This is a genomic window from Aeromicrobium sp. Root236 (genome assembly GCF_001428805.1).
In the GTDB taxonomy this organism is placed as follows: domain Bacteria; phylum Actinomycetota; class Actinomycetes; order Propionibacteriales; family Nocardioidaceae; genus Aeromicrobium.
This window is the reverse complement of record NZ_LMIS01000001.1, coordinates 1,062,104-1,177,446: the sequence shown is the minus strand read 5'-3', so window position 1 is coordinate 1,177,446 and position 115,343 is coordinate 1,062,104. Positions and strand designations below refer to the sequence as shown.

At 69.4% G+C, this 115,343-nt stretch carries 98 protein-coding genes (2 of these 98 running past the window's edge); 65 read left to right on the top strand and 33 right to left on the bottom strand.

From position 1 onward, the window contains the following. On the top strand, positions 1-1,827 hold the 3' portion of the coding sequence (gene treY / locus ASE12_RS05875; RefSeq protein ID WP_056398152.1) for a malto-oligosyltrehalose synthase. It extends 438 nt beyond the left edge of the window; only the last 1,827 of its 2,265 coding nucleotides appear in the window; its start codon lies beyond the left edge, outside the window; the stop codon is at positions 1,825-1,827. On the opposite strand, the gene ASE12_RS05870 is transcribed toward treY, so the two are convergent. From ASE12_RS05870 to ASE12_RS05855, 4 genes are read right to left on the bottom strand one after another with little or no spacing between them, the layout of a single operon-like run. Further along, positions 1,820-2,665, bottom strand: coding sequence for a carbohydrate ABC transporter permease (locus ASE12_RS05870; RefSeq protein ID WP_056398149.1), 846 nt, complete (start codon positions 2,663-2,665; stop codon positions 1,820-1,822). The two genes, treY and ASE12_RS05870, sit on opposite strands and share 8 nt — an antisense overlap. Then, positions 2,662-3,639, bottom strand: coding sequence for a carbohydrate ABC transporter permease (locus ASE12_RS20000; protein WP_200954969.1), 978 nt, complete (start codon positions 3,637-3,639; stop codon positions 2,662-2,664). Before ASE12_RS20000 ends, ASE12_RS05870 begins: the two co-directional genes overlap by 4 nt. A gap of 45 nt (positions 3,640-3,684) precedes the next feature. Further along, entirely contained in the window at positions 3,685-5,004 is a 1,320-nt protein-coding gene (locus tag ASE12_RS05860) for an ABC transporter substrate-binding protein (RefSeq protein ID WP_056398146.1), read from the bottom strand. Beyond that, positions 5,001-6,149 carry a LacI family DNA-binding transcriptional regulator gene (locus ASE12_RS05855; RefSeq protein WP_082582105.1) on the bottom strand — a complete coding sequence of 383 codons (1,149 nt, stop codon included), beginning with the start codon at positions 6,147-6,149 and terminating at the stop codon, positions 5,001-5,003. The genes ASE12_RS05860 and ASE12_RS05855 overlap by 4 nt, the downstream gene beginning before the upstream one ends. A gap of 95 nt (positions 6,150-6,244) precedes the next feature. Here ASE12_RS05855 and ASE12_RS05850 point away from each other — a divergent pair, with 95 nt between their 5' ends. Beyond that, positions 6,245-8,323 carry a glycoside hydrolase family 36 protein gene (locus tag ASE12_RS05850; RefSeq protein ID WP_056398145.1) on the top strand — a complete coding sequence of 693 codons (2,079 nt, stop codon included), beginning with the start codon at positions 6,245-6,247 and terminating at the stop codon, positions 8,321-8,323. 55 nt (positions 8,324-8,378) lie between these two features. Here the strand turns inward: ASE12_RS05850 and ASE12_RS05845 are convergent, their stop codons facing one another. Next, positions 8,379-9,659, bottom strand: coding sequence for an HNH endonuclease signature motif containing protein (locus tag ASE12_RS05845; RefSeq protein WP_056398142.1), 1,281 nt, complete (start codon positions 9,657-9,659; stop codon positions 8,379-8,381). A gap of 291 nt (positions 9,660-9,950) precedes the next feature. Between ASE12_RS05845 and ASE12_RS05840 the strand changes: the two genes are divergently transcribed. Further along, positions 9,951-10,955, top strand: a complete 1,005-nt coding sequence (locus tag ASE12_RS05840; RefSeq protein WP_056398139.1) for an aldo/keto reductase family protein — start codon at positions 9,951-9,953, stop codon at positions 10,953-10,955. A 2-nt stretch (positions 10,956-10,957) separates the two neighbouring features. Beyond that, on the top strand, positions 10,958-12,625 hold the full coding sequence (treZ, locus tag ASE12_RS05835) for a malto-oligosyltrehalose trehalohydrolase (RefSeq protein ID WP_056398136.1): 1,668 nt from the start codon (positions 10,958-10,960) through the stop codon (positions 12,623-12,625). Here treZ and ASE12_RS05830 read toward each other — a convergent pair. Further along, positions 12,622-13,185, bottom strand: a complete 564-nt coding sequence (locus ASE12_RS05830) for a hypothetical protein (RefSeq protein WP_056398133.1) — start codon at positions 13,183-13,185, stop codon at positions 12,622-12,624. The two genes, treZ and ASE12_RS05830, sit on opposite strands and share 4 nt — an antisense overlap. A gap of 294 nt (positions 13,186-13,479) precedes the next feature. Here ASE12_RS05830 and ASE12_RS05825 point away from each other — a divergent pair, with 294 nt between their 5' ends. Next, positions 13,480-13,923 (top strand): hypothetical protein, encoded by a 444-nt coding sequence (locus ASE12_RS05825; protein ID WP_056398130.1) that lies wholly within the window; start codon positions 13,480-13,482, stop codon positions 13,921-13,923. A gap of 126 nt (positions 13,924-14,049) precedes the next feature. Beyond that, positions 14,050-14,631, top strand: coding sequence for a carboxymuconolactone decarboxylase family protein (locus tag ASE12_RS05820; protein ID WP_056398127.1), 582 nt, complete (start codon positions 14,050-14,052; stop codon positions 14,629-14,631). Positions 14,632-14,654: 23 nt separating this feature from the next. On the opposite strand, the gene ASE12_RS05815 is transcribed toward ASE12_RS05820, so the two are convergent. The 3 genes from ASE12_RS05815 to ASE12_RS05805 all read right to left on the bottom strand — a co-directional run bounded on the left by ASE12_RS05815 (position 14,655) and on the right by ASE12_RS05805 (position 17,263). Then, entirely contained in the window at positions 14,655-15,851 is a 1,197-nt protein-coding gene (locus ASE12_RS05815; protein ID WP_056398124.1) for a hypothetical protein, read from the bottom strand. Continuing rightward, positions 15,844-16,362 carry a SigE family RNA polymerase sigma factor gene (locus ASE12_RS05810; protein ID WP_056398121.1) on the bottom strand — a complete coding sequence of 173 codons (519 nt, stop codon included), beginning with the start codon at positions 16,360-16,362 and terminating at the stop codon, positions 15,844-15,846. Before ASE12_RS05810 ends, ASE12_RS05815 begins: the two co-directional genes overlap by 8 nt. Positions 16,363-16,435: 73 nt before the next feature. Continuing rightward, entirely contained in the window at positions 16,436-17,263 is an 828-nt protein-coding gene (locus ASE12_RS05805; protein ID WP_056398117.1) for a PhzF family phenazine biosynthesis protein, read from the bottom strand. 49 nt (positions 17,264-17,312) lie between these two features. On the opposite strand from ASE12_RS05805, the gene ASE12_RS05800 reads away from it, so the two are divergent. After that, positions 17,313-17,918 carry a hypothetical protein gene (locus tag ASE12_RS05800; RefSeq protein ID WP_157412824.1) on the top strand — a complete coding sequence of 202 codons (606 nt, stop codon included), beginning with the start codon at positions 17,313-17,315 and terminating at the stop codon, positions 17,916-17,918. A gap of 9 nt (positions 17,919-17,927) precedes the next feature. Here the strand turns inward: ASE12_RS05800 and ASE12_RS20650 are convergent, their stop codons facing one another. From ASE12_RS20650 to ASE12_RS19995, 4 genes are all read right to left on the bottom strand, one after another. Beyond that, the gene (locus ASE12_RS20650) at positions 17,928-18,062 is read right to left on the bottom strand and encodes a hypothetical protein (RefSeq protein ID WP_255355460.1); all 135 of its coding nucleotides are present in this window, start codon (positions 18,060-18,062) and stop codon (positions 17,928-17,930) included. Positions 18,063-18,084: 22 nt separating this feature from the next. Beyond that, positions 18,085-18,717, bottom strand: a complete 633-nt coding sequence (locus tag ASE12_RS05795; protein WP_056398112.1) for a LysE family translocator — start codon at positions 18,715-18,717, stop codon at positions 18,085-18,087. 33 nt (positions 18,718-18,750) lie between these two features. Next, the gene (locus ASE12_RS05790) at positions 18,751-19,119 is read right to left on the bottom strand and encodes a hypothetical protein (protein ID WP_056398111.1); all 369 of its coding nucleotides are present in this window, start codon (positions 19,117-19,119) and stop codon (positions 18,751-18,753) included. A gap of 154 nt (positions 19,120-19,273) precedes the next feature. Continuing rightward, on the bottom strand, positions 19,274-19,432 hold the full coding sequence (locus tag ASE12_RS19995) for a hypothetical protein (protein ID WP_157412823.1): 159 nt from the start codon (positions 19,430-19,432) through the stop codon (positions 19,274-19,276). 164 nt (positions 19,433-19,596) lie between these two features. Between ASE12_RS19995 and glgX the strand changes: the two genes are divergently transcribed. Next, positions 19,597-21,726, top strand: a complete 2,130-nt coding sequence (gene glgX / locus ASE12_RS05785) for a glycogen debranching protein GlgX (protein ID WP_056398109.1) — start codon at positions 19,597-19,599, stop codon at positions 21,724-21,726. Between the two features lie 7 nt (positions 21,727-21,733). Beyond that, positions 21,734-22,174 carry a GNAT family N-acetyltransferase gene (locus ASE12_RS05780; protein WP_056398106.1) on the top strand — a complete coding sequence of 147 codons (441 nt, stop codon included), beginning with the start codon at positions 21,734-21,736 and terminating at the stop codon, positions 22,172-22,174. Here the strand turns inward: ASE12_RS05780 and ASE12_RS05775 are convergent. Then, positions 22,146-23,147, bottom strand: a complete 1,002-nt coding sequence (locus tag ASE12_RS05775) for a GlxA family transcriptional regulator (RefSeq protein ID WP_056398103.1) — start codon at positions 23,145-23,147, stop codon at positions 22,146-22,148. The genes ASE12_RS05780 and ASE12_RS05775 overlap by 29 nt on opposite strands. 122 nt (positions 23,148-23,269) lie before the next feature. On the opposite strand from ASE12_RS05775, the gene ASE12_RS05770 reads away from it, so the two are divergent. The 18 genes from ASE12_RS05770 to ASE12_RS05685 all read left to right on the top strand — a co-directional run bounded on the left by ASE12_RS05770 (position 23,270) and on the right by ASE12_RS05685 (position 52,370). Next, positions 23,270-23,671, top strand: a complete 402-nt coding sequence (locus ASE12_RS05770; protein ID WP_056398101.1) for a hypothetical protein — start codon at positions 23,270-23,272, stop codon at positions 23,669-23,671. Positions 23,672-23,726: 55 nt separating this feature from the next. Next, on the top strand, positions 23,727-24,200 hold the full coding sequence (locus tag ASE12_RS05765; RefSeq protein ID WP_056398098.1) for a VOC family protein: 474 nt from the start codon (positions 23,727-23,729) through the stop codon (positions 24,198-24,200). A 165-nt stretch (positions 24,201-24,365) separates the two neighbouring features. Further along, positions 24,366-26,372, top strand: a complete 2,007-nt coding sequence (locus tag ASE12_RS05760) for a maltotransferase domain-containing protein (RefSeq protein WP_056398095.1) — start codon at positions 24,366-24,368, stop codon at positions 26,370-26,372. Between the two features lie 7 nt (positions 26,373-26,379). Further along, on the top strand, positions 26,380-28,209 hold the full coding sequence (gene treS / locus ASE12_RS05755; protein WP_369797241.1) for a maltose alpha-D-glucosyltransferase: 1,830 nt from the start codon (positions 26,380-26,382) through the stop codon (positions 28,207-28,209). 88 nt (positions 28,210-28,297) lie between these two features. Next, a complete protein-coding gene (locus tag ASE12_RS05750; protein WP_056398093.1) occupies positions 28,298-29,707 on the top strand; it encodes a phosphotransferase in 1,410 nt (469 codons plus the stop codon). A gap of 1 nt (position 29,708) precedes the next feature. Beyond that, positions 29,709-31,610 carry a 1,4-alpha-glucan branching protein GlgB gene (gene glgB / locus ASE12_RS05745; protein WP_082582103.1) on the top strand — a complete coding sequence of 634 codons (1,902 nt, stop codon included), beginning with the start codon at positions 29,709-29,711 and terminating at the stop codon, positions 31,608-31,610. Positions 31,611-31,794: 184 nt separating this feature from the next. Further along, positions 31,795-34,434 (top strand): hypothetical protein, encoded by a 2,640-nt coding sequence (locus ASE12_RS05740; protein WP_056398090.1) that lies wholly within the window; start codon positions 31,795-31,797, stop codon positions 34,432-34,434. Then, a complete protein-coding gene (locus ASE12_RS19990; RefSeq protein WP_157412822.1) occupies positions 34,376-36,919 on the top strand; it encodes a hypothetical protein in 2,544 nt (847 codons plus the stop codon). Before ASE12_RS05740 ends, ASE12_RS19990 begins: the two co-directional genes overlap by 59 nt. 188 nt (positions 36,920-37,107) lie before the next feature. Further along, positions 37,108-37,887, top strand: coding sequence for an electron transfer flavoprotein subunit beta/FixA family protein (locus tag ASE12_RS05730; protein ID WP_056207879.1), 780 nt, complete (start codon positions 37,108-37,110; stop codon positions 37,885-37,887). A gap of 15 nt (positions 37,888-37,902) precedes the next feature. Next, complete coding sequence (locus ASE12_RS05725) at positions 37,903-38,850, top strand: electron transfer flavoprotein subunit alpha/FixB family protein (RefSeq protein WP_056398084.1); 948 nt, start codon at positions 37,903-37,905, stop codon at positions 38,848-38,850. Between the two features lie 270 nt (positions 38,851-39,120). Then, the gene (locus ASE12_RS05720) at positions 39,121-40,776 is read left to right on the top strand and encodes an ABC transporter substrate-binding protein (protein WP_056398081.1); all 1,656 of its coding nucleotides are present in this window, start codon (positions 39,121-39,123) and stop codon (positions 40,774-40,776) included. Between the two features lie 165 nt (positions 40,777-40,941). After that, positions 40,942-41,868: an ABC transporter permease gene (locus ASE12_RS05715; protein WP_056398076.1), complete on the top strand. Its 927-nt coding sequence runs from the start codon at positions 40,942-40,944 to the stop codon at positions 41,866-41,868. Next, the gene (locus ASE12_RS05710; protein ID WP_056398074.1) at positions 41,861-42,844 is read left to right on the top strand and encodes an ABC transporter permease; all 984 of its coding nucleotides are present in this window, start codon (positions 41,861-41,863) and stop codon (positions 42,842-42,844) included. The genes ASE12_RS05715 and ASE12_RS05710 overlap by 8 nt, the downstream gene beginning before the upstream one ends. Beyond that, positions 42,841-44,553 (top strand): ABC transporter ATP-binding protein, encoded by a 1,713-nt coding sequence (locus ASE12_RS05705; protein WP_056398071.1) that lies wholly within the window; start codon positions 42,841-42,843, stop codon positions 44,551-44,553. Before ASE12_RS05710 ends, ASE12_RS05705 begins: the two co-directional genes overlap by 4 nt. 78 nt (positions 44,554-44,631) lie before the next feature. Continuing rightward, positions 44,632-46,623, top strand: coding sequence for a S8 family serine peptidase (locus tag ASE12_RS05700; protein WP_157412821.1), 1,992 nt, complete (start codon positions 44,632-44,634; stop codon positions 46,621-46,623). A gap of 48 nt (positions 46,624-46,671) precedes the next feature. Next, positions 46,672-47,322 (top strand): hypothetical protein, encoded by a 651-nt coding sequence (locus tag ASE12_RS05695; protein WP_056398067.1) that lies wholly within the window; start codon positions 46,672-46,674, stop codon positions 47,320-47,322. Positions 47,323-47,324: 2 nt separating this feature from the next. After that, positions 47,325-48,866, top strand: a complete 1,542-nt coding sequence (locus ASE12_RS05690; RefSeq protein ID WP_056398064.1) for a DNA polymerase Y family protein — start codon at positions 47,325-47,327, stop codon at positions 48,864-48,866. A 108-nt stretch (positions 48,867-48,974) separates the two neighbouring features. Then, positions 48,975-52,370, top strand: coding sequence for an error-prone DNA polymerase (locus tag ASE12_RS05685; RefSeq protein ID WP_056398061.1), 3,396 nt, complete (start codon positions 48,975-48,977; stop codon positions 52,368-52,370). Positions 52,371-52,373: 3 nt separating this feature from the next. On the opposite strand, the gene ASE12_RS05680 is transcribed toward ASE12_RS05685, so the two are convergent. Continuing rightward, complete coding sequence (locus tag ASE12_RS05680) at positions 52,374-53,885, bottom strand: ATP-dependent DNA ligase (RefSeq protein ID WP_056398058.1); 1,512 nt, start codon at positions 53,883-53,885, stop codon at positions 52,374-52,376. A 137-nt stretch (positions 53,886-54,022) separates the two neighbouring features. Between ASE12_RS05680 and ASE12_RS05675 the strand changes: the two genes are divergently transcribed. Genes ASE12_RS05675 through ASE12_RS05655 form a run of 5 tightly spaced genes read left to right on the top strand, consistent with a single transcriptional unit; the run spans position 54,023 to position 59,483 of the window. Then, positions 54,023-54,709: an NUDIX domain-containing protein gene (locus tag ASE12_RS05675; RefSeq protein WP_056404560.1), complete on the top strand. Its 687-nt coding sequence runs from the start codon at positions 54,023-54,025 to the stop codon at positions 54,707-54,709. Further along, a complete protein-coding gene (gene nadA, locus ASE12_RS05670) occupies positions 54,706-55,965 on the top strand; it encodes a quinolinate synthase NadA (RefSeq protein ID WP_056398055.1) in 1,260 nt (419 codons plus the stop codon). Before ASE12_RS05675 ends, nadA begins: the two co-directional genes overlap by 4 nt. Before the next feature lie 9 nt (positions 55,966-55,974). Then, the gene (nadB, locus tag ASE12_RS05665) at positions 55,975-57,513 is read left to right on the top strand and encodes an L-aspartate oxidase (RefSeq protein WP_056398053.1); all 1,539 of its coding nucleotides are present in this window, start codon (positions 55,975-55,977) and stop codon (positions 57,511-57,513) included. Then, positions 57,506-58,357 (top strand): carboxylating nicotinate-nucleotide diphosphorylase, encoded by an 852-nt coding sequence (nadC, locus tag ASE12_RS05660; RefSeq protein ID WP_056398050.1) that lies wholly within the window; start codon positions 57,506-57,508, stop codon positions 58,355-58,357. Before nadB ends, nadC begins: the two co-directional genes overlap by 8 nt. Before the next feature lies 1 nt (position 58,358). Then, positions 58,359-59,483 carry a cysteine desulfurase family protein gene (locus tag ASE12_RS05655; protein WP_056398047.1) on the top strand — a complete coding sequence of 375 codons (1,125 nt, stop codon included), beginning with the start codon at positions 58,359-58,361 and terminating at the stop codon, positions 59,481-59,483. On the opposite strand, the gene ASE12_RS05650 is transcribed toward ASE12_RS05655, so the two are convergent. The 4 genes from ASE12_RS05650 to ASE12_RS05635 form a co-directional block, all read right to left on the bottom strand. Beyond that, positions 59,480-59,917 carry a hypothetical protein gene (locus ASE12_RS05650; protein ID WP_056398043.1) on the bottom strand — a complete coding sequence of 146 codons (438 nt, stop codon included), beginning with the start codon at positions 59,915-59,917 and terminating at the stop codon, positions 59,480-59,482. The two genes, ASE12_RS05655 and ASE12_RS05650, sit on opposite strands and share 4 nt — an antisense overlap. Positions 59,918-59,992: 75 nt before the next feature. Next, the gene (locus ASE12_RS05645) at positions 59,993-61,828 is read right to left on the bottom strand and encodes an ABC transporter ATP-binding protein (protein WP_056398040.1); all 1,836 of its coding nucleotides are present in this window, start codon (positions 61,826-61,828) and stop codon (positions 59,993-59,995) included. Next, positions 61,825-63,609 carry an ABC transporter ATP-binding protein gene (locus ASE12_RS05640; RefSeq protein WP_056398038.1) on the bottom strand — a complete coding sequence of 595 codons (1,785 nt, stop codon included), beginning with the start codon at positions 63,607-63,609 and terminating at the stop codon, positions 61,825-61,827. The genes ASE12_RS05645 and ASE12_RS05640 overlap by 4 nt, the downstream gene beginning before the upstream one ends. A 145-nt stretch (positions 63,610-63,754) precedes the next feature. Continuing rightward, positions 63,755-64,291 carry a MarR family winged helix-turn-helix transcriptional regulator gene (locus tag ASE12_RS05635; RefSeq protein WP_056398036.1) on the bottom strand — a complete coding sequence of 179 codons (537 nt, stop codon included), beginning with the start codon at positions 64,289-64,291 and terminating at the stop codon, positions 63,755-63,757. Between the two features lie 74 nt (positions 64,292-64,365). Here ASE12_RS05635 and ASE12_RS05630 point away from each other — a divergent pair, with 74 nt between their 5' ends. Beyond that, positions 64,366-65,604, top strand: coding sequence for an MFS transporter (locus ASE12_RS05630; RefSeq protein ID WP_056398033.1), 1,239 nt, complete (start codon positions 64,366-64,368; stop codon positions 65,602-65,604). Positions 65,605-65,606: 2 nt separating this feature from the next. Here ASE12_RS05630 and ASE12_RS05625 read toward each other — a convergent pair whose 3' ends face one another. After that, positions 65,607-66,926, bottom strand: a complete 1,320-nt coding sequence (locus tag ASE12_RS05625) for an aspartate aminotransferase family protein (protein ID WP_056398031.1) — start codon at positions 66,924-66,926, stop codon at positions 65,607-65,609. Positions 66,927-67,029: 103 nt separating this feature from the next. Continuing rightward, entirely contained in the window at positions 67,030-68,538 is a 1,509-nt protein-coding gene (locus ASE12_RS05620; RefSeq protein ID WP_056398027.1) for a CoA-acylating methylmalonate-semialdehyde dehydrogenase, read from the bottom strand. Between the two features lie 95 nt (positions 68,539-68,633). On the opposite strand from ASE12_RS05620, the gene ASE12_RS05615 reads away from it, so the two are divergent. After that, a complete protein-coding gene (locus tag ASE12_RS05615) occupies positions 68,634-70,292 on the top strand; it encodes a PucR family transcriptional regulator (protein ID WP_056398022.1) in 1,659 nt (552 codons plus the stop codon). On the opposite strand, the gene ASE12_RS05610 is transcribed toward ASE12_RS05615, so the two are convergent. After that, a complete protein-coding gene (locus tag ASE12_RS05610) occupies positions 70,282-71,139 on the bottom strand; it encodes an NAD(P)H-binding protein (protein ID WP_056398017.1) in 858 nt (285 codons plus the stop codon). The two genes, ASE12_RS05615 and ASE12_RS05610, sit on opposite strands and share 11 nt — an antisense overlap. A gap of 62 nt (positions 71,140-71,201) precedes the next feature. Here ASE12_RS05610 and ASE12_RS05605 point away from each other — a divergent pair, with 62 nt between their 5' ends. The 11 genes from ASE12_RS05605 (at position 71,202) to ASE12_RS05555 (ending at position 82,792) form a co-directional block, all read left to right on the top strand. After that, complete coding sequence (locus tag ASE12_RS05605) at positions 71,202-72,164, top strand: YafY family protein (protein WP_056398014.1); 963 nt, start codon at positions 71,202-71,204, stop codon at positions 72,162-72,164. Positions 72,165-72,313: 149 nt separating this feature from the next. Beyond that, a complete protein-coding gene (locus ASE12_RS05600; RefSeq protein ID WP_082582100.1) occupies positions 72,314-73,162 on the top strand; it encodes a nitrilase-related carbon-nitrogen hydrolase in 849 nt (282 codons plus the stop codon). Between the two features lie 9 nt (positions 73,163-73,171). Further along, a complete protein-coding gene (gene hydA / locus ASE12_RS05595) occupies positions 73,172-74,593 on the top strand; it encodes a dihydropyrimidinase (RefSeq protein ID WP_056398011.1) in 1,422 nt (473 codons plus the stop codon). Positions 74,594-74,606: 13 nt separating this feature from the next. Beyond that, positions 74,607-75,623 (top strand): TIGR03842 family LLM class F420-dependent oxidoreductase, encoded by a 1,017-nt coding sequence (locus ASE12_RS05590; protein ID WP_056398008.1) that lies wholly within the window; start codon positions 74,607-74,609, stop codon positions 75,621-75,623. Then, positions 75,620-76,498 carry an ABC transporter permease gene (locus ASE12_RS05585; protein WP_056207794.1) on the top strand — a complete coding sequence of 293 codons (879 nt, stop codon included), beginning with the start codon at positions 75,620-75,622 and terminating at the stop codon, positions 76,496-76,498. The genes ASE12_RS05590 and ASE12_RS05585 overlap by 4 nt, the downstream gene beginning before the upstream one ends. Then, complete coding sequence (locus tag ASE12_RS05580) at positions 76,495-77,310, top strand: ABC transporter ATP-binding protein (protein ID WP_056398005.1); 816 nt, start codon at positions 76,495-76,497, stop codon at positions 77,308-77,310. The genes ASE12_RS05585 and ASE12_RS05580 overlap by 4 nt, the downstream gene beginning before the upstream one ends. After that, entirely contained in the window at positions 77,307-78,110 is an 804-nt protein-coding gene (locus ASE12_RS05575) for an ABC transporter permease (protein ID WP_056398002.1), read from the top strand. The genes ASE12_RS05580 and ASE12_RS05575 overlap by 4 nt, the downstream gene beginning before the upstream one ends. 53 nt (positions 78,111-78,163) lie before the next feature. Next, positions 78,164-79,306, top strand: a complete 1,143-nt coding sequence (locus ASE12_RS05570) for an ABC transporter substrate-binding protein (protein WP_056397999.1) — start codon at positions 78,164-78,166, stop codon at positions 79,304-79,306. 104 nt (positions 79,307-79,410) lie between these two features. Further along, the gene (locus ASE12_RS05565; RefSeq protein ID WP_200954968.1) at positions 79,411-80,616 is read left to right on the top strand and encodes a cysteine desulfurase family protein; all 1,206 of its coding nucleotides are present in this window, start codon (positions 79,411-79,413) and stop codon (positions 80,614-80,616) included. Then, positions 80,613-81,701 carry a tRNA 2-thiouridine(34) synthase MnmA gene (mnmA, locus tag ASE12_RS05560; protein ID WP_056397997.1) on the top strand — a complete coding sequence of 363 codons (1,089 nt, stop codon included), beginning with the start codon at positions 80,613-80,615 and terminating at the stop codon, positions 81,699-81,701. The genes ASE12_RS05565 and mnmA overlap by 4 nt, the downstream gene beginning before the upstream one ends. Positions 81,702-81,826: 125 nt before the next feature. Beyond that, positions 81,827-82,792, top strand: a complete 966-nt coding sequence (locus ASE12_RS05555; RefSeq protein WP_056397993.1) for a methionine synthase — start codon at positions 81,827-81,829, stop codon at positions 82,790-82,792. Here the strand turns inward: ASE12_RS05555 and ASE12_RS05550 are convergent, their stop codons facing one another. Further along, positions 82,793-83,149, bottom strand: coding sequence for a hypothetical protein (locus tag ASE12_RS05550; protein WP_157412820.1), 357 nt, complete (start codon positions 83,147-83,149; stop codon positions 82,793-82,795). Positions 83,150-83,215: 66 nt separating this feature from the next. Here ASE12_RS05550 and ligA point away from each other — a divergent pair, with 66 nt between their 5' ends. Continuing rightward, positions 83,216-85,318 (top strand): NAD-dependent DNA ligase LigA, encoded by a 2,103-nt coding sequence (gene ligA / locus ASE12_RS05545; RefSeq protein WP_056397988.1) that lies wholly within the window; start codon positions 83,216-83,218, stop codon positions 85,316-85,318. A 17-nt stretch (positions 85,319-85,335) separates the two neighbouring features. Then, complete coding sequence (locus ASE12_RS05540; protein WP_056397985.1) at positions 85,336-85,587, top strand: DUF1272 domain-containing protein; 252 nt, start codon at positions 85,336-85,338, stop codon at positions 85,585-85,587. A 71-nt stretch (positions 85,588-85,658) separates the two neighbouring features. Here ASE12_RS05540 and ASE12_RS05535 read toward each other — a convergent pair whose 3' ends face one another. Then, complete coding sequence (locus ASE12_RS05535) at positions 85,659-86,996, bottom strand: FAD-binding oxidoreductase (RefSeq protein ID WP_056397982.1); 1,338 nt, start codon at positions 86,994-86,996, stop codon at positions 85,659-85,661. Positions 86,997-87,063: 67 nt separating this feature from the next. Next, positions 87,064-87,510: an iron chaperone gene (locus ASE12_RS05530; protein WP_056397979.1), complete on the bottom strand. Its 447-nt coding sequence runs from the start codon at positions 87,508-87,510 to the stop codon at positions 87,064-87,066. A gap of 201 nt (positions 87,511-87,711) precedes the next feature. On the opposite strand from ASE12_RS05530, the gene ASE12_RS05525 reads away from it, so the two are divergent. Next, positions 87,712-88,524 (top strand): pseudouridine synthase, encoded by an 813-nt coding sequence (locus tag ASE12_RS05525; protein WP_200955080.1) that lies wholly within the window; start codon positions 87,712-87,714, stop codon positions 88,522-88,524. 9 nt (positions 88,525-88,533) lie between these two features. Here the strand turns inward: ASE12_RS05525 and ASE12_RS05520 are convergent, their stop codons facing one another. From ASE12_RS05520 to ASE12_RS05505, 4 genes are read right to left on the bottom strand one after another with little or no spacing between them, the layout of a single operon-like run. Then, positions 88,534-88,881 carry a YrdB family protein gene (locus tag ASE12_RS05520; RefSeq protein WP_056397973.1) on the bottom strand — a complete coding sequence of 116 codons (348 nt, stop codon included), beginning with the start codon at positions 88,879-88,881 and terminating at the stop codon, positions 88,534-88,536. 10 nt (positions 88,882-88,891) lie between these two features. Continuing rightward, positions 88,892-89,725, bottom strand: coding sequence for an alpha/beta fold hydrolase (locus ASE12_RS05515; protein ID WP_056397967.1), 834 nt, complete (start codon positions 89,723-89,725; stop codon positions 88,892-88,894). 25 nt (positions 89,726-89,750) lie between these two features. Beyond that, on the bottom strand, positions 89,751-90,515 hold the full coding sequence (locus ASE12_RS05510; RefSeq protein ID WP_056397965.1) for an ABC transporter permease: 765 nt from the start codon (positions 90,513-90,515) through the stop codon (positions 89,751-89,753). 26 nt (positions 90,516-90,541) lie between these two features. After that, entirely contained in the window at positions 90,542-91,468 is a 927-nt protein-coding gene (locus tag ASE12_RS05505; RefSeq protein WP_056397963.1) for an ATP-binding cassette domain-containing protein, read from the bottom strand. 61 nt (positions 91,469-91,529) lie between these two features. On the opposite strand from ASE12_RS05505, the gene ASE12_RS05500 reads away from it, so the two are divergent. From ASE12_RS05500 to gatB, 4 genes are read left to right on the top strand one after another with little or no spacing between them, the layout of a single operon-like run. Continuing rightward, positions 91,530-92,279 carry a TetR/AcrR family transcriptional regulator gene (locus ASE12_RS05500; protein WP_056397960.1) on the top strand — a complete coding sequence of 250 codons (750 nt, stop codon included), beginning with the start codon at positions 91,530-91,532 and terminating at the stop codon, positions 92,277-92,279. Positions 92,280-92,339: 60 nt separating this feature from the next. Beyond that, positions 92,340-92,648, top strand: coding sequence for an Asp-tRNA(Asn)/Glu-tRNA(Gln) amidotransferase subunit GatC (gatC, locus tag ASE12_RS05495; RefSeq protein WP_056207740.1), 309 nt, complete (start codon positions 92,340-92,342; stop codon positions 92,646-92,648). Position 92,649: 1 nt separating this feature from the next. Further along, on the top strand, positions 92,650-94,161 hold the full coding sequence (gene gatA, locus ASE12_RS05490) for an Asp-tRNA(Asn)/Glu-tRNA(Gln) amidotransferase subunit GatA (RefSeq protein ID WP_056397958.1): 1,512 nt from the start codon (positions 92,650-92,652) through the stop codon (positions 94,159-94,161). Beyond that, positions 94,158-95,654 carry an Asp-tRNA(Asn)/Glu-tRNA(Gln) amidotransferase subunit GatB gene (gene gatB, locus ASE12_RS05485; RefSeq protein ID WP_056397956.1) on the top strand — a complete coding sequence of 499 codons (1,497 nt, stop codon included), beginning with the start codon at positions 94,158-94,160 and terminating at the stop codon, positions 95,652-95,654. The genes gatA and gatB overlap by 4 nt, the downstream gene beginning before the upstream one ends. A 70-nt stretch (positions 95,655-95,724) precedes the next feature. On the opposite strand, the gene ASE12_RS05480 is transcribed toward gatB, so the two are convergent. After that, the gene (locus ASE12_RS05480; protein ID WP_056397954.1) at positions 95,725-96,609 is read right to left on the bottom strand and encodes an alpha/beta fold hydrolase; all 885 of its coding nucleotides are present in this window, start codon (positions 96,607-96,609) and stop codon (positions 95,725-95,727) included. Between the two features lie 45 nt (positions 96,610-96,654). Next, complete coding sequence (locus ASE12_RS05475) at positions 96,655-97,506, bottom strand: RimK family alpha-L-glutamate ligase (RefSeq protein ID WP_056397953.1); 852 nt, start codon at positions 97,504-97,506, stop codon at positions 96,655-96,657. 73 nt (positions 97,507-97,579) lie between these two features. Here ASE12_RS05475 and ASE12_RS05470 point away from each other — a divergent pair, with 73 nt between their 5' ends. The 7 genes from ASE12_RS05470 to ASE12_RS05440 all read left to right on the top strand — a co-directional run bounded on the left by ASE12_RS05470 (position 97,580) and on the right by ASE12_RS05440 (position 107,922). Then, positions 97,580-98,209 carry a SatD family protein gene (locus ASE12_RS05470; protein ID WP_056397947.1) on the top strand — a complete coding sequence of 210 codons (630 nt, stop codon included), beginning with the start codon at positions 97,580-97,582 and terminating at the stop codon, positions 98,207-98,209. Next, positions 98,206-98,868, top strand: a complete 663-nt coding sequence (locus ASE12_RS05465; protein ID WP_056397943.1) for a hypothetical protein — start codon at positions 98,206-98,208, stop codon at positions 98,866-98,868. The genes ASE12_RS05470 and ASE12_RS05465 overlap by 4 nt, the downstream gene beginning before the upstream one ends. Positions 98,869-98,915: 47 nt before the next feature. Next, positions 98,916-100,601 (top strand): dihydroxy-acid dehydratase, encoded by a 1,686-nt coding sequence (gene ilvD / locus ASE12_RS05460; protein WP_056397940.1) that lies wholly within the window; start codon positions 98,916-98,918, stop codon positions 100,599-100,601. Then, positions 100,602-102,029, top strand: a complete 1,428-nt coding sequence (locus ASE12_RS05455) for an SDR family oxidoreductase (RefSeq protein ID WP_056397937.1) — start codon at positions 100,602-100,604, stop codon at positions 102,027-102,029. Then, positions 102,023-102,649 carry a maleylpyruvate isomerase N-terminal domain-containing protein gene (locus ASE12_RS05450; RefSeq protein WP_056397935.1) on the top strand — a complete coding sequence of 209 codons (627 nt, stop codon included), beginning with the start codon at positions 102,023-102,025 and terminating at the stop codon, positions 102,647-102,649. The genes ASE12_RS05455 and ASE12_RS05450 overlap by 7 nt, the downstream gene beginning before the upstream one ends. Before the next feature lie 162 nt (positions 102,650-102,811). Continuing rightward, positions 102,812-105,322, top strand: a complete 2,511-nt coding sequence (locus ASE12_RS05445) for a GDSL-type esterase/lipase family protein (protein ID WP_056397929.1) — start codon at positions 102,812-102,814, stop codon at positions 105,320-105,322. Between the two features lie 95 nt (positions 105,323-105,417). Further along, the gene (locus tag ASE12_RS05440) at positions 105,418-107,922 is read left to right on the top strand and encodes a GDSL-type esterase/lipase family protein (RefSeq protein ID WP_082582098.1); all 2,505 of its coding nucleotides are present in this window, start codon (positions 105,418-105,420) and stop codon (positions 107,920-107,922) included. A 62-nt stretch (positions 107,923-107,984) separates the two neighbouring features. Here the strand turns inward: ASE12_RS05440 and ASE12_RS05435 are convergent, their stop codons facing one another. Continuing rightward, positions 107,985-108,284, bottom strand: a complete 300-nt coding sequence (locus ASE12_RS05435; RefSeq protein WP_056397926.1) for a hypothetical protein — start codon at positions 108,282-108,284, stop codon at positions 107,985-107,987. Positions 108,285-108,623: 339 nt separating this feature from the next. Here ASE12_RS05435 and ASE12_RS05430 point away from each other — a divergent pair, with 339 nt between their 5' ends. The 4 genes from ASE12_RS05430 (at position 108,624) to ASE12_RS05415 (ending at position 113,374) form a co-directional block, all read left to right on the top strand. Next, positions 108,624-110,390, top strand: coding sequence for an acetolactate synthase large subunit (locus tag ASE12_RS05430; RefSeq protein ID WP_235508846.1), 1,767 nt, complete (start codon positions 108,624-108,626; stop codon positions 110,388-110,390). Further along, positions 110,390-110,920, top strand: a complete 531-nt coding sequence (ilvN, locus tag ASE12_RS05425; protein ID WP_056207708.1) for an acetolactate synthase small subunit — start codon at positions 110,390-110,392, stop codon at positions 110,918-110,920. The genes ASE12_RS05430 and ilvN overlap by 1 nt, the downstream gene beginning before the upstream one ends. 22 nt (positions 110,921-110,942) lie before the next feature. Beyond that, positions 110,943-111,968 (top strand): ketol-acid reductoisomerase, encoded by a 1,026-nt coding sequence (ilvC, locus tag ASE12_RS05420; protein WP_056397924.1) that lies wholly within the window; start codon positions 110,943-110,945, stop codon positions 111,966-111,968. A gap of 176 nt (positions 111,969-112,144) precedes the next feature. Next, complete coding sequence (locus ASE12_RS05415) at positions 112,145-113,374, top strand: esterase-like activity of phytase family protein (protein ID WP_056397922.1); 1,230 nt, start codon at positions 112,145-112,147, stop codon at positions 113,372-113,374. Here the strand turns inward: ASE12_RS05415 and ASE12_RS05410 are convergent, their stop codons facing one another. After that, positions 113,375-114,823: a PLP-dependent aminotransferase family protein gene (locus tag ASE12_RS05410; RefSeq protein WP_056397919.1), complete on the bottom strand. Its 1,449-nt coding sequence runs from the start codon at positions 114,821-114,823 to the stop codon at positions 113,375-113,377. It lies immediately after the preceding gene. Positions 114,824-114,883: 60 nt separating this feature from the next. Here ASE12_RS05410 and ASE12_RS19985 point away from each other — a divergent pair, with 60 nt between their 5' ends. Together ASE12_RS19985 and ASE12_RS05405 are read left to right on the top strand one after the other, a co-directional pair. Next, positions 114,884-115,045, top strand: a complete 162-nt coding sequence (locus tag ASE12_RS19985; protein WP_157412819.1) for a hypothetical protein — start codon at positions 114,884-114,886, stop codon at positions 115,043-115,045. An 8-nt stretch (positions 115,046-115,053) separates the two neighbouring features. Then, positions 115,054-115,343, top strand: partial view of a YitT family protein gene (locus ASE12_RS05405; protein ID WP_235508845.1) — the start only. It continues 400 nt past the right edge of the window; the window shows 290 of its 690 coding nt (coding positions 1-290); its start codon is at positions 115,054-115,056; the stop codon falls past the right edge of the window.

The following is a 115,343-nucleotide window of genomic DNA, read 5'->3' as shown; positions in this document are numbered from 1 at the left end:
GGCGACGAGCTGGTCTACTTCGATCACCGCTTCCCGATCGCCCCGGGCACGGGTGATGGGTCGCCGCAGGAGGTCCACGACCGGCAGCACTACGAGCTGGTCGACTGGCGCCGCGGCAACACCGAGCTCAACTATCGCCGGTTCTTCGACATCACGACCTTGGCGGCGGTGACGGTCGAGCGGCCCGAGGTGTTCGACGACACCCACCGCGAGATCCTCACCTGGGTCAACGCCGAGGAGGTCACCGGCCTGAGGGTCGACCACCCCGACGGACTCGCCGACCCCGGGGCGTACGTCCAACGGCTGCGCGACGGAGCGCCCCACGCGTGGATCGTCATCGAGAAGATCCTGCACCCCGGCGAGCACCTGCCGGAGAGCTGGCCGGTGGAGGGCACCACGGGCTACGACGCGATGCGCGAGACGTTCGGCGTGCTGCTCGATCCGGCAGGAGAGGCCGCGTTCACCAAGCTCGGCGTCCGCACGGACTACGCCGCGGTCGAGGAGGAGGCGCGCCGGCTCGTCACCGACCAGATCCTCGTCGCCGAGGTCCGGCGGATCGCAGCGCTTGTCGAGGGCGTCGAGGTCGAGGCCGCGCGTGCAGCCGTCGCCGAGTCGATGATCGCGTTCGGCGTCTACCGGTCCTACCTGCCCGAGGTCGGGTCGACCTGGACCGACGCGATCGAGCGGGCCCGTTCCCGCCGGCCCGACCTCGAGGCGGCGCTGACGGCGCTCGACCAGCAGGTGCGTGCCGACCCTCAGGGCGAGCTCGCCACCCGCATCCAGCAGACCTCCGGCATGGTCGTCGCCAAGGGCACCGAGGACACCACGTTCTACCGGTTCACCCGCTTCGCGGCGCTCAACGAGGTCGGCGGCTCGCCCGAGGTGTGGGGCATCGGCGTCGACGAGCTCCACCGGCTCSCCGCCGAGCGCGACGCCGGCCAGCCCGCGACCATGACCGCCCTGACGACTCACGACACCAAGCGCTCGGAGGACACCCGCGCGCGCATGGCCGTGCTGGCCGAGGTCGCGGACGAGTTCGCCGACGCCGTCACGGCGTGGACCGAGCGCTGCGGCATCGACGAGCCGTCGCTCAACCTGCTCGCCTGGCAGACGCTCGTCGGTGCGTGGCCGATCAGCGACGAACGACTCGGCGACTACCTGCTGAAGGCCGCGCGCGAGTCCAAGCTCCGCACGACCTGGACCGAGCCCGATGACGAGTTCGAGCAGTCGGTCGCGACATGGCCCGCACGCGTACGCGACGAGCTCGGCGACGAGGTCGAGGCGTTCGTCCGCCGCATCGAGGCACCGGGCTGGTCCAACTCGTTGACCCAGAAGCTCGTGCAGCTCACGGCGCCCGGAGTGCCGGACGTCTATCAGGGCACCGAGCTCTGGGACTTCTCGCTCGTCGACCCGGACAACCGTCGGCCGGTCGACTACGGCCTGCGCCGCGAGATGCTCGCCCGGTTCGACGAGGGGCTCGTGCCGGACCTGGACGTCTCGGGGGCGACCAAGCTGTTCGTCGTGCACCGCACGCTGACCCTTCGCCGCGATCGCCCGGACCTGTTCGAGGGCTATCGCGCTTTGACCGCCGAAGGCCCGGCCGCGGCGCACGCCCTGGCGTACGCGCGCAGCGAAGACCTCGTCATGGTCGGCACGCGGTTGCCTGTTGGCCTCGAGGCCGCCGGTGGCTGGGGCGACACGACTCTGACCCTCGAGGACGGCGAGTGGACCGACGTCATCACCGGTTCGTCGCTCGGCGGGGGAACGGTTGAGGTCGCCGAGCTGCTGGCTCGCTATCCGGTCGCGCTGCTCGCCAGGCTCACTTGACCGCACCGCCGGTGATGCCGGAGATGATGCGCCGCTGCGCGACGACGAACACGACCAACAGCGGGATGCTCATCTGCACGACGTACGCGAAGATCAGGTTCCAGTTGTTGAGGTAGACCCCGGCGCTGGCGACCTGGAACAGGTTGAGCGGCAGTGTGTCCATGCGGCCGCCGACCACGAAGAACGCGAAGAACACGTCGTTCCAGATGTAGAGGCAGATCAGGATTGTCGCCGTGGCGAGGACGGGCCGAAGCAGCGGCAGGATGATCGTGAAGAAGATGCGGATGGGCCCGGCGCCGTCGACCCGGGCGGCTTCCTCGAGCTCGTGCGGGATCGTCCGGATGAACCCGGTGATGAAGAAGATCGCGGTCGACATGTAGATGCCGACGTACACGAGCACCATGCCGGCCAGCGTCCCGGCGAGGCTGATCTGGCGCAGCAGCAGGACCAGCGTGATGACCGCCGGCGGGATCACGATGCCGCTGATCGCGACGGCGTAGATCGACGACAGCCAGATGCTGCTGCGACGCGCGAGCACCCAGGACGCCATCGACCCGAACAGCAGCACGATGATGACGGCGGGCACCACGATCATGACGCTGCCGAGGAACGCGTCGATGACCCGGCCGTCGGTGAAGGCGTGGCGGTAGTTGCTGAAGAAGTGCCAGCCGTCCGACGGCAGCGCGAGCGACGGGTTGAGGGCGTCGCCCTGCGACTTGGCCGAGGTGACGACCACGAGCCACAGCGGGATGCCGATGACGACGGCGACGAGGACCAGCGCGGCGATCGGCTGGACCACCTTCTTGCGCGAGCGGTGGGTGACTGCGCGGGTGCTCACAGCACACGCTCCCTTCGGCGGAGCAGGATGATCGTGGGGAACGCCATGAGCGACACGACGATGACCAGCACGAGGCTCATCGTCGTGGCCTGGGCGAACAGGCCCTGCCCGAAGGTGCGATAGATGAAGATGTTGAGGATCTCGGTGGTCTGACCGGGCCCGCCACCGGTCGTGGCCTGCACGATGTCGAAGCTGTTCATCGACCCGAGCAGGGCCGTCGCGACGTTGAACGTCACGGCGGGGGCGAGGTAGGGGAGCTTGACCAGCCGGAACGTCTGCCAGCGGCCGGCGCCGTCGAGCCGGGCGGCCTCCAGCACGTCGCTGTTGATCGTCTTGAGGCCGGCGAGGTAGATCAGCATCGCGAGCCCCATCCACTTCCATGCGTGGATGATCGTCAGCCACAGCAGCGTGAGGTGGGTGTCGGACAGCCAGCCGTACGTCACGTCCTGCCCGGAGATGAACGACAGCGCGGCGTTGACGGATCCCTCCGGCTTGAGCAGCGCCTGGAAGACGTACCCGACGGCGAGCGCCGACATCAGAACCGGGATGAAGACCATCGTGCGGGCGAAGCGATTGATCTTGGTGTCGGCCTCGAGCAGCAGGGCCAGGCCGAGACCGAACAGGTTCTGGAAGATCGCGACCAGCACGGCGTAGATCAGGTTGATCTTGAGGTCGTTGAGCAGGACACCGTTGTTGAGGACGTTGTCGAAGTTGCGCAGCCCCACGAAGCTGATCTGGCTCTTGAAGCTCGACCAGTCGGTGAACGCGTACACCAGGTTGTAGACGCTCGGGATGAAGAAGAACACGACCATGACGGCGATGGCGGGCAGCAGGAACGCGGCGGGCTGGCCGGGCTTCTGCCGGTTCCTGCGGGACTTGCGGAGCTTGCGGGAGGTGCTGGGTGGTGCGCTGGCGCGCCCGGTGAAGGCGGGCGCGCCAGCGGTGTCGGCAGGCGTCCAAGTGTTCGCGGACATTCGGAAAACGATCCCTTCAGATCTCTTGGTCGACTGCCACCCGGCTCAGAAGCCGGGGGTCCCGATGGCCTGGGCCAGCTGCGCGAACTGGGCCTGAGTGGTCTCGGCGACCTTGCTCGGGCTGGCCTGTCCGGCGAGCATGTTGGCCAGGTTGAGGTACAGGTCCGGGTTGACCACCGCGAGGACCTGCATCGAGCCGACCGAGTTGCCGATCGAGTCGGCGTTGGCGTTCAGTGCGTCGGGGACGGTCGCCGGGGTGTCGACGCTCTCCTGGATCGACACGGTGTTGAGCGACTTGATGAAGCCGGGGTACGCCGAGCCCAGCCAGTACGAGAGGAACTGGCGTGACGCCGCCTCACGCTTGGTGTCGCCGGTCTTGAACGCGATGAGCGCGTTGGACTGGTCGGGGATGACCGTGCCGACGTTGCCCTTGGGCGAGATCGGGAAGAAGCCGATCTTCTTGTTGAGCTCCGCGGTGTCGGACTGGGCCTGCATCTGGCTGAAGAACGTGTTGACCTGGATCGCCATCGCGGCGTCGCCGGCGAGCAGCGCCTTGCTCTGGTCGACGAACGTCGCGGACGCGTAGTTCTTGTTGAACAGGCCGTCGTCGACGAGGCTCTTGTACTTCTTGATCGCGTTGAGGATCGTCGGGTCGGTGAACTTCTCCTCGTTCTTGTTCACCTTGTCCCACAAGCCGGCCTTGGCCGCATCGGCGAGTTGGACCTGGACCCACCACTGCGTGGCCCACTTGTCCCCGCCCATCTCGTAGAACGGCACGCCGCCCTTGGCCTTGATCGTCTTGGCGTCGGCGACCATCTCGTCGAAGTTCTTCGGGGTGTCGGTGATGCCGTACTTGGCGAAGACCTCCTTGTTGTACCAAACGCCCTCGACGGCGGGGACCGTGACGAGCGCGGCGTAACGGGTCTTGTCGAGGATGCCGGTGGAGTCCTTGAGGGCCGGCTTGTACTTGTCGATGAACGGTGCGCCGTCGAGCGACTGCAGGTTCTGCTTCGCGTTGATCGCGGTCAGCTGGGACGCAGTGGGCTGCCAGAACGCGAGGTCCGGCTTGTCACCGGAGGCGACCTTCGTCTGCACACTCTGCTCGTACGGATCGGGCACCGTGACGATCTTGATCTTCGCGCCGGTCTTCTGCTCGAAGTCGGCGGCGACCTGCTTCGCGGTGGCGTTGCTGTTCTGTGCGGCCCAGATCGTCAGGCTGACGCCATCGAGCTTGGCGGTCTCGGCCGGCCACTCCGACGCGGTCTTCTTCCCGGAGTCGTCGCTGCTCCCGCCGGGGTCGCTGCATGCGGTGGTCAGCAGCCCCACCGCCGCCAGGGCGATCAGGGTCTTGTGCAGTCTCTTCATCGATCTTCCTTGTGTTGTGGTTCGGCTCCGGCGCCGGCGGCGCGAAGGTGCTGCGGTGGTGGTGTCGCCCGCGCAGCGGTACGCCCTTGTGGGGCCGGACCGGTGCTCTCGCGGACGATCAGGGCGGGCGACGCGAGCGGCGCCTTCTCCTCTGTCGAGCCGGACCCGAGTTCAAGCAGCTCGAACGCGCGGCGTCCCAAGGCCGCGAAGTCGAACCTGACGGTGGTCAGGGCGGGGGTGAAGTAGGGGGCGGCGGGCACGTCGTCGAAGCCGACGACGCTGACGTCGTCAGGCACCCGCAGGCCCAAGTCGTTGGCGGCACGGATCACGCCGAGCGCCTGGTCGTCGTTGCCGCACAGGACGGCCGTGACCTCGGGGTCGAGCAGCAGCTCGCGGGCTGCGTCGTACGCGCCGGCGATCGACCAGCCGTGCGGTTGGACGACCTCGGGGACGGGTGCGCCGGCGGCTTCGAGCGCCTGCTTCCAACCGCGCTCGCGATCGCCGACCGGGGAGGACGAGGGGATCGCGACGTGGTGGACCGTGCGGTGGCCCAGCTCCAGCAGGTGCTCGGTCGCGGTCCGGGCCGCGGCGGTGTCGTCATACCAGGTGAGCCTCGGGTTGTCCGACAGCGACGACTGGCGGCCCAGCCACGACTCCGCGGCACCCGCCCAGCTCACTGTGGGCGGCAGCGCCTCCAGGGCTTGGGACCCTTCGCGGTCGAACGCCAGGACGATGACGGCGCCGGAGCGCGGGTCGCTGACCTGGTCGACCGCCGCGGTGATGTCCTCGGGGCTGTCGGATGGGAGCACTCGGATGGCGACGTGCACGCCGGCGGCGCGGGCCGCCTCCTCGATGCCGCCGAGCGTCTCGGCGTAACCGAACAGGTTCGTGTTGGAGGTCAGGACAGTCACGGCTCGGTCCATGCCGTTGGCCAGCGCACGTGCGGCACGGTTGGGGCGATAACCCAGCTCGGCCATCGCCGCGGTGACCTTCTCGCGGGCTTTCTGGCTCACGTTCGGGTGGTTGTTGATGACCCGCGAGACGGTCTGGTAGGACACCCCGGCAGCCTTCGCGACGTCGCGGATCGACGCCGCCGAAGTGGCGGGTTCTTTTTCGTCCTCGGCATTGTGACCGGTCACAAACATGGCTAGAGTGTGAGCGCTAACACACTGTCGGCGCAAGCCCTCGTCCGAAAAAATTCTCGGGCGGCTCGGAAAATCCCTCTCATTGGAGTCAAACCTTGTCCTCAGACGAGATCCGCTGGTCGCCGGGGCCCCTCGCGGTCACGCTTTCGGTCGCCGACGGCCCGCCCAGCCTCCTGCGGGTCGAGATCGACGGGCACCCGGCGATCTGCCCTGCCACGACGCTCCCGTTGATCGAGATCGGCGTGGTCGGCAGCGGCCGTTCCTGGTCGGCTCGCCGCTACATCGACTCCGTGGCCGGTCACCGGTTGGCGTACCGGAGCCATGTGGTCGAGGAGACCCCGTCGGGCGAGCGTCTCATCGTCACGAGCGAGGATCCGGTGATGGGGCTGCAGGTCACCACGACGTTGTCGTCGTTGCGGGGCGAGGGTGTGCTGGGCCTCCAGTCGCGCATCATCAACAGGGGCGACGCGGAGGTCGACCTCTCCTGGGTCACCTCTGCCACGTGGGGCGGCGCCCTCGCCGACGCGCCGATCGAGTCGCTGAGGCTCTGGTGGGCCGAGAACGACTGGCTCGCCGAGAACCGTTGGCTCTCAGCCGGCGCGCGTGAGCTGCTGCCGGACCTCACCCGATCGGTGCACGAGCACGACCCGCGTGGCGCCTTCACCCGCACCGCGCTCGGCGCCTGGTCGACCGACGGCAGCCTGCCCCTCGGCGTGCTCGTCGACGAGTCGACCGGCACCGCGATCGGCTGGCAGATCGAGCACAACGGCGCGTGGCACTGGCAGGTCGGCGAGCGTACGGACGGGGTCTACGTCAGCCTGCTCGGGCCCACCGAAGCCGAGCACGACTGGTACGCCCGACTGTCGCCCGGTGGCGAGTTCACCACCGTGCCGGCGACGATTGCGCTGGCGACCGACGGCTACGAGGGTGTCATCGCCGGGCTCACCGCCGCTCGTCGTGCGGTGCGCCGCACCCACCCGGACCACAGCGGCCTGCCGGTCGTGTTCAACGACTACATGAACACGCTGATGGGTGACCCCACGACGGAGAAGCTCCTGCCCCTGATCGACGCGGCAGCGGCGGTCGGCGCCGAGACGTTCTGCATCGACGCCGGCTGGTATGACGACGACTCGGTCGGCTGGTGGGACAGCGTCGGTGCGTGGGAGCCGGCGACCAAACGGTTCCCCGACGGCGGACTGGCCGCGGTCCTGGAGCGGATCCGCGAGCGTGGCATGGTGGCCGGCCTGTGGCTGGAGCCCGAGGTCGTCGGGCTGCGCAGCCCGGTCGCCGAGGCGCTGCCCGACGAGGCGTTCTTCCTGCGGCACGGCCGCCGAGTGGTCGAGCACGAGCGCTACCACCTCGACCTGCGCCACCCGCTGGCCCGCAAGCACCTCGACGAGGTCGTCGACCGACTCGTCGGCATGGGCGTGGGCTACTTCAAGCTCGACTACAACATCAACATCGGCACGGGCACCGACCATGACGCGTTCAGCGCCGGGGCCGGGCTGCTGGGGCATAACCGGGCCTACCTCGAGTGGGTCGACGCCGTGCTCGACCGGCACCCCGGCCTCACGCTCGAGAACTGCGCCTCCGGCGGACTGCGGGTCGACTACGCGATGCTGTCCCGCCTGCAGATGCAGTCGACCAGCGATCAGCAGGATCCCAGGCGCTACCCGCCGATCGCCGCCGCGGCGGCCGCAGCCGTGGCACCCGAGCAGGCCGCGAGCTGGTCGTACCCACAGCCGGAGTTCACGGACCAGGAGATCGCGTTCACGATGAGCACCGGCCTGCTGGGCCGGGTGCACCTGTCGGGTCACCTCGACGCGATGACTGACGCGCAGCGCGCCCTCGTGGCCGAAGCTGTCGCGGTGTACCAGACCCATCGTGGCTTAATCGGTCGCGCGGTGCCGTTCTGGCCGCTCGGGCTGCCCGGCTGGGACGACGCGTGGGTCGCGCACGGTCTGCACGACGGCGGCACCGCTCTGGTGACGGTCTGGCGGCGGGGCGGTGCTGCTTCCAACGTGCTGCCGCTGCCGGGTTGGGCCGCCGGGTTGCCGGTGCGAGTCGTCTATCCGGTGGCGACCGATGCGAGCGTCGTGATGGCTGACGGCGCGGCGGCGTTGGAGATCACGCTGCCTCACGACCACCAGGCGGTGACGATCGCCATCGGCTGACTTTGGGCAGCACGAAGCGCCCGGTCGTAGCCGGATTGTTCGTGGCGTGAGCGTTCTAGGGTCGCCAGCGGTGGTTGCGTTGCCAGATGTCTCGGGGTTTGCGGATTTCGATGTGGCCGTCGGGGGCTTGGCGGAATTGCCAGTTTTGGTCGTGGGCTTGGTGGTGGTGTCGGGAGCACAGGAGTGTTCCGTCGTTGATGTTGGTGGTGGCGCCGTTGGCCCAGTTGTCTTGCCAGTGGTGGGCTTCGCACCAGCCGGGTGGTGCTTCGCAGCCTGGGGTGATGCAGCCGAGGTCGCGGTTGGCGATTGCGATGCGTTGGGCGGGGGTGAAGAGTCGTTTGGCGCGGCCCATGTCCAACGGGAGTGGTTGGCCGTCGAGGACCATCGGGAGGATGCCGTGGTTGCAGGCCAGGCGTCGTAGCTCACCGGCGCTGATCCGGGTGCCGGTGGTGAGTGTGGCGGCACCGACGCGGTTCTTGAGGTCGTTGAGGTCGATGTTGACGGTGATGACGGCGGGGGTGCCGCCGGTGGTGGGGAGCTTGTCGGTGGGCAGCCGTTCGATGAGGTGCGCGAACGCGCGGCCCATGCGTTGTGGGTAGGTGAGCTCGTCCTGGTCGCGTTCCTGCTCTGGGGTGAGATGACGCCGGCGTGGTGCGGCGATCGCGTCCAACGCGGATTTGAGCATCTCGCCGTGCAGGGCGGGCAGGCGTCCGCCGAATCGCCAGGTGCCGTCCTGGTCGTCGACCAACCACGCCTCGGTCCGCGCCCACGCCTTCTTCTCCCGCAACCTCAGGGCTTCGTCCTCGTCGACCTTGGCCTCCGCGGGCTTCTTGAACGCGTCGCCGATGCGCAACGCCCGCTGGCGCAGGTCCTTGATCGGGAACCGTTTCGCATCAGCGATCAGGGTCTTCTCACACACCGCCCGCTGATCTGGTGTCACACCCTCGGGCAGGCCGGCCATGGTGCCGGCGATGACCGCGGCCTGGGTCTCGGCCAGCTCACCGGCGGCCAGCGCGTCCTCAGTCCGGGGTGCCGATGACAGAGCCTTCGCGGTCCGGACGGTGCGGTGGGCCTCCCATTGGTCGCGTCCGAACCCGCGGGCGAGGACCTCGCCGGTGCGGGCCTTGTCACCCAGCCCGGCATCCAACGCGCGTACGGCCGCCAGCTCCTGCGCGGCGATCCGGGCCTTGAGCCGCCGCAACCGCTCCACCGCATGACGCTGCATGACCGGATCCAAAGAGGCATAGGCCTCGACCGGCATGTCGTCCAAGATGGCATCGAGCGCGTCCAGGCAGCCCACCAGTGGTGGTGGTGCTGGCACGAGCTCGGCGACCATGATCCCCCGATCACTAGAACATACGTTCGACTCATTTCAATCTAGACCAGGCCTCGGACACAGTCCAGGCCTGCTAACCCATCTGTGGAAAGCCGATATTCCGGGCGACATGCGCCTAACGTGAACAGATGAGCCAGGGAGTGGGCCACGTGATCGTCTACGCCATCCTGTTCGGCGCGCCCGCAGTGATGTTGCTGGCGGTCCTGTGGGCGATGCGTGTGGCCGCGCGCCACCACTAGGTCCACGACCGCTCCGAGATGCCCCCGTGGAGCGCGCCACTAGGCTCGAATCATGGACTTCAGATATCTCGGGAACAGCGGCCTCAAGGTCAGCGAAATCATCTACGGCAACTGGCTCACGCACGGTTCACAGGTCGAGAACGACGCGGCACTGGCGTGCGTACGGGCGGCCCTCGACTCGGGCATCACGACGTTCGACACGGCTGACGTCTACGCCAACACCAAGGCCGAGTCCGTCCTCGGCGAGGCGCTCAAGGGCGAGCGCCGGGCGTCGCTGGAGATCTTCACCAAGGTCTACTGGCCGACCGGCCCCGGCGGACCCAACGACACCGGGTTGTCGCGCAAGCACATCATGGAGTCGATCAACGGCTCGCTCGAGCGGCTCGGCACCGACTACGTCGACCTCTACCAGGCCCACCGGTATGACGTCGAGACGCCGCTCGAGGAGACGATGCAGGCGTTCGCCGACGTGGTCCGCCAGGGCAAGGCCCTCTACATCGGCGTCAGCGAGTGGACCGCCGAGCAGATCCGCGCCGGCCACGCGCTGGCCCAGGACCTCGGCATCCAGCTGATCTCCAACCAGCCGCAGTACTCCATGCTCTGGCGCGTCATCGAGTCCGAGGTCGTCCCGGCGAGCAAGGAGCTCGGCATCTCGCAGATCGTCTGGTCGCCGATCGCGCAGGGCGTGCTCAGCGGCAAGTACAAGCCGGGCGCCGCACCTCCCGAGGGCAGCCGCGCAACGGACGAGAAGGGCGGCGCCGACATGATCAAGCGCTTCCTCGACGACGACGTGCTGACCGCCGTCCAGAAGCTCCAGCCGATCGCCGACGGCCTCGCCATCACCATGGCGCAGCTCGCCGTCGCGTGGGTGCTCGCCAACGACAACGTCGCCGCGGCGATCGTCGGCGCTTCGCGGCCCGAGCAGGTGGAGTCCAACGCCCAGGCTTCGGGCATCACGCTCGACGACGACGTGCTCAAGGCGGTCGACGAGGCACTCGGCGACCTGCCCGAGACCGACCCGGCGCAGACCAAGTCGCCGTCGGCCCGCGTCGTCTGAGCATGACCGTCACGGTCTGGTGCCCCGACCTGCAGCGCGTACGTGTGCGGGTCGGCGGCGCCGATCATGAGATGCGGTCCGGCGAGGGCGGCTGGTGGCACGCCGACATCGACGTCCCGCCCGGCACCGACTACGCGTTCCTGCTGGGTGACGACGACACACCGCTGCCCGACCCCCGCTCGCGGTGGCAGCCGAACGGCGTGCACGCGGCCTCCAGGACGTACGACCATGGCGCCTTCGCCTGGACCGACTCGTCCTGGCAGGGGCGCGCGCTCGAGGGGGCGGTGATCTACGAGCTGCACATCGGCACCTTCACCCCGGGACGTACGTTCGACGCTGCCATCGAGCGGCTCGATCACCTCGTCGACCTCGGCATCGACCTTGTCGAGGTGCTGCCGGTCAACTCGTTCGACGGGGACGCCGGCTGGGGCTACGACGGGGTGCTGTGGGGCGCGGTGCACGAGCCGTATGGCGGACCGGACGGGTTCAAGCGGTTCGTCGACGCGTGCCATGCGCGGGGGCTCGGGGTCGTGCTCGACGTCGTCTACAACCACCTCGGGCCGTCCGGCGCCTACCTCGACCGCTTCGGCCCCTACTTCGCCGGCCAGAACGACTGGGGGCCCGGACTCAACCTCGACGGGCCGCAGTCCGACGAGGTGCGGCGGTACGTCCTCGACAACGCCCTCGGCTGGTTCGAGCACTTCCACGTCGACGCGCTGCGGCTCGATGCCGTGCACGCGCTGGCTGATCGGCGGGCGCTGACGCTGCTCGAGGAGCTTTCGGCTGAGACCGCGCGTACCTCCGCGTCCCTCGGCCGGCCACTGACCTTGATCGCGGAGTCCGACCTGAATGACCCGCGCATGGTGACGCCTCGTTCGTCGGGTGGGCTCGGCATGGACGCGCAGTGGTCCGACGACCTGCACCACTCGCTGCACGTACGGCTGACGGGGGAGACGGACGGCTACTACGCCGACTTCGCCGCGCCCGGTGCGCTGGCCACGACGTTGCGTGGCGCGTACTTCCATGCCGGCACGTGGTCGTCGTTCCGCGAACGTACGCACGGGCGGCCCGTCGACACGTCGGTGCTGACCGGCACGTCGTTCCTGGCGTACCTGCAGAACCACGACCAGATCGGCAACCGGGCCACCGGCGATCGCATCTCGGCGTCCATCACGCCGGGCCTGCAGGCGTGCGGTGCGGCGATCGTGCTGCTGGGGCCGTACACGCCGATGCTGTTCATGGGGGAGGAGTGGGCGGCGAGCACACCGTGGCAGTTCTTCGCGTCGTTCCCCGATCCCGAGCTCGCCGAGGCCGTACGCAGCGGTCGTCGCCGCGAGTTCGGCCGGCATGGCTGGGGCGAGTCGGGGGTGCCCGACCCGATGGACCCGGCGACCGTCTCGCGCTCCACGCTCGACTGGTCCGAGCTCTCGTCGCCCGAGCACGCGTCGATGCTCGACCTGTATCGGTCCCTGATCGCCCTGCGCCGCTCACAGCCGGAGCTGGCCGACCCGTCGTTGGACGGTTTCGTCGTCGAGGTCGCTGACGACGACTCGTGGCTCGTCATGCACCGGAGGTCTTTGCGCGTCTTCGTCAACTTCGCCGAAGAGACGTTCGAGGTGCGTACGTCCGATGCGCCTGACAAGGGGCTGTTCTCCTGGGGGACCGACTAGCACTCCTTGCCGAGAGCCGCGCCCTCGGAGACGAGCCAGGTCTGCGAGACGCGGTCCCACAGCGCGTTCTGCTGCATCAGCGAACGCCTCAGGCCCCGGAACGGGACGGTCTTGCCCTTCGCGTCCTTGACCACGAAGTCGGTGTAGTCCACGCAGCCGATCACGTGTGCCTCGCCGAAGGGCGTGACGCTGCCCTGCCAGGTCGACGTCTTCGCCTTGCCTTCCTTCAGCTCGAAGGTCACCTTGCCCGACGCCTGGTACTTCCTGTCGGCATATTGCTTGACCGTGGCGATCGAGTTCTTCAGCGACACGCCCGTGCGGACGTCCTCCAACGATGAGGTGTCGCCTGAGTTGTAGGCGGCCATGTCGGCGTCGATCGAACGCTGAACGGCCGAAACCGCACCCTTCACGGCCTCCTTCTCGTTCTGAGGAGCCGGGGGTGCGGCAGGCCGGTGGGTCGGTGACCTTGGCTCGTCCGACGAGGAACCAGATCCGCAGCCGGTGAGCACCAGCAAGGCGGCGATCAGCAGGACCTTGGCGGGCCGTCCGGTGCGAGGCATGTGGCCATCCCAGCACACGTACGACAGGCCGTCTCGCCGAGGTGGTCGCCACGGCCGCGGCTCTGGGATCAGTCAGAGGTCGATTCTTCGCCGGCCTTCGCCGCTTCGTCGAGCTCGCGCTTCTCGTCGCGGCGCCGAGCCCGAGATGCCCAGAGCCTGGCAGGTTCCGCCCGGCGCGTGAGTCGAAAGGCGTCCTCGAGAGGTCGTAGAGTGACGCAGCGCCGGAACCAGAGATTCGCGGTGGACCTTGATCGCCCGCGCGCTCGGTGACTTCTGAGATCCAAAGGACGTGGCATGCCGCTTCTGGAGTGCAAGGGCGTCTTTGAGCTCGTCCTGCCTGACGGGTGGACCGTGGTCGGCAACCCGGGGTCCTACTACGAGGCGACGCCTTCCGAAGGCACTGATCGTGCCGTCAACATCTCTGTCTACCCGATCTCCGAGGCGATGCGGGAGCGTGGCACGGCGGGCATGCTTCGCATGCTGGTGGGCTCGTCGGGATTCCCAGCTGCCGATGACTTGGACGTTGCCACCATTCCCGACGTCGACCAAGAGCGTTCGTTCGCGACGTATGTCGGCGCGGGACACGACTGCTTCGCAGGGTTCCTGTTCTTCAGCGGGGGTGCCGTGGCGGCGACCGGAGTCGTGGCCAGCGGTGATGACGAGGGCTTCGACGAGGTCAGGAAGATCGTCGCGATGATTGCTCCCGCGGCGAAGAAGGGCTTGTTCCGGCGTCGATAGATCCCGAGCCCGCCAGCAATTGCTCCGTTGGCGTGAACAGGCTCTCGGCCGAACGACCAGGCGGCGATGTCACAGGGCGAGCAGCTGTCTCGTCTCAGGTTGTAACCCAACAACCAGGAGGACGACATGACTGGAACCACCCGCATCCCCGCAGCCGAGATCACCGGCTTCAAGGGCGCGCTGATCAAGCGGTTCGCACGAAAGGCCCTGGGCCAGGTGCCCACCTCGCTCGGCGTCTACTGGCACAACCAGAAGGTGCTGATGGGCATGGCGAACTTCGGCGGCAAGGTCAAGAAGTGGGACGCATGCGACGAACAGCTCAAGTCGTTCGCGCACATGGCCGTCGCTGCGCAGGTGGGCTGCAGCTGGTGCCTGGACTTCAACTACTTCGAGGCCAACAACCTGAACCTGGACATGGACAAGGCGAGGGAGATCCCACGCTGGCGCGAGTCGGACGTCTTCTCGCCGCTCGAGCGTGACGTGCTGGAGTACGCCGAGGCGATGACGGTCACTCCTCCGACGGTCAGCGACGAGATGGTCGCCCGGCTGCGGGACCGGCTCGGCGACGCTGCCCTGGTGGAGCTGTCTGCGGTGATCGCGTTCGCCAACTTCACGACCCGTCCGAACGTGGCGATGGGCATCGAGTCGGACGGATTCGCCGCCGCCTGTGGCCTCAAGCCGCTCGCGCACCCCACGGCCGTGGGGTGACGAGCTCGGCCGTGGCCAGCGTGTCAGGACCCGAGGTACTTGCCGGCCATGTGGATCTTTCCGGGACCTTCAGGCACGGTGCGACTGGTGCAGTCACCTGTCGCGCCGTCGCACGTCGTGACCTTGGTTCCGTCGACCCGCATCAGCTGGCCATCCGGCGTCCAGCCGTACGTTCGAGAGTTGCCGGGCAGGGTCACGCGGTGCCCTGTGGCGACGTCGGTCACGTGGACGACGGGGTGTGAGATCGTCTTGCCGTCCACGCTCTGGACGCCGATGAAGTGCCCCCGGTCGTCGTACCCGACGAACGTGTTGGTGGTCTCGACGAACCTTCCGTCCGGGGACAGCTCGTTCATGGCCCAGGGACCCAGGCCGGACTCGGCGACTGTCGCGAGATCTCTCGTCGATCGCAACGCGTGGGAGTCACCGAGTCGGTAGGTCACGCCGCCGTTCTCGCCACCCAAGGCCCGTCCACCCCCGGTCACCGGCAGCTGGGTCCCGGGCACGTCGGCGGCTCGTTCGCCGGTTCGCCAGTTGATGACCTGCTGGCGGCCGTCGACACCGAGGACCACGAAGTCGCCAGTGAGTCCGATCGGTGGGACGCTCCAGCCGGCCCAGCTGTACGGCGCGTCGAACGACCGGGTCGCGAGCTCATCTCCGGTCGACGCCTCGATCACGTGGATCTGGAAGCCCGAGCCTTGCTTCGTCAGGTACGCGTAGCGGTCCGCCTGCGCGTCTGTTCCAGGGACGACATTGCCGGGAAGGTTCAGCTCACGAACCGACCCGTCAGTCCCGACGTAGACGTAGTCGCGCTTCACGTCTCCGGCGTCGTCGTTCGTCACGCCGGCGACGACACCCGAGGAGGTGTAGTACATGAGCTGGATCGTCGTGCCGAGGTCGACGGCGTAGTCGGGGTCGCTGAACCACAGGGTGTCTCCACGCGAGAACGCCCCGCCCGTTCGATAGGCAGCCGAGACGAGCTTCACCTCGTGCGCCGAGAAGCTGGCGCTGACCGTCAGGTTGCTCTCACTGCCGCGGTTCGCCGCGACGATGACAGCCGACCCTGCGAGGGCCCCGACGGCCAAGGTCGCGAAGGTCCGCCTTGCGACTGAGCGACGCCGGCGCACTTGGCGCCCTCGCCGGATGACGCCGTCCAGGTCCAGATCGGGGACGGGTTCGGAGTTGGCGTGGTTGCGGATCTGTTCGATCAACTGCTCAGTCATGGTGGCTTCCTTCGGTGACGACGAGGGCGTGGGTTCGAAGTGCTGCGAGGGCGTCCGCGGTCTGGCTCTTGACGGTGCCCGTGGTGATGTTCAAGATGTCGGCGGTCTCCTGAACGGACAGGTCATCGAGGAATCGCAGTGCGAGGACCGATCGTTGGCCCAGCGGCAAGGTCCTCAACAGATCGGCCAGGTCGACTCGATTGACCAGCGCTGCGGCATGATCGCCAGCGTGTGCCTCCGCGTCGATTGCCGTGTTGACGGTGTCCTCGTGGGTCCATGAACGTTTGCGGAACCAGTCGTGCGCCACGTTCACCATCACTCGCCGGGTGTAGGCGCTCGCCTTACCCGTCTCACGAAGCCGCGGCCACGCGATGTAGGTCTTCACCAGGGCGATCTGGACCAGGTCCTCGGCGAGCTGGCGGTCACGCACGATCATGACGGCCGACCGGTAGAGCTGCGGCCATACGGATTGAGCGAACTCGCTGTACTCCGCTTCGCTGGTTTGGCGCACGCCGGCTCCCTGTTGGTAAAGACGCTGTCACAACATAGACGGGATGGCGCGCCGATTTGGTTGGGTCGAGCGCCTACAACCCCACGGTTCCGCTGATGCCGACCACGGTCTCGCCGCCGATCCAGATGTCGTCGCCGACCTGGTCCACATGGATGCGGCCGCGGCGGCGGACGACGGTGCCCTGCGCAGCGACGTACGACGACGGCGCGCGGCCGGTGCCGACGAGCCACTGGGCGATCGAGGCGTTGAGGCTGCCGGTCGCCGGGTCCTCGCCACCGGGGCTCGAGGTGAAGGCGCGGATCTCGAAGGCCGTCTCGGAGCCCTCCGGATGCGGTCCGACGACACCGACGCGGTTGTTCTCGCCGAACAGTGCTTGATCGGGCTCGAGGCCCAGGACGGTCTCGGCGCTGTCGAGCAGCACGGCCACCCAGCCGGGACCGTTGTCGGCCCACTTCGCATCGACGACGCGGGCGGGGTCGACGCCGAGGCCGGCGATCACCTGTTGGAGGTCGGCCTCGTCGACAGCGCCGTCGCGTACGAGCGGGGGAGCGGCGAACGCCAGGCGGGAGCCGTCCTGCCGGATGCGGATGAGTCCGGCGCCACACTCCTGGACGATCTCACCGGCGGAGCGCGGCGTACCTCCGGCTTCGAGCCATGCGCGTGCCGAGCCCAGCGTGGGATGGCCGGCGAACGGCAGCTCGCGTTGCGTGTTGAAGATACGTACGCGGTAGTCGGCGTCAGCGGTCGGCTGCAGCAGGAACGTCGTTTCGGAGAGGTTGGTCCAGCGTGCGAACGCCGCCATCTGCTCGTCCGTCAGGTCGTCGGCGTCATGGACGACTGCGAGCGGATTGCCCTCCGTGAGGGTCGAGGTGAACACGTCGATCTGGCTGAACGGATGCATGTCGCCAAATCTGCCACGTGGGGTGCAGCCGGCTGTCAGAGTGTTCGTCGTGACTCCCGACGTGTGGACCGATGCGGCACTGGCGCGGCTGCAGGCCGCCGGCTACAAGGCGATCGAGGTCGACCAATCGGTCCTGCCGGGCGCCAGGGCGATGAGAAGGTCCAACCTCCGCCTCAGGTGGTTCTTCACGCGGCTGCACACGTTCGTCGTGTTCGTCACGGTCGACCACGTGACGGGTCCGGATCTGTCGGCGATCGCGGACCTGGCAGCGGAGTGGGCCAAGCGCGTCAAGGGCGGATTGCCGATTGGCCTGCAGACCGGAGTCGCGATGATCCCGGTCATCGTGACGTCGTCAGTCGACGATGCAGCGCAGGCTGCAGCGCTTGCCAAGCCGCGGAAACGATTCGCGACGATGGCGTTCCCGATGATCGTGGATCCCGTACGCCTCTTCGTCGCCACCTACAGCCGCACGGTTGCGTGGGGCGCCGCGTACATGGACTTCCTGGCGGACCAGCAGCGGATCATCGTCGGGACGGATGATGCCCCCGTCTTGGCGACTCAGGGCAGCAGGGCGTTCGTGCGCCTCTACAACCTGCTGCTGCCGGTCCTCGGGCTCGGGGCCCTCGCCGGGGTCGTGACGTACTTCTCGGGCTGAGCTGCTCGACTACGTGCAGGGGTAGCCGACGAGGTGCTGCAGGGAGTGGCCGGTCGCTGTGTACGCTGCGGCGAAGACGCCGAGCCCTGCGACGACGGCGACGAACGCTGACCTGAACGGGCGTCGGCGGGCGGCGGTGAGCATGTCGAAAGCGTAGAGGAGAGAGTCAGGCCTTGTTGCCGGCGAGCAGGAGTCCGCCGCCGAGGCCGATCATCATGGTTCCGCCGGTCGCGTTCATCTGCGACATGCGACGGGGGGACCGGGCGAACCAGGCACGCGCAGCGCCGGCCGCGACAGCCCACACCGAGTCGCACGCGAACGCGATGACCGTGAAGATCAGGCCGAGGACCAGGATCTGACCGGGGATGCCGCCGCGATCGTGGTCGACGAACTGGGGGAGCACCGCCACGAAGAACACGATCGTCTTGGGGTTCGTCGCGCCGACGACGAAGCCCTGCCACAGCAGGCGTCCGCCGGACTTCGGCGCAGTCATCGGCTGGTCGATCGGCGTACGACGATGCCGGATCGCCTGGATGCCGAGGAAGATGACGTACGCACCACCGGCGATCTTGACGATCGTGAAGGCGATGATCGAGTCCGACACCAGCGCACCGATGCCGAGCGCGACGGCGGCGATCGGCACGAGGCCGCCGAGCTCGTTGCCCGCGACGCTGAGCAACCCGCCGCGTCGACCCAGCGAGAGCGAACGGCCGACGACGAACAGCACGCTCGGGCCGGGGATCACGATCAGCAGGAAGGACGCGACGGCGAAGGTCAGTGCCGATTCCATGGAAAGCATGCTGCGATCCTAGGCGCCCTGGTGGCTCGGAGGCTACGAACCGACGACGATCACCAGCAGGGCCGCGGCGACGACGATCGCGACGGTGGCTCCGATGACGACGCCGGTGAACCACCGGCCGCCACGCACCTTGAGGGGCACGCCTGCAGCTTGGAGCTCATGCTGCCACCACATGTCGTCCGCCACTCCGCGTCCGCTGGTTCGCCTGACGTACGTCTCCACGTCCTCGTCGTCGGCGGGCGCGGGCAACGCTGCGGCGAGCCCGAGATGGAACGTGCGACCGTCCGGCAGGAAGAGGCGCAGGAAGCCGATCGTCAGCGTCGCGCGTACGAGCTCCCGCGCTGGGACGGAGAAGATCGGCCGATCAGGCTGACCCTCGACGATCTCGTGCAGCGTGATCACCTCGTCTTCGGACCACTCGACGATCGCGCGACGCTCCTGCCAGCGGAAGCGACCCTTGAGTCACTGGACGTACAGACGCTGCGGCTTGGAGACCTCGTTCATGGGGGACGACGCTAGCGGACGGTCACGTTCCGCCGCTCGACCACCGAACCGACTAGCGTCGCTCGCGGTCGTGCGCCGGGACGCGAACGCGGTGGCGACCTCGGGGTCGCTCGAGCGTCGACTCCATGTGCACGGCCAGCGTCAGCATCACTGCGAGCCCGACGAAGAACATCAGGATCACCAGCAGTGAAGCGCCCAAGCTCGCGGTCATCGGAGGTCGTCCCCTGGTGTCGTCATGACCGGCGGAGTACCCGGCACCCCGGTGGCGATGCGCGCGACAACGCGTCTTTCGGGATTCGGTGCCGAATCGACCGCGTGCCGATCGTCACGCCTGCTGGAGGGCGTCGCGCACCGGGCACCTGAAAGACTGAGTGCATGGCAACGCACCCGACCCCGGACACGCAGGTCCTCGCCGGACGTCCCTTCCCGTTGGGGGCGCACCCGGAGGCCGGCGGCGTACGCTTCGCGGTCGCCAGCAGCGTCGCCGAGCGGGTCGAGCTGTGCCTCATCGACGACGACCTCAACGAGCGGCGCATCGAGCTCACGGAGCGTACGTTCGGCGTCTGGCACGGGCTGGTGCCCGGGGTGACGCCCGGCCAGAAGTACGGCTTCCGCATCCACGGGCCGTACGAGCCGAAGACCGGCCTGCGCTGCAACCCCCACAAGCTCCTCGTCGACCCGTACGCCCGGCGCATCAGCGGTTCGCTGACCGACCTGGACGCAGCGCTGGGCTATGCCGACGACCCCGAGGGCGTCGAACCGTCGACGGTCGACTCGCTCGGCTCGGTGCCGCTCAGCGTCGTGACGAGCCCCGGCGGCCCCGACACCGGGGTCAAGCCGGACATCCCGTTCGAGGAGACCGTGATCTACGAGCTCCACGTCAAGGGCTTCACCCAGCAGCACCCCGATGTGCCCGAGGCGCTGCGAGGCACCTATCTCGGCCTCGCGCACCCGGCGGTCATCGAGCACCTGATGCGCCTCGGCGTCACGACCGTCGAGCTGCTGCCGGTGCAGACGTTCAGCGACGAGCCGTCCCTCGTACGCGCGGGGCGGCACAACTACTGGGGCTACTCGCCGTTGGGCTTCTTCGCCCCGCACGCCGGTTACGCCAGCGAGCCCGGCCGTGAGGTCGAGGAGTTTCGCACCATGGTGGCAGCGCTCCACGCCGCCAACATCGAGGTCATCGTCGACGTCGTCTACAACCACACGTGCGAGGGCGGGCCCGACGGTCCGACGCTGAGCTTCCGTGGCTACGAGGCGCCGGCCTACTACCTGCACGACGAGGACGGCCACATGGCCGACATCACCGGTTGCGGCAACACGTTGGAGTCCAGCTCGCCGACGGTCGTCCGCATGGTGACGGACTCGCTGCGCTACTGGGCCACCGAGCTCGGCGTCGACGGGTTCCGGTTCGACCTTGCGAGCACGCTGGGCCGTCCCAAGGGCGGCAAGTTCGACCGCGACTCGACGCTGCTCACCGCGATCACGACCGATCCGATCCTGTCGACCTGCAAGCTGATCGCCGAGCCGTGGGACGCGACCGGCGAGGGTTACAAGGTCGGCGACTTCGGCGCCCAGTGGGCCGAGTGGAACGGCATCTACCGCGACACGGTCCGCGACTTCTGGCGCGGCGCCGCCGGGGGAGTCGACGACCTGGCCTACCGGCTCACGGGCTCCTCCGACCTCTACGACCACACGTTCCGGCGTCCGTGGCAGTCGATCAACTTCGTCAACGCGCACGACGGGTTCACACTCCGCGACCTCGTGTCGTACGACGGCAAGCACAACGAGGCCAACGGCGAGGACAACCGCGACGGCACCAACGACAACCGCTCGTGGAACCACGGCGCCGAGGGCGAGACCGACGACGCCGCGATCCGGTCACTGCGCCAGCGGCAGGCCCGCAACCTGTTCGCCACGCTGATGCTGTCGACCGGCACGCCGATGTTCGTCGCCGGCGACGAGCGCTGGCGCACGCAGGGCGGCAACAACAACGCCTATTGCGTCGACGACCCGACGTCGTGGGTCGACTGGACGGAGACCGACGAAGCCGAGTCGATGCTGGCGTTCGCCCGTCGCGTCGTGCACCTGCGGGCCAACAGCCCCGCCCTGCGGCAGCCCGAGTTCTTCGACGGCCGCACCACGCCGACCGGCCGCCCCGACCTCATCTGGCTGCGCCCCGACGGGCACGAGCTCGACGAGGCGGACTGGGAGGACGACGACCGCCACACCCTCGGCATGTGGATCGACGGCTCCAACAGCCAGTCCCGTACGCGCGAGGGCGAGCTGCTCGCCGACCACTCGTGGCTGCTGCTCATGCATGCCGGCGCTGAGCCGATCGATGTCGTGCTGCCCGGCGTCGAGTTCGGCGAGACGTTCGAGCCGACGCTCGACACCACGACGCCCGACGGTGCGCCGGCATCGACCGAGCCGTTGTCGGCCGGCAGCTCTCTGACGTTGCCCGCTCGATCGCTGCTGCTGCTCAAGGCCCCGAGAGAGGACTGAGGGCTTCGTGATCACCGTCGATGGGCTCGTGCCCGAGGACCGCGCAGCCTGGGAGGCGTTGTTCCGCGCATACATCGACTTCTACGGGCGCACCGAGCCGGCCGAGATGTACGAGCGGGCGTGGCGTGAGTTCCAGGCGGACTCGCGGCTGCACGCGTTGGGCGCGCGGCTGGACGGCGACCTCGTCGGCATCACGCACTTCTTCGTGCACCCCAGCACCTCGGGCCCCGACGTCTGCTACCTGCAGGACCTGTTCACGGCTCCGGAGGCACGGGGGCAAGGCGCTGCTGCCGCGCTGATCGCCGCCGTCGCCGAATGGGCAGACGATCAAGGTTGCGCGCGGGTCTACTGGCACACGCAGGCGTCCAACTCCACGGCACGGCGGCTGTACGACAAGGTGGCCGAGGACCGGGGCTTCATCAAGTACGACCTGCCGCTCCAAGGCTGACGACCCGTACGCTGCTCGACTGCGTCATCCGGTAGTGCGTCGGCGACACGCCGTACGTCGCCCAGAACGCCTGACGCAGCGACTCGACCGTGCCGAAGCCGCACCGCGTCGCGACGGTCTGCACGCTCAGGTCGCTGCCGGTCAGCAGGTGCGCCGCGGCCTCGGTGCGCGCCTTGCGGACGAAGCGGCCGGGACTCGTGCCGAGCTCCTTGATGAACAGCCGGGCGAGGTGCCGCTCGCTCACCGGGAACCGGGCGGCCAAGGTCGCGGCCGACAGGTCCTCGTCGAGATGCGTCGTGACGTACGCGACGGCGTCCTGCACCAGCGAGCTGCGGGCCGCAGGCGCCGAGGTGAACATGCTCATCTGGGCCTGGTTGCCGGGCCGCTGCAGGTAGGTGACGAGCTGACGGGACACGTCACGTGCCAGGTCTGGGCCGGTGTCGGACTCGATGAACGACAGCGTGAGGTCGAGCGCCGCCGTCACCCCCGCCGAGGTGCACACGTCGCCGTCCGCGATGTAGATCGGGTCGCGGTCGAACACGACGTCGGGGAACCGCTCGCCGAGGTAGTCGACGTGGTCCCAGTGCGTCGCCGCCCGGCGACCGGTGAGCAGTCCGGCCTCGGCGAGGATGCCGGCACCGGTGCACACCGAGGCGACTCGCCGGGCCTCGCGGCCGAGGCGGCGTACGTGCGCGACCAACCGGTCGTCGGCCATGGCGTCGACGTAGCCGATGCCGCCGGAGATCATCAGCGTGTCGAGGGGCCCGCGGACCCGCTCCAGCCCGACGTCCGCGTTGATCGTGAGACCGGTGCCCGTGTGGATCGGCAGGCAGCCGGGGGAGGCGAGCTCGACGCGATAGACGGCGTGGCCGTTGAGATAGTTCGCGAGCTGCAGCGCCGACACGATGCAGGCGATGTCGAGCAGCTCGGCCGCCGGATATCCGACGACCACGACGCGACGAGGCTCGTCCATGGGCCCAATCTAGGCGTCGTACGAGCGTGGGTCAGCATGTCCGACTGACTCGTTGTCCAAGATTCCGGACATGGCGCTCGCGCTCGATGGACGCGTCCCGGGAGGCGGCAGACGCTGACGCCATGACATCTTCACTCATCCACACGTCAACCACAGGGCGCTCGTGGTGGCCGCTGACGAGGCACTACGTCGAGATGGTCATCGCGATGTCCGTCGGCATGCTCGTGCTCGGCGTGCTCCGGTCCGCCCTCGGGCTGACCGTCGAGCTCGCCGACCGTCCCGGCACCTCGTACCTGTTGATGGCCACCGACATGGCGATCGGCATGGCGGCGTGGATGCGCTTCCGCGGCCATGCGTGGGCGATGACCGCGGAGATGTGCGCCGCCATGTACGTACCCGCCGTCCTCCTGCCTCTGGTGTGGATCGACGTCATGAGCCCGATGGCGTTCATGGTCGTCGCGCACACGGTGATGATGGTGGCGATGCTCGTGGTGCTCGTACGCCGCCGCCACGACACGCACTGACGACCGGTCGCCGAGAACGCGTGTGACCGGCGGCGCCACGTCGTAGCGTCGGGTCATGACTGACACCACTGAGGAGAACGGTCCCGTCGTCCAGCTGCGACTCGTCGTGGAGGCGGACGACTACGAGCAGGCCGTGGCGTTCTATCGCGACGTGTTGGGCCTGCGGGAGCAGGAGGCGTTCGAGGCCGAGGGCGTGGGCGCCAAGGTGACGATCCTGCACGCCGGCTACGCGACACTCGAGATCGCCAATCCGGCCCAACGGCGGATGATCGACGAGGTCGAGGTCGGGCACCCGACGACGCCGAGGCTCCGGGTCGCGTTCGAGGTGCCGGACGCCGAGGAGCGTACGCAGAAGCTCGTCGACGCAGGCGCCTCGCTCGTCGCCCCGCCGACCGAGACGCCGTGGCAGTCGCTCAACTCGAGGCTCGACGCGCCCGCCGGGCTGCACATCACGCTGTTCCAGGAGCTGTTGACGCTCGAGGAGCGCACGAAGCTCGAGGGCTTCGGCACCGACGCCGAGCGCCACTGACCCGTCGGCCCTCGTCGAGAGGACATTTAGACAAGCTCAATCGCCGCGGTTGCGGGCCTCTCGGGATGCGACGGGCGGCAGACCGTTTGCTCGGATCGCGCCCGGGTAGGTGAACCCAGTAGGTTCGAGAGTGACGCACGCATTCGACGTACGGGGGAGCACTGCATGACAGGCCGACTCGGGATCGACGACGTCAAACCCCTGTCGGGTGACGGCACGCATCCCTCGAAGGCGGTCGCCGGCGAGCACGTACCCGTCACAGCCACGGTGTGGCGCGAAGGCCATGACGCCGTCGGTGCCACCGTCGTGTGGCGTGGCCCGGGGGAGCGCCGCGACCGTACGACTCGCATGCACGAGACCGGCAAGGACACCGACCTGTTCACGGCCACGATCGTGCCCGACACGACCGGCCTCTGGACGTTCCGTGTCGACGCCTGGGGTGACCCGTGGGCCACGGTCCTGCACGCGATCGAGGTCAAGCTCGCTGCCGGCCAGACCGCGGCCGAGCTGGCCAACGACCTCGAGCTCGCCGCCCGGCTCCTCGACGAGGTCGCAGGCCGCAAGGAGCGCAAGGCCCACCGCACGGCGCTCGAGGGCGCCGCCACCGCGCTGCGAGCCGAGACCCTGCCGCTCGGCGCCCGCACCGGCCCGGCGCTGTCGGCCGACACCCGCACGATCATGCACGACTTCCCCGTACGCGACGTCGTCACGAAGGGGCCGGTCCGCAAGATCTGGGTCGACCGGGAGCGCGCCGCGTACGGGTCCTGGTACGAGTTCTTCCCGCGCTCGACCGGTGGCACCGACAAGAAGGGCCGACCGGTCCACGGCACGTTCGCCACGGCCGCCAAGGAGCTCGAGCGGGTCGCCGACATGGGCTTCGACGTCGTCTACCTGCCGCCGATCCATCCCATCGGCCGGGTCAACCGCAAGGGACCCAACAACTCCCTGACGCCGGGCAAGACCGACGTCGGCTCCCCGTGGGCCATCGGCGCCAAGGAGGGTGGCCACGACGCGATCCACCCCGAGCTCGGCAGCGACAAGGACTTCGCCGCGTTCGTGCAGCGCGCCAACGACCTCGGCATGGAGGTCGCCCTCGACCTCGCCCTGCAGGTCGCCCCCGACCACCCATGGGTCTCGGCTCATCCGGAGTTCTTCACGACGCTGCCCGACGGCACCATCGCGTACGCCGAGAACCCGCCCAAGAAGTACCAGGACATCTACCCGCTCAACTTCGACAACGACCGCGACGCGATCTACGCGGAGATGCTGCGGGTGACGCTGCACTGGGTCGAGCGCGGCATCCGGGTCTTCCGTGTCGACAACCCGCACACGAAACCGCCGGACTTCTGGGAGTGGCTCATCGCGCAGGTCAAGGCCGAGCACCCCGACGTGCTCTTCCTCGCCGAGGCGTTCACGCGGCCGGCGCGGCTGTGGGGCCTGGCGCGGCTGGGCTTCACCCAGAGCTACACCTACTTCACCTGGCGCACGACCAAGCAGGAGCTGACCGAGTTCGCCGAGGACCACCGCGACCAGTGGGACATCGGCCGGCCCAACCTGTTCGTCAACACGCCGGACATCCTCCCCGAGCACCTGCAGGTTGGTGGCCCCAGCATGTTCGCGATCCGCGCCGCCCTCGCCGCGACGCTCGCGCCGACGTGGGGCGTCTACTCCGGGTTCGAGCTCTACGAGCACGAGGCGGTCAAGCCCGGCAGCGAGGAGTACCTCGACTCCGAGAAGTACGAGCTGCGCCCCCGCGACTTCGACAAGGCGCTCGCCGACGGTGAGTCCCTGCAGCCGTGGCTGACCCGCCTCAACGAGATCCGCCGCGCGCACCCCGCGCTCCAGCAGATGCGGACCCTTCGGTTCCACCACATCGACCACGACGCGCTGATGGTCTACACCAAGCAGGACCCGGCCACGGGTGACACCGTGCTGGTCGTCGTCTCGCTCGACCCCCACGAGTCCCGCGAGGGCACGATGTGGCTCGACCTCCCGGCGCTCGGCTTCGCACCCGGCGACCGGCTGATCGCGCACGACGAGGTCACCGGCGAGACGTACGACTGGGGCGAGTCCAACTACGTACGCCTCGACCCGCTGCGGGCCGTCGCGCACATCGTGAGCCTGACCAGGCGTACGGACGCCGACGCCGACGACACGACCCTGAATGCCTGACCGAGAGGTGACGCACATGCCGCAGGACCCCGCGCCCGACGCCGCCCTCGTGGGGCTCGAGGAGACGCCGCACACAGGTGAGGCGATCGCCGCCGACGGCACGCTCGTCGAGCCGCAGGCCGACGACTTCGGCCATGCCGAGCAGGCCACCAGCGATCCCGAGTGGTTCAAGCGCGCCGTGTTCTACGAGGTGCTCGTCCGCGCGTTCTCCGACTCCAACGGCGACGGCACGGGCGACCTGCGTGGCCTCGCCGACAAGCTCGACTACCTCCAGTGGCTCGGCGTCGACTGCCTGTGGCTGCCGCCGTTCTACGCCTCACCGCTGCGCGACGGCGGCTACGACATCAGCGACTTCCGCGCGGTGCTGCCCGAGTTCGGCACGGTCGAGGACTTCGTGCACCTGTTGGAGGAGGCGCACAAGCGCGACATCCGCGTCATCACCGACCTCGTCCTCAACCACACGTCCGACGCCCACCCGTGGTTCCAGCAGTCCCGCAACGATCCCGACGGGCCCTACGGCGACTACTACGTGTGGAGCGACGACGACCAGCGCTACGCCGACGCCCGCATCATCTTCGTCGACACCGAGACGTCCAACTGGACGTACGACCCGGTGCGCGGACAGTTCTACTGGCACCGCTTCTTCAGCCACCAGCCCGACCTCAACTTCGAGAACGAAGAGGTCCAGGAGGCGATGCTCGACGTCCTGCGGTTCTGGCTCGACCTCGGCATCGACGGCTTCCGGCTCGACGCCGTGCCCTACCTGTTCGAGGAGGAGGGCACCAACTGCGAGAACCTGCCGCGCACGCACGAGTACCTTCGCAAGTGCCGCGAGACCGTCGACCGTGAATATCCGGGCCGCATCCTGCTCGCCGAGGCCAACCAGTGGCCGTCCGACGTCGTGGAGTACTTCGGCGATCCCAAGGTCGGCGGCGACGAGTGCCACATGGCATTCCACTTCCCACTCATGCCGCGCATCTTCATGGCTGTGCGCCGGGAGTCGCGGTTCCCGATCTCGGAGATCCTCGCCCAGACGCCGGAGATTCCGTCGGGCACCCAGTGGGGCATCTTCCTGCGCAACCACGACGAGCTGACGCTCGAGATGGTCACCGACGACGAGCGCGACTACATGTATCGCGAGTACGCGTCCGATCCGCGCATGAAGGCCAACATCGGCATCCGCCGCCGCCTCGCCCCGCTGCTCGACAACGACCGCAACCAGCTCGAGCTGTTCACCGCGATGCTGCTGAGCCTGCCCGGGTCGCCGGTCCTCTACTACGGCGACGAGATCGGCATGGGCGACAACATCTGGCTCGGTGACAGAGACGCCGTGCGTACGCCGATGCAGTGGTCGCCCGACCGCAACGCCGGCTTCTCGCGTTCCGATCCCGGCCGCATCTACCTGCCGCCGATCATGGACCCGACCTACGGCTACGAGGCGATCAACGTGGAGGCGCAGCAGAGCAACGCGATGTCGCTGCTCAACTGGACCCGCCGCATGATCGAGGTGCGCAAGCAGCACAACGCTTTCGCCGAGGGGGAGTTCGTCGACCTCGGCGGCTCCAACCCGAGCGTGCTGGCCTACAAGCGCGTGTGGGAGCGCCCCGACGGCGAGCACGACGTCGTCCTGTGCGTCAACAACCTGTCGAGATTCCCGCAGCCCGTCGAGCTCGACCTGTCGGAGCACCTCGGCTTCACGCCGGTGGAGCTGACCGGCAGCGTGCGCTTCCCGCGCATCGGCGAGCTGCCCTATCTGCTGACCCTGCCGGGCCACGGCTTCTACTGGTTCCAGCTGTCCGAGCTCGGCGACGAGGGCGAGAGGAGGAGCCAGGCATGAGTGGAATTCTCATTTCGACAAGCTCAATGAGCATGTTGTCGAGTCTGTGCCCACCGGTCCTTGAGCTTGTCGAAAGGACGATCGCGGCATGAGTGGACCTGTTGAGACCAACGACGCGGTGGCGTCGCGAGACGAGATGATCGAGCATCTCGCGGCTGCGCTCCCCGAGTGGCTGCCGACCCAGCGCTGGTTCGGCGGCAAGGACCGCGAGATCACCGCCGTACGCCCGGTGTCCTGGACGACGCTGCTCGACGGCGATCCGCTGCTGATCCACCTCATCGTCGAGGTCGAGCAGGGCGATCGCACCGAGCCCTACCAATTGCTGATCGGCAGCCGGCAGAGCCAGGTGCCCGACGTCGCCGCCTCGGCGTCGATCGGGCTCGAGAACGGCCTGACCTGCTACGAGGCCAGCGGCGACGCCGACCTCACGGCGTGCCTGCTCGAGCTGATCATCGCCGGTGAGCCCGTTGACGAGCTGCGGTTCGAGCGGGAGCCCGACGTCGAGCTGACCTCGGGGCTGCGCGCGCACCCGATCACGTCGGAGCAGAGCAACACGTCGCTCGTCTACGGCAACCAGTACATCCTCAAGCTGTTCCGCAAGCTCACGCCCGGCCTCAACAAGGACCTCATGCTGCACCGCGCCCTCCGCGACGTGGACTGCCAGCACATCGCCGACCCACTCGGCTCGATCTCGGGCGAGCTCCACGGCGAGGAGCTGACGATCGGGATGCTGCAGCGCTTCATGCCGGACGCCGCCGACGGCTGGGTCATGGCGACGACCAGCGTCCGCGACTTCATGGCGGACCCGTCAGGGCTGCCGCCGGAGGAGCTGGGCGGCGACTTCGCCGGCGAGGCCTACCGGCTCGGCAAGGCCGTCGCCACGGTCCACGCCGACCTCGCGACAGCGCTCGGCACTGAGCTGGCCGACACCGCCGAGCTCGAGCGCACGGTCGCCGCGATGACCGAACGGCTCGACCGGGTGACCGCCGAGCTGCCGCAGCTCGCCGATCACGGTCCGGGCCTGCGCGCCGCGTTCGCCAAGGTCGCCGAGCTCCAGGAGCCCGTGTCGATGCAGTACGTCCACGGTGACCTCCACCTCGGGCAGGTGCTGCGCACGATCAACGGCTGGCTGCTGCTCGACTTCGAGGGCGAGCCCGCGGCCACGCTCGCCGAGCGCTCGGCCCTGCGGTCGCCACTGCGCGATGTCGCCGGCATGCTGCGCTCGTTCGACTACGCCGCTCAGCAGCTGCTGGTCGGACAGCCCGAGGATCCCGAGCGGACCGCCCAGGCCATGCAGTGGGCGCGGCGCAACCGCGGAGCGTTCTGCGACGGCTATGCCCACGTCGCCGAGCACGATCCCCGTGACAGTGCCGACCTGCTCCGAGCCCTCGAGCTCGACAAGGCCGTCTACGAGATCTCCTACGAGCACGCCAACCGGCCGGACTGGCTCACGGTGCCGCTGGCCTCGATCGACCGGATCATGACCGAAGGTGAGTGAGATGGACGACGCACAGACGTACGACTGGCCCGCCGCAGTGGGCGAGCTGGACCTGCACCTCATCAGCGAGGGACGGCACGAGCGACTGTGGGAGGTGCTCGGTGCGCACGTACGTACGTACGACGGCCCCGACGGGCCGGTCGAGGGCACGTCCTTCGCCGTCTGGGCGCCCAACGCCCAAGCCGTGCAGGTCGCCGGCGACTTCAACTTCTGGGACAGCGGCAGCCATCCCATGCGTTCGCTCGGTGATGCCGGCGTCTGGGACCTCTTCGTCCCGGGCATCGGTCTCGGCACGCACTACAAGTTCCGCATCCTCGGCCCCGATGGGCAGTGGCACGAGAAGGCCGATCCCATGGCGTTCCGCGCCGAGGTGCCGCCTGCCACGGCCTCCGTGGTGACCGCGCCGCAGCACACGTGGGCCGACGATGCGTGGATCGCCAAGCGCGACGCGACGACGTGGCTCGAGGCGCCCATGAGCATCTACGAGGTGCACCTCGGCTCGTGGCGACCGGGGCTGAGCTACCGCGAGCTCGCCGACGAGCTCGCTGACTACCTCACCGAGACGGGCTTCACCCACGTCGAGCTCATGCCGATCGCCGAGCACCCCTTCGGCGGCTCGTGGGGCTACCAGGTCACCTCTTACTATGCGCCGACCTCCCGGTTCGGCTCACCGGACGACTTCCGCTGGTTTGTCGACGAGCTCCACCAGCGCGGTTTCGGCGTCATCGTCGACTGGGTCCCGGCGCACTTCCCGCGTGACGAGTGGGCGCTGGCACGCTTCGACGGCACTCCTCTCTATGAGCACCCGGATCCGCGCCGCGGCGAGCAGCCCGACTGGGGCACGTACGTGTTCGACTTCGGCCGGCCCGAGGTCCGCAACTTCCTCGTCGCCAACGCACTGTTCTGGCTCGAGGAGTTCCACCTCGACGGCCTGCGCGTCGACGCCGTCGCCTCGATGCTCTACCTCGACTACTCCCGCAAGGACGGGGAGTGGGTCGCCAACCAGCACGGCGGCCGCGAGAACCTCGAGGCGGTCCAGCTGCTACAGGAGCTCAACGCCACGGTCTACAAGCACCATCCCGGCGTCGTCATGGTCGCCGAGGAGTCGACGGCGTGGCCGGGCGTCAGCAGCCCCACCGACAGCGGCGGACTCGGCTTCGGCTTCAAGTGGAACATGGGCTGGATGCACGACACGCTCGACTACCTCGGCCACGAGCCGGTCCACCGGTCGTACCACCACGGCGAGATGACGTTCGCGATCGATTACGCCTGGACCGAGAACTTCATCCTTCCGCTGTCGCACGACGAGGTCGTCCACGGCAAGGGATCGCTGTGGCAGCGCATGCCCGGTGACGAGTGGAACAAGGCGGCCGGCGTACGCGCGCTGCTCGCGTTCATGTGGGCGCACCCGGGCAAGCAGATGCTGTTCATGGGTGGCGAGTTCGGCCAGGAGGGGGAGTGGGCGGAGTCCCGCTCATTGGAGTGGCACGCCCTCGACGAGCCGCTGCACTCGGGCATCCTGCACCTGGTCAGCGACCTCAACACCTACTACCGCGACGCGCCGGCGCTCTACTCGGCCGACAGCCGGCCCGAGGGGTTCCAGTGGATCGACGCCAGCGATGTCGCGGGCAACGTCATCTGCTTCCTGCGGATCGGCTCGGACGGTTCGACGCTCGCGTGCATCGGCAACTTCTCCGGATCGCCGCATCACGACTACCGGGTCGGGCTCCCGTCGACCGGTACGTGGCGCGAGGTCGTCAACACCGACAGCGAGGTCTACGGCGGCTCGGGTGTCGGCAATCTGGGGGCGGTCGAGGCCGTCGCGGAGCCCTGGCACGGGCAACCCGCGTCGGCGCTGCTCCAGCTGCCGCCCGCAGGCGTGCTGTGGCTCGCTCCGGCCTGACACGGTTCGCGGCGCGTACATGACTTTCCGGCCGTCATGATCGTTGATCCTGCAGCGACTCGATCGAGCCGCGATCCGGCGGGTACGACGCGTTTCGCCGGGTGGCTTGAAGCAATGTGACACACGGTACGCATGGGGCATACTGAGCACGAAGTGCCATCAGCGGTGTAGATGAAAGGGAGTCATGTCCGACTCAGAGTCCAACCAGCCGGTCGAGCGTCGGCGCGCCGACCCGTTGCAGGTCGCAGCCGACATGCTCGCGAGCGAGGATGCGGACAACGCTCCCGCGCCGAGCCGTGATGCCGGCGTGAGCAAGGACGACTCAGCTCACCGACCCAGCCCCGACGACGTCCTCTCGCAGGCCGCCGCGAGCATCGACGAAGGCTCCGCCGCCGAGGACGACGGAGACGACAGCCCGCGCGCCCGCAGGGCCGCCGCCCGCGCTGCCCGTCAGGCCGCCGCCGAGAAGCGCAAGGCCGAGCGCGCCGCCGCCAAGGCGTTCGCCGCCTCCAAGCGCCACTCCGTACGACGTGACGATCCGGCAGCCGACGAGACACCGCAGGAGAAGACCCTCGCCGAGAAGCTCGACGCCGCTCGCCAGGCGGTGTCGACCCCGCCCGACCAGGTCGAGTCCGAGGCGGAGCGCACCGCGACGTTCGAAGCCGTGAACGAGGCCCCCGCGCCCGCCGAGCAGCCCGTCGAGCAGGCCGCCCCGGAGCCGGAGCCCGTTCAGGCCGAGGCGCCCTCCGAGGACACGTCGCACGGTTCGCCGTTCTCCCGCCTCGGGGGAGCGCAGACCGCAGGAGAGCTCTCGGGCGAGGAGGCGCCTGCCCCGCAGCCGGAGCAGCCCCAGGTCGTCGAGGAGCCCGTCGTCGAGACGATCGAGAACGAAGCGCCGGCCGCACCGGTCGAGGAAGCCCGCCCTGAGCCGGCTCCCGTGGCCGAGCAGGCGCCCGCTCCCGTGGAAACCCCGCGCGAGGCGCCCGTGGAGGCTCCGCGCGAGGCACCCGAACCGGTCGCCACCCAGGCGACGTTCGCCGAGAAGCTCGCCGCCGCGAGCGCTGCCGCGCAGCAGCGCGTCGCCCAGGCGCGCGCCGAGGCTGCCCGCCTGATGGAGGAGGCGGCGCGTGAGCGTGCCGAGGTCTCCGCGCGGCTGCAGTCCGACGAGGCGGCCCAGCGCGAGATCGCGGCCCAGAAGCTCAAGGCCGCCGAGCAGGCTGCCGCTGAGCGGGTCAGCGCTGCTCAGCAGGAGGCCGACCGCGTCACCGCCGAGATCGAGCGTGAGCGCGCCGCCGCTGCCGCCAAGATCGCCGAGCTCCAGAAGGCGGCCGACGAACGCGTGGCCGCCGCCAAGGCTGAAGCCGAGCGCCAGGCTCAGCAGCGCATCCAGCAGGCCAACGCCGAGGCGCTTCGCCTGGCGGAGGAAGCCGAAGCCGAGGCCAAGCGCGTCGCCGAGCGGCGTCTCGCCGAGTCCGAGAAGGCGGCCGAAGAAGCCGCCAACCGTCGTCTCCAGGCCGCCGAGCAGGATGCCCAGCGCCGCATCGAGGCCGCCCGGGCCGAGGCCGAGAACGTGGCCGCGCAGGCAGCAGCCGATCGCGAGGCAGCCCTGACGCAGCTCGCCAAGGAGCGCGAGGCGGCCGACGCTCGCCTCGCCGAGGTCAAGGCCGAGGCCGAGCGGATCGTCGCCGAGGCGGACCGTACGTCCGCCAGCCACGTCGCCGCCGCCCAGGCCGAGGCTGAGAAGGTCGCCCAGCAGGCTGCGGCCGATCGTGAAGCCGCGCTCGCGCAGCTCGCCAAGGAGCGCGAGGAGGCCGACGCCCGCCTCGCCGAGGTCAAGGCCGAGGCCGAGCGCACGGTCCGCGAGGCCGAGGAGTCCGCCGGTGCCCATGTCGCGGCCGCCAAGGCCGAGGCCGAGAAGTTCGCACAGGAGACGGCGGCCGAGCGGGTCGCCATCGCCGTACGCGTGTCCGATGCCGAGCGTGCCGCCGAGGAGAAGCTGGTCGCCGCCAAGGTGCAGGCCGATCGTCTCGCCGCCGAAGCCGCGCAGCGACACGCCGAGGCTGCCGCCGAGCTCGCTCGCGAGCGTGACGAGGCCAAGGCTCTCGTCGAGCGCGCCAACGAAGAGGCCGACAAGCTGGCCAAGGAGGCCGAGGCCGAACGCGCCGAGGCTGCCGCCAAGCTCGCCGAGGCCGAGCGGGTGGCTGCCGAGAAGATCCGGGCCGCCCAGGCCGAGGCCGAGCGGGTCGCTGCCGAGGCCAACGAGGCCGCACGGTTGGCAGGCGAGGCGCGCGAGAAGGCCGAGCGCAAGCTGGCCGAGGACGTCGAGGCCGCCCGTCTCGACGCCGAGCGCAAGATCGCCCAGGCCGAGAAGGACGCCGCCGAGCGCATTGCCCAGGCACAGGCCGAGGCCCGGCGCCTCGCCGAGAAGTCCGAGCAGGACGCTCGCGAGCGCGTCGCCGCCGCGCAGGCCGAGGCCGAGCGCGTCACGGTCCAGTCCAAGCGCGACGCACAGGAGCGCTTGAGCCAGGCCGTGGCCGCCGCACGCTCCGCAGCCGAGGAGAAGCTGCAGGAGGCCGAGCGCACCGCGTTGGAGTGGGTCGCCGCCGCCGAGGCCGAGGCCGAGCGGGTGGCGCAGGAACACATCGTGATGGCCAACCACTCGTCAGCTTCAACGCCGTTGACGACGCCTGAGCCCTTGGTCGACGAGTACGTCGATGAGGCACCGGACGACGCTGACACCGATGATCATTCGCCCGAGGAGGTGAGTGACGACTCCGGGCAGGTCGCCCCCAAGATCAAAAAAAGGGTCGTCCGACGCAAGTGAGGTTCTGACCGCCGGTTCGATCGTCGCCGATCTCGAGGACGGTGACGCGCCCGACGAGGTCGCACCCAGCACGTCCGGGGTGTCGGCGACCTTCGACCTGCCCCAGGCGGTCGATCGCGCCGAGCTGATCGAGGACGTGCCAACGCCCGAGATCTCTGCTCCAGAGCCTGCGGCCGAGCCCAGCCGGCGCGAGCTCAAGGCCGCCCGTCGCCGGGAACGCGAGGAGGCCAAGGCCGCTCGTCGCCGTGAGCACGAGGAAGCCGTCCAGGCCAAGCTCGAGGCGAAGCGTCGCGAGCGCGCGGAGCGCGAGGAGGCCAAGCGGCGCGAGCACGACGAGCGTGAGCTGGCCAAGCAGCGTGAGCGCGAGGAGCGCGAAGAGGCCAAGCAGCGCGAGCGCGAGGAGGCTGAGCAACGCGTACGTGAGCAGGCTGAGCAGCGCGAACGTGAGAAGGCTGAGCGCGAAGAGCGCGAGCAGGCCGAGCAGCGGGAGCAGGAAGAGCGCGAGCAGGCTGAGCGCGAGCTTGCCGAGCAGCGGGAGCAGGAAGAGCGGGAGCAGGCTGAGCGCGAGCTTGCCGAGAAGCGCGAGCAGGAAGCGCGCGAGCAGGCTGAGCGTGAGCTTGCCGAGAAGCGTGAGCTGGAAGAGCGCGAGCAGGCGGAGCAGCAGGCCGCGGCCGCCCGCGAGCAGGCGGCCGCCGACGAGAGCGCCCGCACGCAGGACCCCGGGGTCGAGGCGCCCGAGCCCGCGGTCGAGCCGGAGCCGCAGCCCGTCGCTCCCACCGCGGCCACGATAGGACTGACCCAGCGGCTGGAGGCCGAGCGACAGCGCCTCGCCGCCGAGCGCGAGAAGCGCGAGGCCGAGGAGCAGGCACGCCTCGAGCAGGAGAGGGCCCAGGCAGCGGCAGAGGAGGCCAAGCTGGCCGCCCGCCGCGAGCGCGACGAGGCCAAGTCGGCTTCTCGCCAGGCGCGTGCGGATGCCAAGCTCGAGCGCAAGCGCGCCAAGCAGGCGCGGCTCGAGGCCAAGCACGCGGCCCGACAGCAGCGCAATGAGGAACGTGAGAAGGCGGCCGCCGCCAAGATCCAGGCACGCACGGAGGCAGTGGCTGCGAAGGCTGCTGAGCGGGTCGACACGCGTACGGCCGAGATGGAAGCACCCGAGGTCACCGAACCCCCGGTGGAGGCCGACCTCGAGGTGCCGGTCACCCCGCTGCAGGACGCCGACGTCGAGGCGGTCGAGACGGACGTCGAGACCCCCGACGAGGCCGCGGTGGACACCGAGTCCGAGATCGCGGAGCTCGAGCAGTCGTCCGAAGTCACGGACGCCGCAGCGATCGCCGACCCGAAGACCGACGCCAGGGAGGCGCGGCTCACCGAGCGTCGCGAACGCTCCGAGGCGAAGAGGGCGGCCCGGCAGGCGCGCGCCGACGCCAAGGAGGCCGCTCGTCGCGAGCGCCAGGAGGCCAAGGACGCCCTCCGCCGTGAGCGCCAGGAGGCCAAGGACACCGCGATCCGCGAGCGTGCGGAGGCGAAGGAGGCGCAGCGCCGCGAGCGCGAGGCTGCCGAGCTGGCCGAGCAACAGGCCCGCGACGAGGCGGCCCGCGACGAGGCCGCCCGCCAGGAGCGCAAGGCTGCTGAGGAGACCGCCCGCCGGGAGCGTGAGGCTGCCGAGGAGGCCGCCCGCCGGGAGCGTGAGGCTGCCGAGGTCACCGCCGCGGCTGTCGTGGCCGAGCAGGCTGCTGAGCCTGAGCCGGCTGAGGAGACCGAGGCGACCGCCGAGAGCGAGCCGGCTGAGGAGACCGACCAGACCACCGTCGAGGAGTCGGCCGAGCCCACCGAGGACGCGCCGGAACAGGTCGACGAAGTCGTCGAACCAGACGAAGTCGAGGAGCCGGTCGAGGTCGTCGAACCGGTCGCGGTCGAGGAGCCGGTCGAGGACGAGAAGCAGATCGCCGCCCGTGTCGCGGCCGAGGCTCGCGAGGCCGAGCGTCTGGAGCGCCAGCAGGCCAAGGAGGCTGCCCGCCGCGAGCGCGAGGAGTCCAAGGCCGCCGCCCGAAGCGCCAAGGCCGCACACCGCGCGGAGAAGAAGGCCGACCGCTTCGTCGAGGCGCCGCGTGAGCCCAAGGTCTCGTTCATGGACCGCCGCCGCAAGAACGCGGCCGACCGCGATCCGGGCGCCACCTCCACCGGCCGCAACGCCGTCGCCGTCCTGGCGGTGGCCGTCGGCGCACTGGGCCTCGCCTGCTCGCTCGTCCTGGCGATCGGTGCGTTCATGGCTGCCCTCGGCACGACGGACAGCAACAGCGCGTACGACACCCTCTCCTCGCTGTGCGACACCCTCGTCGGGCCCCTGGGCGACGTGTTCACGTTCTCCGGCACCAATGCCGAGATGAAGGAAGCCGTCGTCGCGTGGGGCGGTGGATCGATGATCTACGTGCTCGTCGGGATGTTCGCGCAGTCCTACCTGAGGTCACGGATCGACGACGACTGACCCCGCTCGATGTGACCTAACCCATGCCCGTCACGTGTCGCCCCCATTGCTACCTCTAGGTAACATTCAGATGACGAAGGGCCGCCTCACTTCAGCGCCGACGGCGTGGGATGGTGGCTCTTGCACAGTCCAGAGACTGCCGTGACGGCCGTTCGGTCGTTGCGTCCCAGATTCACAGGAGGGTCCTCGTGACCAAAATCGTTGTCGCTGTGAAGTACGTACCGGATGCCACGGCAGACCGGACCTTCAGCGCCGATAACACCGTCGACCGTGTCGGTGTCGATGGTTTGCTGTCCGAGCTCGACGAGTACGCGGTCGAGCAGGCGCTCCAGGTCGTCGAGGCCGGCGAGGGTGAGGTCACCGTCCTGACGGTGGGCCCCGAGCAGGCCTCCGACGCGGTGCGCAAGGCCCTGCAGATGGGTGCCGACGCCGGCGTCCACGTGCAGGACGACGCGATCCACGGCTCGGACGCGTTCGCGACGTCGCTCGTGCTGGCCGAGGCCATCAAGAAGCTCGACTACGACCTGGTGTTCTTCGGCATGGCGTCGACCGACGGCGGACTGGGTGTCGTCCCGACCCTCGTCGCCGAGCGTCTCGGCCTCCCCGCCGTCACGTACGCCTCGGAGGTCACCGTCGACGGTGACACCGTCAAGATCCGCCGCGACGGCGACGTCGCCACGCAGGAGATCGAGGCATCCGGCAAGGTCGTCGTCAGCGTGACCGACCAGTCCGGTGAGGCCCGCTACCCGTCGTTCAAGGGCATCATGGCCGCCAAGAAGAAGGACGTCCAGGAGTGGACGCTCGCCGACCTCGGCCTCGACGCCGGCTCGGTCGGCCTCGACAACGCCTGGACCAAGGTCGAGTCGTTCGAGCCCCGCCCGCCGCGCACGGCCGGCGAGATCGTCACGGACGAGGGAGACGGCGGCGCCAAGCTCGTCGAGTTCCTCGCCTCCAAGAAGTTCGTCTGAGAAGGGCACTGACACATGACTGAAGTACTCGTTCTGATCGACGCCCCTGACGGCAAGGTCACCAAGCCCTCCCTCGAGCTGCTGACGATCGCCCGCCGCATCGGCGAGCCGTCGGCGGTCGTGTTCGGCAGCGCCGACAACGACACGCTCAAGGAGTACGGCGCCGAGAAGATCTACACGTACGACGACGCCGCCTACGACGAGTTCCTCGTCGGCCCCAAGGCCGAGGCGCTCGCGCAGCTCGTCGCCGACAAGTCCCCGGCCGCGGTGCTTGTCGGCGCCTCGACCGAGGGCAAGGAGATCAGCGCCCGGGTGGCGCTCAAGACCGAGTCGGGCTGGATCAGCGACGCGGTCGACGTGCAGGCCGACGGTGGCACCGTCACCACGACGCAGTCCGTGTTCGCCGGCAACTTCACCGTGAAGTCCAACGTCACCAAGGGTGCGCCGGTCATCACGGTCAAGCCCAACTCGACCGCTCCCGAGGCCGCCCCGGCCGCTGGTGCTGTCGAGGCGGTCACCGCTGACATCTCCGACGCCGCCAAGACCGCCAAGATCACCTCGTCGAAGCCCAAGGAGGCGTCGGGTCGCCCCGAGCTGACCGAGGCCGCGATCGTCGTGTCGGGTGGCCGTGGCACCGGCGGAGACTTCTCCGAGGTCGAGGCGTTCGCCGACTCGCTCGGCGCGGCCGTGGGCGCGAGCCGCGCGGCAGTCGACTCAGGCTGGTACCCGCACTCGTTCCAGGTCGGCCAGACCGGCAAGACCGTGTCGCCGCAGCTCTACGTCGCCAACGGCATCTCCGGTGCGATCCAGCACCGCGCCGGCATGCAGACGTCCAAGACGATCGTCGCGGTCAACAAGGACGACGAGGCGCCGATCTTCGAGCTCGTCGACTTCGGCGTCGTGGGTGACCTCAAGACGGTCCTCCCGCAGGCCACCGAGGAGATCAAGAAGCGCAAGGGCTGACCTGCAGATCAGCTCACCCCCACGGCCGGCTCACCCAGGTGAGCCGGCCGTCGGCGTTCTTCCACGTACCAGCATGTGATACAAGCGTCTGACCCGTGAGAACCAGCGAGGTTGAGCCTCCAGGACTATTGACTTCGCAGCGCCTGCGCGCCTCTACCTTTTGGTAACACTTTGATTAAGCAGCCCTGCAATGCTGTCCCGTGAGCGGGTCGCAGTGATAGTCATAGGGGGCGCGCGCCAGCGTGCACCAGACAATCACAGGAGGAATCCATGCGACTCTCTCGGCGTACCCGCCTTGCGGGTGTGGCGTTGATCGCGGCCGGCAGCCTTACCCTGGCGGCTTGTGGCGGCGGCAGCGACGACAAGAGCGAGGGCGGCGGCGGTGGCAGCAAGTCCGTCATCACGGTCTACGGCACCAACCCCCAGAACCCGCTGATCCCGACCGCAACCAACGAGGTCGGCGGTGGCGATCCGATCGACAACCTCTTCTCCGGTCTGGTGGCCTACAACACCGACGGCTCGGTGACCAACGAGGTTGCCAAGTCCATCGAGCCCGACGACTCCAAGAAGGTCTGGACCGTCACGCTCAAGGACGGCCAGAAGTTCACCGACGGCTCGGCCGTCACGGCCAACTCGTTCGTCAAGGCGTGGAACTACGGCGCCAACCCGGACAACAAGCAGCTCAACAACTACTTCTTCTACCCGATCGAGGGCACCGACGACATCGGTAACACGGTCAAGGGCGCCAAAGAGGTCTCGGGCCTGAAGGTCATCGACGACAAGAAGTTCACGATCACGCTGAAGTCGGCGGAGTCGGACTTCCCGCTGCGTCTCGGCTACTCGGCCTACTTCCCGGTCCCGGACTCGGCCTACGACTCCTCGGGCAAGATCACCAAGGAGTTCGGCGAGCACCCGATCGGCAACGGCCCCTACAAGCTCACGAAGTCGGGCTGGGAGCGCAACAAGCAGATCTCGCTTGAGCCGAACCCGGACTACCAGGGCGTCCACAAGCCGAAGAACGGCGGCCTGATCTTCAAGTTCTACGCCGGCGGCGGCACGGATGCGGCCTACACCGACGTCCAGTCGGGCAACCTCGACGTCCTCGACCAGGTCCCGCCGAGCGCGCTGACCACGTTCGAGAAGGACGACAAGGTCACGGCCTACAACGAGCCCGGCTCGAGCTTCTCCTCGCTCACGATCCCGGAGCGCCTCAAGCACTTCGGCAACGACGACGAGGGCGACCTGCGTCGCGCGGCGATCTCCGAGGCCATCAACCGCCCCGAGATCACCGAGAAGATCTTCAACAACGCGCGTACGCCTGCCAGCGACTTCACGTCGCCGGTGCTCGACGGCTGGACCGACAAGGTCGACGGCAACGAGGTGCTGAAGTTCAACGCCGAGGACGCCAAGGCCAAGTGGGCCCAGGCCGACAAGATCGCGAAGTGGGACGGCAAGTTCGTCGTCGCCTACAACAACGACGGTGCAGGCAACAAGGAGTTCACCGAGGCGATGACCAACCAGCTCAAGAACACGCTGGGGATCGACGCTGAGCCCAAGGTCTACGCGACGTTCGACGAGCTCCGCAAGGACGTCACCGACCGCACCATCAAGACCGCGTTCCGTACCGGTTGGCAGGCGGACTACCCGTCCATGCTCAACTACCTCGGACCGATCTACGCCACGGGCGCCGGCTCCAACGACGGCGACTACAGCAACAAGGACTTCGACAAGCTGATCTCCGAAGCCTCCGCTGCTGAGGGCGACGCTCGCTACAAGCTGATCGGCGAGGCGCAGGCCATCCTCCTGAAGGACCTGCCGGCCATCCCGCTGTGGTACCAGAACGCCACCGCAGTGACGGCGAAGGACCTCAAGGGGTTCAAGTTCAACTGGAAGCAGAAGCCGGACTACTACGCACTGACGAAGTAGTACCGCCGGTGTGACGGACGGAGGCGGCCCGCTGGGCTGCCTCCGTTCCGTCCGCCTAGTCCTTGGCCAGCTCGATCTGGCCTCACCCCCGGTTGTTGCGCTTTCGGAGTACCGTGAAGCCGGACCGCGTGGGTCCACGCTTCCACGACCTTCAGGAGATCAACCATGTGGTGGTACGTCGCCAAACGGTTGCTGCAAACCATCCCGGTGTTCATCGGCGCCGTGGCCATCCTCTTCCTCCTGTTGCAGCTGCGACAGGGCGATCCCGTACTCAACCTCGCCGGCAACAAACCGGTGTCGCAGGAAGTGCGCGACGCGATCGCAGCGCAGTACCACCTCGACGATCCGTGGTACTCCCAGATGTTCTACTTCATCAAGGGCGCGCTGACCCTCAACTTCGGCGACACCTTCTCGGGCCAGCCCGTCATGGACCTGATCAAGGAGACGTTCCCGGTCACCGTGACGCTCGCATTCATGGCCCTTGGCATCGATGCGATCCTCGGCATCACGATCGGCACGATCGCCGGACTCAACCGCAACGGCATCTTCGACTCGACCGCCCTGGTCATCTCGCTGCTGCTGATCTCGATCCCGATCTTCGTCCTCGGCTTCGTCATGCAGCTGATCTTCGGCGTCAAGCTCGGGTGGACATCGCCCACGGTGGGCGGCGACTGGACGGTGACCGACCTGATATTGCCGGCCATCGTGCTGGCGATCGCCAACTTCGCCTACACGATCCGCCTCACGCGCACCTCGGTCGCCGAGAACCTCAGCGCCGACCACGTACGAACCGCACGCGCCAAGGGCCTCTCCAACCGCGCCGTGGTGCGCAACCACGTGCTGCGCAACTCGTTGGTCCCCGTCGTCACCTACATCGGCATCAACCTCGGCTCGCTCATGGCCGGTGCCGTCATCACGGAAACCATCTTCAACGTTCCCGGCATCGGCAACGCCGCCTACATCGCGATTCAGAAGGGTGAGACCGCCACGGTCGTCGCCATCGTGACCTTCATGGTCATGGTCTACGTGCTGATGAGCCTGGTGGTCGACCTGATCTACGCCGTACTCGACCCGAGGATCCGCTATGTATGAGACCCAGCCGGGGACACACCCGGGCCAGGAACGCTTCGTCGCCCCGAGCGACGAGACCCCGTTGCGGGAGATCGACGCCGTCGACGTGGACGCCGTCCCAGAGAGCCAGTGGAAGGAGGCGTGGAAGCGGCTGCGCACCTCGATCCTGTTCTGGCTGTCGATCGTGATCCTCGGTGTCATCGCAGCCATGATCTTCTTCCCGACGCTCTTCACCGACGTCAAGCCCAGCACGAACGACCTGAGCAAGAGCTTCGAGCCGGCATCCAAGGGGCATCCTTTCGGATACACCCAGCAGGGCTACGACGTCTGGTCCCGTACGGTCTACGGCGCTCGCGCCTCCGTCGCAGTGGGATTCTTCACGACGATCCTCACGACGCTCCTCGGCGTGGTGACCGGCGCAGTCGCCGGCTACTACGGCAAGTTCGCCGACACGATCATCTCGCGCCTGAGCGACATCTTCTTCTCGATCCCGCTGCTGCTGGCCTCCATCGTCACGGTCTCGGTGCTCAACAACCGGTGGCCGGATCGCGGTTTCTGGCTCTCGGTCCTCGTGGTCGTGCTCGCCCTGTCGCTGTTCGCCTGGCCGCAGATCACTCGCCAGATGCGAGGGGCGGTGCTGGAGACCAAGAACCTCGAGTTCGTCGACGCCGCCACGGCGATCGGCGCGTCCAGGATGAAGAACCTGTGGCGCCACATCGTCCCCAACGCCCTGGCGCCCGTCATCGTGACGGCCACGATCTCGCTCGGTGTGTTCATCGTGGCCGAGACGTCGCTGTCGTTCCTCGGCCTGGGATTCCCCAGCACCATGGCGTCGTGGGGCAACGACCTCTCGGCCGCCCAGTCGCAGGTCCGTTCGGGCCAGCACCTGAGGGTCATGTACGTCCCGGCGGCCGCGCTCGCGCTCACCGTCCTCGGCTTCATCCTCCTGGGTGAGGCCGTCCGAGAAGCACTCGACCCGAAGGCGAGGAAGAAGTGAACGGCACCGAGCCTCTGCTCAAGGTCGAGAACCTCAGTGTCGGCTTCACCGCCGGCAAGCAGGTCCTCACGGCCGTCGACCAGGCCAACCTCACGATCTATCCCGGCCAGACCATCGCGATCGTGGGCGAGTCCGGATCCGGCAAGTCGACCCTCGCGCACGCGGTCATCGGGCTCCTGCCCGGCAGCGGCAAGGTCCTCGGCGGCGAGATCCAGTTCGAGGGCAACGACATCAGCCGCTCCTCGCGCAGCAAGATCCTCGCGTTGCGTGGGTCGGAGATCGGCCTCGTGCCGCAGGACCCGATGTCCAACCTCAACCCGTTGTGGAAGGTGGGCTTCCAGATCAAGGAGGCCCTCGTCGCCAACGGTGTCGCCAGAGGCGCAGAGGCCGACAAGCGCGTCGTCGAGCTGCTCGAGGAGGCCGGTCTGCCGGACGCCGAGCGTCGGGCTCGCCAGTATCCCCATGAGTTCTCCGGCGGCATGCGCCAGCGCGCGCTGATCGCCATGGGTCTCGCGGCCCGCCCCAAGCTGCTGATCGCCGACGAACCCACCTCGGCGCTCGACGTGACGGTGCAGAAGCAGATCCTCGACCACCTCGACCAGCTGACCGACACGCTCGGTGTCGCGGTCATGCTGATCACGCACGACCTCGGCCTCGCCGCTGAGCGTGCCGATCACCTCGTCGTGATGTACCGCGGCCGGATCGTCGAGTCGGGTCCTGCTCGCGACATCCTGCAGAACCCCGAGCACCCCTACACGAAGCGTCTCGTGTCCAAGGCGCCGTCACTGGCGTCCCAGCGGCTGTCGTCCGTACGGGCGAGGGCCGAGGTGCGTGAGCAGGCCGTGCAGACCGCGGCGGAGATCGCCGAAGAGGTCGCGCACAGTGCGTCGGAGTTCGGCGAGGGTCGCAACGACATCATCGTGGTGGAGAACCTCACCAAGATCTTCAAGCTGCGTGGAGCGAAGCCGTGGCAGAAGGTCGACTTCGCCGCGGTCGACGACGTCTCGTTCACCTTGCGCCGTGGCACCACCACGGCCATCGTCGGCGAGTCGGGTTCGGGCAAGTCGACCGTGGCCCGCATGGTCCTCGACCTGCTGCCGCCCTCGTCCGGCCGGGTGCTGTTCGACGGCCGTGACATGCGCGAGCTCAACTCCAAGGCCGAGCGCCTCAAGCTGCGTCGTCAGATGCAGCCGGTGTTCCAGAACCCGTACGCCTCGCTCGACCCGCTCTACTCGATCTACCAGTCGATCGAGGAGCCCCTTCACACCCACAAGGTGGGCACCAAGAAGGAGCGCGAGGCGCGCGTGCGCGACCTGCTCGACAAGGTCTCGCTGCCGACGACGGTGATGTCGCGCTACCCAGGCGAGCTGTCCGGTGGCCAGCGGCAGCGCGTGGCGATCGCCCGGGCCCTGGCGCTCGAGCCGGAGGTCGTGATCTGCGACGAGGCGGTCTCGGCCCTCGACGTCCTGGTGCAGGCTCAGATCCTGGAGCTGCTCAATGACCTGCAGGCTGAGCTCGGCCTGAGCTACCTGTTCATCACGCACGACCTCGCGGTCGTGCGGCAGATCGCCGACAACGTGATCGTGATGCAGGACGGCAAGGTCGTGGAGGCGGCGAAGGTGTCGGAGGTCTTCGACAACCCGCAGAAGGACTACACGCGCAAGCTCCTGGACGCGATTCCGGGTGCGTCGATCGAGCTCGGAGCCTGATTCTGCGCTGAGATTCCACGGTTTCGGCACACCTGCCGTACGCTGACGTCCGGGAGCGGACGCTAGCGAAGGGTCGGCATGAGGCGTTGGGTTCTCTCCTTGGCGTTGGTTGCCTGTTGTCTGGCGCTGCCGTCCGTCGCCGAAGCCGGCACCAAGGCAGCGCCATCTGCGCCGGCCTGGCGGGCAGGTGACGCCACCGGCGTGATCGTGTCGACCGACGGCTTGCTCCCGGCAGGAGTGCTGCGCCGGATCTCGGTGCTGCTGGGGCGCGACGTCGTCGCACAGACCCCGATGGGCGACTCAGCGGTGTCGCTGCGCCTCGACCGCGCCGTCCCGGCGTCGACCGTACGGCTGCTGAGCAAGGTGCTGAACCTCCTGCCCGGCGTCGCGCACGTCAGCCCGGACCTCGTCGCGACGAGCGACTCGGTCTCGCCGAACGACACGTACTTCTACCGCCAGACCAACCTGTGGACGCCGGCGCCCGTGTCGTCGGACTCCGGCGAGGACCCGCCTGCGAAGCCGGACTTCAGCATGGATGCCCCGACCATGTGGGACGCCACGAAGGGCAGCAAGTCGGTCGTCGTCGCACTGGTCGACGGCGGCATCGTCTCGCACCCGGACCTGGCGAAGCAGACCGTTCCGGGCTACGACCTGATCGCCGACACCCGCAACTCCAAGGACGGCAACGGCCGGGACTCCAATGCAGCAGATCCGGGGAACGCCTCCAACGGGACGTACTGCGCCGCCCACGCCAGCACCTGGCACGGCACCCACGTGGCCGGCATCGTGGCCGCGCTGCGCAACAACACGATCGGCATCTCGGGCATCGCTCCGGGTGTGGCCATCCAGCCCGTACGCGTCGTGGGGCAGTGCGGGGCCACGATGTCGGACATCATCGCCGGCATCCGTTGGGCGTCCGGTGGGTACGTCCCCGGCGTCCCGCGCAACAAGACACCGGCCGCCGTCATCAACGTCTCGCTGTCGAGCAGCGTCGCGGACCTGAAGTGCCCGGCGGCCTACCAGGACGTCATCGACGAGGCCCGCTCGCGCGGATCGCTCGTCGTCGTGTCGGCCGGCAACCAGAGCATGTCGCTGTTGAACCGGACTCCGGCCAACTGCCAGGGCGTGCTGTCGGTGGGTGCCACGGACGTCGACGGCAGCCCCACGTCGTACACGAATGCCGGGCGCACGATCGGCATCATGGCGCAGGGCGGCGAGGTCGGACCGAACGAGGGCATCTGGTCGACCGTCGATGCCGGGACGGCCGGTCCGGTCCGGTCGACGTACGGGCAGAACTCGGGCACCTCGATGGCGGCGCCGGCCGTGTCCGCTGCCGCGGCGTTGGTGCTGTCGCTCGGCCACTTCACGAACGACCAGGTCGCCCAGGTGCTGAAGAAGGCCGCGCTCAAGCCGCCGGAGTTCGACAGCTACTACACCTGCATCTCGCACGACCCCACGACCGGGGCGGAGCGCAACGTGTGCGGCGCCGGCATCCTCAACCTGGCCGGCATTCCCGCTCCGGTCGGTCACCCGTCGCTGGTGGGCGGCTCGACGATCGGCAGCACGGTCTCGTTCACGCCGGGCCGGTGGAACGGTCACCCGGACTCCGTGACGTACCAGTGGCTGCGTGACGGGACGGCGATCGCGGGTGCCACCTCCAGGTCGTACGAGCTGGCGGCGGTCGACCTGGGTCGGACGCTGACCGTACGGTCGACGTCCCACACGGAGGGCTACCCGGACTTCTCCGGGCTCTCGGTCGCCAAGGCCGTGCCCAAGGCTCAGGCCACGGTGGCGCTCCGCCTGTCATCGACGCGTGCCCGCCTCAGGACCACCCGGTTGTACGCCAACGTGACCGTGACCGCGGCACAGGGACAGTCGCCGACCGGCACTGTCGGGGTGTACGTCGACGGTCGCCGTGTGGCACTCGTGACGCTGGTGTCGGGCCAGGCCCGGGTGCACCTGCCGGTGTTCACGGCGACCGGTACGCGCAAGGTGCAGGTGCGTTTCAACGGCAATGCGCGGGTGGTGGCCAAGTGGTCCAGCGCGGTCGGAGTGAGTGTGTCGAAGTAGTCCTTGCGGCGGATTGACTCCTTCGAACACATGTTCGAAGATGGGTGAATGACCGCCGCTCCTGCCCCGACCCTGGACGAGCTGCGAGCCCGCGTCAACCAGATGCAGGGCCGTCCCGCGGCCCAGCCCGTGGCGACGCACCCGGCCTTCTCGGGACTGCTGCAATTGCAGACCGGATCGAGCTATGCGGTCGACTCGGCGAGCCTCGCCATGGCGCTGATGGCGGGCCCTTCGGCTGATGGCGCCTGGTGCGGGGTCGTGGGGTCGGCGGAGTTCGGCCTGGAGGCCGCCGCAGCGGCCGGCGTCGAGCTCCGGCGGACGATCCTGGTGCCCGATCCGGGGGAGGCCTGGCTCGAGGTCACGGCCGCCCTGATCGACGTGCTGGGCGTCGTCGTGGTGGCCGCGCCCGCAGAGGTCTCGGCCAAGGACGTCAGCCGCATCAGTGCCCGGCTGCGACAGCGCGGAGCCGTCCTCATCGCCTACGGCGACTGGCCGCGGTGCGACGCCCGGTTGTCGTTGCGTGACGCCCAGTGGGTGGGGCTGGGTCGTGGGCACGGGCACCTGCAGGCGCGCCGGGTCACGGTCGAGGTCCAGCGCGGCACGGCCCCGGTCCGCACGGGACAGCTGTGGCTGCCCGATCGTGCCCAGGTCATCCGACGCGTCGAGCAGCAGCCGGCCCAGCTGCGGAGCGTGAGCTAGGCATGACCCGGACCATGGTGCTGTGGGCGCCGGACTGGCCGATCGTGGCGGTCGAGAGCTCGGCCTCGACGCCCGCGGCGGTGCTCCACAAGGGTCAGGTGCTGGCCTGCTCGCAGGCTGCGCGGGCCGAAGGCGTACGCCGGGGCATGCGGCGGCGCGATGCCCAGTCACGGTGCCCAGGGCTCGTCCTGCACGACTACAACCCCGATGCCGATGCGCGGGCCTTCGAGGCGGTGCTGACCGCGATCGAGGAGCTCAGCCCCGGGGTGGCACCGTTGCGGCCCGGGCTCTGCGCGATCAACGTGCCGGCCCGGTTCTACGGCGGTGAGGCCGAGGCGGCGGCGGTCATCGCCGAGCGGCTCGTACGCCTGGGGGTGTGGGACGTCCGGGCCGGCATCGCCGACGGGCTCTTCGCCGCCGAGCAGGCTGCTCGTCGCGCGTTGGCCCAGGACAGCCTCGTCGTACCTCCCGGTGGATCGGCGCAGTTCCTGCGTGACCTGCCGGTCGACGCCCTTGACGATGTCGTGGGGGCACCTCCCGCGAGCTCTGCGAGTGGGGGAATGGTGGGTCTGCTCCGCCGCATGGGGCTGCTGACCTTGGGCGACTTCGCCGCCTTGTCGCCGGCCGACGTGCACACCCGGTTCGGCACGCACGGCGAGCTGCTGCACCGCATGGCGCGCGGGCTCAACCCGCAGCCGATCAGCCGGCGGCAGGTGCCACCGGAGTTCGAGGCGACGCTGATGCTGGAGCCGCCCCTCGACCTCGCGGAGCAGATCGCGTTCAGCGTACGCACGACGGCCGAGAAGTTCGTGACGGATCTCGCGGGCCATGGACTGGTGTGCACGACGGTCCTGATCGAGGTCGACACCGACGGCTCGCTGGCGACCTCACGGCGGTGGATGCATCCGCGGTGGTTCGGACCGACCGACCTGGTCGACCGGGTCCGCTGGCAGCTGTCGGTCGACGGTGCAATCACGGCACCGGTCGACGCCGTACGCCTGATCCCCGAGGTCACCGAGCCGCTCGGCGACCACGCCGACAGCCTCTTCGGCGGCGGCCCCGACGAACGGGTCGAGCGCGGGGTGGCGCGGGTGCAGAGCATCGTGGGTCACGAGGCGGTCGTGTCGGTCTCGGTGCAGGGTGGCCGTGGGCCGGCCGAGCGGCAGCTGCTCGCCCCGTGGGGTGAGCGGCCGGTCGCCGCGCGGGCGGCCGGACTGCCGTGGCCGGGCAGCCTGCCGCCGCCGGCACCCGCGACGGTCTATGCCGAGCCCCAACAGGCGATGGTCGTCGGCGCCGAGGGGCAAGCAATCGGGGTCACGGGTCGCGGCATGGTCACCGGCGAGCCGGCGCGGTTCCGGGCCGCGGCGGGTCAGGACTGGCAGCCCGTGGCGTCGTGGGCCGGGCCCTGGCCGGTCGACGACCAGTGGTGGGACGAGGCCGCGGCCCGGCGCATCGCCCGGTTCCAGGTCGTCGGCGTCGACGGCAGCGCGTACCTCATGATCGTGGAGGCCGGCTCCTGGTGGATCGAGGCCAAATATGACTGATCGGCTCACCTCGTGCTGTGCTCGCGGCGTCCGCATCGCCCGAGCCCGTCGTGCCTGCGTCGGGCGCGTTCCTCCCCGCGTTGCGCAACATGGTCACGAGGTGAGCTGATGGGGTGGAACAACCCGGATGTCTCGTGGCGTGAGCTCGAACGCCGGCTGTCGGGGCGGCCCGAGCCGGACGGCGGTGACGCGCCGGGCTGGTCGCGCAAACGGGCCAAGACCCAGCCCAAGGTGCTGTCGCGTCCCCCAGGCCCGGTCGTGCCCTACGCCGAGCTGCACGCCCACAGCAACTTCAGCTTCCTCGACGGCGCCAGCGGCCCCGACCAGCTCGTCGAGGAGGCGATCATCCTCGGGTTGCACGGGCTGGCGCTGACCGATCACGACGGGTTCTACGGTGCCCCGCGGTTCGCCGAGGAGGCCGCGAAGTACGAGGATCTCGGCCTCAAGACGATCTTCGGCGCCGAGCTGTCGCTGGGACTCAGCAAGCCGCAGAACGGCACCGCCGATCCCGAGGGCAGCCACCTGCTGGTGCTCGCACGCGGTGTCGAGGGCTATCACCGGCTCGCCGCCGCCATGACCGACGCGCACTTCCGCGGCGACGAGAAGGGCCGGCCCGTCTACGACCTCGAGGAGCTCGCCGCGAGGGGCCGCGACCACTGGCTGATCCTCACCGGCTGCCGCAAGGGCCACGTTCGCCAGGGTCTCGCGGCCGGCGGGCTCGACGAGGCGGCGACCGCGCTCGACCGGCTCACCGCACTGTTCGGCCTCGACAACGTCGTCGTCGAGCTGATCGACCACGGCTTCCCGGCCGACAGCACGGCCAACGACGCCCTCGCCGAGCTCGCCGCGATGCACGGGCTGCCGACGGTCGCGACCAACAACGTGCACTTCGCGCGCCCCGGCAGCCGCCAGCTCGCCGCCGCGATGGCGGCGGTCCGTGCGCGTCGCAGCCTCACCGACATGGACGGCTGGCTGCCGGCCACCGGCGCGGCGCACCTGCGGTCCGGCGCCGAGATGATGGCTCTTTTTGCGAGGTTCCCGGGCTCCGTCCAACGTAGCGTCGAGATCGCAAGTGAGTTGGCGTTCGACCTGCGCGCCGCGACGCCGAGGCTGCCCCATCGCGGCATCCCCGAGGGGCACACCGCGATGAGTTATCTGCGCGAGCTCGCGGAGCAGGGCATCCGTGACCGCTACGCCCACAACCCCGACGAGGCGCGCGAACGCATCGACCGCGAGCTCCAGGTCATCGAGGAGAAGGACTTCCCGGGCTACTTCCTGATCGTCCGCGACATCGTCATGGAGGCCCGGCGGCGCAAGATCCTGTGCCAGGGCCGGGGCTCGTCGGCCAACTCCGCGCTCTGCTACGCCTTGGGCATCACGGCGGTCGACTCGATCTTCTACAACCTGCCGTTCGAGCGATTCCTCGCCACGACCCGCGAGGAGGAGCCTGACATCGACGTCGACTTCGACTCCGACCGGCGCGAGGAGATCATCCAGTGGGTCTACGAGACCTATGGCCGGCACAACGCCGCACAGGTCGCCAACGTCATCACCTATCGGCCACGCTCGGCCGTACGCGATGCGGCCAAGGCGCTGGGCTACTCCCCGGGCCAGCAGGACGCGTGGTCCAAGCAGATCGATGCGTGGAGCGCGATCTCCGCCGAGGACACGACCGACGTGCCCCCACAGGTCGTGTCGCTGGCGCAGCAGCTGCTCGGCGGCCCGAGACACCTCGGCATCCACTCGGGCGGCATGATCCTCACCGAGCGACCGATCGGCGAGGTCTGCCCGATCGAGCGCGGCCGCATGGACGACCGCACGGTGCTGCAGTGGGACAAGGACGCGTGCGAGTGGATGGGGCTGGTCAAGTTCGACCTGCTGGGCCTCGGCATGCTCGGCGCGCTCGACCACACGATGCGGATCGTCGCGGAGCACCTGGGCGAGGAGTGGGACCTCGCCACGATGCCCAAGGAGGAGGCCGCGGTCTACGACATGCTGTGCCGGGCCGACTCGATCGGGGTGTTCCAGGTCGAGAGCCGGGCCCAGATCGGCACGCTGCCCCGGTTGCAGCCCCGGTCCTACTACGACCTCGCGATCGAGATCGCCCTGATCCGGCCCGGCCCGATCCAGGGCGGCGCGGTGCACCCCTACATCCGCCGAGCGACCGGACGTGAGCCGGTCACGTACGCCCACCCGGCGCTCAAGGAGGTGCTCCAACGCACGCTCGGCGTCCCGCTGTTCCAGGAGCAGCTGATGCAGATGGCGATCAAGCTCGGCGGCTGCACCGGCGACGAGGCCGATCTGCTGCGCCGCGCGATGGGCTCCAAGCGGGGCATCGAGCGCATCGAGTCGTTGCGGCTCAAGCTCTACGAGGGCATGGCCGCCCACGGCATCACGGGGGAGGAGGCCGACACGATCTATCTCAAGATCCAGTCGTTCGCCAACTTCGGCTTCGCCGAGAGCCACGCCCTGAGCTTCGCGCTGCTGGTCTACGCCAGCTCGTGGCTCAAGCTGCACTATCCCGCGGCGTTCCTCGCCGCCCTGCTGCGCAACCAGCCGATGGGCTTCTACTCGCCGCAGTCCCTCGTGACCGATGCCCGCCACCACGGCGTCACGATCCTGCGGCCCGACATCATGCACTCGCAGGCGCAGGCCGACCTCGAGGTTCTGGACTCCGCCGAGGCGACCGGGCTCGACAGCTGCCTCGACCGCGAGCAGCCGCCGGTCAAGCGGTTCGTCCGCGGCACGCCCGACCCGACCCCGGCGCACCGTCGCGACGGCAACTTCGCCGTACGCCTGGGGCTCGACGAGGTGCAGGGCGTCGGCCTCGAGGTCGCCCGGCGCATCGTGGCCGAGCGCGAGCGGCAGCCGTTCAAGGACATGGCCGACGTCTCGCGGCGGGCCGGGCTGACCGTCGCGCAGATGGAGTCGCTGGCCACCGCCGGGGCGTTCGACGGGTTCGGCCTGTCGCGGCGGCAGGCGCTGTGGAACGCCGGCTACGTCGAGAACCCCGACCAGCTCGAGGGCACCTCGGTCCAGCTGCCGCCACCGATGCTGCCGGGCATGACCGAGGTCGAGGAGACCATGGCCGACCTGTGGGCGACCCGCATCTCGCCCGAGAAGCACCCCGTGGAGTTCCTCCGTCCGCTGCTGGAGTCCGAGGGCATCTTCCCCGTCGCCGGGCTGGCCGAGGCCGAGTCGGGTCGGCGGGTCAAGGTGGCCGGGCTGATCACCCACCGGCAACGCCCGGCGACCGCCGAAGGAGTCACGTTCCTCAACATCGAGGACGAGACCGGGATGCTCAACGTCGTGTGCTCGCAGGCGCTCTGGCAGCGCCACCGCCGGGTGGCCCGCAACTCCGCGGGCATGATCATCCGCGGCAAGCTCGAACGCTTCGACGGCGTCACCAACCTCGTCGCCGACAAGCTCGAGCGCATCGAGACGGTCTATCCCGAGGCAGCCGCCGCGATCCCGGCCAAGCACCAGGGCCGCAACTTCCGCTGAGTGTCAGCCCGTGAGGAACCCGCGCACGGTCTCGATGGTGTCGGCCCCCGCGGGCGACTTGTCGTCGCGGTAGCGGATCACGCGGGCGAAGCGCAGGGCGACGCCGCCGGGGTAGCGGGTCGACCGCTGGACGCCGTCGAACGCGATCTCGACGACCTGCTCGGGCCGGACCGTGACGACGTAGCCGTCGTCGGAGACCTCCAGGTCACGGAACCGCTCGGTCTGCCACGCGAGGATCTCGTCGGTCATGCCCTTGAACGTCTTGCCGAGCATCACGTACGTGTCACCGTCACGGGCGCCGAGGTGGATGTTGGACAACCAGCCGCTGCGCCGGCCGGACCCGCGCTCGACCGCGAGCACGACGAGGTCGAGCGTGTGGACGGGCTTGACCTTGACCCAGTTGGCGCCGCGCCGGCCCGCGGCGTATGGCGCCGTCAGGCTCTTGACGACGACGCCCTCGTGGCCGGACGCCAGCACCTCGGCGGCGAACGCCTCGGCCTCAGCCGGGTCGGCGGTGATCAGGCGGCGGACGCGATGGGCCTCGGGGACCACCGACTCGAGCGCGGCGAGGCGCTCGGAGGTCGGCGCGTCGACGAGGTCGCGGCCGTCGAGGTGGAGCACGTCGAAGAAGGCAGGAGTGAGCACGACCTTGCCCGCTGCCGTCGTGCGGGACGCGGTCTCCTGGAACGGGCGCGGTCGGCCGTCCGGTCCGAGCGCGAGGACCTCGCCGTCGAGCACGATGTCATGGCAGGGGAGCGCACGGGCCAGAGCGACGAGGTCAGGATGCCGATCGGTCACGTCGTCGAGCGAGCGTGTCACGACGAGGACGTCGTCCCCGCGGCGGTGCACCTGGACCCGGATGCCGTCGAGCTTGGTGTCGATCGCCACCTCGCCGCCACCGGCCTTGGCCATCGCCGCCTCGACCGTGGGGGCGGTGGACGCCAGCATCGGGAGCACAGGACGGCCGACCTCGAGCGTGAAGCGCGCGAGTGCGTCCTCGCCCTCGGTCAAGGCTGCGACCGCGACGTCGACCGTGGAGCCGGCCATCATCGCGGCACGACGGACGGCCGCGACGGGGATGCCGGCGGCGATGGCGAGCCCTTCCTGCACCAGCGAGTCGAGCGCGCCCTGGCGGACCTCACCGGTGACGATGCCGCGGAGCCACCGCTGCTCGTCGGGCGTGGCCCGGGCGAACAGGCTGCGGGTCGCGTCGGCGCGAGAGACCTGCGAGCCGGCGCCCGCCAGTGCAGCGATGCGCTCGAACTCGGCGTCGACCTCCGAGACCTCGAGAGTGGCGGTGCCGGCCGGCGCGGGCAGGTCCTGCAACGACCGCCAGCCCAGGCCCGTCCGGCGTTGGCGCAGGACGCCCGCGAGATAGGACGTGACGACCGGGATGACGTCGGAGCCGTCATCGGCGGCCCGACCCAGCAGGTCGGCGATCGCGGCGGCCTTGGCGGATCGCGATCGCGTGGCGGCGACCGCCATGGACGTGGCGACGACGTCGGCAAGCAGCATGTCCCCATCATCGACGCCACCACCGACACCGCAAGACGTACTTAGGGTTGACATGACTTTAAGGTGCGCACTACAGTGACCTTAGAGTCAACTCAACCTTAAGTACGACTGAGAGCGGAAGGACCCAGCGCGTGACGATGCAGTCAGCGATCGACCAGCGGGTCTCGCTCGCGGTCTCGACCGTGATCTTCGCGCTACGTCCGCACCCCGAGAGCGGCCTCATGACGCTGTGGCTGCCGCTCGTGCGCCGCATTCGTGAGCCTTACGAAGGACAGTGGGCCCTGCCCGGCGGCCCCCTCGAGGCCGACGAGGACCTCGCGGCCAGCGCCCGCCACACCCTCGAACGTACGACCGGGCTCACCCCCAACTACCTCGAGCAGCTCTACGCCTTCGGCAGCCTCGACCGGTCGCCCGACGACCGCGTCGTGTCGATCGTCTACTGGGCGCTCGTGCAGCCCGACGAGGTCGCTCGCGCGGTCGACGGCGAGAACGTCGAGTGGTTCGTCGCCGACGAGCTGCCTCCGCTGGCGTTCGACCACACCGAGATCGTCGACTACGCCCTGGCCCGGCTGCGCGCCAAGATCACCTACACCCCGATCGCGCACGCGTTCCTGCCGCGGGAGTTCACCCTCGCGGAGCTGCGAGCCGTGCACGAAGCCGTCCTGCGTACGCATCTCGACCCGGCCAACTTCCGCCGCCAGGCACTGGCCAGCAAGACCCTCGTCCCCACGGGCAGCTGCCTGCAGGGCACGAGCCACCGGCCACCGGCCCTGTTCCGCTTCGAGGCAGGACCTCCGTCAAACGCCCCTGAGGAGCGCAGATGACCACCTCCATCAACGACCTGATCGTCGCGGCACCGGACACCAGCTGTGACGTCGAGCTCGCCAAGGGCCCGTGGGAGTTCGACACGTTCCCCGGCTACGGACCGGGCGCGTCCGAGAACGACGTGATCCCCGACCCCGTCGTACGCCCGGGGCAGCTGCCGGCCGAGTACCAACGCATGACCGACGACGAGCTGCACGCGCGCATCCGCGCGGCCAAGGACAAGCTGGGCAGCCGGCTCGTGATCCTCGGCCACTTCTACCAGCGCGACGAGGTCATCCAGTACGCCGACTTCGTCGGTGACTCGTTCCAGCTCGCCAACGCGGCGCTGACCAAGCCGGACGCCGACACGATCGTGTTCTGCGGCGTGCACTTCATGGCCGAGACCGCCGACATCCTGGCCCGCCCCGAGCAGCACGTCATCCTGCCCAACCTCGCCGCCGGCTGCTCGATGGCCGACATGGCCGACGAGGACTCGGTCGAGGCGTGCTGGGAGGAGCTCATGTCCGTCTACGGTGAGGAGTCCGACGGCGACGGCAAGCAGCCGGTCATCCCGGTGACCTACATGAACTCCTCGGCAGCGCTCAAGGCGTTCTGCGGCCGCCACGGTGGCATCGTGTGCACGTCGTCCAACGCCGCGACGGTGCTCGAGTGGGCCTTCGAGCGCGGTCAGCGCGTGCTGTTCTTCCCCGACCAGCACCTCGGCCGCAACACCGCCAAGGCGATGGGCATCCCGCTCGAGCAGATGCCGATGTGGAGCCCGCGCAAGGAGCTCGGCGGCAACACCGTCGAGAAGCTGCACGACGCCAAGGTCATCCTCTGGCACGGGTTCTGCTCGGTGCACAAGCGCTTCACGGTCGCCCAGATCGACAAGGCGCGCGCCGAGTTCCCCGGCGTCAAGGTCATCGTCCACCCCGAGAGCCCCATGCCGGTGGTCGACGCCGCAGACGCCGCCGGGTCCACCGACGCGATCCGCAAGTACGTCATCGCGTCCGAGCCCGGCGACGTCATCGCGATCGGCACCGAGGTCAACATGGTCAACCGGCTCGCCGCCGAGTTCCCGGACCGCACGATCTTCTGCCTCGACCCGGTCGTGTGCCCGTGCTCGACGATGTACCGCATCCACCCCGGCTACCTCGCCTGGACGCTCGACGGACTCGCCGACGGCGAGCTCCGCAACGAGATCGTCGTCCCCGACGACATCGCCACCGACGCCAAGGTCGCGCTCGAGCGCATGCTCGCGGCGCTCCCGAAGTAAGGATCCGCCATGCGCAACAGCATCATCGTCGTCGGCAGCGGGGTGGCCGGCATGACCGCCGCCCTCGAGGCCGTGGACGCGTACGACGTCACGCTCTTCACCAAGGCCGACCTCGCGCAGAGCAACACCCGCTACGCCCAGGGCGGCGTCGCGGTGGTGATCGACGCGATGACCGATCCCGGCGCGCCGCACCTCGGCGACAGCGTGGAGTCCCACGTCGGCGACACCCTGGTCGCCGGTGCGGGCCTGAGCGACGAGGACACCGTGCGCATCCTCTGCGCCCAAGGTCCCGCTGCGATCGACGAGCTCATCGCCCGCGGTGTCCGGTTCGACCGGCACGACGGCCAGCTGTCGCACGGTCTCGAGGCCGCCCATTCCTACGCGCGCATCCTGCACGCCGGGGGAGACGCGACCGGAGCCGGCATCGCGTACGCCTTGATCGACCGCATCCGCGAGAGCGCCGTGACGGTGCGCGAGCGTACGACCGTGGTCGACGTCATCGTGGACAGCGGCAAGGCCGTCGGCGTACGGCTGCTCGACGGCGAGGAGGTGCGGGCCGACTCGGTGATCCTGGCAACGGGTGGCGCGGGGCAGCTGTTCCGCTACACGACCAACCCCGAGGTCGCGACCGCTGACGGACTCGGCATGGCGTTGCGCGCCGGCGCCGTTGCCGCGGACCTGGAGTTCTACCAGTTCCACCCGACGTCGCTCGACGCACCGGGCAACTTCCTGGTCTCCGAAGCCGTACGCGGTGAGGGTGCAACCCTGATCGACGCCGACGGCAAGCGGTTCATGCTGGACGTGCATCCCGATGCCGAGCTGGCACCACGTGACGTCGTCGCCCGCGGCATCGCCGCCCAGATGGCCAAGCAGCCCGGCATCCCCGTACGCCTCGATGCGACGGCGCTGGGTGCGGAGTTCCTCGCCAAGCGGTTCCCCAACATCGACGCAGCGTGCCGCGCGCAGGGCTTCGACTGGGGCGAGGTGCCGATCCCCGTGACGCCGGCCGCGCACTACTACATGGGCGGCATCCGCACCGACGAGTGGGGCCGCACCTCGATCCCCGGGCTCTACGCCGCAGGCGAGGCCGCCTGCAACGGGCTGCACGGAGCCAACCGGCTCGCGTCCAACTCGTTGCTCGAGGGCGCCGTCTACGGCACCCGGGTCATCGAGGGCATCAACGACCCGGCGCCGCTCGTGGACTTCGACGCCGACTGGCCGGCAGCGATCGCGGTCGACCTCGCCGACGATCCCGACGGCGACGACGTCAACCGCAGCGACCTGCAGCAGCTCATGTGGGACGCCGCCGGCCTCTCGCGCGACGGCGAGGATCTCGAGCGCGCGCTCGCGACGCTGGGCGAGTGGCGAGCGCCGGTCCCCACCGACGCGAAGTCCGCCGAGGACGCCAACCTGCTCGTCGTGGCCCGCGCGATCGTGGCCAGCGCCCTGGCGCGTCGTGAGTCCCGCGGGGCTCACTACCGGACCGACTTCCCCGAGACCGATCCCGCCCAGGCCACCCACTCGTCGATCGCGCCGCAGCATGCTTGAGCGGCGGCAGATCCAGCGTGTGGTCGACCTGGCGCTCGACGAGGACGCGCCGTTCGGCGACCTGACGTCACAGACGCTCGTGCCCGAGACCGCGGTGGCGCGCGCCGACCTGGTCGCCCGCGAGCCGGGCGTCTTCGCCGGTGCCGAGGTGTTCGAGATCGCGATGACGACGCTCGACCCCTCGGTCAAGGTCACCCTCGAGGCGTCCGACGGCGACCGGTTCGACACCGGCGCCGTGCTCGCGCACGTCGAAGGTCCGGCGCGCGCGGTGCTCCAGGCCGAGCGGGTCGCACTCAACTTCGTGCAGCGCATGACCGGCATCGCGACCCTCACTGCGACGTACGTCGAGGCGGTCGCCGGCACCGGCGCTCGCGTCGTCGACACCCGCAAGACGACTCCGGGCCTGCGCGCCCTCGAGCGTCACGCCGTACGCTGCGGCGGCGGCCACAACCACCGCTACTCGCTGTCGGACGCCGTGATGGCCAAGGACAACCACCTTGCGGTGATCCCCGACCTCACCGCAGCGCTGCGCCAGGCCAAGGCCGACCTGCCCCACACGACGCACATCGAGGTCGAGGTCGACCGGCTCGAGCAGCTCGAGCAGCTCGAGGCGGTGCTCGACTCGGGCGCCGCGGGCACGATCATGCTCGACAACTTCAGCCTCGACGACCTGCGCACGGGTGTCGCCACGATCGCCGGCCGGGCGCTGGTCGAGGCCAGTGGCGGCATCACGCTCGACACGATCGCCGCTGTCGCGCGTACGGGCGTCGACGTCATCTCCGTCGGCGCACTGACCCACAGCGTGCGGGCGCTCGACCTCGGGCTCGACATCACGGTGTCCTGACGTGATCTACCTCGACGAGGCGGCCACCACCCCGCTCAAGCGGGAGGTGCTCGAGGCCATGTGGCCCTACTTCGGGCCCGACTTCGGCAACCCGTCGAGCCATCACGAGGTCGGCGAGTCGGCCAGCCGGGCGCTCGAGCAGGCGCGGGCCGACGTCGCGCAGGCGCTCGGCGCGCGTACGTCCGAGATCACCTTCACGTCCGGCGGCACCGAGTCCGACAACGCCGCGATCAAGGGCATCGCGGTGGCTGCCCCGCGCGGCAAGCACGTCATCGTGTCCTCGATCGAGCACCCGGCGGTGCTGGAGTCCGCGGAGTTCCTCGGCCGTCTCGGCTACGAGGTCACGATCCTCGACGTCGATCACGACGGCATGGTGCAGCCGGCCGCGCTGGCCGAGGCGCTCCGCGACGACACGACGCTCGTCAGCATCCAGTACGCCAACAACGAGGTCGGCACGATCCAGCAGGTCGAGACGCTCTCGAGGCTCGCCGCTGCCAAGGGCGTGCCATTCCACACCGACGCCGTGCAGGCCGCCGGCTGGCTCGACCTCGACGTCGACCGCCTGGGCGTGCAGGCGATGAGCGTCTCCGGGCACAAGCTCGGCGCGCCCAAGGGCATCGGCATCCTGTACGTCCGCCGGGGCACGCGGTGGGAGCCGCTGATCCACGGCGGCGGGCAGGAGTCCGGGCGCCGGTCCGGCACCGAGAACGTCGCCGCAGCCGTCGGCATGGCCGCGGCGTTCACGCTCACCGGCGGATCCACCGACGACACCGTCGCGCGCCGGGACGCCTTCATCGACCGCGTCCTGGCCGACGTGCCCGGTGCCGAGCTCACGGGACACCGCAACCACCGGCTGCCTGGGAGCGCGTCGTTCGTCTTCCCCGGCACGAACGGCGAGACGATCCTGCTCGAGCTGGAGGCCCGTGGCATCGTCTGCTCGAGCGGCTCGGCCTGCGCCGCGGGCAGCGACGAGCCCTCGCACGTGCTCACGGCGATGGGCTACGACGGCCCGGTCGCCCAGACCGCGGTGCGGTTCACCTTCGGGCGTACGACGACCGCAGAGGACCTCGACACCGCAGCGACCGAGCTCGCACGAGCCGTCGCTGCGGTGTCGTCCCTCGGTTAGACAGCGAGTCCGCCGTAGACGTACGACCCGGGCTGCACTGGGTTCGGGATGAGCGTGATGGAGTCGCCGACGCGGGGGATCTGCAGCTTGGAGACCAAGGTCTGGTCGAGCTGGAGGGCCTGACCGCCCTCAAGCGTCACGCTGAGGTTGACGACCGGATCGTTGTTGATCATCGTGCCGGTGTCGGCGAGCGCCGTGACGGTCGCCTTGACCCCGGGGATGCCGGCTGCGGCGGCCGCGGCGTTGGCGGCCACGGCGGCCTGCGCATCACGCCCGGCCTGGAGGCCCTGGCTCATCTGGTCCGTGAACTCCTTGCCCATGAACCCTTTGGTGACCTTGCCCATGACGCCCTTGCCGCCGACAAGATCCTCGGCCTTCTTCATGGCGTCCTCGGTGCGTTCTTCCTGGCTCTTCTTGTTTCCGAATAGTCCCATGCACCGATAGTGCCATTGGTGAGAGCCTGACGTGGCAGGTTTTCGTATAGACGTATTCGGGATTTCGCCCGGCATTCAGGCGAGCGAGGCGACCCAGGCGTCGTGCAGGTCCGAGTAGCGTCCTTCGCCGCTGGCGATGAGGTCGGCAGGTGACCCGTCCTCGACGATCTCGCCGTGCTCGAGCACGATGACCCGGTCGGCGATCTCGACCGTCGACAACCGATGGGCGATGATGATTGCCGTCCGGTCGGCCAGGATCGTCCGCAGCGCGCGTTGCACGAGTCGTTCGCTGGGCACGTCCAGCGACGAGGTCGCCTCGTCGAGGATCAGCACCGCCGGGTCGGCCAGGAACGCCCGGGCGAACGCGACGAGCTGCCGCTGCCCGGCGGACAGCCGGCCGCCGCGGGACTCGATCTCGGTGTCGTAGCCGCGTGGCATCTGCTCGATGAACGACGAGGCGCCGATCGCCTCGGCGGCCGCCCGGACCTCGGCGTCGTCCGCATCGGGTCGGCCGAAGCGGATGTTGTCGGCGACGGTGCCGGCGAACAGGAAGTTCTCCTGCGTGACCATCACGATGTGACGCCGGAGGGTCTCGTCGTCGAGCTCGCGCAGGTCGACCCCGTCGATCAGGACGCGACCTCGGGTGGGGTCGTAGAAGCGCGACACCAGCTTGGCGATCGTCGTCTTGCCCGCGCCGGTCGTGCCGACGACCGCCAGCGTCTGGCCCGCAGGGACCTCGAGGTCGAGGTCCGACAGCACGGGGCGCCCTTCGACGTACTGGAACGACACCGCCTCTAGTGCCAACGCGCCTCCGGCAGAGGGCATCGTGGCCGGCGACTCGGGATCGCGGATCTCGGGTTGCTCCTCGAGGACGCCGGAGAGCTTCTCGAGCGCTGCGCTCGCGGACTGGAAGGTGTTGTAGAACTGGCTGATGTCCTGCATCGGCTCGAAGAACTGCCGCAGGTAGATCAGGAACGCCGCGAGCACGCCGACCGTGACATCGCCGTGGTACGCCCGGTAGGCGCCGACCACGAGGACCAACGAGATCGTGATGTTGCCGATGAGCTTGATGGCCGGCATGAAGAGCCCGACGAGCCGGAACGCGTCCTCGTTGGCCTCGCGGTTGTCGTCGTTGACCTCGGCGAAGATCTCCTCGTTGCGCGCCTCACGGCGGAACGCCTGCACGGCCTGGATGCCGGTCATCGACTCGACGAAGTGCACGATGAGCGCGGCGATCGTGACGCGCGTACGCCGGTAGATGATCGCCGAGCGGCGGCGGAACCACGTCGTCGCCCACCACAGGAACGGGAACGAGACCAGCGCGACCAGGCCCAGCTCGACATCGAGGAACAGCAGCATCGCGGCCGTGCCGAACAGGGTCAGCGCGGCGGTGATGAGCCCGTCGAAGCCGTTGTCGAGCATCTCCTGGATGGCGTCGACGTCGGACGTCGAGCGCGAGATCACGCGGCCCGACGTGTAGCGGTCGTGGAACGCCGGCGTCAGCGTCTGGAAGTGCGTGAACACCCGGCGCCGCAGCTCCAGCAGCGTCGCCTGGCCGATGCGCCCGGACAGGACGAGGAACACCAGGCGGGTCGACGCCTGGATCGCGACGGCGGCGAGGACGATCGCGATGATCGTCATCAGCCGTCCGCTGCCGTCCCCGCGCTGGATCGGCGGGATGCCGGTGTCGATGCCCTCCTTGACCAGGAACGGGATCGAGAGGCGAGCGGCGTTCTCGATCAGCACGATGACCAGGACGACCGCGAGCGCCTTCTTGTGCGGTCGCAGCAGCGACCCGAGCAAGCGGCGCGACCGCTCCCGCAGGATCAGCGACGTCGTGCCGGTGACCTCGTCGAGCCGCTCGGCCGCGACGCCCCGCCAGTCGGCGGACTCCGGAGACGTGGTCGTCATGACACCTCCGTCAGGTCGTCGGAGTCGGCTGCCAGCAACGCCCGGTAGGCCGGCACGGTGGCCATGAGCTCCGAGTGCGTGCCGATGTCGGTGATCGTCCCGCCCTGCAGCAGCGCCACCCGGTCGGCGAGCTGCACGGTCGAGGCTCGGTGAGCCACGACGATCGACGTGGTGCTCGCCATGACCGTGCGGAGCGAGGCCTCGACCAGCGCCTCGGTGTGCACGTCGAGCGACGAGAGCGTGTCGTCGAGGATCAGCACGGCGGGCCGGGCCACGACCGCCCGGGCGAGCGCGAGGCGCTGGCGCTGGCCGCCCGACAGCGACATGCCCTGCTCGCCGATCCGGGTGTCGAGGCCCCACGGGAGGTCGTGGACGAACGTCGCCTGGGCGATCTCGAGTCCGGCCTCGATCTCGGCGTCGGTGGCTCCGGGACGGCCGAGCGCGATGTTCTCGCGCGCGCTCATGCTGAAGAGGGTCGGCTCCTCGAACGCCGTGGCCACCGCGGATCGCAGCGACTCGAGCGTGAGATCACGGATGTCGACGCCGTCGACGAGCACCCGCCCTGCCGTGACGTCGCGCAGCCGGGGCACCAGCGACAGCAGCGTCGTCTTGCCCGAACCGGTGGCGCCGACGACCGCGACGGTCTCGCCCGGCGCGATCTCGAGATCGATGTCGTGCAGCACGGGACGGTCGCCGTCGGGGAACGTGAACCCGACACCCTCGAACCGCACGTGGCCCCGCGGCTCGTCGATCACCTGGTCACCGCCGACGATCGTCGGCCGGGTGTCGAAGATCTCGAGCACCCGATCGGCCGCGGTCATCGACTCCTGCGCCATCGCGAGGATCACGCCGAGGGACTCGACGGGCCACACCAGGCTGAGCATCAGCGTCACGAACGCCACCAGCGTGCCGAGGCTGAGGGCGTCGTTGCCGACGGCGAGCGCACCGAGCAGCAGGACCGTCACCAGCGCCACGTTGGGGAGCACCTCGAGGAACGTCCAGAACCGCGCCGACAGGCGTACCTGATCCATCTCGGACTCGTAGAGGCGCGTCGCGCGCTCGTCGTACTTGTCGTACGCCAGGCGGCTCCGGCCGAAGCTCTTGATCGCGCGGATGCCGAGCGCGGACTCCTCGACCTGGGTCGCGAGGTCGCCGCGCTGGTCCTGGACCCGTCGCGAGATCTTGACGTAGCGGCGCTCGAACGTCATCGACGTCACGATGATCGGCACGGCCGCCACGATGGCCACGATCGCCAGCGGCCAGTAGAGGTGCAGGAGCAGCGCGACCGTGAGGGCGAGCTGGATGACGTTCGTGATCAGGAAGATCATGCCGAAGCCGGAGAAGCGCCGGATCGTCGACAGGTCGCTCGTCACGCGTGAGAGGAGCTGGCCGGACTGCCACTTCGCGTGGAACTCCATGGGCAGCTCGTCGAGGTGCTGGTAGAGGTCGCCGCGCAGCGCGGTCTCCATGCCGAGCACAGCAGGAGCCTGGACCCACCGGCGTACGAGGATCAGCGCCGCCTCGGCGATGCCGAGCACGAGCGCGAGGGCGCCGAGGCGGACGATGCCGCCGGAGTCGTGGTCGGCGATCGGTCCGTCGACGATCGCGCGGGTCACCAGCGGGATCGCGAGTCCGACGACCACGGCCAGCAGCGCCGCAGCGAGCATCACGACCAGGCGCCAGAGGTGCGGGCGCAGGTATCCGCGCAGGCGCCACAGCGAGGTGCTGCTGCGGGGGATCGATCCTGGGTCGCGAGGCTGGGTGACTGAGGCGGGTGGCATACCGGTGGTGAGGCTCCTGGACGTGTGTGGAGGTCGTTGCGATCGGGAACCATCCACACTACGCCTTGGAGACAGGGCGATCCCAATCGCTCGTTGTCGTCAGACTAGGACCTCAACCGCGGTTGAGATCAAGTCGGCGAGGTGGTCAGTCCTTGGGCTTGCCGATCGACGGATCGGGATCCCGGGCCTCGACGTGGAGCGTCATCTTCCGCAGCAGCCGGTTGATCGTGGCACGCTCCTTGGCGCTGAGAACGGCCACCATCTCCTGCTCCTGGGAACCGCGCAGCGCCATGGCGCGCCGCCAGATGTCCGCGCCGGCCTTGGTGATCTCGACGACCACCCGGCGCCGGTCGTCAGGCGCGACGGTCCTCTGCACCCAGCCGGCCTGCTCCAGCTTGTCGAGCCGGCCCGTCATGCCTGCGCCCGAGATGCCCAGCTCGTCGGCGAGGTCCGTGGGGGAGGCGGTGCCGGGGGTGTCCCGGATCATCAGCGAGTGCAGCGTGTCGTACTCGAAGTCCTGCAGCCCGGTCTCGGTCACGGCTCGCTGCTTCGTGCCCTTGAGGTAGCGCTGCAGGCGGCCGATGCGGACGACCACGCCCTCGACGTCGTCGTCGAACGGGACGTCGACCCAGTGATCGCGCCATCGGGCGACGTGCCGGTCGGTCCAGTCGGTCTCGGCCATGACCGCATGCTATCGCGGGTGGAACCAAAGTACTTTGTTGACGAATAGTTTGCTGGCGAAGTATCTTGAGTCGCATGAACGCTCGAGGCGCCCTCCGCAGCGGTCCGCTGGCGCACCCGGACTATCGCTACCTGGTCTCCGGCGCCACGATCAGCGCGCTCGGCAATGCGATCACGCCGGTCGCCCTCGCGTTCGCCGTGCTCGACCTCGGCGGATCCGCGACGGACCTCGGGCTCGTGGTCTCGGCGTTCGCGGCTGCGGAGGTGCTGACGGTGCTCGCCGGTGGAGTGCTGGGCGACCGGCTGCCGCGCCAGCTGATGCTGCAAGGCTCCGCGGCGGCCGCGGCGGTGTTCCAGGCGCTCATCGCGGTCGCGCTCATCGGCGGCTGGGCCACGATCCCGCTGCTGGCCGTCGGCGGTGTCCTCAACGGCTGCCTGGGCGCGCTGAGTGGCCCGTCGTCCTCGGCGCTCACGCGGCAGACCGTGCCCGCCGAGGAGCTGCCCAAGGCGGTGGCCGTACGCCGTCTGGCGCAGAACGGTGCGATGGTGATCGGGTTCTCCGGTGCCGGTTCACTCGTGGCCGCGTTCGGCTCGGGGTGGGCCATCGCGGTCGACGCGGGGACGTTCGCGGTCGCCGCGGTGTGCTTCGGACTGATCCGCGTGCCGCGACTGGTGGCGCCGGAGAAGGCGCCGTCCCTGCTGGGCGACCTGCGGGCCGGCGCCGCAGAGGTGTTCCGCCACACCTGGCTGTGGCTGCTGATCGGCCAGGCGTTGCTCTACCACCTGTTCTATGGGGGAGTGCAGGGCGTGCTCGGCCCGATCGTGGTCGGCGACTCGCTGGGCCGCTCGGCCTGGGGTTGGGCGCTCGGCGCCTTGATGCTGGGCTTCATCATCGGTGGCGTGGTGACGCTGCGGTGGCGGCCGCGACGCGGGCTGTTCGTCGGCACGGCGCTGCTCGCTCTTACTGCGGCGTTCCCGTTGGCGATGGCGCTGTCCGACCACCTCCCGCTGCTCCTGCTCGGCGCGTTCCTGCACGGCTTCGGGCTGGAGATCTTCAGCGTCAACTGGGACCTGTCGATCCAGCAGAACATCCCGGAGAACAAGCTCGCCCGCGTCTACTCGTTCGACATCGTCGGCTCGTACGTCGCCAGGCCCCTCGGGCTGGTCGTCACCGGTCCGATCGCGTCGGCTGTCGGCTTCGACACCTGGCTCCTGGTCGTCGCCGCCGTCATGGGTGGCTCGGCCCTGCTGTCGCTGGCGTCCCCCGCCGTACGCCGGCTCGAGCGTCGCACCGAGGTCTCGGTCGGGGTCTGACCTCAGGCGACGACGGCGTCGCCGATCGCCAGCGCCTCGTCGATGATGGCCAGGCCCCGGCGTGCGTCGTCATCGCTGATGACGCACGGCGGCACGACGTGGATGCGGTTGAAGTTGGCGAACGGCAGCATGCCGGCCTTCTTGCACGCCGCGATGATGTCGTTCATCGCCGGGCTGCTGCCGCCGTAGGGCGCGAGCGGCTCGCGGCTCTCGGGATCGGCGACGAGCTCGATGGCCCAGAAAGCACCGAGGCCGCGCACCTCGCCGACGCAGGCGTGCCGGTCGGCGATCTCGGCGAGGCCGGGTCCGAAGACCTCGGTGCCCAGGCGCGCAGCGTTCTCGACGATGCCCTCCTCGGCCATGGTGGTGATCGTGGCGACCGCCGCAGCGGCGGCGAGCGGGTGGCCCGAGTAGGTGAGGCCGCCGGGATAGGCGCGATGCGCGAACGTCTCGACGATCGCGTCGCTGATGATGACCCCGCCGAGCGGCACGTAGCCGGAGTTGACGCCCTTGGCGAACGTGATGAGGTCCGGCACGACATCGAAGTGGTCGATCGCGAACCAGGCGCCCGTACGGCCGAAGCCGCTCATGACCTCGTCGGCGATCAGCATGATGCCGTGCTCGTCGCACAGTGCGCGCACGCCGGCGAGGTAGCCCGGGGGCGGCACCATGATGCCGGCCGTGCCGGGGATCGTCTCGAGGATGATCGCCGCGATCGTCGTCGGGCCCTCGTTGCGGATCACGTGGTCGAGGTGCTGCAGCGCGCGCTCGCACTCCTCGGCCTCGGTCGTCGCGTGGAACTCGGAGCGGTAGAGGAACGGCCCGAAGAAGTGCACTGTGCCGGCCGACGCCGAGTCGCTCGCCCAGCGCCTCGGGTCGCCCGTCACGTTGATCGCCGTCTGGGTGCCACCGTGGTACGACCGGTAGGTCGACAGGACCTTGGGCCGCCCGGTGTGCAGGCGGGCCATGCGGATCGCGTGCTCGTTGGCGTCGGCGCCACCGTTGGTGAAGAAGACGCGCTCCATGCCGTCGGGCGCACGCTCGGTGATCAGCCGGGCTGCCTCCGAGCGAGCGGCGTTGGCGAACGGCGGGCCGATCGTGCAGAGCGTGGCGGCCTGCTCCTGGATCGCCGCGACGACCTTGGGGTGCTGGTGCCCGATGTTGGTGAACACGAGCTGGCTCGAGAAGTCGAGGTAGCGCGTGCCGTCCTCGTCCCACACCTCGCTGCCGGACGCGCCGGCGATGACCATGGGGGAGAGCTCGGCCTGCGCGGACCAGGAGTGGAACACGTGGGCGCGGTCGAGGTCGTACGTGCGGCTCATCGGTCACCTTTCGTTGTCGGATTGCGAGGTTTCGTCATCGGGCGGCTTCGCCGCGATCGCTCAACCTTGACGTGGCGCTCGGCTGCGGGCGGCCTCGACCCCGTCAATCATGCGTGGGGAAGGCGAGCTCGAGGCCTCCGGTCGGCGAGACCGCCGGGTCGGCCCAGCGGCTGGTGATCACCTTGCCACGCGTGAAGAAGTGGATGCCCTCGACGCCGTGCGCGTGCGTGTCGCCGAACAGCGAGTTCTTCCAGCCGCCGAACGAGTAGTAGGCCATCGGCACGGGGATCGGCACGTTGACGCCGATCATGCCGACCTCGACGTCGACCTCGAACTTGCGGGCGGCGCCGCCGTTGTTGGTGAAGATCGCGACGCCGTTGCCGTACGGGTTGGCGTTGATCAGCTCGACGGCCTCGTCGTACGTCTCGGCGCGGACGACGCTGAGCACCGGGCCGAAGATCTCCTCGGTGTAGATGCTCATGTCGGGCGTGACGTGGTCGAACAGCGTCGGCCCGAGCCAGAAGCCGTTGTCCTCGCCGTCGACGGGCGACTCGCGGCCGTCGATCACGAGCTTGGCGCCAGCAGCGTCGCCGGCCTCGACGAACGAGGCGACGCGATCGCGGTGAGCCAGCGTGACGAGCGGTCCCATGTCGGTGCCGCGCGTGCCGTCGCCGATGCGCAAGGTCTTGGTACGCGACGCGATCCGGTCGACGAGGTCGTCGGCGATCGGTCCGACGGCGACGACGACGCTGATGGCCATGCAACGCTCACCGGCGGAGCCGTAGCCGGCGTTGACCGCGGCGTCGGCCGCGAGGTCGAGGTCGGCGTCGGGCAGCACCAGCATGTGGTTCTTGGCGCCGCCGAGGGCCTGCACGCGCTTGCCGGCCTGGCTCGCGCGCTCGAAGACGTACCGGGCGATCGGCGTGGAGCCGACGAAGCTGATCGACTTGACGTCGGGGGAGTCCAGGAGTGCGTCGACGGCGACCTTGTCGCCCTGGAGCACGTTGAACACGCCGTCGGGGAGCCCGGCCTCCTTCCAGAGCTCGGCGGTCCACAGCACGGCCGATGGGTCCTTCTCGCTGGGCTTCACGACGACGGTGTTGCCGGCGCCGATCGCGATCGGGTAGAACCACATCGGCACCATGGCCGGGAAGTTGAACGGGCTGATGATCCCGACGACGCCGAGCGGCTGGCGCTTGGAGTGCAGGTCGACGCCGGTCGAGACGCCCTCGGAGTGCGAGCCCTTGAGCAGGTGCGGCATGCCGCAGGCGAACTCGACGACCTCGAGCCCGCGCGACACCTCGCCCAGCGCGTCCGAGAGCACCTTGCCGTGCTCGGACGTGATGATCGCGGCGAGCTCTTCCTTGCGCTCGTTGAGCAGCTCGCGGAAGCGGAACAGCACCTTGGTGCGGGTCGTCAGTGATGCCGAGGCCCAGCCCGGGGCGGCGGCCTTGGCGGCGGCGATGACGCGCGCGGCGTCCGCCTCGTCGGCGAAGGCGACCTGCGCGGTGACCTCACCGGTGGCCGGGTTCGTCACGTCGCCGAAGCGTCCGGAGCTGCCGATGTGGATGCTGTTGTCGAGCCAGTGCCCGATGACGTTCTTTTCGCTCATGCTGCCGATCCTCCGCCTCGGCGCCGCCAGGGGCAATGGACGACATGTCGCCAGATCGCTCGTTCGCCTTACACAGTGTCAACTAGACTCCGCAGATGATCCCCACGATCCGCTCGATCCTGGCCGGTCCGGCCGTGCAGGCGGGCGAGCCCGAGGTGCTGGCCGGTGCCGCCCGGCTCGACCGGCCCGTCAGGTGGGTGCACGTCAGCGAGGTGCGCGAGGTGGCCGACCTGCTCGAGGGCGACGAGCTGCTGCTGTCGACCGGTCTGGCGATGCGGGGCTCGGCCGACGAGGCGGTGGACTACGTCTCGGCGCTCGTCGAGGCCGGGGCCGCGGGCCTGATCGTCGAGCTCGGCGAGCACCTGCCGGCCGTACCTCCCGCGGTGCTCGACCTGGCCCGCGCCCGGGACTTCCCGCTCGTGGTGCTGCACCGGCAGGCGCGGTTCGTGCTGATCACCGAGGAGGTCCATCGGGGCATCGTCGCGGACCGGTTCGACTTCGTACGCTTCGCGCAGGACGTGCACGAGACGTTCACCGCGTTGAGCCTCGAGGGTGCCGGCATCGACGAGCTCGTACGCGCCGGGGCGGAGATGGCCGGCTCGTCGATGGTGCTCGAGGACCTCAACCGGCGGGTCGTCGCATTCCACGCGATCGGGCGCCCGGCCGAAGGGCTGCTCGCGGACTGGGAGCGCCGATCGCGGCTGTGTCCCAGGCGCGAGGGCACGGGTCTCGCCGGGCTGGAGGGATGGCTCACGACGGGCGTCGGCACCCACGGGCACGAGTGGGGCCGCCTGGTCGTGCCCAACCCGACGGCCGACCAGCAACGCCTCGGCATGCTCGTCGAGCGCGTGGCCCAGGCCGTCGAGCTGTCCCGCATGATCGAGCGCGACCAGCAGTCGGTGCAGCTGCAGGCGCAGGGCGGCTTTCTGACCGAGCTCCTCGAGGGACGGCTGGCCGACGCCTCGACCGCGCTGACCCGCGCCCGGGCCCTCGGTCTCGCGCCCGGCACGGCGTACGTGGGTGCCGCCGTCCAGATCGACGTGCCGGCGGGCGAGGCAGCGACCCGGCACCGCGCGCAGCGCCGACTCGGCGAACGCGTCTCCAGGGCGTTGGTCGCGTCACGGCAGTCCGCCATCGCCGGTGTCCTCGGTGACGACCAGATCGTGCTGCTGCTGGCGGTGCCGGCCCGTACGTCCGAGGATGCGGTGCTGACCGCGTTCGCCGACGCCATGCGCGCCGGCCCGGCACTCGACCCGGTCACGATCGGCGCCGGCGCCGCGGAGCCGGACCTGCTCTCGACGAGCCGCTCGCTGAGGACCGCCCAGCACGTCGCGCGCGTCGCCCACGAGGCGCTCGCCGCCGGGCCGGCGTACTTCCGGCAGGCCGACATCCGCCTGCACGGCCTGATCGCGCAGCTGCACGACGACCCGCGGGTCCAGGCGTTCGTCGAGGCCGAGCTCGATCCGCTGCTGGCGTACGAGGCTAGGCACGGTGGGGGACTGCTCGACCTGCTGCGCCAGTTCCTCGCTGCCGGCGGCAACAAGTCACGCCTCGCCCGGACCGCCCACCGCAGCCGGCCGGCTCTCTACGCCAAGCTCGCCCAGATCGAGAACGTGCTCGGCGTACGCCTCGACGATCCCTCGTCACAGCTGTCCCTGGGGGTCGCGATGATGGCCCACGACCACGCCCGCTCAGCCCCGGTGCGTCGCCGATCTGACCAGCGACGCACCGGGCCCGGTCAGCTCACCCGCTGAAGTCGGCGGCGTGGTCCCGCGCCCAGTCGGCGAGCGTACGCGCCGGGCGGCCGGTGAGCGCCTCTGGCGAGCGTACGACGTCGGGCTGGTCTACGGTGTCCGACCAGTAGTCCAGCAGCATCGTGACGATGCCGTCGGCGACGCCGTACTGAGCCATCTCCGCACGGAACTCCTCAGGAGTGTTTTCGGTGAATGTGAGCTCCCGCCCGATCGCGGTACCGATCGCGGCGAGCTGATCGACGCGGGTCAGCGCCTGCGGCCCGGTCATCGCGTAGATCTTGCCATCGTGCCCCGCGGTGGTGAGCACGACCGCGGCAGCCGCGGCGACGTCGGCCTCGTGGATCGGCGCCTGCGCCGACGTCGGGTACGGCCCTGTGACACCGCCGGTGTAGCGGATCGGCTGGGCCCAGGTCAGGAGGTTGTTGGCGAACGTGCCCGGGCGAAGGATCGTCCAGGCCACACCGCTCTCGCGGACCACCTCCTCGATCGCGGAGTGGTGCAGCTGGCTGACTGAGCCGCGGTCGCGTTCGTGCTCGAGCGCGGCAGCGAGTGACGACAGCAGCACGAGACGAGGCACGCCTGCCGCGGCCGCTGCTGCGACGAAGGACGGGGCGCCGTCTGCCGCGAAGACGAACGCCGCATCGAGGTCCTTGAAGAGCTCGCCGGGCAGCTCGCCGGCGAAGTCTCCGCCGATGACGTCGACTGCTTCAGGCAGATTGGCCGCCTCTGGATTGCGGCTCAGCGCGCGAACGCGATGGCCTGCCGACAGCAGCTCTGAGACGAGGTGGCGTCCGACCTGGCCGGTGGCGCCGGTGACGAGGATGGTTTTCGGTGTGGTGAGGTTCATGACCCCAGGATTTCAAGGATTGCGGCAAGATCCTTGCCGCAGTGCGCGAGAATCTTCAAACCATGACGAATCCATCTGCCCGGCTCCTGCAGCTGCTCAACCTGCTCCAGTCGCGTACGCGCTGGCCCGGACCCGAGCTGGCGGCGCGCATGGGGGTGAGCGTGCGAACGCTGCGCTATGACATCGCCAAGCTGCGTGATCTCGGCTACGAGGTGCAGTCCGAGTCCGGGGTGGTCGGTGGCTACGCCCTTCAGGCCGGCAGCACCCTGCCGCCGTTCCTGTTGGAGGACGACGAGGCGGTCGCCATGGCGATCGGGCTCCGGCTCGCGGCTGGGGGCACCGCCGGAGTGGGTGAAGCCGCGGTGACAGCGCTCGTGAAGCTCGAGCAGGTGCTGCCGTGGCGGCTTCGCGGCCGCATGAGCACCCTGCGGAACTTCACCGAGACGACGAGCCGGGGTGGGCCGGTGACCGCGCCGGAAGACGTGGTGTTCCTGGCGGGCGCGTGCCGGGACCGACGACGGGTCAGGTTCGACTATGCGGACCGCAAGGGCAACACGACGCAGCGGGACGTCGAGCCCTACCGGTTGGTGCAGTCCGGTGGCCGGTGGTACCTGCAGGCACTCGATCCCGAGCGGGCCGACTGGCGTCACTTCCGGCTTGACCGGATGACCATCAAGCAACCGGCAGGCGCGCGATTCCAGCCGCGAGTCGCGCCGCCCTCCGAAGCACTGCTTGAGAGCATCGACGCGATGTACCGGCGGCACTGGGCCGACGCCATGGTCGCCGCGCCGGCGGATGTCGTCAGCGCTCGGCTGCCGGCGGTCGTGCCGGTGGAGGCCGTGGACGACAAACGGTGTCGCGTGCGAGCCACCGGCGACACGGCCGACACCGTGGCGACGAACCTCTTGCTCATCGGCCAGGACTTCGTCGTGGAGGACGCGAGCCCGGATGTCGTCGACGCCCTCAACGTCCTCGCAGACCGGATCGCGTCCGCCGTCAGGAGCCCCCGAAACGACGCTGACTGAGCCCCGGATCGCGTTCATACGAACGTTACACAAATGTGCTCCGATGAAACGTCCGTACCAAAGAATCTCTGGACGGGCCGCCTCCACGTGCTTAGAGTGAGCGCCTTACGACGGTCTGTGATCTGGACCACAAGCGAGAGGGAAGCCAAGTGACGGTCATCAGAGCCGCGATCACGCAGACGACGTGGACGGGCGACAAGGAGTCGATGCTCGACAAGCACGAGCAGTTCGCGCGCGACGCCAAGGCCGACGGGGCGCAGGTCATCTGCTTCCAGGAGCTGTTCTACGGGCCCTACTTCGGCATCACCGAGGACAAGAAGTACTACCGCTACGCCGAGCCGGCCGACGGCCCCATCGTGCAGCGCTTCGCGGCGCTCGCCAAGGAGCTGTCGATGGTCATGATCCTGCCGATCTACGAGGAGGACATCACCGGCGTCTACTACAACACCTCGGTGATCGTCGAGGCCGACGGCACGATCCTCGGCAAGTACCGCAAGCACCACCTCCCGCACCTCGACCGGTTCTGGGAGAAGTTCTACTTCCGTCCCGGCAACCTGGGCTACCCGGTCTTCGACACGTCGGTCGGCAAGATCGGCATGTACATCTGCTACGACCGGCACTTCCCGGAGGGCTGGCGCGAGCTGGGCCTCAACGGCGCTCACATCGTCTTCAACCCCAACGCCACCAAGCCGGGCCTGAGCAACCGCCTGTGGGAGGTCGAGGGGCCGTGCGCAGCGGTCGCCAACGGCTACTTCGTGCTCCAGCCCAACCGGGTCGGCCGGGAGGACAACGAGTACGGCGAGCTCGCCGTCGACTTCTACGGCACGAGCCAGGTCATCGACCCGCGCGGCAACTTCGTCGGCGAGCGGGGCTCGGGCACCGACGAGGAGATCCTCGTCCGCGACCTCGAGATGGACATGGTGCAGGAGATGCGCGACGACTGGCAGTTCTATCGCGACCGCCGTCCCGACTCCTACACCTTGATCGCCAAGCCGTAAGGAGGCCTCATGGCAACCACACTCATCACCGGCGGCACGGTCGTCACCGCGACGGGCCGCTCCGCGGCGGACGTCCTCGTCGACGGCGAGGTCATCGTCGGCGTGCTGGCGCCCGGGTCCACCCTGCTGGGCAGCGACCTGGCACGCACGGTCGACACCGTGATCGACGCGACCGGCAAGTACGTCATCCCCGGCGGCATCGACGCGCACACGCACATGGAGCTCCCGTTCGGTGGCACCGCGGCGTCCGACACGTTCGAGACCGGCACCCGCGCCGCCGCGTGGGGTGGCACGACGATGATCATCGACTTCGCCGTGCAGACGTACGGGCAGCAGGTCATGGACGGCCTCGCGACGTGGCACGACAAGGCACGCGGCAACTGCGCGATCGACTACGGCTTCCACCAGATCATCGGCGACGTCAACGCCGACTCGCTCAAGGCGATGGACGGCCTGGTCGACGAGGGCATCACGAGCTTCAAGCTGTTCATGGCCTATCCAGGGGTGTTCTACTCCGACGACGCGCAGATCCTCCGGGCCATGCAGACGTCGGCCGAGACCGGCCTCATGACGATGATGCATGCCGAGAACGGGCCCGCGATCGACGTGCTCGTCGAGCAGCTCCTGGCCCAGGGCAAGACCGATCCGTACTACCACGGCATCGCCCGCGCGTGGCAGATGGAGGAGGAGGCGACGCACCGCGCGATCATGCTCGCCAACCTCACCGGAGCGCCGCTGTACGTCGTGCACGTCAGCGCCAAGCAGGCCGTCGAGCAGCTCGCCGCGGCCCGTGACAACGGGCAGAACGTGTTCGGCGAGACATGTCCCCAGTACCTCTACCTGTCGCTCGAGGAGCAGCTCGGCGCGCCGGGCTTCGAGGGCGCCAAGTGGGTGTGCTCGACGCCGCTGCGGTCCCGCGCGGAGGGCCACCAGGACCACATGTGGCAGAGCCTGCGGACCAACGACATCCAGATGGTCTCGACCGACCACTGCCCGTTCTGCATGAAGGACCAGAAGGAGCTCGGCCTGGGCGACTTCTCCAAGATCCCCAACGGCATCGGGTCCGTCGAGCACCGCATGGACCTCATGTACCAAGGCGTCGTCAGCGGCCAGATCACGCTCGAGCGGTGGGTCGAGATCACCTCGACGACGCCGGCCCGGATGTTCGGCCTCTACGGCAAGAAGGGCGTCATCGCGCCCGGTGCCGACGCCGACATCGTGATCTACGACCCCAACGGTCACACGTCGATCGGCTACGAGAAGACGCACCACATGAACATGGACCACTCCGCGTGGGAGGGCTTCGAGATCGACGGGCACGTCGACACCGTCATGTCGCGCGGCACGGTCGTCGTGGACGACAACGCGTACGTCGGCACCAAGGGCCATGGCCAGTTCGTCAAGCGCGACCTGTCCCAGTACCTCATCTAGCAGAAGGCTGACCATGGATTTCGGAGTCGTACTCCAGACCAACCCGCCCGCGTGGCGCACGGTGCAGCTCGCCAAGCTCTCCGAGGCGCACGGCTTCGACTACGTGTGGACGTTCGACAGCCACATCCTGTGGCAGGAGCCCTACGTCATCTACAGCGCGATCCTCGCCGAGACCAAGCGGATCGTCGTCGGCCCGATGGTGACCAACCCGGCGACGCGTGACTGGACCGTCACGGCGTCGGTGTTCGCGACGCTCAACGAGATGTACGGCAACCGCACCGTGTGCGGCATCGGCCGGGGCGACTCGGCCGTACGCGTGACGAACGGCAAGCCGTCGACGCTCAAGGAGGTCCGCGAGGCGACGCACGTGATCCGCGAGCTCGGCAGCGGCCGCGCGGTCGACTACAAGGGCTCGACCCTGCGGTTCCCGTGGACGACGAACACGTCGCTCGAGGTGTGGATCGCGGCGTACGGCCCGTTGGCGCTCAAGGCCGCCGGCGAGGTCGGCGACGGGTTCATCCTGCAGCTCGCCGACGTCGACATCACGAAGTGGATGATCCAGACCGTCCGCGACGCGGCGGCCAACGTCGGCCGTGACCCCGACTCGTTGGAGTTCTGCATCGCCGCGCCGATGTACATCGGCGACGACTGGGCGCACATGCGCGATCAGTGCCGCTGGTTCGGCGGCATGGTCGGCAACCACGTCGCCGACATCGTCGAGAAGTACGGGGCGGACGGCTCGGTGCCGCAGGCGCTGACCGACTACATCAAGGGTCGCGAGGGCTACGACTACAACGAGCACGGCCGCGCCGGCAACACGCACGCGGAGTTCGTGCCCGACGAGATCGTCGACCGATTCTGCCTGCTCGGCACCGTCGAGGACCACGTCGCCAAGCTCAAGGCGCTCCAGGAGGTCGGCGTGACGCAGTTCGCGGGCTACCTCCAGCACGACAACAAGGAGGAGACCCTCAGGGTCTACGGCGAGTCGGTCATCCCGCAGATCCGCGAGCACGTGACGGCGAAGGCGTGACCCGACGTAGCGCGCCGCTGGGGCGCCTGGCTCTCGGTGCCCTGGGCATCGCCGCGGTGATCGGGGTGTGGGAGGCCTACAAGGCGGTCGCCCCCGACACCGGCGTCGTCATCGGCGGCACGACGGTGCTGCCACGTTCGTCCGACATCGCGATGCCGCACGTGTGGGACATGTTCTCGAGACTGTCAGACCCGGTCATCGGCACGATCGGCGACACGATGTGGCAGACCGTGCTCGACGCCGGCTTGTTCACGCTCAGGATCGCGGCGTTCGGGTGGATCATCGGCGTTGTCGTCGGGTTCGCCCTGGCGCTGGTCATGCAGCGCTTCACGATCGCCGAGGCGGCCGTCCTGCCGTGGATCGTGCTGAGCCAGACCGTGCCGCTCATCGCGATCGCCCCGCTCGTACGCCGTTGGGGCTCGCAGATCACGATCGGCGGGTTCGAGTGGCAGAGCGAGCACTCCGTGGCGGTCATCGCGGCGTACCTCGCGTTCTTCCCGGTCGCCGTGGGCGTGCTGCGCGGCCTCAAGGCGCCGGACGCGACCCACGTCGACCTCATGCACACGTACGGGATCGGCTGGTGGCGCACGCTGTTCAGCCTGCGGCTGCCGGCCAGTGTTCCGTTCCTGCTGCCGGCGCTGCGCCTCGCGGCGGCGTCGGCGGTCATCGGCACGGTCGTCGCCGAGGTCTCGATCGGCCTGCGCGGCGGCGTGGGCCGCCTGATCATCGAGTACGCCCAGTCCGCCAGCAGCGACCCGGCCAAGCCCTGGGCGCCGATCTTCGCGGCGATCGCCGTCGGCCTGGTGGCCGCCGCGTTCGTCGGCCTGCTCGGCCTCGCCCTCAAGCCCTATCGACGTTCGGAGATCCCCGCGTGAACGACATCAAGCCAGCCGTAGAGGTCAGCGGCGTCAGCCGTACGTTCGGCGGTCGCAAGGGTGCATCCGTCACGGCGCTCGAGTCGGTCGACCTCAGCGTCGCGCCGGGCGAGTTCGTGTCGCTGATCGGGCCCAGCGGCTGCGGCAAGAGCACGCTCCTGCGGCTCATCGCGGACCTCGACACCCCGACCTCGGGCGAGCTCAGCGTGTTCGGCAAGCCGGCCCGCCAGGCCCGCGTCGACCAGGACTACGGCATCGCGTTCCAGCAGGCCGGGCTGCTGCCGTGGAAGACGGTGACGGGCAACATCGAGCTGCCGCTCGCGCTGCACGGCGCCGGCCGGTCTGAGCGCAAGGCCCGGGTGTCGGAGCTGCTCGAGCTGATCGGGCTGACCGACTTCGCCGGGCACTATCCCGACCAGCTGTCCGGCGGCATGCAGCAGCGCGTCGCCATCGCCCGCGCGCTCGCCGAGAGCCCCAAGCTGCTGCTGATGGACGAGCCGTTCGGCGCGCTCGACGAGATGACCCGTGAACGCATGCAGAACGAGCTCGTCCGCATCTGCGCCGAGACCCAGGCCGCCGTGGTGTTCGTGACGCACTCGATCCCCGAGGCGGTGTTCCTGTCCGACCGCGTCGTCGTGATGTCGCCGCGACCTGGCCGGATCACCGACGTCATCGACGTCAGCCTGGGCGGACCCAGTGAGCGCGACGACTCGCTCCGGGAGGACGAGGCGTTCTTCCGCGGCGTGGCCAAGGTGCGCGAGGCGCTCCACGGCGTACCAGTCGCCGGTGCGCGGGGAGTCGACACCCGATGAGCGCCACGACGGCGACGATCCCCGAGCGGGCGCTGGCACGCGGATCGGCCTATCGCACCGTCGTCGCGCCGATCGTCCTCGGCGTCGCGATGCTCGGGCTGTGGCAGGGCGTCGTCGACGGGTTCGGCATCGAGCAGTACATCGTGCCGACGCCGACCGACATCTGGCACGAGATCACCGACAACGTCGGATCGATCGTCGACGGCTCGGCGCGTACGGGCCTCAACGCCCTGATCGGGCTCGTCGTGGGCGCCCTGGTCGGCATCCTCGGCGCGATCATCGCCGGCGTGTGGCGCATCTTCGACACGATCGTGGCGCCACTCGTCGCGGCCCTCGCGGTCATGCCGATCGTCGCGCTGGCACCGGTGCTCTACACGATGTACGGCGCCGACAAGGAGACCGCCCGGCAGATCGTCGCGGCGGTCGCGGTGATCGTCCCGGTCTACATCAACACGCTGCGCGGCCTGAGGCAGGTGCGTCCCGTGCACCGTGACCTCATGCGGGTCTACGCGGCCTCGGCCCGCCAGCAGCAGCTCGCGGTGACCCTGCCGACCGCCGCGCCGTACGTCTTCACGGGCCTGCGCGTCGCCTCGTCGCTGGCGGTCATCTCCGCGCTGATCGCCGAGTACTTCGGCGGTCCGATCGGCGGTCTCGGCAAGTCGATCACCTCGTCGGCCGCGAGCAGCAACTACGCCCTCGCCTGGGCGTACGTCTTCGGCGCGATCGTGCTCGGCCTCGTGTTCTACTGCGCCGCCCTCGCGGTCGAGATGTTCTTCACGCGACACCGTTCGACCCCCTGATCGTCCGTCCGTGACCCACGGACGGCCTGCAGCACCACCAACAAGGAGAATCGATGAAGCGCAACATGCGGAAGTGGGCAAGGGTCGCCGCCATGGTGGCTGCGGCATCGCTGGTCCTGAGCGCCTGCGGGGGCGGGAGCGACAGTGACGGCGACTCAGCGAGCGGTGACCTGACGAAGGTCAAGCTCCAACTCCAATGGGTGCCCCAGGCACAGTTCGCCGGCTACTACGCGGCCGTCGACCAGGGCTACTACAAGGACGAAGGGCTCGACGTCGAGATCGTCGAGGGCGGCGCCGACATCGTGCCGCAGGACGTGCTGTCGGCCGGCGACGTGGACTACGCGATCTCGTGGGTCCCCAAGGTCCTGGGCTCGATCGAGAAGGGCGCCAAGATCACCGACGTCGCCCAGATCTTCGAGCGCAGCGCGACGACGCAGATCTCGTTCAAGGACAAGGGCATCACGAGCCCGGCCGACCTCAAGGGCAAGAAGGTCGGCAGCTGGGGCTTCGGCAACGAGTGGGAGCTCTTCGCCGGCATGCAGAAGGACGGCGTGGGGGTCAAGGACGTCAAGCTCGTGCAGCAGGCGTTCGACATGAACGGCTTCCTCGCCGGTGACATCGACGCCGCCCAGGCGATGACCTACAACGAGTACGCCCAGGTGCTGGAGACCAAGAACCCCAAGACCGGCAAGCTCTACACGCCCGACGACCTCAACGTGATCGACTGGAACGACGTCGGCACCGCGATGCTCCAGGACGCGATCTGGGCGCAGACCGACAAGCTGAAGGACAAGGCGTACGCGGACCAGACGACCAAGTTCATCAAGGCGTCGATCAAGGGCTGGGTCTACGCACGCGACAACCCGGCGGAAGCCGCCAAGATCGTGACGGCGGCGGGCTCGCAGCTCGGCGAGAGCCACCAGCTCTGGATGACCAACGAGGTCAACAAGCTGATCTGGCCCTCGACCCACGGCGTCGGCGTGATCGACGAGGCGGCCTGGAAGCAGACCGTCGACATCGCGCTCGGCACCAAGAACGAGACCGGCGCGACGATCATCTCCAAGGCGCCTCCGGCGTCGGCGTACTCCAACACGTACGTGGATGCGGCGCTCAAGGAGCTCAAGGCCGAAGGGGTCGACGTCGACGGCAAGAACTACAAGCCGATCGACGTGACGCTCAAGGAGGGCGGCAAGTAGCCGTTCGCCCTGCCACGACCGGCGTCGCCCTCCACGGGCGGCGCCGGTCGTGCGTCCGGACGGCGGGCACGGGACGTGCGTCACCGGGCTACGCTTGTTGAGCGATGAACAACCTCGAGCGAGTGGCCTACCTCGACCATGCGGCGACGACGCCGATGGTCCCTGAGGCGATCGCCGTGATGGCCGAGGAGCTGGCCCGCACGGGCAACGCGTCGTCGCTGCACGCCTCCGGCCGCGATGCCCGCCGCACGGTCGAGGAGGCGCGCGAGCTGATCGCCGAGCGGTTCGGCGCGCGGCCCAGCGAGGTCGTGTTCTGCTCCGGCGGCACCGAGGCCAACAACCTCGCGATCAAGGGTCTCTACTGGTCGCGGCGCGCCCAGGACCCCGACCGCAACCGCATCGTCTTCAGCTCGATCGAGCACCACGCGCTGCTCGACCCCGTCACGTGGCTCGCCAAGCACGAGGGCGCCGAGATCGACATGACGCCCGTCGACACGACCGGCCGCATCCTGCTCGACGAGCTCCGTGCTGCTGTCGAGCGTGACCCGGCCTCGGTCTCCGCGGTCACGACGATGTGGGCCAACAACGAGATGGGCACGATCCAGCCCGTCTCCGAGGTCGTCGGCATCGCTCGCGCGTACGACATCCCGGTGCACAGCGACGCCGTGCAGGCCGCCGGCTACGTGCCGCTCGACTTCGCCGCCAGCCAGCTCGACGCGATGACGGTCACGGCGCACAAGCTCGGTGGTCCGGTCGGCGTCGGTGCGTTGCTGTTCCGCCGTGAGCTCGAGGCGACACCGCTGCTGCACGGCGGTGGCCAGGAGCGCGACCTGAGGTCCGGCACGCTCAGCGTCCCGCTGATCGCCGCGTTCGCCGCCGCTGTCGACGTCACGGTCGGGCGCCAGGCGGAGACCGTCGAGCGCATCGAAGGGCTGCGGCGCCGGCTCGTCGAGGGCATCGTGCGGGTCGTCCCGGACGCGATCGTCAACGGCGATCCCGAGCCCGGCCCCGACCACCGGCTGCCCAACATCGCCCACGTGACATTCCCCGGCTGTGAGGGCGACGCGATGCTGATGCTGCTCGACGCGCAGGGCATCGAGTGCTCGACCGGCTCGGCCTGCGCGGCCGGCGTGCCGCAGCCCAGCCACGTGCTGCTGGCGATGGGCTACGACGACGTCGCCGCCCGTGGGTCGCTGCGGTTCAGCCTCGGCCACACCTCGACGGAGGCCGATGTCGACCGGCTGATCGAGGCGCTGCCCGCCGTGCACGAGCGCGCGCAGAGGGCCTCGCTGGTCAGGGGCGGGTCATGAGGGTCATCGCCGCGATGTCCGGCGGGGTCGACTCCGCCGTCGCCGCCGCACGCGCCGTCGACGCCGGTCACGACGTCACGGGCGTGCACCTGGCGCTCAGCCGCAACCCCCGGTCGTACCGCTCGGGAGCGCGCGGCTGCTGCTCGATCGAGGACGCCGGCGACGCCCGCCGCGCCGCCGACCAGCTCGGCATCCCGTTCTACGTGTGGGACATGAGCGAGGAGTTCGCCGACAACGTCGTCGACGACTTCATCGCCGAGTACACCGCCGGGCGTACGCCCAACCCGTGCCTGCGCTGCAACGAGAAGATCAAGTTCGCCGCGGTGCTCGACCGGGCCCTGGCGCTCGGCTTCGACGCCGTCGCGACGGGTCACTACGCGCAGCTCGAGACCGCCGCGGACGGCACGATCGAGATGCATCGCGCGATCGACATGGGCAAGGACCAGTCCTACGTGCTCGGCGTGCTCACCCAGGAGCAGCTCGCGCACTCGTTGTTCCCCCTCGGCGACACGACCAAGGACGTCGTACGCGCCGAGGCGGCGCGGCGCGGCATCCAGGTCGCGACCAAGCCCGACAGCCACGACATCTGCTTCATCCCCGACGGCGACAACGCCGGCTGGCTCGGCGAGAAGCTCGGCCCCAAGCCGGGCACGATCGTCGACGAGGACGGCACCGTGCTGCGCGAGCACGACGGGGCCTACGCGTTCACGATCGGCCAGCGGCGCGGGCTCCGGCTCGGCATCCCGGCCGACGATGGCAAGCCGCGCTTCGTGCTCGACATCGAGCCGGTCAGCGGCACCGTCACCGTGGGGTCGCGGGAGTCGCTCGCGGTCGACGCGCTCGAGTGCATCAAGCCGCTGTGGTGCGGTGCGCCTCCGGCCGGGTCGCTCGACTGCACGGTGCAGCTGCGCGCGCACGGCGACGAGCATCGCGCGACGGTGCACGTCTCCGGCTCCGACGTACGCGTCGACCTCCACGATCCGGCGAGCGGCATCGCCCCGGGCCAGGCCTGCGTCATCTACGACGGCACTCGCGTCGTCGGCTCGGCCACCATCAGTCGTACCGCCCGCGTGGCGGTGGGTTAGTCGTCAATCCTCGCCTGGGGCGGTGACCTGGTCGCCCATCCGGGGCCCGTACAGCCAACCAGCCCACCGCCGCCACGCGCGACAGGCGACCTACTCACCGCTCCACCATCAGACGAAGGAACCACATGAGCATCGCCACCGGCATCGGCTCGATGCCGGGCACCGACTTCGCCGAGTCGCTCCGCCTCGTCATGGGCGAGGTCGGCGACTTCCCCTACGTGCCGGAGCTCCCTGCGCGAGGCGTGCACGCCGGGATGATCGGTCGTACGCTCGCCGTGCTCGAGGGCCTCGAGGCCGACCTGCAGCCTGACGGCTGGCGCGTCGGCGTGGGGGAGGGCGCCGACCAGCGCCGGGCGCGATCGCTGCTGGCGCAGGACCTCGACGTCGCCGAGGAGCTCGCCGGTACGCACGAAGGTCTGCTCAAGCTCCAGGTCACCGGCCCGTTGACCCTCGCGGCGTCCGTCGAGCGACCGCGAGGCGACAAGATGCTCGCCGACCACGGTGCCCGGCGAGAGATCGCCGAGTCACTCGCCGAGGGCCTCCGCGCGCACGTCGCCGACGCGCGTCGCCGCTTCCCGCAGGCCGAGCTCGTGGTGCAGGTCGACGAGCCGTCGATCGTCCCGGTGCTCACCGGCGGCATACCGACCGCCAGCGGGTTCTCGCGTCACCGCAGCGTCCACCCGCCGGAGGCCGACGCCCTGCTGCGCCTCGTCACCGAGGCGATCTCCGGCGCCGGGGCACGCCCCGTCGTGCACTCGTGCGCGCCGGACGTACCAGTCGAGCTGCTCACAGGCGCGGGCTTCACGGCGATCTCGTCCGACCTGTCGCTCGCCCGGCCCGACGACATCTGGGCGGAGTCGTTCGAGCAGGGCGTCGACCTGTGGCTCGGCGTGGTCCCCTCCACCGACACGGCTGGTGTCACCGACAAGGCGCTGGTCACCCGCATCGCGGCGTTCTTCGGCCGCTTCGGGTTCGACGAGGAGGCGTACGCCGCACGGCTTGTCGTCACGCCGACCTGCGGCCTGGCCGGCGCCTCGCCCGCATGGGCCCGACAGGCCTTGGTGCTGGCGCAGCGCGTCGCGGCCGGCTGATCAGCGTTGGGGCTGGTCCATCGCGACGTCCTTGGTCGCGGGGTCGACGCGCACCTTGATGGTGCGGCCGATCGCGAAGTCCGGCAGCTTGACCGGGCTGATCGGCGCGACGGTCGTGGTCTCGAACCCCGGCACGCCCTCGGCGTCCTCGATCCGCAAGGTCAGACGGACCATGACATAGATGGTGTTGACCCGGGAGCCGGTGTCGTACGTGTCGAGCACGACGGCCGTCGTGGGCTTGCCGTCGGCCAGGACGCGCTCGGTCGTGCGGGCCTTCGTCGCGAGCCGCACGATGAACCGTTGGAGCACGAAGACCGCCACCGTCGACACCACGATCAGGAGCACCACGAATCTCATGCGGTGAGCCTAGGCGACAGCCTCTCCGCCGCGCCGAGTGTCCCCCCGCGGCGATAAAGTCGAGCCATGGCGACCGACGACGACCTGAGGCAGCGGCACAAGGAGCTCGCCGAGACGATCGAGGAGCATCGGCAGCGCTATCACCGCGACGACGCACCGGTCATCTCCGACTACGACTACGACCAGCTGATCCGCGAGCTCGAGGGTCTCGAGGAGCAGCTGCCCGAGCTCCGCACGCCCGACTCGCCGACGCAGCAGGTCGGCGGCATGATCTCGTCGACGTTCGAGGCCTACGAGCACCGCGAACGCCTCTACAGCCTCGACAACGCGTTCTCGATCGAGGAGCTCGAGAGCTGGCACGCCCGCATCCTCCGCGAGGGCGTCGACAACGCCGAGTTCCTCTGCGAGCTCAAGGTCGACGGGCTGGCGATCTCCCTGACGTACGAGGACGGCGTGCTGACCCGTGGCGTCACCCGCGGCGACGGCCGGGTCGGCGAGGACGTCACCGCCAACGTCCGCACGATCAAGGCCATCCCGCACCGGCTCACGGCGACCAAGGACTACCCGATCCCCGCCTATGTCGAGGTGCGCGGCGAGGTGTTCTTCCCGACCAAGGAGTTCGAGGAGTTCAACACCGCGTGGGCCGAGTCCGGCAAGACCCCGTTCTCCAACCCCCGCAACGCCGCTGCGGGCACGCTGCGCATGAAGGACTCGTCGGTCACGGCGAGCCGGCCGCTGTCGATGGTGTGCCACGGTCTCGGCTATCGCGAAGGATTCACGCCCAAGCGGCAGAGCGAGGCCTACGACGCGCTCAAGGCGTGGGGCCTGCCGACCAGCGATCGCGCGAAGGTGCTGCCCGACCTCAAGGCGGTCGAGGAGTTCATCGACTACTACGGCGAGCACCGCCACGACGTCATCCACGAGATCGACGGCGTCGTGGTCAAGGTCGACCAGGTCGACCTGCAGCGCCGGCTCGGCTCGACCTCGCGGGCACCGCGGTGGGCTATCGCCTGGAAGTACCCGCCAGAGGAGGTCAACACCCGGCTCCTCGACATCCGGGTCAACGTCGGCCGCACCGGCCGGGTCACTCCCTACGGCGTCATGGAACCCATCCGGGTCGCCGGGTCGACTGTCGAGATGGCGACGCTGCACAACCAGCACGAGGTCAAGCGCAAGGGCGTGCTGATCGGCGACATGGTCGTGCTGCGCAAGGCCGGTGACGTGATCCCCGAGATCGTCGGGCCCGTGGTGGCGCTCCGCGACGGCAGCGAGCGCGAGTTCGTCATGCCGACGGAGTGCCCGTCCTGCGGCACCCCGTTGGCGCCCAGCCGCGAGGGCGACAAGGACATCCGCTGCCCCAACACCCGCTCGTGCCCGTCCCAGCTGCGCGAGCGGCTCACCCACGTCGGCGGGCGCGGCGCGTTCGACATCGAGGTGTTCGGCTGGGAGGGTGCGACCGCACTCCTCGACGCCGGCGTGCTGGTCGACGAGGGCGGGCTGTTCTCGCTGACCGCCGACCAGCTGCTGCAGGTCCCGCTCTACACCCGGCTCGCCAAGAAGGCCGAGCTCGCCGACGGTGTCGGCGAACGCGTGCTGAGTGCCAACGGCCTTGCCCTGCTCGACAACCTCGAGAAGGCCAAGACCCAACCGCTGTGGCGCGTCCTCGTCGCCTTGTCGATCCGGCACGTCGGGCCGACCGCGGCCCGCGCGCTGGCGACGCACTTCGCCTCGATGGAGGCGATCGAGGAGGTCGTGGGGGCTGACGACGCCGTCCAGACCATCTCGGCCGTCGACGGCGTCGGCCCGACGATCGCGGAGGCCGTCGTCGAGTGGTTCGCCGTCGACTGGCACGCCAACATCGTCCGGCAGTGGCGCGAGGCGGGCGTACGCATGCGGGACGAGCGCGACGCGTCGATCCCGCGCACCCTCGAGGGGCTCACGATCGTGGTCACCGGGTCGCTCGAGCGGTTCACCCGTGACTCGGTCAAGGAGGCGATCATCGCCCGCGGCGGCAAGGCGTCGGGGTCGGTGTCCAAGAAGACCGACTACGTCGTGGTGGGCGAGAATGCCGGGTCCAAGGCCGACAAGGCGGAGCAGCTCGGCGTCCCGATCCTCGACGAGGAGGGGTTCGAGGAGCTCATCGCCAACGGCCCGCCCGAGCCGGCCTGACCAGCCATACTGGTCGCATGCTGGAGATCCGCCCCAACTGCGAGTGCTGCGATCGCGACCTCGATCCGCTGTCCACCGACGTCCTGATCTGCACCTACGAGTGCACGTGGTGCCGCGACTGCGCCGACGACGTCCTCCGCGGTGTGTGCCCCAACTGCGGCGGTGAGCTCGTACGCCGGCCGGTTCCCTCCGCGCTGCGGCTGGCGAGCGATCCGCCCTCGACCACCCGTGTCTTCAACCCCGACTGCCTCACCGCTCACGCGCGCTGACCAGCCGTGAGCGTGACGAGCTGCAGGCGACACGCCCAGGCGAGCCTGCAACTCGTCACGCTCAGCGGGGCCTAGGGGCGGATGTTGTGGTTGCCGGCGAACAGGTTGCCGGGGTCGTACTCCCGCTTGACCGCCCGGAGCCGCCGGTACGTCTCCGACGGGTAGACCGCATCGACATCAGCCTCGGACGCTGACGACAGGAAGTTGCCGTACGCACCGCTGACGTGCGGAGCGAGCTTCGCCCAAGTGGCGTCGAAGCCGGGTCGCCGGGCGGCGATGACCGGTTCAGGCCCCACCATCGTCGTCGCGAACATCAGCTCCGCCTGCCGGTGCGCGTACGCCGTGGCATCGTCGTCGACCCGCGCCACCGCACCACCGACGCTGCGGATGGCGATGACGGGGGAACCCTCGACGGCACCCGTCTCGGCAAGGATCCCGAGCACGTCCGGCACGGACGCCTCGTCGACGAACCCGCTGCGGGTCACGATCCGGATGCCCGGCGGCGGGACCATGCCCTCCTCGAGCGTCGCGCCGACCGGCACCAGCGCCACGTCGTCCTCGATCACCGTGCCGAGCCCGCGGATCGGGTCGATCGCCGCAGCGGCCGCGGCCGGGTCGTCGCCGTCGAAGACGACCCGCACGACGACCGGCGCCTCGGGTCCTCCGGCGAACGGGTTGGCGAGCTCGACCGTCGAGGTGAGGTCGTCGGGAGCAGAGCGCAGGTACGCCGCCCAGCCCTGGAGGACCGTCGCAGCCTCGGCTGCGGGGAACGCGATCCGGCCGAAGAACACGTCGGTGGTCTCGTGCGTAGCGAACTCCAGCGCGGTCACGACGCCGAAGTTGCCGCCACCACCGCGGATCGCCCAGAACAGCTCGTCGACCTCCTCGGCGCTGGCACGGATGACCTCGCCCGTCGCGATGACGACCTCTGCGGCGATCACGTTGTCGAGCGCGAGCCCGTACTTCCTGACCTTCCAGCCGATGCCGCCGCCCAGCGTCAGCCCACCGACGCCGACGCTCCGGGAGTCGCCCGACGAGATCGACAACCCGTGCGGCGCCAAGGTGTCCGCGACCTGCCCCCATGTCGCACCGGGGCCGATCCGTACGACGTGGCGCTCCTTGTCGATGACCTCCACGTCGGCGAGGCGCCCGAGGTCGATGACGACCCCGTCGGCGTTGGTCCCGAAGCCGGGGAAGCTGTGGCCGCCGCCGCGCACCGCCACCGGGAGCCCGGTGGCGCCGGCGAACGACACGGCGGCCTGGACGTCGGCGACGGTCGCCGGCCTCAGCACGTACGCCGGAGTGCCCTGTGCCAGCACGGTACGGCTGGCCAGCTCGTACGCCGTGTCGCCGGGCTCGATGATGTCACCGCTGAACTCGCGGCGGAGTGTGTCAAGGGTCGTGCTCATGAGATGCCTCCCGCAGAAATCTGACTCGAATGCACCTTTGACGTACGCGAGCCCGAACGTGTGACAGTCAGCCGGCGGCCTTCTCGACCAGCGCCGTGAGCTTCTGCTCGATGGTGGCGTTCATCGCGACCACCGCGTACGCCGTCGGCCACATGTCGCCGTCATCGAGATGGGCCCACTCGTTGAACCCGACCTCGGCGTAGCGGACCTTGAACTTCGCCGCGGGCTTGAAGAACACGACGACCTTGCCGTCCCGCGCCCACGCCGGCATGCCGTACCAGGTCTTGGGCGCCAGGTCGGGGGCCGTGTCACGCACGATGGCGTACAGCTTCTCGGCGATGACGCGATCGGCCTCGGGCATCTCGGCGATCTTGTCGAGCGCGTCCTGGTCGTCGGCGGCGGCCTTCTTGGCCGCCGCCCCGCCGCGTGACGACTTCTTGAGCTCGGCGGCGCGCTCCTTCATCGCCGCGCGCTCCTCCTCGGTGAATCCTTCGTACGACTGGGTCTGCGTCATGGTGCTGCCTCTCTGTGATGGGTACCCGGCGAGCGTAGGTTCGCCGCGGGGTGCCGCGCTTCTTGATTCCTGACCGGATCGCGGCCCCCGTAGCATCGAGAGGTGCCTCCACGCTCACCGTTGCCGCCGCGTCACGGACTCGGCGCTGCGTGGGTGCGTACGCCTGACCGTGGCCTCCCGCGGCCCGATCCGTGGCCGACGATGGGCGCGTGGCTGCGCGACCGGTTGCCGGAACGCGTCGACATCGCCGGGATGCTGGCGGACGAGCGGTTCGTCTACGACAGCGGCGAGGCGGTGCGGGAGGAGCACGCGTACGCGCCGCACACGTTCGTGTGGTTCCACCGCGACCTGCCCGACGAGGCCGACGTGCCCGGTGAGCTCCACGTGATCCACCGGGACGAGCGGCTGGTCGTCGTCGACAAGCCGGCGTTCCTGTCGTCGATCCCGCGCGGCCGGCACGTGCGGCAGAGCGTCGTCGTACGCCTCAGGGACGAGCTCGGGCTGCCCGAGCTGTCGCCGTTGCACCGGCTCGACCGGGTGACGTCGGGCCTCCTGCTGCTCGCCACCGAGCGGCGGTGGCGGGGTGCCTACCAGACGCTGTTCCAGGAGGGTGCGGTCCGCAAGACGTACCGGGCCCTGGCACCCGTGCGTCCGGACCTCGAGCTCCCCGTCGTGGTGAGCAACCACGTCACGAAGCGCCGCGGCACGTGGCAGGCCGAGGTCGTGCCGGACGCACCCGTCAACGCCGAGACGCTGGTCGAGCTGGAGTCACAGATCGGCGACCAGGGCGTCTACCGGCTCACGCCCCGCACCGGCCGCACCCACCAGCTGCGCCTGCACCTGCACGGCCTGGGCATCCCGATCGTCGACGACCCGCTCTACCCGACGGTGCGCGACATCGCGGTCGACGACTTCAGTCGTCCGCTGCAGCTCCTCGCGGCCGAGCTCGAGCTCACGGACCCGTTCGACGGCACCGAACGACGGTTCCGGAGCGTACGGTCGCTGCCGCTCTGAGTCGTACGCTCAGGGGTCCGAACGGATGCGAGCCGCGAACGCGGTGATGGCCACGATGGCGAAGCCGATGCCCCACCAGACGAGACCGCCGGCGGCCGCGTAGAGGGCGACCGTCACGAACAGCATGACCTGCACGATGAATCGGGTCGGGTTGACCAGCCGCTTGTCGGACGTCGGCGCCATCCATTGCGCCCAGATGCCGATCGCGACGAAGGCGAGGAACGCCCCCAGCGCCCAGCCCTTCCAGCCGCCCGCCATGCCGTGGCCCGCCGCGACGAGCAGGACGATCATCGCGAGCTCGCACACGAACGCGAGCAGGTCCCACGGTCCGACGTCTTGAGGTTTCTGCGGAGGCATGCCGACGAGCCTAGATGCCCACCCGCTTGATGATGCTGTCGGCCAGCTCGGCCGGTCGCTCGTCGAGCAGCCAGTGGGTCGCGCCCTCGATGATCTTGAGCTCGTACGGGCCGGTGACCCAGCGGTGGTTGATCTCGGCGCCCTTGCGGCCGAGTGCCACGTCGCCGTCGCTCCACACGTACGTCGTGGGCACCGTGACCTTGGTGCCGATCCGTCCCGCCGACGCCCGGACGATCGAGCGGTAGTAGCCGAGCCCGCCGCGCAGCGCGCCGTGGCCGACGATCTCGGTGTGGAACCGCTCGACCATCTCGCGGGTCATGCCGCTGCCGCGCAGCATCGAGTCGGCTCGTCCGCTCGCCAGCATCCGCTCGGGCAGGACCGGGAGCTGGAACAGCGCCATGTAGTACGACTTCAGGGCCTGGTTGCTGGTCACCATCGACCGGAGGAAGGCAGCTGGGTGGGCCACCGAGGCGGCGGTCAGCGTCTCGAGCCGGTCGGGGTGGTTCGCCGCCACCGACCACGCGATCGCAGCGCCCCAGTCATGGCCCACGAGGTGCACGCGAGGCGCGCCGATCGCGTCGATCAGGGCGATGACGTCCGAGGTCAGTGCGCCCAGGCCGTACGCGAACCGTGACTTCGGCCTGGCGCCGGGGGAGTAGCCGCGCTGGTCGGGTGCGTACGTCCGGAGGCCGCGCGCGTGCAGGTGCTCGGCGACCGCGTTCCACGCCGAGGCCCGCTGGGGAAACCCGTGGAGCAGGACCACGGGCGTCCCGTCCAGCGGGCCGCTGTCGATGACGTCGAAGGTGTGGGGGCCGTTGCGGAACTGGGTCAGGCGCTCGGTCATGACCCCATCCTGTCAGAGAACGCGATTATCTCGATGTGCGCCGCCCGAACAGCCAGCCTGCCGCCGGCACCGAGAGGGCCAGGATGCCGAGGCACCACGCCGCCGCGAGCCAGGCCTGGTCGTCGATCGGCGTGCCCATCCAGAGACCCCGCAGCGTCTCGATGACCGGCGTGAGCGGCTGGTGCTCGGCGAACCCCCGCATCCACGAGGGCATCGTGTCGGCCGGTACGAAGGCCGTGCTGACGTACGGCAGGAACATCAGGATCATCGAGAACCCGTTGGCCGCCTCGGGGCTGCCGAGCAGGAGCCCAGCCGTCGCGGCGAGCCACGAGATCGCGAGGATGAACAGCAGCACGACGCCGATGGAGGCGAGCCAGTCCACCAGTGAGGCGTTGGGCCGCCAGCCGACCAGCAGGGCGACACCGATCACGAGCGCCGTGGCGATGAGGTTGCGGACGACGCTCGCTGCGATGTGGCCGACCATGACCGACGAGCCGTGGATCGGCATCGACCGGAACCGGTCGACGATGCCGTTGCTCATGTCCTGCGCGACGCTGACCGACGTCGTGCCGGCGCCGAACCCGGCGCACAGCAGCAGCAGGCCCGGCACGACGTAGTTGACGTAGTCGCCGCCGGTGTTCATCGCGCCGCCGAAGACGTACACGAACAGCAGCATCAGGATCACGGGCAGCATCAGCGCCGTGAAGAACGCCTCGGGGTCGCGGAACGACCGGCGGACGCTGCGCGTCACCATGACGCGGGAGTCGAGGACGGCGGTGGAGAGCGTCATGGTGTGGTTCCTTGTCGTTGAGGTGGTCATGCGGCGGGCCGATCGGTGAGGGAGAAGAACACGTCGTCGAGGCTCGGGTGCACCGTCGTGACCTTGCGCGCGGCGAGCCCTTCGCGCTCGAGCCGGGCGAGCATCGCGACGATCTCGCCGGGGGAGCCGTCTGTCGGCACCTCGATGCTGAGCAGCCTGTCGTCCGTACGTTCGGGGTCGAGCCGGGCGACCGCGCGGGCGTACGACTCGGCGTCGGCGAGCTCGATGCGCAGCAGCTCGCCGCCGATCGTCGACTTGAGCTCCGCGGCAGTGCCCTCGGCGACGATCGACCCGCCGTCGAGCACCGCGATGCGGTCGGCGAGCTGGTCGGCCTCCTCGAGGTACTGCGTCGTCAGGAGGATCGTGACACCGTCGTCGACGAGCTGGCGGACGGTGCCCCAGACCTGCTCGCGGCTGCGGGGGTCGAGGCCCGTGGTCGGCTCGTCGAGGAACAGCAGCTCGGGTCGCTCGATCATGCTGATCGCCAGGTCCAGGCGCCGGGTCATGCCGCCGGAGAACGTGCCGACGCGGCGGGAGCGGGCGGCGACGAGGTCGAACTCGACGAGCAGCTCCTCGACCCGTCGTCGGGCGACCTTGCGGGGCAGATGCCTCAGCTGAGCCATCATGAGCAGGTTCTCCTCGGCCGTGAGCACCTCGTCGACGGCGGCGTACTGGCCCGTGAGGCTGATGACCGTACGCACCCCGTAGGGATCGGTCACGAGGTCGTGTCCGGCGACCGTCGCGGTGCCGGAGTCGGGCGCCAGCAACGTGGCGAGGATGCGGACCAGGGTCGTCTTGCCGGCGCCGTTGGGTCCGAGCAGCGAGAACACGGATCCGGTCTCCACGGCTAGGTCGATCCCGTCGAGCACCGTGTGGTCGCCGTACGCCTTGCGAAGGCCGGTGGCGGTAACTGTGTATGTCATACACGGAACTGTATATGACGTACACTGAAAGCCGCAAGAGCTGATCTGGAAGGGTGTGGGCATGGCTGAGTCCGACGACCGAACCGTCCTGCCGCCCAGCCTCGAGCTGCTCTGGGGACGGCGCGAGGTGGGCCGCCGAGGACCCAAGCCGGGGCTCAACGTCGACGCCATCGTTGCCGCGGCGGTCGACATCGCCAACGCCGAAGGGCTCGCCGCCGTCTCGATGGCCCGCGTCGCCAAGGCCGTGGGATTCACGACGATGTCCCTCTACCGCTACGTCACCAACAAGGACGAGCTGCTCCAGCTGATGTGGAACGCCAGCGCCGACGGGGTCATGGAGTTCGAGCTCGAGGGGGACACCTGGCGCAGCCGGCTGCTCAGCTGGGCCATGGCGCAGCGCGAGGCCATCACGCGCAACATCTGGATCGTCCAGATGCCGATGGCGACGCCGCCGCTGGCCCCCAACTCCCTGCGCTGGATGGAGGTCGGGCTCGAGGCGCTGGACGGCACGGGCCTGGACGACGGCGACAAGATGCGCATCCTCGGCCTGATCTCCTCGCATGCCCTGATCGATGCCCGCATGGCGTACGACGCGCAACAGGCCAAGGGCGGTGGCGCCGACCCGATCGACTACACCGCGATCCTCCGGGAGGTCGTCGAGGAGGACCGCTTCCCGCAGCTCCATCGCGTCGCCTGGTCGGGCGCCGCGGACGAGCCCGAGCCGGGCGGCGACCCGTTCGCGGAGTACCGCTTCGACCTCGAGGTCATGCTCGACGGCATCGAGGCCCTGATCGAACGCTCCCGCTCCTGAGCGACTCGTCACGGTCACTAGGATGGATCGGTACCCCCGACTCCACCCGCAAGGATCCGTATGTCTGAGCCCGCCAAGGGTATTTCGCGTGCCGACGTCAGCCATCTGGCCGGCCTCGCCCGCATCGACCTCAGTGAGGCCGAGCTCGACCACTTCGCCGCCGAGCTGCCGGCCATCCTCGAGCACGTCGCGGTCGTCCAGCAGGCTGCCGGTGACGACGTCGAGGCCATGAGCCACCCGGTCCCGGTCAACAACGTGTTCCGCGAGGACGTCGTCGTGCCGTGCCTGACGCCCGAGGAGGCGCTCGCCGGCGCTCCGGCGTCCGAGCAGCAGCGGTTCCTCGTCCCCAAGATCCTCGGGGAGGACTGACATGACCGATCTGACGAAGCTCAGCGCCGCCGACCTGGCCGGCAAGCTCGCCCGCAAGGAGGTCTCGAGCGTCGAGGCCACGCAGGCGCAGCTCGACCGCATCGCCGCGGTCGACGGTGACGTCCACGCGTTCCTGCACGTCGATGCCGAGGGCGCTCTCGCCACGGCGGCCGACATCGACGCACGCCGGGCCGCCGGCGAGGGCCTGCACGGTCTCGCCGGCGTGCCGATCGCGGTCAAGGACATCGTCGCCACCAAGGGCATGCCGACGACGTGCGGCTCCAAGATCCTCGACGGCTGGATCCCGCCGTACGACGCCACGATCACGCAGCGCATCAAGGCCGCCGGCCTGCCGATCCTCGGCAAGACCAACATGGACGAGTTCGCGATGGGCTCCTCGACCGAGCACTCGGCGTACGGGCCGACCCGCAACCCGTGGGACCGCGACCGCATCCCGGGTGGCTCCGGTGGCGGCTCGGCCGCTGCGGTCGCCGCGTTCGAGGCCGCGCTCGCGATCGGCACCGACACCGGCGGCTCGATCCGCCAGCCCGGCGCGCTGACCGGCACGGTGGGTGTCAAGCCGACCTACGGCGGCGTCAGCCGCTACGGCCTTGTCGCCCTGGCGAGCAGCCTCGACCAGGCCGGACCCGTCACGCGTACGGTCCTCGACGCCGCACTGCTGCACGAGCTCATGGGCGGGCACGACCCCATGGACTCCACCAGCATCGACGCCCCGGCGCCGCTCGTCGTCTCGGCCGCCCGCCGCGCCGACGTCAAGGGCCTCAAGATCGGCATCGTCAAAGAGCTCGGCGGCGAAGGATTCCAGGCCGGAGTCAGTGCGCGGTTCCACGAGGCCGTCGAGCTGCTGACGTCCGCCGGCGCCGAGGTCGTCGAGGTCTCCCTGCCGAGCCTCGAGTACGCCCTCGCGGCCTACTACCTCGTCATGCCGAGCGAGGCGAGCAGCAACCTCGCCCGCTTCGACGCGATGCGCTACGGCGTACGCGTGCCGCCGGCCGGCGCCGACGACCCCAGCGCCGAGCAGGTCATGGCGTCGAGCCGCGACGCGGGCTTCGGCGACGAGGTCAAGCGCCGCATCATCGTCGGCACCTACGCGCTGTCGAGCGGCTACTACGACGCCTACTACGGCTCGGCGCAGAAGGTCCGTACGCTGCTCGCCCGCGACTTCGCATCGGCGTTCGAGCAGGTCGACGTGCTGGTCTCGCCGACCTCGCCGACGACGGCCTGGCAGCTGGGCGCCAAGCTCGACGACCCGCTGTCGATGTACCTGCAGGACGTCGCCACGATCCCGGCCAACCTCGCCGGGATCCCCGGCCTGTCACTGCCCGTCGGGCTCGCCGAGGAGGACGGCCTGCCGGTCGGTCTGCAGTTCCTCGCCCCGCAGCAGGCTGACGACCGGCTCTACAACGCCGGCGCTGCGCTCGAGAAGCTGCTCGAGGACCAATGGGGCGGCCCGATGCTGGCCCAGGCACCCGATCTGGAGGTTGCGCGATGACCACTGAGACTCTCGTACCCGTCGACGAGGCACTGACCCGCTTCGACCCGGTCATGGGCCTCGAGATCCACATCGAGCTCAACACCGCGACCAAGATGTTCTGCGGCTGCCCGACCGAGTTCGGCGCCGAGCCCAACACGCAGGTCTGCCCGGTCTGCCTCGCACTGCCCGGTGCGCTGCCGGTCGTCAACGCCAAGGCGATCGAGTCCGCGATCCGCATCGGCCTCGCGCTCAACTGCGAGATCGCCGAGTGGTGCCGGTTCGCGCGCAAGAACTACTTCTACCCGGACATGCCCAAGAACTTCCAGACGTCGCAGTACGACGAGCCCATCGCGTTCGACGGGCACGTCGACGTCGAGGTCGACGGCGAGACCTACCGGATCGACATCGAGCGAGCCCACATGGAGGAGGACACCGGCAAGTCGCTGCACGTGGGCGGCTCGACGGGTCGCATCCACGGTGCCGACTTCTCGCTGGTCGACTACAACCGCGCCGGCATCCCGCTCATCGAGATCGTGACCCGCACGATCGAGGTGCCCGGCGACAAGGCTGCCGCGGTCGCCCGGGCGTACGTCTCGTACGTGCGCGACCTGATCGGCGGGCTGGGCGTCTCGGACGTACGCATGGACCAGGGCTCGCTGCGGGCCGACGTCAACCTCTCGCTCAAGCCCAAGGGCTCGACCACCCTCGGCACCCGCTCGGAGACCAAGAACGTCAACTCGTTCCGGTCCGTCGAGCGTGCGGTCCGCTACGAGATCTCTCGGCACGCCGGAATCCTCGACGAGGGTGGCTCGGTGCTGCAGGAGACGCGGCACTTCCACGAGGACACCGGCACGACGTCCTCAGGGCGCGAGAAGTCCGACGCCGACGACTACCGCTACTTCCCCGAGCCCGACCTCGCGCCGGTGTCGCCGTCGCGGGAGTGGGTCGAGGAGCTGCGCGCGACGCTGCCCGAGCCGCCGGCCGTACGCCGCGCGCGCCTGCAGGCAGACTGGGGCTTCAGCGACCTCGAGATGCGCGACACGATCGGCGCCGGTGCACTCCAGCTCGTCGCCGACACGATCGAGGCCGGTGCCACGCCGCAGGCGGCCCGCAAGTGGTGGCTCGGCGAAATGGCTCGACGAGCCAACGAGCAGGGTGCAGATCTCGACTCGCTGGGCATCACGCCGCTGCAGGTCGCCGAGATCCAGAAACTGATCGACGCCGGCCGGATCAACGACAAGCTGGCCCGCTCGGTGTTCGACGGCGTCATCGCCGGTGAGGGCACGCCAGAGGAGGTCATCGTCGGGCGGCAGCTCGAGGTGGTCTCCGACGACGGTGCGCTCGGCGAGGCCGTCGACCGGGCGATCGCCGGCGACCCCGATGCCGCGCAGAAGATCCGCGACGGCAAGCAGGCCGCTGCGGGTGCGCTCATCGGTGCCGTCATGAAGGAGATGCGGGGCCAGGCCGACGCCGGCCGCGTACGCGAGCTGATCCTCGAAAAGCTCACCTGACCCGCCAGTTTTGGGACTTTCCTCGGCACTTTCCTTCCGGATGTGACGATGTTTGTCCCAAAACTCGGGGTCAGGCGGTGCGGTCGACCAGGTCCTTGAGCTCCTCGAGGACGAGGTCGGGGAACTCGAGCGGGATGAAGTGCGTCGCGTCGAACTCGAGGAACCGGGACCCGGCGACGCGTTCCGACGCCGAGAGCATGTCGCGGGCGCCGGTGAGCATGTCCCACTTGCCGGCGATGAAGGTCACCGGCACGTCGATCCTGGACAGCGAGACGCGCTGGTGCTCCGACACCCCGAGGGCGAGCTTGGCGTACCAGGACGGATGCGTCGTGCAGAACTCCTGCATGAGCGTCCGCAGCTCCGCGGTGTCGGCCGCCGGGTTGATGAGCCGCGTCAGGCGGAGCATGTTGGCCGTCGCGTTGGTCCAGGGGATCCGCCGGGTCAGCGGTGCCAATGCGCGTCCCGACACCCATGCCGTACGCGCGAGGCCGACCATCAGCTGCTTGGAGACCGCCGGAGGCATGCGCAGGGGAGCCAGCATCGTCGCGAACGTGTTGCCGGGCACCCCGGCGACGGCAAGGATCCCCTTGACCCGTTCGGGGTGGCGCCCCGCGAGCTCGAACGCGATCGTGACGCCCGCGGACCACGAGGCGACGACGGCCGAGTCGATGCCCGCATGATCCATGACCGCCAACGCGTCCTCGACGAACGCGTCGAGGTCGACCCGTCCGTCGGCTGGCCGCTCGGACCCGCCGACGCCCCGGTGGTTCCACGACACGACGTGGAGGCCGCAGTCGGGCCGCAGCAGGGCCGGCCAGGCGTGCGGGTTGGTGCCGAGGCCATTCGACAGGAAGACCGTCGGCCCATCGGCATCATTCGTCCACGCCCTCAGCCGGGTGCCGTCGGCGCTCTCGACGTCGTAATAGCGGACGAAGGCGGCCGTGGGTGGCTTCACAAGCGCTGATTGTCCACGGCGTACGCAGGCCCCGCAATCGAATCGTCAGATCCGCGCCGCCACGGCGTCCACGAGCCGGCCGGCGCCCCCGTCGGCCAGCACGAGGAACAGGTAGGGCTCCGCCAGCTCGAGCTCGATGACCAGCGGTGATCCGTCGTCGCCGGTGACCAGGTCGACGCGGGCGTACAGGAGGTCGGCGGGCCGTCCGAGCACGTGGTCGATCGCGGCGAGGGCAGCCCGGGCGACCTCGTGCTGCGCGGGGGTCGGCGTGCGCACCGCGTTCTCGCCGCGGCCGTCGCGGTCCTGGCGGATGCCCTCGCCGCGGGCGAGGATCGGCCCCTTGCGGATGGCGTGCGAGAACTCGCCGCCGAAGAACAGCATCGCGGTCTCACCCTCGTCGTCGACGGAGGAGATGTAGGGCTGCGTCATCGAGGTACGCCCGGCGGCGACAAGCGCCGCGCTGTGGGCGTAGACGTCGGCGGGGGACTCCCACCGCGCGGTGTCCTTCGACCCGGCCGAGACGGTCGGCTTGACGACCCACTCGGCGTGGTCGCCGAGCTCGTCACCGTCTGCGACGTTCCACCGCGTCTCGATGATCGGCACGCCGGCAGCCTCGATCTGGCGGAGGTAGACCTTGTCGGTGTTCCACTCCAGCACGTCGTGGCGGTTGTGCAGGCGGGGCACCGACGCCGCCCAGGCCAGGAACTCGTCGCGCCGGGTCGTGTAGTCCCAGCACGAGCGGACGACCACGGCGTCGTACGTCTGCCAGTCGACCTCCGGGTCGTCCCACTCCGTGATCTCGGCGTCGATCCCGCGCTGGTGGGCGGCCTCGAGCAGGAGCGGCAGGTCGGCGTCAAGACTCCGGGCCCACGAGCAGGTGACGAAGGTGATGGTCATGGATCTCAGCCTAGGCGATGAAGGGCAGCGCTTCACTCTTGCCTTTTGAAGTAAATACCTTCAATATGGAGAAATGAACCAGATCGCTTCACCACGCTTCGCCGTCATCGGCGACCTCGTGGGGTCGCGTGAGCAACCGTCACGGGCCGAGGCGCAGCAGAGTCTGCTCTCCGCCCTGGCCGTCGTCAACGCGCTGCTGCCCGCGTCGCAGCCGCTCGAGCCGACGATCGGCGACGAGCTGCAAGGGGTCTACGACGACCTGCACGACGCGCTCTACGCGACCGTGCTGGTGCGCCTCGCGCTGCCGGAGTCGATGGACTGCCGGTTCGGCATCGGGGTCGGCGACCTCGAGATCGTCGGCACGTCCAACTATGGTCTGACCCAGGACGGACAGGCCTGGTGGTTGGCCCGCGACGCGATCGACACCGCCAAGGCCAAGGGCCGCCAGCTCCCGGGGCTACGGACCTGGCTCAAGCGCGAACGATCGGAGGGGGGCGACATCGTGAACTCCTACCTACTGGTGCGCGACGAGCTGGTCAGCGACTTCGACGGCCGCCAGCGCCGCATCGCGCTCGCCGAGCTGCACGGCAAGTCCCTGTCCCAGATCGCCGACGACGAGGGCATCTCGACGTCAGCGGTGTCGCAGCGGCACCGGGCCGGCATCGGCGCGCTGCTCGAGTCGATCGGCCAGGTGCAGCCGTGACCGCCCTGGCGGTGCTGCTCGCCGCGGTCGGCATGGCTGACCTCGTACGCCGCTGGAAGATCCCCACAGGCTTCGTGGTCGCCGTCGCCGGACCGCTGCTGCTCGGTGCGGAGTGGCACACGCTCTGGTTGGCGCTCGTCATCGGCATCGTGGTGGTCGTGTGGGTCGACGCCGCCGCTCACGACTCCTCGGCCGGCGTCGTGCTGCTCGGCGCCCTGAGCCTGGTCCTCGTCATGGCATCCGGCGCGCTCGACTTCGGCGACGCACCGCTGCAGGACTGGTACGCCGACCTCCCGATCCCGCGGCTCGACGGCGTGCCGCTCGACCGGGCAGCTCTCGGCGTGGGCGTGGTGCTCTTCCTGGCGACCGCCGCCAACATCGTCGTACGCCGCGTGCTGCTGTCCACCGGACCACGGGTGCTCGCACAGGGCGACGAGCTGCGCGGCGGCCGCGTCCTCGGGCCGCTCGAACGCTGGTTCGTGCTGGCCTGCGCGCTCAGCGGCAACCTCGCCGCGATCGCCGTCGTGGTCGCGGCCAAGGGCATCCTGCGCTTTCCCGAGATCTCGCGTGACCGCACCGACGGGCTGCGGGCCGAGTACGTGCTGGTGGGCAGCTTCGTCAGCTGGGCCCTCGCGTTGATCTTCGTGCCGTTGTTCTAGGTGGACACCGCGGACGACCCGGTCGGGGCGCGCCGTAATCTTGGGGCATGGCCTCCGAGAACCAGATCGACATCAAGCCCCGCAGCCGCACCGTCACCGATGGCCTCGAGGCCACTGCCTCCCGCGGCATGCTCCGTGCCGTCGGCATGGGCGACGAGGACTGGGAGAAGCCCCAGATCGGCGTGGCGTCCAGCTGGAACGAGATCACCCCCTGCAACCTGTCGCTCGACCGGCTCGCCAAGGCGGTCAAGGTCGGCGTGCACGCGGGCGGGGGATACCCGCTCGAGTTCGGCACGATCTCCGTCTCCGACGGCATCTCGATGGGCCACGAGGGCATGCACTTCTCGCTCGTGAGCCGTGAGGTCATCGCCGACTCGGTCGAGACCGTCATGATGGCCGAGCGCCTCGACGGCTCGGTGCTGCTCGCCGGCTGCGACAAGAGCCTGCCGGGCATGCTGATGGCCGCGGCCCGCCTCGACCTGTCGAGCGTGTTCCTCTACGCCGGCTCGATCATGCCGGGCAACGTCGACGGCAAGGACGTCACGATCATCGACGCGTTCGAGGCGGTGGGCGCCTGCATCAAGGGCCTCATCACCCGCGAGGAGGTCGACAAGATCGAGCGCGCGATCTGTCCCGGCGAGGGCGCCTGCGGTGGCATGTTCACGGCCAACACCATGGCGACCGCCGCCGAGGCGCTCGGCATGAGCCTGCCCGGCTCGGCCGCCCCGCCGGCGATCGACAACCGTCGCGACGACTTCGCGCACAAGTCGGGCGAAGCCGTCGTCGAGCTGCTCCGCAAGGGCATCACCGCGCGACAGATCATGACCAAGGAGGCGTTCGAGAACGCCATCACCGTCGTCATGGCGCTCGGCGGGTCGACCAACGCCGTCCTCCACCTGCTCGCGATCGCCCGCGAGGCCGAGGTGCCGTTGACGCTCGACGACTTCAACCGCATCGGCGACAAGGTCCCGCACCTGGGCGACCTCAAGCCGTTCGGCCGCTACGTCATGAACGACGTCGACAAGGCCGGCGGCACCGCGGTCATCATGAAGGCGCTCCTCGACGCGGGCCTCATGCACGGCGACGTCATGACCGTGACCGGCAGGACGATGGCCGAGAACCTCGCCGGCATCACCGAGAAGCTCGACGGAGACGTCATCCGTACGCTCGACAAGCCGATCCACAAGACCGGCGGCCTCACGATCCTCAAGGGCTCCCTCGCGCCCGACGGCGCGGTCGTCAAGAGCGCCGGGTTCGACTCCGACGTGTTCCGCGGCACCGCACGGGTCTTCGACGGCGAGCGCAAGGCCATGGACGCGCTCGAGGACGGCACGATCGTCGCCAACGACGTCGTCGTGATCCGTTACGAGGGCCCCAAGGGCGGCCCGGGCATGCGCGAGATGCTGGCGATCACCGGTGCGATCAAGGGCGCGGGACTCGGCAAGGACGTCCTGCTGCTGACCGACGGGCGGTTCTCCGGTGGCACCACCGGCCTCTGCGTCGGCCACGTCGCCCCCGAGGCGGTCGACGGCGGACCCATCGCGTTCGTGCGCGACGGCGACCCGATCGTGCTCGACATGGCCAACCGGACGCTCGAGATCGAGGTCGACCACGACGAGCTCGAGGCTCGCAAGGTCGGCTGGGAGCCGCTGCCGCCCAAGTACACCAAGGGCGTCCTGGCCAAGTACCGCAAGCTCGTCAGCTCCGCCGCTGACGGGGCAGTCTGTGGCTAGATGACCGACATCGACCCTGACGAGCTGGCGGTCGCGCTCCAGGTGCTGGCCGCGGCCGAGCGGCTCGACGAGGACGACCCCGACTACGTCGCGCTGCGCCGGGCGTGCGGGAAGTTCTACAAGAACGTCAAGAAGCACCGCCGGCTCGACAAGCGCGCCCAGGTGGCCGCTGCCGACCGCGCCGTCGTGGCGGCGACGGCCACCGGCTCGCCACGCCGCATCGACGACGAGACCGAGGGCCTGCCACTCGTCTCCAACGCGGCCGGCGCCACGGCGGGCACGCTGCTCGTGGCTCGCCCCTGCTACATCTGCAAGCAGAAGTACACCGTCGTCGACGCGTTCTACCACCAGCTGTGCCCGGACTGCGCCGCCCTCAACCGGTCCAAGCGCGACGCCCGGACCGACCTGACGGGCAAGCGGGCGCTGCTGACCGGTGGTCGGGCCAAGATCGGCATGTACATCGCCCTGCGCCTGCTCCGCGACGGTGCGCACACGACGATCACGACCCGGTTCCCGCACGACGCGGTCCGCCGCTTCACGGCCATGCCGGACAGCGCGGACTGGATCGACCGGCTCCGCATCGTCGGCATCGACCTGCGCGACCCCGCCCAGGTCGTCGGGCTCGCTGACTCGGTGGCGGAGCAGGGGCCGCTCGACATCCTCATCAACAACGCCGCACAGACCGTGCGCCGGACCCCTGGGGCGTACGCGCCGCTGGCCGAGGCCGAGTCGGCGCCGCTGCCCGAGGGGCCGCTGCCGGAGCTGCTCACGTTCGGGCACACCAGCGATGCCCACCCGGCCGCCCTCGTGGGATCGGTGTCCGCGCACCCCGTGCTGGCCGGCGACGCGCACACGGCCGAGGAGCTGACCTCGATGGCGCTGTCGGCGGGATCGGCCGACCTCGCCCGGATCGATGCCGGTGGCCTCGTCCCCGACACGGTCGACGTCAACAGCTGGACGCAGCGGGTGCACGAGGTCGACGCCCTCGAGCTCCTCGAGGTGCAGCTCTGCAACACGACGGCGCCGTTCATCCTCGTCAGTCGCCTGCGGCCGTCGATGGCGGCATCCGAAGCGCGTCGTACGTACGTCGTGAACGTGTCGGCGATGGAGGGCCAGTTCAGCCGCCGCTACAAGGGCCCGGGCCACCCGCACACCAACATGGCCAAGGCGGCGCTCAACATGCTGACCCGCACCAGCGCCGGGGAGATGCTCGAGCAGGACGGCATCCTCATGACCGCCGTCGACACCGGGTGGATCACTGACGAGCGCCCGCACCCGACCAAGGTGCGGCTCGCCGAGGAGGGCTTCAAGGCACCTCTCGACCTCGTCGACGGGGCCGCGCGCGTCTACGACCCGATCATCCGCGGTGAGGCCGGCGAGGACATCCATGGCGTCTTCCTGAAGGACTACGAGCCCTCGCCGTGGTGACCAACGAGGAGCTGCTGCGGTCGCAGTGGGCCGCGCTCCGCGGGTGGATCGAGACCTCAGGGGTGCTGCAGCACGCCCAGGAGCAGAGCGTCCTCGAGGCGTGGAACGTGCACGAGCTCATCACGCACATCGGTCGCTCGTTCCTCGACTTCCCGGTGTTGGGCCCGGCACCTCGTGCCGAGCCGCGGACGATCCACGAGTACATCTCCAACTACGGGACCTCGGCGCGCGACATCGCCGACGGCACCAAGCAGCTGGCCCGCTCGTTCGCCGGCGACGTCCTCGCCGGCATCGACAACTGCGCACGGCTCGGCTTCCGCGCGCTGGACTCGCTCAAGGCGGAGGTCGTACGCGGCCCGCTCGGCGCGATCACCCGCGAGGACTTCATCCTCACGCGGGTCCTCGAGCTCGTGGTGCACGGCGACGACCTCGCGCGGTCGGTGCCCGGCGTCGCTGCACCGCCTTTGCTCGAGCAGCCGGTCGCGGCGGTCTCCGACGCGCTGATCAGTGCGTACGTCGAGGTCACCACGCGTGAGCCGGAGGTCGGTGACAGGCTCGACTGGATCAGGATCGCGACCGGCCGGGTGGCCTCGGACGACGACGCGCTGCCCCTGCTCTGACCCCTTAGGGCCACACCCGGGGGGACCTAAGTCCTCAGTCTTCGACAGACCGGCTTTCACGCTTCACTTCGCGCGTACGTTCGACGTGGGGGCTTACGGAGCCAACACATGCATGCCGGTCAAGTGCGCCATTCGAGGCAATTCGGGCTCCTGATCGGGCTGATGGCTGTCGTGCTGGCCGGCACCGTCGCACCGTCCAGCGCGAGGCCCGTTGCTGCCGTCTCGAGCTCGACCCCGCCCTCGATCACGGGCACGCCACAGGCCGGCCTCACCCTCACCGTCCGACCCGGTGTCTGGTCGCCGACCGACGCCACGCTGACCTACCGCTGGCTGAGCGGCACGACCAGCAAGAGCCTGGTGGCGACCGGGGGAACCACGACCACGTACGTCGTGCGGGCTGCCGACGTGGGCAAGCGACTGGTGGTCGAGGTGACGGGCAGCAAGTCCGGCTACACGAGCCTCGTGAGGAGCTCCAGCATGACGGCGACCGTCGTCGCGGCAGCGACCATCACGCCGGGCCAGGTCTCGATCGAGGGCAGTCCGGTCGTCGACTCGACGCTGACCGCGGCCTCCGGCACGTGGGCACCCGCCGGGCTGACGTTCGGTTACCAGTGGCTGACCGACTCGGTGGCGGTGAGCGGCGCGACGGCGACGACGTACACGCCTGGGGCCGGTGATCTCGGCAAGCGGGTCTCGGTGCGGGTGACCGGCAGCAAGACCGGCTACCCGAGCGTCTCCGCGACGTCGGCGCCGTCTGCGGTGGTGGTCCCGGGAACGTTGACGGCCACGCCGACGCCGTCGGTCAGCGGGACCCCACAGGTGGATGCGACGCTCACTGCGGAGCCGGGCACGTGGGCACCCGCGGGCGTACAGCTCAGCTACCAGTGGTTGGCCGGGACGACGGCCCAGGACTCGGTGGCGGTGAGCGGTGCGACCTCGTCGACGTACACGCCTGGGACCGATGACACCGGCAGGCGGCTGTCGGTGCAGGTGATGGGCAGCAAGCCCGGCTACGCCAGCGTGACGACCACGTCGGCGCTGTCGGAGGCAGTGACTCCCGCGCCGATCATCACGCCCGCCACGCCCACGATCACCGGTACGGCAGAGGTGGGCCGGACGTTGACCGCAGATTCCGGCACCTGGTCTCCTGACGGGGTCCAGCTCGCGTTCCAGTGGCTGCGCGACGGGGTGGCGGCTCAAGACGCGACCGGCACCGCGTACGACCTCACGGCCGCGGATCGTGGCAGCGCGATCTCGGTCCGCGTCACGGGCACGAAGGCCGGCTTCCCGACGACGGCCAGGACGAGCACCGAGACGCAGGCGGTTGCCGAGGGCACGCAGGTGAGCACGCCGACCCCGACGGTCACTGGCACGACGGCCATCGGCGACGTCCTCACCGCGGTGCCCGGCGACTGGGACAACGGCGTGACGGTGGCTTACCAGTGGCTGCGTGACGGGACCGCGTTAACCGGCGAGACCTCGGTCCAGCACACCGTGGTCGCTGCCGACGTCGGGTCCTTGATGTGCCTGACCGTGACCGGCGCCCGTGCCGGCTACGCGAGCCAGTCCCGTACGAGCGCGCAGCTCGCGGTGACCGGTGCGCAGTCGGCGAGCAAGGTCACTCGCGCCCTCGAGACGTTCCGCGCTGCCTTCGCCGATGTGGACCGGCAACCCGTCGACGTCTTCGTGGGCCCCAGTGACTCGCTGGCCGACGGCGCCCGGGCCACCAGCATCCAGAAGCGGTGGATCAGCGTCCTGCGCGACGACCTGCGCGGGGTGCACCAGCCGGTCGGGGTCAAGGGCGGGTTCGGCTACCTCGACCCGCTGAACTGGGGCAAGTTCCCCGACAACCCGATCTCGTACGTGTCGGGTGTCGGCGCCTTCGAGCAGGGGCTCGGCCGGCAGACGCTCGCGCTGTTCAACTCGACCCAGACGATCACGGTCAAGGCCGAGCTGACCGACCTGGACATCGTCTACGCCGGGCTGACCGGCACGGCCGGGACGTTCACGTACTCGGTCGACGGCGGTCCCGAGGTCCGGGTCTACACCGGCGCCAAGCCGACCAGCCGCGGCGGGTACGTCGAGAAGGTCTCCGGGCTCGCGCCCGGTGTGCACCAGGTCGTGATGCGCGGGACGGGCGGCGGCAGCCCCGCGATCGTCGAGGGCGTCATGCTCTACAACGGTGACCGCAGCAGCGGCGTCCGGGTCTGGGAGGGCGGGGCCAGCGGCCTCGCCGCAGCGAACTACGTCGCACCCGGCGACCGCTGGGCCGAGTCGCTCAAGGAGGTGCACCCCGACCTGGTCGTGCTGCCGATCGGGTCCAACGACTTCGCCCTCGGCACACCGGCGAAGGACACCGAGGTCAAGATCCGCGAGATCATCGCGACCATCCGGGCCCGGGTCGACACGGATCCGTCGATCGTCCTGATGCCCTACTACGAGCGTCCGACCTCCGGCACCGGCACGTGGGCCGCGTACGAGGAGATGTACGCCCGCATCGCGTCGACCGACCCCAAGATCGCGGTCTTCGACCTGGCACCGCTGTTCGGCGCGTACGGGAGCGCGCAGCGTGCGGGCCTCATGTCGTCGGACATGCTCCACCCGTCGGACACGGGCTACGCACTGATCGCGGACCGGCTCGCGGCCTTCCTCACCCCGAGCCCACAGGGCTGAGCCGGCACAGGTCATCGGACGGGAAATTCTGCGAACGCAGGACTTGAGCATACGTACGACATAGGCTCGCCGCAGGTCTGAACACACTCCCAGAAATGACCCCGATGCGATCCCTGCGACTCCTCGTCGTCGTCCTGTTGGCGGCGACCGCCCTCGCGTCGCCGGCCGCTGCCGTGACGCCGGCGGTGTCGATCTCGGTGTCGTCCGTGTCGCCGGTGTACGGGAGTCCCGTCACGGTCTCGGGCCGGGTGACGCACGTGCCGACCGGCACCAACGTCGTGCTGCAGCGCAACCTCGGCACGGGGTGGGTCTACACGCGTCTGATGCACACGTCGTCGACCGGCAGGTACTCCACGACGTACTCGTCGACCCTGGGGCAGAACCACCTGCGCGTCGCCGTGGCATCCACGGCGTCCACGCCGCGGGTCATCTCGACGCAGCTCGTGGTCGCGGCGCAGCCACGCCTGACCCCACGGCCGCCCGTCGCCGGGCAACCGGTCGTGGTCGACGGCCGGCTGCGCACGGCTGGAGCGCGTCCCGTCGACCTCGAGATCTCCAGGGACGGCGTCATCTCGAAGGTGTCCGGGCGGACCGACAGCACGGGGACGTTCGCGATCAGCGCCACCTTGGTGTCGTCGTCGAAGCTCAGGGTCGTGGCACCGCCGGCCACCGACGTGTCGGCCGCCAACGTGTTGTTCACGACCCCGTGGCGGACGGTCGAGGTCGCTCTGCAGCGCACCGAGAAGCCCCGGATCCAGGGCTCACCGGTCGTGAGCTCGACCCTGGCGACGGTGACCGGCACCTGGGACGCCGGAGTGACGTTCGCCTGTCAGTGGTTGCGCGGCGGCGAGGCGATCAGCGGCGCCACGGCATGCACCCGCACGGTGACCAACGCCGACGCCGGGGCTCGTCTGGCGGTGCGGGTCACCGGCAGCAAGCTTGGCTGGGCGCCGGTCTCCTTGACCAGCGACCAGACGGCGCTCGTCACCGGTGGCACGCTGAGCCCGACCCCCACCCCGACCATCGGTGGCGAGGCCGAGGTCGGTGGCCGCCTCACGGCGGCGGCGGGTTCCTGGGGGCCAGGTGTCTCGCTGACCTACCAGTGGCGCCGCTCCGGCACGCCGATCGCCGACGCCGACGCGTCCACGTACGACCTGGTGGCCGCGGATGTCGACCACCGGCTCACCGTCACGGTCACCGGGTCGAAGCCGGGATTCAACCCGGACTCCCGGACCAGCAACCCGACCGCGGTGGTCGCGCGCGCCTCACTGCAGTCGGCCACGCCGGTCGTCTCGGGGACCAACGCGCCGGGGGAGACGCTGACCGTGGCGCCCGGCACCTGGGGGCCGAGCCCGGTCCAGCTGACGTATCGCTGGCTGCGTGACGATGTCGCGATCCCGGGCGCGACCGCAGCGACGTACACGCTCACCGACGCCGACAAGGGCTCCCTGATCACGGCCGAGGTCACCGGCGCGAAGGACGGCTACGCGACGAGCACGCGACGGAGCGCTCGGCGTGCGATCCCGGGGCCTCAGTCGCCGAGCAAGATCGCCCGTGCCCTCACCACGTTCCACGCCGCGCTCGGCCGGGTGGACGAGGAGCCCCTCGACATCTTCGTCGGGCCCAGCGACTCACTCGCGGACGGCGCCCGGGCCACCAGCATCCAGAAGCGGTGGATCAGCGTGTTCCGCGACGACCTGCGCGGGGTGCACCAACCGGCGGGCGTGCCGGGCGGTTTCGGCTATCTCGACCCGTTCAACTGGGGCCAGTTCCCGGACAACCCGATCTCGTACGTCAATGGTGCCGGCGTGTTCGAGCAGGGCCTCGGCCTCCAGACTCTCGCGCTGTTCGGCTCGACCCAGACCATCACGCTCAAGGACACGTTCACGGACGTCGACATCCTCTACTCCGGCTGGACGGGGAGCGCCGGCGCCTTCACGTACTCGGTCGACGGCGGCCCCGAGAAGCGCGTCGAGACCGGCGGCCGGGCGACGACCCGGGGCGGTTACGTCGAGCGCATCTCCGGGCTCCCGGCCGGCCCCCACGAGGTCGTCATGCGCGGGGCCGGGGGAGGTGGCGGCAACCCGGCCATCGTCGAGGGCGTCATGATCTACAACGGCGACCTGGAGCGCGGCGTGCGGGTCTGGGAGGGCGGCGCCAGTGCGCGCCGGGCGCTCGACTACGTCGCGCCGCACGATGCGTGGGCGACGTCGTTGTCGGGCATCCACCCGGACCTCGTCGTGCTGCCGATCGGGTCCAACGACTTCGCGATCGGGGTCCCGGCAGCGGACACCGAGGCCAGGCTCCGCGAGATCATCGCGACGATCCGCTCGCACGTCGACACCGACCCGTCGATCGTGCTGATGCCCTACTACGACCGGCCGGCCGGCGGCGACGTGACGTGGGAGCAGTACGAGGAGATGTACGCCCGCATCGCGGCGACGGATCCGGACATCGCCGTGTTCGACCTCGAGCCGTTGTTCGGGGAGTACGGCAGCGAGCAACGCGCCGGCCTCATGGCGTTCGACCACATCCACCCGTCGGACACCGGCTACGCGCTGATCGCGCAGAAGCTCGCCGAGTTCCTCGACGCGAGCTGACCCCGGACGTACGTCGGCCCGGCGAAGCCGAGCTCCACCGGGCCGATCGACGCGTCAGCCAGTTACGGGGTGACGCACTTCGTGATGTCTTCGGTGACCTTCGTCTGGGCCTTCTTGTCGGCGGCGCTCGGCTTGAAGTCCTTGTCGCCGTCGGCGATCGCCTTCAGGCCCTTGTCGGAGATCTTGGAGTCGAGCATCGCCTCGGCGACGCAGTCGGCCTGCTTCTTGGTCAGCCCGGCTCCCTTGTCCTTGTCGGACAGCGTCTTCGACAGGTCCTCCTTGCTGGGGCGATCGTCCCCGCCGCCACAGGCGGTGAGCGAGAGTGCCGCCACGATGGCGACGGCGGTGAGTGACTTCTTCATGTGATGTCCTTCGGTGGGCGTCCGCGTCGGTCGAGCGGATCGTCAGGGCCAACATCGTGCCAGCCCCACGCGCCTCCGTCAGACACATTCGCATTTCGTCACCGAGAGTTGTCCGGCCGAGGTCCACATACTGGTACGTACTGTCTCACCACTTGACCACTGCCGCGTGGAGGACGAGACTGAACGCGTGCATGCAGAGATTCTCGTAGTACACCGCTGACGCGATGGCCTGATCCGGCCCCGCGTCTCCCTCGAATGCCTCACGGCCGAGGGATTTTTTTATGCGAACAGCCGGGTCACTCAACGACATACGATGGACCGAAACAGAAGGACGACATCATGACCGAGCAGCTCACGGGGGCCCAGAGCCTCGTGCGGGCGCTGGAGCACGCCGGGGTCGACACGATCTTCGGCATCCCGGGCGGCGCGATCCTGCCCGCGTACGACCCTCTCTTCGACTCCGAGAAGATCCGGCACATCCTCGTCCGGCACGAGCAGGGCGCTGGCCACGCGGCGCAGGGCTATGCCATGGTCACCGGCAAGGTCGGTGTCTGCATGGCCACGTCCGGCCCCGGCGCGACCAACCTCGTCACCGCGATCGCCGATGCCCACATGGACTCGGTCCCGATCGTCGCGATCACGGGCCAGGTGCCGAGCGGCTCGATCGGCTCGGACGCCTTCCAGGAGGCCGACATCCGCGGCATCACGATGCCGATCACCAAGCACAGCTTCCTCGTCACGGACCCCGCCGAGATCCCGCTGGTCATCGCCGAGGCGTTCCACATCGCCGGCACCGGACGTCCCGGGCCGGTGCTCGTCGACATCGCCAAGGACGCGCTGCAGGCGACCACGACGTTCACGTGGCCGACCGAGCTCGCGCTCCCCGGCTACCGCCCCACCACGCGCCCGCATGGCAAGCAGGTCCGCGAGGCTGCTCGCCTGATCGCGGCGGCCGAGCGCCCCGTGCTCTACGTCGGCGGCGGCGTCATCAAGGCCGATGCGTCAGCCGAGCTCAAGGTGCTCGCCGAGATGACCCAGATCCCGGTCGTCACGACGCTGATGGCGCGCGGAGCGTTCCCCGACTCCCACGAGCTGCACCTCGGCATGCCGGGCATGCACGGCACGGTCGCAGCGGTCGCCGCTCTGCAGAAGAGCGACCTGCTCATCTCGCTGGGCGCCCGGTTCGACGACCGGGTGACCGGCCAGCTCGCGTCGTTCGCGCCGCTCGCCAAGATCATCCACGCCGACATCGACCCTGCGGAGATCTCCAAGAACCGCACGGCTGACGTCCCGATCGTGGGCGACTGCCGTGAGGTCATCGCCGACCTGATCTCGACGCTGCAGAAGCAGGCGTCCGAGGACGGCATCGAGGGCGACTACGCCGCGTGGAAGGCCCAGATGCTCGGCATCAAGGCCCGCTACCCGGTCGGCTACGACAAGCCCGAGACCGGCCTCGCGCCGCAGACCGTGATCGAGCGCATCAACGCGATCGCCGGGCCTGAGGCGACCTACACGGCAGGTGTCGGCCAGCACCAGATGTGGGCCGCGCACTACGTCGACTTCGAGCGTCCGCGCCAGTGGCTCAACTCCGGCGGCGCCGGCACGATGGGCTACGCCGTTCCGGCCGCCATGGGCGCCCAGGTCGGGCTGCCCGGCTCGGTCGTCTGGGCGATCGACGGCGACGGCTGCTTCCAGATGACCAACCAGGAGCTCGCGACCTGCGCGATCGAGAACATCCCGATCAAGGTCGCCGTCATCAACAACTCCTCGCTCGGCATGGTGCGCCAGTGGCAGACCCTGCTCTATGAAGGTCGTTACTCCAACACCGACCTCAACACCGGCCCCGAGTCGATCGGCGCGCGTCGCATCCCCGACTTCCTCAAGCTCGCGGAGGCCTACGGCTGCGTCGGCCTGCGCTGCGAGAGCGAGGAGGACGTCGACGCCACGATCGAGAAGGCCATGGCCATCACGGACCGACCCGTCGTGATCGACTTCGTCGTCGAGCGCGACGCGATGGTGTGGCCCATGGTCCACGCCGGCACGAGCAACGACGCCATCCAGATCGCCCGCGACCTGGCCCCCGACTGGGATGACGAGGACCTCTGATGACTTCACACACACTGTCGGTTCTCGTGGAAAACACCCCCGGCGTCCTCGCGCGCGTCTCGAGCCTGTTCATGCGGCGCGGGTTCAACATCGACTCGCTCGCGGTCGGGCCGACCGAGATCCCCGAGATCTCCCGCATGACGATCGTCGTGAACGTCGACGAGCTGCCCCTCGAGCAGGTCACCAAGCAGCTCAACAAGCTCGTCAACGTCCTCAAGATCGTCGAGCTCGACTCGCACAGCGCCGTGGAGCGCGAGCTCATGCTGATCAAGGTCAAGACGGACGCCCAGACCAGGGGACAGGTGCTCGAGACCGTCCAGCTGTTCAGGGCTAAGGTGGTCGACGTTGCCACCGACGCCGTGACGATCGAGGCGACCGGCGACGCCGGCAAGCTCACCGCGATGTTGAACGTCCTCGAGCCGTTCGGCATCCGCGAGATCGCCCAATCGGGGCGCGTGGCCATCGGCCGCGGATCCCGTTCCATCACCGACCGCACACTTCGCGCCGTTCCCGGCACGCAAGCAGGCTGAACACTTCAAGGAGAAGTACCCCGTGGCTGAACTGTTTTACGACGACGACGCAGATCTGAGCATCATCCAGGGCCGCCATGTGGCGGTCATCGGCTACGGCAGCCAGGGGCACGCGCACGCGCTCAACCTGCGCGACTCCGGCGTCGACGTCCGGGTGGGGCTCCTCGAGGGCTCCAAGAGCCGGGCCAAGGCCGAGGAGCAGGGCCTCCGAGTCCTTGGTGTCGCCGAGGCCGTCGAAGAGGCTGACGTCATCGTCATCCTCACGCCCGACCAGGTCCAGCGTCACGTCTACGCCGACTCGATCGAGCCCAACCTGGTCGACGGCGACGCCCTCGTCTTCGGTCACGGCTTCAACATCCGCTTCGGCTACATCAAGCCGCCGGCCGGTGTCGACGTCACGCTCGTCGCGCCCAAGGCGCCAGGTCACACCGTGCGCCGCGAGTTCGTCGCAGGCCGCGGCATCCCCGACATCATCGGTGTCGAGCAGGACGCGACCGGCAAGGCGTGGGACCTCGCGCTGTCGTACGCCAAGGCGATCGGCGGCACCCGGGCCGGCGTCATCAAGACGACGTTCACCGAGGAGACCGAGACCGACCTGTTCGGCGAGCAGGCTGTCCTCTGCGGCGGTGTCTCGCACCTCGTCCAGGCCGGCTTCGAGACGCTGACCGAGGCGGGCTACCAGCCCGAGATCGCCTACTTCGAGGTGCTGCACGAGCTCAAGCTCATCGTCGACCTCATGTGGGAGGGCGGCATCGCCAAGCAGCGCTGGTCGATCTCCGACACCGCCGAGTACGGCGACTACGTCTCCGGCCCGCGCATCATCGACGCCTCCGTCAAGGAGCGCATGAAGGACGTGCTCTCGGAGATCCAGGACGGCACGTTCGCGTCGCGCTTCATCGCCGACCAGGACGCCGGCGCGCCGGAGTTCCTCGCGCTGCGCGAGAAGGAGGCCGGCCACTCGATCGAGGCGACCGGCAAGGTCCTGCGCTCGCACTTCTCGTGGAAGCAGCAGGACGCCGACTACGTCGACGGCCAGGCCGCGCGCTAGCCGGCAACGACCCGAGAGGGGCGTCACCGCTTCGGCGGTGGCGCCCCTTCGTCGTCCCACGGCGCAGTTCAGCGGCTCATCGCCGAGCGTTCGCCTCCGCGCCGGCCTGGCGTCACCTGTCTCGCCTTGCATCGACCTGAGCCCACCATCGGGTCATCTCGGATCAGGAGCCAGACATGAATCGTCGTTTGCACGTCCCCGCCCGACGCGTCGTCACGGGAGGCGCCGCAGTGTTGCTCGCGGCCGCAGCGGTGTCGCCGGCAGCCGCCTCCGCTCGCCACCACGCACCGGGCGATCCCGGCAGTCCCAGGCTCCTGGCCAGGGCGCTCCTGTCTGCCGACGACATCGAGCCCGGGCCGCCGTCCGGAGCCCTGGCCACGCCGGCCAACGGCCGACAGGGTCCGTTCCCCGGTCAGGTGATTCCAGGGTTCTCGGCAGCCATCGACAACCGCGACGGCACGTTCTGGGCGCAGCCGGACAACGGGTTCGGCGCCAAGGGCAACTCGGCGGACTTCCTGCTGCGGCTCTATCTGGTCAAGCCGCACTGGAAGACCGCCGCGGGCGGTGCGGGCACGATCGAGGTGGTGCGCCACATCACGCTGTCCGACCCGCGGCACACGATCGACTTCCCGATCATCAACGAGACCGGCGCGCGGCAGCTCACCGGCGATGACTTCGACATCGAGTCGGTGCAGCGCGGCCGTGACGGCTCGTTCTGGATCGGGGACGAGTTCGGCCCGTTCCTGCTGCACGCCGACTCGCGCGGCCGGTTGCTGTCGGCACCGGTGCCGTTCCCGCTCGGCATGTCGCCGCAGAACCCCGAGCTCGGCGACGCGCAGCCCAACGTCCAGCGCAGCGGCGGGTTCGAGGCCATGGCGGAGTCCAAGGACGGGCGTTTCCTCTATCCGATCGTGGAGAGCGCGCTGCTCAACGACGCGGACAAGCGGCGACGCGTCATCTCGGAGTTCGACACCCGGACCGGCCACTACACGGGAAGGACCTGGACCTATCACGTCGACGTCGACGCCAACTCCGCCGCCGACGCCCAGATGATCCGGCCGGGCGTGCTCCTGGTGCTCGAGCGCGACAACTTCGACGGCCCGGCCGCAGTGACCAAGCGGGTGTACGAGGTCAAGCTCAGCAGGCACGACACGGCTCGCCCGCTTGCGAAGTCGCTGGTCGTGGACCTCCTCAAGATCTCCGACGGTGCGGGGATCAGCGACGGTGGCGGATGGGGGACCGGAGCGTCGTTCTCGTTCGGCTTCCAGTCGGTCGAGACGTTGGTGCCGCTCTCGCACGGCCGGCTCATGATCGCCAACGACAACAACTACCCGGGCAACTCGGCGCGCCACCCGGGCACGCCGGACGACACCGAGATGGTCGTCATCGACGTCGACGGCCGCTGATCAGGCGATGAGCTCGAGCGTGTCGCTTCGCTCGCGCCGCGAGGCAGTCGTGGTGTCGCTGACCACGTCGTCGTAGGCGAGGCGCAACCTCCGCACCGCCTCCGACAGCGTCTCGTGCGACTGCGTGTACGGCAGTCGCAGGTGTCGCTCGCCTGCGGCGCCGGCGTGGGTGAAGAAGCGCGGGCCGGGCGTCAGCAGCAGCCCGTGGCGGCTTGCCGCAGTCGTGAGCCGGGACGACATGCGGTCCGGGAGCGTGACCCAGAGGCTCAACCCGCCCGCCGGGCACGGGGCCTTGACGTCGGGCAGCTCCCGGGCGAGCTCGGCGAGCAGGTGGTCTCGCGCTGCGCGGAGCCGGGCCCGGCCGGCTGCTGCGGTCTGGCCGCCCTCCGCGAGGAGCTCTGCGAACACGAGCTGGTCGAAGGCCGACGAGCCCAGATCGTCCATCATGCGAGCCTGGACGATCGGCATCACGGCGGCTTTCGGTGCTCGGATCCACCCCACCCGGAGGCCACCCCAGTACGACTTCGAGGACGACCCGATCAGCAAGGCGCGAGGGTTGTAGGTCGCGAACACCGGGGGCAGTTCCACTCCGTCGAGGTTCATCTCCCGGAGGGACTCGTCGACGACCGGCACGACGTCGTGGCGTCGCAGCTCGTACGCCCAGGCGCCCCGTTCGTCGTCACTCATGACGGCCGCGGTGGGGTTGTGGAAGTCGGGCACGATGTAGGTCGCGCGATGTGGCGCTCCGTCGAGTGCGGACCGCAGCGCAGTCGGGTCCCAGGGGGTGGTGCCCACGGGCAGTGGGGTCAACCGGCCGCCGGCAGCCGCGAAGGACTCGTGGGCGTGCGGGTAGCTGAGCCCCTCGACGACGACCCGTTGGCCCGGATCGAGGAGGGTGCGACCCAGGAGCGACACGGCGCCCATCGCGCCGGCCGTCACGATGATCTGGTCGGGGTCGGTCGGCAGGCCTCCGTCGGTGTAGCGCTGCGCGAGGATCTCGCGCAGGGCGGGGAGGCCGTCCGGGAGGTAACCGGTCGTCGAGAGCAGACCCGGCAGCTTCTCAGCGGCTGACTCGAAGGCCCGGCCCAGACCGGGAGGGCCGACCGGGGCCGAGTAGGTCAGCGCGATCGTGTCGGCGTCGTCAGGGGTCATGATCAGGCTGCTGGTGCTGGAGGCCGCCATCGGCAGGTGAACCACGCTGCCCGACCCTTGGCGGGAGCGCAGCAGTCCGGAGTCCCGCAGCTCGGCGTACGCGCGGCTGGTGGTCGTCCGGCTCAAGCTCATCGCGGTTGCGAGCTCGCGCTCGGACGGGAGGCGACTGCCGTCGACGATGCGGCCGTCGATCGCGAGCAGCCGGATGCGGTCCGCGATCTCCCGGTAGGCCGGGCCGGCGAAGTCCTTGGGTCCGAGCAGTCGGGCCAGAGCTTGAGCAGAGAGTGTCGACGTCACAGGGCCACTGTTTCACAATTGGCTATGTAATTCCATGCCAATTGGGATCAGGCTGAGAGCATGAACCAGATCATCCTCGTCACTGTCCTCGTCCTCGCGTTCGCCGCGGTGGTCGTCGAGCTCGTCCGTACGCTTCGCGGCGACGGCTACGGGGTGCGGCCGCCACCACGCAGTCATCGAGAGGAGGTCGACCTACGCAGCCCGTATCGGAGTCTGGTGTGATGGTCGACATGACCAACCGCCTCGCCCGTCTGCTCATCGGACTGTTCCTGTACGGCTTCACGATGGCGATGATGGTCGAGTCGACCCTGGGTCTGGACCCGTGGGACGTCTTCCACGAAGGACTGGCGGACCACCTGCCGCTGACCTTCGGGCAGGTCGTCATCCTCGTGGGAGCCGTCGTGCTCCTGCTGTGGATCCCGCTGCGCCAGATGCCGGGGATCGGCACGGTCTTCAACGTCATCGTGATCGGGCTCGCGGCCGATGCCGGCATCGCCGTCATCGACCAGCCCGACAACCC

What these genes read in the sequence shown, in the direction of transcription:
- ASE12_RS20000 (WP_200954969.1), bottom strand. Translation starts at nt 3,639, where the DNA reads ATGTCCGCGAACACTTGGACGCCTGCCGACACCGCTGGCGCGCCCGCC.
- ASE12_RS05860 (WP_056398146.1), bottom strand. Translation starts at nt 5,004, where the DNA reads ATGAAGAGACTGCACAAGACCCTGATCGCCCTGGCGGCGGTGGGGCTG.
- ASE12_RS05855 (WP_082582105.1), bottom strand. Translation starts at nt 6,149, where the DNA reads ATGTTTGTGACCGGTCACAATGCCGAGGACGAAAAAGAACCCGCCACT.
- ASE12_RS05845 (WP_056398142.1), bottom strand. Translation starts at nt 9,659, where the DNA reads ATGGTCGCCGAGCTCGTGCCAGCACCACCACCACTGGTGGGCTGCCTG.
- ASE12_RS05840 (WP_056398139.1), top strand. Translation starts at nt 9,951, where the DNA reads ATGGACTTCAGATATCTCGGGAACAGCGGCCTCAAGGTCAGCGAAATC.
- treZ (WP_056398136.1), top strand. Translation starts at nt 10,958, where the DNA reads ATGACCGTCACGGTCTGGTGCCCCGACCTGCAGCGCGTACGTGTGCGG.
- ASE12_RS05830 (WP_056398133.1), bottom strand. Translation starts at nt 13,185, where the DNA reads ATGCCTCGCACCGGACGGCCCGCCAAGGTCCTGCTGATCGCCGCCTTG.
- ASE12_RS05825 (WP_056398130.1), top strand. Translation starts at nt 13,480, where the DNA reads ATGCCGCTTCTGGAGTGCAAGGGCGTCTTTGAGCTCGTCCTGCCTGAC.
- ASE12_RS05820 (WP_056398127.1), top strand. Translation starts at nt 14,050, where the DNA reads ATGACTGGAACCACCCGCATCCCCGCAGCCGAGATCACCGGCTTCAAG.
- ASE12_RS05815 (WP_056398124.1), bottom strand. Translation starts at nt 15,851, where the DNA reads ATGACTGAGCAGTTGATCGAACAGATCCGCAACCACGCCAACTCCGAA.
- ASE12_RS05805 (WP_056398117.1), bottom strand. Translation starts at nt 17,263, where the DNA reads ATGCATCCGTTCAGCCAGATCGACGTGTTCACCTCGACCCTCACGGAG.
- ASE12_RS20650 (WP_255355460.1), bottom strand. Translation starts at nt 18,062, where the DNA reads ATGCTCACCGCCGCCCGCCGACGCCCGTTCAGGTCAGCGTTCGTCGCC.
- ASE12_RS05795 (WP_056398112.1), bottom strand. Translation starts at nt 18,717, where the DNA reads ATGCTTTCCATGGAATCGGCACTGACCTTCGCCGTCGCGTCCTTCCTG.
- ASE12_RS19995 (WP_157412823.1), bottom strand. Translation starts at nt 19,432, where the DNA reads ATGACCGCGAGCTTGGGCGCTTCACTGCTGGTGATCCTGATGTTCTTC.
- glgX (WP_056398109.1), top strand. Translation starts at nt 19,597, where the DNA reads ATGGCAACGCACCCGACCCCGGACACGCAGGTCCTCGCCGGACGTCCC.
- ASE12_RS05775 (WP_056398103.1), bottom strand. Translation starts at nt 23,147, where the DNA reads ATGGACGAGCCTCGTCGCGTCGTGGTCGTCGGATATCCGGCGGCCGAG.
- ASE12_RS05770 (WP_056398101.1), top strand. Translation starts at nt 23,270, where the DNA reads ATGACATCTTCACTCATCCACACGTCAACCACAGGGCGCTCGTGGTGG.
- ASE12_RS05765 (WP_056398098.1), top strand. Translation starts at nt 23,727, where the DNA reads ATGACTGACACCACTGAGGAGAACGGTCCCGTCGTCCAGCTGCGACTC.
- ASE12_RS05760 (WP_056398095.1), top strand. Translation starts at nt 24,366, where the DNA reads ATGACAGGCCGACTCGGGATCGACGACGTCAAACCCCTGTCGGGTGAC.
- ASE12_RS05750 (WP_056398093.1), top strand. Translation starts at nt 28,298, where the DNA reads ATGAGTGGACCTGTTGAGACCAACGACGCGGTGGCGTCGCGAGACGAG.
- glgB (WP_082582103.1), top strand. Translation starts at nt 29,709, where the DNA reads ATGGACGACGCACAGACGTACGACTGGCCCGCCGCAGTGGGCGAGCTG.
- ASE12_RS05740 (WP_056398090.1), top strand. Translation starts at nt 31,795, where the DNA reads ATGTCCGACTCAGAGTCCAACCAGCCGGTCGAGCGTCGGCGCGCCGAC.
- ASE12_RS05725 (WP_056398084.1), top strand. Translation starts at nt 37,903, where the DNA reads ATGACTGAAGTACTCGTTCTGATCGACGCCCCTGACGGCAAGGTCACC.
- ASE12_RS05720 (WP_056398081.1), top strand. Translation starts at nt 39,121, where the DNA reads ATGCGACTCTCTCGGCGTACCCGCCTTGCGGGTGTGGCGTTGATCGCG.
- ASE12_RS05715 (WP_056398076.1), top strand. Translation starts at nt 40,942, where the DNA reads ATGTGGTGGTACGTCGCCAAACGGTTGCTGCAAACCATCCCGGTGTTC.
- ASE12_RS05710 (WP_056398074.1), top strand. Translation starts at nt 41,861, where the DNA reads ATGTATGAGACCCAGCCGGGGACACACCCGGGCCAGGAACGCTTCGTC.
- ASE12_RS05700 (WP_157412821.1), top strand. Translation starts at nt 44,632, where the DNA reads ATGAGGCGTTGGGTTCTCTCCTTGGCGTTGGTTGCCTGTTGTCTGGCG.
- ASE12_RS05695 (WP_056398067.1), top strand. Translation starts at nt 46,672, where the DNA reads ATGACCGCCGCTCCTGCCCCGACCCTGGACGAGCTGCGAGCCCGCGTC.
- ASE12_RS05690 (WP_056398064.1), top strand. Translation starts at nt 47,325, where the DNA reads ATGACCCGGACCATGGTGCTGTGGGCGCCGGACTGGCCGATCGTGGCG.
- ASE12_RS05685 (WP_056398061.1), top strand. Translation starts at nt 48,975, where the DNA reads ATGGGGTGGAACAACCCGGATGTCTCGTGGCGTGAGCTCGAACGCCGG.
- ASE12_RS05680 (WP_056398058.1), bottom strand. Translation starts at nt 53,885, where the DNA reads ATGCTGCTTGCCGACGTCGTCGCCACGTCCATGGCGGTCGCCGCCACG.
- ASE12_RS05675 (WP_056404560.1), top strand. Translation starts at nt 54,023, where the DNA reads ATGCAGTCAGCGATCGACCAGCGGGTCTCGCTCGCGGTCTCGACCGTG.
- nadA (WP_056398055.1), top strand. Translation starts at nt 54,706, where the DNA reads ATGACCACCTCCATCAACGACCTGATCGTCGCGGCACCGGACACCAGC.
- nadB (WP_056398053.1), top strand. Translation starts at nt 55,975, where the DNA reads ATGCGCAACAGCATCATCGTCGTCGGCAGCGGGGTGGCCGGCATGACC.
- nadC (WP_056398050.1), top strand. Translation starts at nt 57,506, where the DNA reads ATGCTTGAGCGGCGGCAGATCCAGCGTGTGGTCGACCTGGCGCTCGAC.
- ASE12_RS05650 (WP_056398043.1), bottom strand. Translation starts at nt 59,917, where the DNA reads ATGGGACTATTCGGAAACAAGAAGAGCCAGGAAGAACGCACCGAGGAC.
- ASE12_RS05645 (WP_056398040.1), bottom strand. Translation starts at nt 61,828, where the DNA reads ATGACGACCACGTCTCCGGAGTCCGCCGACTGGCGGGGCGTCGCGGCC.
- ASE12_RS05640 (WP_056398038.1), bottom strand. Translation starts at nt 63,609, where the DNA reads ATGCCACCCGCCTCAGTCACCCAGCCTCGCGACCCAGGATCGATCCCC.
- ASE12_RS05635 (WP_056398036.1), bottom strand. Translation starts at nt 64,291, where the DNA reads ATGGCCGAGACCGACTGGACCGACCGGCACGTCGCCCGATGGCGCGAT.
- ASE12_RS05630 (WP_056398033.1), top strand. Translation starts at nt 64,366, where the DNA reads ATGAACGCTCGAGGCGCCCTCCGCAGCGGTCCGCTGGCGCACCCGGAC.
- ASE12_RS05625 (WP_056398031.1), bottom strand. Translation starts at nt 66,926, where the DNA reads ATGAGCCGCACGTACGACCTCGACCGCGCCCACGTGTTCCACTCCTGG.
- ASE12_RS05620 (WP_056398027.1), bottom strand. Translation starts at nt 68,538, where the DNA reads ATGAGCGAAAAGAACGTCATCGGGCACTGGCTCGACAACAGCATCCAC.
- ASE12_RS05615 (WP_056398022.1), top strand. Translation starts at nt 68,634, where the DNA reads ATGATCCCCACGATCCGCTCGATCCTGGCCGGTCCGGCCGTGCAGGCG.
- ASE12_RS05610 (WP_056398017.1), bottom strand. Translation starts at nt 71,139, where the DNA reads ATGAACCTCACCACACCGAAAACCATCCTCGTCACCGGCGCCACCGGC.
- ASE12_RS05605 (WP_056398014.1), top strand. Translation starts at nt 71,202, where the DNA reads ATGACGAATCCATCTGCCCGGCTCCTGCAGCTGCTCAACCTGCTCCAG.
- hydA (WP_056398011.1), top strand. Translation starts at nt 73,172, where the DNA reads ATGGCAACCACACTCATCACCGGCGGCACGGTCGTCACCGCGACGGGC.
- ASE12_RS05590 (WP_056398008.1), top strand. Translation starts at nt 74,607, where the DNA reads ATGGATTTCGGAGTCGTACTCCAGACCAACCCGCCCGCGTGGCGCACG.
- ASE12_RS05575 (WP_056398002.1), top strand. Translation starts at nt 77,307, where the DNA reads ATGAGCGCCACGACGGCGACGATCCCCGAGCGGGCGCTGGCACGCGGA.
- ASE12_RS05570 (WP_056397999.1), top strand. Translation starts at nt 78,164, where the DNA reads ATGAAGCGCAACATGCGGAAGTGGGCAAGGGTCGCCGCCATGGTGGCT.
- ASE12_RS05565 (WP_200954968.1), top strand. Translation starts at nt 79,411, where the DNA reads ATGAACAACCTCGAGCGAGTGGCCTACCTCGACCATGCGGCGACGACG.
- mnmA (WP_056397997.1), top strand. Translation starts at nt 80,613, where the DNA reads ATGAGGGTCATCGCCGCGATGTCCGGCGGGGTCGACTCCGCCGTCGCC.
- ASE12_RS05555 (WP_056397993.1), top strand. Translation starts at nt 81,827, where the DNA reads ATGAGCATCGCCACCGGCATCGGCTCGATGCCGGGCACCGACTTCGCC.
- ASE12_RS05550 (WP_157412820.1), bottom strand. Translation starts at nt 83,149, where the DNA reads ATGAGATTCGTGGTGCTCCTGATCGTGGTGTCGACGGTGGCGGTCTTC.
- ligA (WP_056397988.1), top strand. Translation starts at nt 83,216, where the DNA reads ATGGCGACCGACGACGACCTGAGGCAGCGGCACAAGGAGCTCGCCGAG.
- ASE12_RS05540 (WP_056397985.1), top strand. Translation starts at nt 85,336, where the DNA reads ATGCTGGAGATCCGCCCCAACTGCGAGTGCTGCGATCGCGACCTCGAT.
- ASE12_RS05535 (WP_056397982.1), bottom strand. Translation starts at nt 86,996, where the DNA reads ATGAGCACGACCCTTGACACACTCCGCCGCGAGTTCAGCGGTGACATC.
- ASE12_RS05530 (WP_056397979.1), bottom strand. Translation starts at nt 87,510, where the DNA reads ATGACGCAGACCCAGTCGTACGAAGGATTCACCGAGGAGGAGCGCGCG.
- ASE12_RS05525 (WP_200955080.1), top strand. Translation starts at nt 87,712, where the DNA reads ATGGGCGCGTGGCTGCGCGACCGGTTGCCGGAACGCGTCGACATCGCC.
- ASE12_RS05520 (WP_056397973.1), bottom strand. Translation starts at nt 88,881, where the DNA reads ATGCCTCCGCAGAAACCTCAAGACGTCGGACCGTGGGACCTGCTCGCG.
- ASE12_RS05515 (WP_056397967.1), bottom strand. Translation starts at nt 89,725, where the DNA reads ATGACCGAGCGCCTGACCCAGTTCCGCAACGGCCCCCACACCTTCGAC.
- ASE12_RS05510 (WP_056397965.1), bottom strand. Translation starts at nt 90,515, where the DNA reads ATGACGCTCTCCACCGCCGTCCTCGACTCCCGCGTCATGGTGACGCGC.
- ASE12_RS05505 (WP_056397963.1), bottom strand. Translation starts at nt 91,468, where the DNA reads ATGACATACACAGTTACCGCCACCGGCCTTCGCAAGGCGTACGGCGAC.
- ASE12_RS05500 (WP_056397960.1), top strand. Translation starts at nt 91,530, where the DNA reads ATGGCTGAGTCCGACGACCGAACCGTCCTGCCGCCCAGCCTCGAGCTG.
- gatC (WP_056207740.1), top strand. Translation starts at nt 92,340, where the DNA reads ATGTCTGAGCCCGCCAAGGGTATTTCGCGTGCCGACGTCAGCCATCTG.
- gatA (WP_056397958.1), top strand. Translation starts at nt 92,650, where the DNA reads ATGACCGATCTGACGAAGCTCAGCGCCGCCGACCTGGCCGGCAAGCTC.
- gatB (WP_056397956.1), top strand. Translation starts at nt 94,158, where the DNA reads ATGACCACTGAGACTCTCGTACCCGTCGACGAGGCACTGACCCGCTTC.
- ASE12_RS05475 (WP_056397953.1), bottom strand. Translation starts at nt 97,506, where the DNA reads ATGACCATCACCTTCGTCACCTGCTCGTGGGCCCGGAGTCTTGACGCC.
- ASE12_RS05470 (WP_056397947.1), top strand. Translation starts at nt 97,580, where the DNA reads ATGAACCAGATCGCTTCACCACGCTTCGCCGTCATCGGCGACCTCGTG.
- ilvD (WP_056397940.1), top strand. Translation starts at nt 98,916, where the DNA reads ATGGCCTCCGAGAACCAGATCGACATCAAGCCCCGCAGCCGCACCGTC.
- ASE12_RS05455 (WP_056397937.1), top strand. Translation starts at nt 100,602, where the DNA reads ATGACCGACATCGACCCTGACGAGCTGGCGGTCGCGCTCCAGGTGCTG.
- ASE12_RS05445 (WP_056397929.1), top strand. Translation starts at nt 102,812, where the DNA reads ATGGCTGTCGTGCTGGCCGGCACCGTCGCACCGTCCAGCGCGAGGCCC.
- ASE12_RS05440 (WP_082582098.1), top strand. Translation starts at nt 105,418, where the DNA reads ATGACCCCGATGCGATCCCTGCGACTCCTCGTCGTCGTCCTGTTGGCG.
- ASE12_RS05435 (WP_056397926.1), bottom strand. Translation starts at nt 108,284, where the DNA reads ATGAAGAAGTCACTCACCGCCGTCGCCATCGTGGCGGCACTCTCGCTC.
- ASE12_RS05430 (WP_235508846.1), top strand. Translation starts at nt 108,624, where the DNA reads ATGACCGAGCAGCTCACGGGGGCCCAGAGCCTCGTGCGGGCGCTGGAG.
- ilvN (WP_056207708.1), top strand. Translation starts at nt 110,390, where the DNA reads ATGACTTCACACACACTGTCGGTTCTCGTGGAAAACACCCCCGGCGTC.
- ASE12_RS05415 (WP_056397922.1), top strand. Translation starts at nt 112,145, where the DNA reads ATGAATCGTCGTTTGCACGTCCCCGCCCGACGCGTCGTCACGGGAGGC.
- ASE12_RS19985 (WP_157412819.1), top strand. Translation starts at nt 114,884, where the DNA reads ATGAACCAGATCATCCTCGTCACTGTCCTCGTCCTCGCGTTCGCCGCG.